Origin of the sequence: Moraxella sp. RCAD0137 (genome assembly GCF_002894025.1) — a bacterium.
Lineage (GTDB): Bacteria > Pseudomonadota > Gammaproteobacteria > Pseudomonadales > Moraxellaceae > Moraxella > Moraxella porci.
Genome location: NZ_LTCC01000005.1, coordinates 1 through 103,748, shown reverse-complemented (window position 1 = coordinate 103,748; position 103,748 = coordinate 1). Strand labels below are relative to the sequence as shown.

The following is a 103,748-nucleotide window of genomic DNA, read 5'->3' as shown; positions in this document are numbered from 1 at the left end:
CCATTTTTCTTTATACTGTCACTGAGGCAGGTTGGACATTTGATTTCTAGAGTTATTCGCATTTCTCTATTTTATCAAAATTCAACCTGCTTTGTTTCAGCATACTTTTTGAAACACCACCGAAATACTAAGTTCAATACTCAAATCAAAGGGTGTTATGAGTTTTGAGTCAGTTTTGGATGCAATAAGTGATTACACCACAAAATCTTTGCCCAGATACACTTTTCTCACCAATTCATTATTTAAGATCTCATCTTTATTACCTTCAGCAATGATGGTACCTTCAGACACAATATAGGCTTTTTGGCAAATCGAGAGTGTTTCTCGGACATTGTGATCGGTGATCAGAACACCAATCCCACGATCACGCAACGCCTCAATCACTTGCATAATATCACCCACTGAAATCGGATCAACCCCAGCAAATGGCTCATCCAGCAGAATAAACTTTGGATCAGATGCCAAACACCGAGCGATCTCACAGCGACGACGCTCACCACCGGACACGCTCATACCAAGCGAATGGCGCACATGCTCAAGGTGAAACTCCGCCATCAATTTCTCTAGCTCAGCAGTTTGTGCGGCTTTATCCAAATCCTTGCGCGTTTGCAAAATCGCCATGATATTTTGTTCGATGGTCAATTTGCGGAAAATCGAGGCTTCTTGAGGCAGATAACCAATGCCTTGCGCCGCTCGTTCGTGCATGGCATTTTTTGAGATGTCTTTGCTGCCAAGCATCACCTGTCCTTTGTCCATCGGCACAAGCCCGATGACCATATAAAAGCTTGTGGTCTTGCCAGCACCATTCGGGCCTAGGATCCCAACCACTTGACCTTGCTCAATCTCAAAAGACACATCTTTGACCACCCAGCGTTGGCCATAGCGCTTACCCAGATGTCGCATTGATAATGTTGTCATGATTTGCCTTAGCGGAGGCCGCTTCTAGAGCCAGAGTCGCTTGGTGGGAAGACCAGCTCAACGCGCTGCCCTGCACCAGCATTGGCCTCGACATCACCTTCTGATAGGCTGTAGCGGATGGTGTTGCCAGAGAAGCTTGAGCCTGCTTGTGTTAATCTGGCATTACCCGTCAAAGTTACGATGCCTGTAACGGCATTATAATCGATGCGATTGGCTTGACCCTTGGCCAGACCTTTTTCTTGGGTCACAACTTGCTGCATGGTTGCAGGTCGGCCTGTCGCCACTGCCGATCTGATGCTGCGATTATTAGTGTCCAGATTCACCGTCAAATTATCTGCGGCGATTTTTAGTGTGCCTTGTTCAATCGTGACCTTGCCTGAATAAGTGGTCACGCCAGTACGCTCGCTATAAGTGGCACGGTCAGCCAGCAAGCGAATCGGTTGATTGGCATCAGATGGCAATGCCGATGCAATCATCGGCGCACTGAGAATGCACGCTAAAAATAAAGACTTTGTAAATACAGATTGAGTTAACATATCGACTCTTAAAATTAAGCTAAAATATTAATTTAATAAACAACTAAATCATCCACCGACTCGCCCAAAGACCTATAACTATCATCGATGGACTGATACCGTATATAAACCACTAATGGCATCAAATCTTGTTAAAATAAAGGCTGATTTTGGCGCTTGGGCGGATCAAAGATCACCTCAATCTTATCAAATTCATATTCACCAGTTTGAAGATTGGCACGAAAACCAGCCGCCTTAAAGCTATCGCTACCTTGTGTGACCACCAAAGGCTCATTACTCATGACTGTGCGTGCTTTGGTATTGCCCATCAAAGCATTGCCTGTGATAACGAGTTCAGCCTTATCAGCCACAGCGGCACGCACCAAGCGAAATCCTTGGGATAGGTTCAGCTCGCCACTGCCCTGATTCAGCGTTGCCCTGCTGGCTGTCAAAGTGTACTGCTCGCCTTCAGGCGGCTGCCAGACGATGGTCGCCCCAAGCATCTCATCCTCGCCTGCTGCATTTTGCACCAATGAGTCTGCCGTCAGCGTGTATTCGGTCTCGCCAGTCTCAGGGTCGGTCTGCACTGCCTTTATCTCGGTCACTTCATAACTGGTCACAGGCGCATCGGGAACGGCAGGTTTGATCTCGACATCCTCTTGATAAAAAAACCAAGCAGCCACTGCCAACGCCATCACCCCAAGCACGCCTAGAATGCGAAAATTCATATCAATCCTTAGTGAAACTGCGCAATAAAGGCATCGTAATGACCTTGTGCTTGCAAAATCAAGTCACACACTTCACGCACTGCCCCATTACCGCCTGTCTTGTCAGTGACAATGTCGGCCACCGCTTGCGTCTCAGCACAGCCATTTGGCACACTGATGCCCAGCCCTGCTTCACGCACAGCTTTTAGGTCGGGCAAATCATCGCCCATATAAGCACACTCGTCTAGCGACAAACCCAACTGCTCCGCCAAGCCAGACAAAGCAGTAAATTTATCATCACGACCTTGAATCAGATGGTGAATACCAAGTTCTCGAGCGCGACGCTCAACCATCGGTGATGTGCGACCTGTGATGATGGCAATCTCAATGCCAAAAGATTGTAGCGCCTTGATGCCTACGCCATCTTGGACATAAAATGCCTTGGTCTCGACATCATAGGAATTATAAATAATCTTACCGTCGGACAAAATACCATCGACATCCATCGCAAATAGCTTAATCCGCTGGGCTTTTTGTTTGATAGAATCGGCCAGTTGCATCTTAGCTTACCCCTGCTTTTAGCAAATCATGAATACTGATCACACCAATCAAGCGTTCATCGTCTAGCACCAGTAACTGACTGATGGCATTTTCGTTCATCACAGTCAGTGCATCGGAGGCGCGCATCTGTCCACTGGTGCTTTTTGGTGTTTTGGTCATCAGCTCACCGATTTGAACAGACAAATCAGTATTTTGTGCAAGCTTACGGCGTAAATCCCCATCGGTGAAAATCCCCACCACTTTATCAGCATCATCAACCACGACTGCAAGACCTAGGCGACCTCCTGTCATCACAAGCAAAGTGTCATTTAGACTTGCCGACTCTTTGATGATCGGCAAATTATCCGTGTGCATCACATCTTGGACACGAGTCAATAACTTACGCCCCAATGCGCCCGCAGGATGTGACAAGGCAAAATCATTACTGGTAAAGCCACGAGCGTGCAGCAGCGCTACCGCCAAAGCATCGCCAAGTGCCAAAGTCGCTGTAGTCGATGATGTCGGAGCAAGCCCAAGTGGGCACGCTTCTTCGGAGCGACCCAGCGTCAAAGCGATATCCGCAGACTTTGGTAATACGCCACGCTTATCACGGCTGATGCTAATGAGCGGAATGCCAAGCTGCTTCACGACAGGTAATAGCATCCGAATCTCATCCGACTCGCCAGAGTTGGAGATCGCGATCAGCACATCGCCTTTGACCAGCATTCCCAAATCGCCATGCCCTGCCTCACCCGGATGCATAAAAAACGCTGGCGTTCCTGTAGATGCAAAGGTCGCTGCAATTTTACGCCCAATATGACCAGATTTACCCATACCCGTCACCACCACACGACCCGAGCACGCCAAAATCGCTTGACACGCTTGGGTAAATCGCTCATCTAGCTCATCAATCAATAAATCCAAAGCTTTTTGTTCGGTGCGGATGGCATTGATACCATCTTGGATAAAATCCGTCATCACAGGGGCTGTATCTGTCATAATTGCTTGATATTCATTCAATTAAAAAAGGGTATGATAGCATATTTTGCGGGCGGATTGATGGCTATTTTGGCAAATTTTCATGCCGATAACCAAATTTTACATTTGCTCAAAAATCAAAAAAACTTGCAAACAGACCTTTTGCCTATTTGCAAGCTCTTATCATTAAATCAATCAGCGAAAATCAGCTGTCAAATTCATCTTCATCATTACCAAATTTGGCATCCGCTTTGGCATCAAAGCCTTGGCGATTAAAGCTACGAGTATCATTATTTTCAAACGATTTGCCATCAAAGCCACGCTCTTCGAACCCTTGACGGTCAAAGCCTTGGCGTTCAAAACCCATGCCAGTAGATGTGCTACGGTCAAAGCCTGATTGCATACCACCCATACCGCCTTGATAACCCATATTGCTACGGTCAAAGCCTTGACGTTCAAAACCTGCTTGTGGCGTACGAGTAAAGCCACCTTGTGGACGGCTGCCACCTTGATAGCCACCACCCATACCGCTACGCTCAAAGCCTTGGCGTTCAAAGCCGCCGCCTTGATAAGTGCCACTACTCATTACGCCAATATTAGCCCCTTGATAGCCACCTGATACAGGTGCAGAACCCCCTTCGGTGCGTGGGTTACGAGTTGGTACGACGGTAGAAATGGCGTGCTTATACACCATTTGGCTAACGGTGTTTTTTAGCAATACGACATATTGGTCAAATGATTCGATTTGACCTTGTAGCTTGATGCCATTGACCAAAAAAATCGAAACAGGAATACGGTCTTTACGCAGCGCGTTCAAAAATGGGTCTTGCAAGGTTTGTCCTTTTGACATACGACTCTCCACATAAAATAGCTCATGCAATGCAAAAAAGGCTGTGCCTAACGTTGGTGCGATTGCAAGAATTGCTTTTGTACTTGTTCTATGCTATCAAATGAAGCTATTGTAACATTGGTTATAGTTGGATTATCCATCAAGGCAAGTTGTTTTAGCCAAGTATATTGGCGTTTTGCTAATTGCCTTGTTGCATATAATGCCTTATTTTTCATATCTTGACAAGATAAATCCCATAAGTTAATCGGGGTTTTTGTCGATTTTTTTGGAAAATTGGCTGAAATCTCATTGATGATTTGCTCATCTGTTAGTTTTGAGAAATTTGATTGATAATATTGATGCATCGTTGGGTGATTGACCACACTCTCATGGCGAATGCGGCACAGATGTTCAAGCACTTGCCGATAGCCGACACAGCGCATCGACGGCATATCCACATCCAGTGCTGGATGTTCGTTAATCAGCCCAATCACTTCATCCACAAAGCCATCTGCCCACATGATATCCAGCCTGCGACCGATACGCTCATGCAGCCAAGCACGATCAGGCGTGACAACAATGCCATACCACTGCCATTTTGGGTCATGGCTTAGGGCGACTTTTGGGGTGTCTTGCCAAAGGCTCATTGGCTTGCCTGTTTGTAAATGTACTTCAACAGCACGGGTGATACGCTGGGTATCTGACGGCTTAAGCTTTTGGCAGATGATCGGATCATGAGCGAGTAGATAGTCATACAGTGCTTGATTGCCTTCATTGTCAAGCCACTGACTCACCCTTTCACGAACCGACTGGTCGGTTTCTGGTACGCTAGAAATACCATCCAACAACGCCATATAGTACATCATCGTACCACCGACCAATAGCGGAATCTTGCCCCGCTGATGAATCTCATGTACCAGTCGCTCGACATCCGCCACAAAATTCGCCACACTATAAGTCTTGGTCGGAGAAATAATATCCACCAGATGATGGGGAAATTGGGCAAGCTCATCGGCAGTTGGCTTGGCAGTGCCGATATTCATACCTTGATAAATCAATGCACTATCCACCGACACAAGTTCAAATCGCCCTGTTTGATACAGTCTAAACGCCAAATCCGTCTTACCACTGGCGGTCGGCGACATCAGACAGATGACACTATTGTCGGGCATATCTTGATAATGCGGTAGTGATGACATTTAAGAAGCCTTGATAAATTCAAGCACACGGCAATCATCTGCTTGACGAGTCAAATTAATCAGATAATCAGGCTTTGGCAGATTGGATTCGGCACGGCTCGCCCATTCGATGATGACAAGGCTATCATGCTCATCAAAATATTCAAAAAATCCAATATAATCAAGCTCTTCTGGGTCATTGAGTCGGTATAAATCAGCATGATAAACCGGCTTGATGCCTGTTTTTGTATGGATTTGATAAGGTTCAACAAGTGTATAAGTTGGGCTTTTGACCGCACCAGTATGCCCCATGGCTTGTAGCCAATAGCGAGTCAGCGTCGTCTTACCCGCACCCAAATCCCCTGACAGCCACACACTGCCCGTCAGATTCATATCAGCCAGCTGCTGGGCAAAAGCCTTGGTATCAGTTTCATTATTTAGGATAATTTTCATATGCTCAAACTTGGACTTGCAAATCCACAGAGGGATTGATGAATGGCTTGCCTGCTTTTAGCTTATCATACATCATTGGATCGCCCCATTCTGCCTTGACTTGCTCACTAAATTCAAAGTCAGCCAAATCAAGCTTGCCCATTTGTTCATTGGCAACATCATCGCCAAAGCACTGTGCATAGCCTGTCGCTGTCTCATGGACGATAACCGAGTACACATGGACATCTTGCTCGCCATTTTGCATTTGCGTTTGTTTTAAGATGGCGTCTGCCCAAAAGAAAATCACACGGCTAAATTGCTCAGCTGACGGTGAGACAGGTAAGCTCACCCAACGCGCACTAAAGTCTTTGCAAGCTTGAATATAGCTTGGATCATCCTTGTTCCAAAAAGTGATGGCATGATCAAAGCTGTCAATGATGTCCTTGATATTACCCTTAAGTAGCCCAAAATCATAGACCATCTGCCCATGATCCAAGCGATGCGCTTCCAAAATCAACTCAACTTGATAACTATGCCCATGAATGGAGCGTTTGCAGCGATCCGATGAGCAGTTGCGGACGATGTGAGCATTTTCGAATTTAAACAGTTTGCGAATACGCATGAGATGCCTTTATTATTTTGATCATATGATTTTATTATAGCATAAATTTTCATAGCAACATAAAAAACGCACCCAAGTTGGCTTGAGTGCGTCATCTGTACTGCGTTTATCAGGCAAATTCCAACAAGCGATCGCCGTCTTTATCGGTAATACGAGTTGGTAAGCCCATTTGATTGAGTAGATTGATGAATGGGCGCGCATCAAGCTCTTCGACATTGACCATCGTGCCGACATTCCACTCACCTGTCGCGATCAAAATTGCCGCTGCAACCGGTGGTACGCCTGCCGTATAAGAGATGCCCTGACTGCCAACTTCACGATAAGCTTCTTCGTGATCAGCGATATTATAAATAAAAATCTCGCTATCGACGCCGTCTTTTTTGCCTTTGAGCTTGTTGCCGATGCAGGTTTTGCCTTTATAATTGGGCGCAAGACTTGCTGGATCTGGCAGGACTGCTTTGACCACTTTTAATGGCACAACTTCCAAACCTTCGGCAGTTTTGACAGGTTGTTCTGACAACAGACCTAAGTTTTTTAGTACCCCAAAGACATTCATATAATGTTCGCCAAACCCCATCCAAAAGCGGATATTTGGCACATTTAGATTCTTGTGCAATGAATGCAGCTCATCATGTCCTGATAGGTAGCTGTTTTGGACGCCGACCACAGGTAGATCATCCGTGCGTTTGACTTCAAACATCTGATTGGTTTGCCATTGACTATTTTGCCAAGAATAAACAACACCAGTAAATTCACGGAAATTGATTTCAGGGTCAAAATTGGTGGCAAAATATTTGCCATGACTGCCAGCATTGATATCAATAATATCAATATCTGTGACAGTATCTGTATCAAAATACTCTACACCCAAGCGTGCATAGGCATTTACCACCCCAGGGTCAAATCCGATACCCAAAATCGCTGTCACACCTGCCTTCTTAAAGGCGTCACGCTTTTTCCACTCGTAATTCTCATACCATGGTGGCGCTTCACAAATCTTGGTCGGATCTTCATAAATCGCCGTATCCAAATAATGCGCACCTGTCTCAATACACGCATCCATCACGCTCATATTAACAAATGGTGAGCCGACATTGATGACGATATGTGCATCAATCGAACGAATCAACTGTACAAGCTGCTCAGTATTCAAAGCATCGACAGCGTGCGTATGCAAGATGGCATCTTTCTTAAAACTGCCCTTTTCGGCGACGCTACTGGCGATGGTATCGCATTTTTCTTTGGTGCGTGATGCAATATGAATCTCGCCAAAAACATCATTTGCCATCGCGCATTTGTGTGCCACGACTTGTGCGACGCCACCAGCGCCAATAATCAAAACATTCGGTTGAGTCATGATAAATCCTCCTTTGTGCTTAAAAACTAAGCAACATCAATATTATGCATGAATTAAAAAGGAAGACTTCAAGGAAAATCCATGCACCCAACATCCATCAATACTTACAAAATCACAAGCATGATAAAGCTTAGAATAATAACGAGTATTTGGTGATTTTTCAACCGTTTGATGATGAATTTATGCCAAATTTGGATAATTTATGACAAGCTATTTTTATAATCATCATAATCAAACTGACGCTGTACGACCACTTCGCCATCTTGACGGATAATGACAATGGACGGCATATCAACACCATTAAACCAGTTTTTCTTCACCATGGTATAAGCAGCGGCATTGCCAAAGGCGACTTTATCACCGATTTGTAGCGGTTCATTCAGTGTATAATCCCCAAAAATATCCCCCGCCAAGCACGACTTGCCATAGATACGCACCGCCGTCTCATCTGCTGTCACACCATCAAAATCACCGCCTTTAATATCATAAGCAGTATCATTGACATAGGCAAGCGGTGATGACTGACGATAAATCAGCAAATCTAACATATGTGCTTCGATGGACGCATCCACCACCGCCAAAGGCTTGCCATTATGCAAGGTGTCAAGCACGCTCGTTACCAAGACTGCCCCTTGGTGAACAGATGCCTCACCAGGCTCTAGATAAATCTGTACGCCGTATTTGGTGGCGAAATCTTTGAGTCGATTGGCAAATTTATCTAAAGGATAGTCAGGATCAATAAAGTGAATACCGCCACCAAAACTCACCCAATCAAGGCGATGAAACAGCTCGCCAAATCGCCCTTCGATATCTGCCAGACTTTGGCTAAACGCCTCAAAATCGGCATTTTCGCAGTTATTATGAATCATCACACCGCTGATACTATCTGCCACTGCCATGATCGCCTCGACATCATGCTCACCAAGTCGACTAAAGGGTCTGGCAGGATCAGCGATGATGAATGATGAATTACTGGTTTGTGGATTTAATCTTAGGCCAACAGGGATGTTTTTGGCAGCAGCTTTTTTGCCAAAGCGAGCCAATTGATTAAATGAATTAAAAATAATCTTATCGGCATACTCGAGAACTTCATCAATCTCATGCTCACTATAAGCAACGCTATAAGCGTGCGTCTCACCACCAAAGCATTCTTTGCCAAGGCGAACCTCTTTTAAAGATGATGATGTCGTGCCATGCAGATATGGCTTCATCGACTCAAACACCCCCCAAGTGGCAAAGCATTTGAGCGCAAGCAATGCCTTAGCACCGCTGGCTTGGCACAGCTTTTCGGTGATGACAAGGTTATCAATAATGGCTCGCTCATCGAGTAGATAATACGGTGTAGGCAGTTTGGCAAGGGCTTGTTTTTGGTCATCCGTTAAGCGATGAAAAAATTGACTCATGGGCTTTTTCCTTGATAAAATCAGGTGATAATTTCAGGCTTATTGTAACAAATTTTGGTGCTTTTGAGGTTAAAAAGTTAAAATCGATTTTGGCGGTTTTAGGGGCTTACTATGGCAAAACTACTCATCCTGCTTGGCGCAGTGTTATTGATTCTTGGGGTCGTGCTGAGCCTATTTCCCAATGCTTTGTCGTGGTTTGGCAAGCTGCCTGGTGACATCAGCCATCGCTCAGCTGATGGCAGCGTACGTATATATTTTCCCATCGTGACGATGATTGTCATCAGCTTGGTACTTGGTATTTTATTGAATGTTTTTCGTCGTTAGAGGCATTGGGCGAGTTTTGATTGATAAAATAAACAAATATCGCCATCTTTGACTACAAAAAGCTACGCACCAAGATGTATTTTGTGAATAAAGTTTGTTAAAATAGCCCTTCAACTCACAGATTTTTATTATAAATTGATTCATTATGGATAATATCTCAGCATCTCAGCCTGTTCATCACACACATAAGCCCACCGATCAGCCAGCGATGGATCAGTATGTCCAAGCCGACAAGACTTCAGCTTTTCAGGCGGACGCACAGGCAGAAAGCCTGATCAGCGACAGTTTGCTGTTGGGTTGGCAGCAGGCATTTGGTAACATCAAACATGGCTATGTCAAAGCCGCTGACAGTCTGGTCGATGAGATCTGGGTGACATTAACCCAACAACAGGTCAACGATGCGCTGTATAAATTTGTCACCAAGAATGTCAAAATGCTACACAATCTTAAGCTTGATATCCATGAAGGCTGGCTGCGACTGTCTTGTACGGTGGATATAATGGGCATTTTTGCAACAGTGGCGAGCAATTTTGAATTGGTGCATCTGCAGCTTGACCGCCATACTCAGCGCTTGGTGCTGCGACAAATCAGCGACACTGACATCATCGAACTGCACACCAAACAATGGTACAAGGCACCAGCAGCGCGCATGGCCGTGGGGGCGTATCGTTTGTTTTTACGCAAAGATCCGCTGCCTTTTATTTTAAGCAGCATTAAAATCAAAGGCATTCCTTTCACCGAACATAAAGGTGATGTCATCTATCTTGAGATCGGTCGTTGGCTAAAAAACAGCGAAATGATCATGACAAACCTAAAAAAAGCACAGGTCAATGACGGAGAGCTTGGAGCGCAGCAGCTGCTACTGAAAATTCAGCCGAATTTTGGTGAGATTTTAAGCCTTGGCGATCCAAACGCCGACATCATCAGCGAAAAAGACAATCCAGACAAACAAGAGCAAAAATCCAGCTGATCCCTATGTCGATCGCATCTGACCTAAATTGATGGACCTGATCATCTACTGCCCAATGCTTGAAGCTTTGGGCAGTTTGTTATTCTGCTATTATCAAGCGCTCAATAAAGGCCATCAATTCTGCTTCCTCGACGCCTTTGGTATTAATCTGATACAGTCGATCTTTGATGATGATCTCAGCGCTATAATATACCACTGACTTTTTGCCCACGAAGCGCTCTAACTGCATCGGCACACCCAAGACTTGCTGATTTTGCAATTCTTTGATGCGCAGCAGTGGCTCGGCAACATCGATACCTGTTTCAAAAACCTCAATCCTTTGCTTGGCATCTGGCCGCTCAAACAAGCGATAAATCGTCCGATATACGCCATCAGCCATCGGATCATCGTACTCACGCCCCGTCAGCACAAACCCTACTGGCACAAGCTCATTCAACGGCGCAGGCTCAAAGGCAGTGGGCTTTTTACGGCCAAAGCGGTAGCTCATCTTAGCGTGCGTGGCTTGTTTAAACTGGGCACTCATCGCACCTGTCAGGCTGCCTGTGCGCTGAAGCGTCCTGAGCTGTTGCCGATGGCGCTGTGGATGCTCACTGTCATTTAAGCTGATATAATTGACATAAACTGGCTTGGGATCAGCCTCTGCAGCGATCGCTTCATTGATGATGCTAACCGGCACAGGCGATGTCACCGCCTGTTTTGGTGATGTACGCAAATACAAAAAGCCTGTCAGCGCCATTCCACCAACCACGGCAGCAGCTAAAGATATTTTTTGTTTTTTGGATAATCGCATTCGGCCACCCACCTTATTTGGATCGTTTGGTCTCAAAGTCATCAGCCGCGTCAGGAAATAGGCTCGGTTGATTGTCATTATTGGGATAATAGCTGACTTTTGCTGTGCCATCAAGCACACAACAACACGCCAAAACCTCATTGTCATTCAATGCCGCAATCGGCGCGCGCACATAGCGCACAGTACCCGTATTGGTGACAAGGTTCATGCGACAAGCACCACAATAGCCCTGCCGACATTCATAACGCACCGTCTGATGCTCTGTGCGTATCATGCCATCGAGTAACGATTCATTGTCATGCAAATAAAATCGCGCCTCATCGGTAAAAACCCAACCCATATTACTAATCTTAATTGTATTTGTTATTATTTATCAATATAAACAGTAAAAGGGATCAAATTATCCCAGTTCAAAGCTTCATTGTAGCCGATAAAATTGGGCTTGTCATCAACAAGCCCATCATTTATTTGCAACTGATCGTGATTACAACTCAAAATCATCCAGATCCACATCATCCAAATCAGCATCAATCTGTCCAACTAGATAAGTTGTAATTTCAGTTTCTTGCGGGGCGACCTGCACATTATCCGATGATAGCCATGTGTTGATCCATGGAATTGGATTGCTTTTGGTGTCAAAAATCGTCGGCAAGCCAATCGCCATCATGCGCGTATTGGTGATAAATTCAACATATTGGCACAGAATATCACGATTAAGTCCAATCATTGAACCATCTTTAAACAAATAATCCGCCCACGCTTTTTCTTGCTCGGCAGCACTGCGGAAAATCTCAATCGCCTCTTCTTGGCAGGCTTCAGCGATTGCCATCATCTCAGGATCATCCTTGCCTTGACGCATCAGATTGATGATATGCTGCGTACCATTTAGGTGCAATGCCTCATCGCGAGCGATCATCTTGATGATTTTAGCATTGCCCTCCATCAGCTTACGCTCAGCGAAGGCAAATGAACAGGCAAATGACACATAAAAACGAATCGCCTCAAGCACATTGACAGCAACAATGCACAGATACAGCTGTTTTTTGAGATTTTGAAGTGTCACTTCATAAGTTTCGCCATCGACTTGATAAACCCCTTCACCATGCAAATCGTACAGTTTGGCACAAGTGTGCAAATCATCATAATATTTGGCGATGTCGGTAGCACGCTCTAGGATATGTTGATTGTCAATGATATCATCAAAAATCTTACTCGGATCATTGACGACATTACGGATGATGTGCGTATAGCTACGTGAGTGAATGGTCTCGCTAAACGACCATGTCTCAATCCAAGTCTCAAGCTCAGGAATCGACACCAAAGGCAACAATACCACATTCGGGCTACGGCCTTGGATGCTATCCAACAGCGTTTGATATTTTAGATTACTTAAAAAGATATGCTGTTCATGAGCGGATAATTCAGCAAAATCAATACGATCTTTTGAGACATCAATCTCTTCAGGACGCCAAAAGAATGATAACTGCTTTTCGATCAGCTGCTCAAAAATTGGGTGCTTTTGTTGGTCATAACGAGAGACATTGACTGGCTGTCCAAAGAACATTGGCTCTTTTAATACATCGTTTTTATTTTGACAAAAGATGGAATAATGCATGACAAATCCTAAATAAACGCTGCTTTTTCTTGGGCGGATTTATCATAAACACCGCCAATACAATAACCGATAATCATATCATAAAAGCAAAAATTTACCAATCACCGCTCAAAAAATTTCTTTTGAACGGTGATCATGGTTGTCACATCAATTCGCCAATTGATCAAGCCCACGCGACAAATCATTGATGATATCACGCGCGTCTTCAAGACCGACAGACAGGCGAATCAAGCCATCAGTCACGCCTGCCTCAATACGCTGCTCTGGCGTCATGCGAAAATGCGTCGTGGTCGCAGGATGAGTAATTGTCGATTTGGCATCACCCAAATTATTAGTAATACTAATCACTCTTGTGCTGTCAATCACCTGCCATGCCGCCGCTTGATCCGCCACCTCAAAGCCGATGATCGCCCCAAATGCACCGCCAGCCACATCCAGTGCGGTGTGCTGTCTTTTGGCAACTTCATGGCTTGGATGACTTGGCAAACCTGAAAAATGTACTTGCTTTACCTTAGGATGATTGGCAAGAAATTCGGCGACTTGATTGGCATTCTCACAGTGTGCTTTCATGCGTAATGACAAGGTCTCAAGCCCCTTTAGCAGCACCCACGCATTAAATGGTGACAAGCTGATACCCCCTGTACGCACCACACCAAATGCCTTTTCCATCAACTCATCTGAACCAACAAGCGCCCCGCCAAGCACTCGCCCTTGACCATCAATGTACTTGCTTGCTGAATGAATGACCACATCCGCACCCAAATCAAGTGGTTTTTGGATGGCTGGCGTTGCAAAGCAGTTATCCACGATCAGTAAGGCATCATGATCATGTGCAAGTTTACTTAAAAATGTCAAATCAGCAATCTGCGCCAAAGGATTGCTTGGACTTTCGCAGTACAGCACACGGGTATTGGGCTGCACGGCCTGCGTCCACGCCTCATTATCAAAGCAATCAACATAGCTGACTTCCACGCCAAATGCCTTAAAATAAGTATCAAACAAGGCCACTGACGAACCAAATAACTGCTTGGCACATAGTAGATGATCACCCGCTTTTAGATAAGCTAGGCACATGGTCAAAATCGCCCCCATACCACTGGCGGTCGCCACACAGCGTTCGCCATTTTCAAGCAGTGCTAAACGACGCTCAAAGGCTCGTACCGTCGGATTGGTATGACGGCTATAGACATTGCCTTTTTTGTTGCCATTAAAATGGTCAGCAGCATCGGCAGCTGAGCGATAGACATAGCTACTGGTGGTAAAAATCGCCTCAGAATGCTCGCCTTCATCAGTGCGATGATAGCCACCACGCACCGCCAAGGTTTGTTCAAAAAAGCCTAAGCTTGGGTCAATCGCATCAGACTGCCAGTTCGGGTCAAGTTGAGTCATGAGTTATCCTTATTGTCGAAATTTGATGGTAAATATACACACTTAGCATAGCATATTTTTGACAAAATAGCAGTATTTCACCTTGATTGGCTGATTGCTCATCTTGCTTGCAGACATCTATAAATTCCTTTTTGGAAAATGCAAAGTCAATTTTGGTGTTAGAATTTCATAAAGATTTTTTGTAAAGTATGCTGGTTTTATAAGCTTTGGCTTATGATGAATATTCACGATACCATAGGTAAAGACAATGACAACTTTTAAAACCACCAAACTACTTGCAGTCACCTTAGGTGCAAGCCTTGCGCTAACCGCTTGCTCAAAATCTGAACAAAAAACTGAAACCACCGAACCTGCCAAGACCGAAACCACAACGGCGGCAGGCGGGATTGAGCTACTGAATGTCTCATACGATGTATCACGAGATTTTTATAAAGATTATAATGAAATCTTCAAAAAACACTATCTAGCACAGCATCCAGATGCCAAGATTGAAATCAAACAATCACACGGCGGCTCGAGCAAACAAGCCCTATCGGTGAAAAATGGCTTACAAGCAGATGTCGCTACCATGAACCAAGGCTCAGATATTGAACTGCTCGCCGATGCCAAATTGGTCGATGCCAACTGGCGTCAAGAATTCCCGAATAACGCCATTCCATTTACCAGTACCATCGTATTTTTGGTGCGTGAAGGCAACCCAAAAGGCGTCAAAGACTGGAGTGATTTAGCAACTAAAGGCACCGAAATCGTCATCGCCAATCCAAAAACCACAGGCAACGGCCGCTATGCATTCCTTGGCGCTTATGGCTATGGCCTACATAGCTTTAATAAAGACGAAACCAAAACCAAAGAGTTCGCCAAACAGCTACTTAGCAATGTCAAAGTCTTTGAAAACGGTGGCCGTGCTGCAACAACGACCTTCGCTCAGCGTGGCATTGGCGATGTACTCATCACCTTTGAAAACGAAGCCAATGTCATCAAAGGCAAATTTGGCAATGTCGAAATTGTTTATCCAAGCTACACAGTCAATGCTGAAAACCCTGTTGCCGTTGTCAAGTCTGTTACCGATAGCAAAGGCACAACCGACGCTGCCAAAGCATATCTGAACTACCTATACAGCGATGAAGCGCAGGAGCTTGCAACCAATTTCTACCTACGCCCAAGCAATGCTGATATCCTAGCCAAACATCAGGATAAATTCCCTGCGATGACGACATTCTTCCCGAATGAAGTCTTTGGCGACTGGGCAAGCATCATGAGTACCTACTTCAGCGAAGGCGGTATCTATGACCAACTGGCTGTAGAAGCACAGAACAAATAACCCCATCAATCCATCAAAATCAGTCAAGATATTGTCTTGGCTGATTTTTTTGTACTCAATATTTATTAGCTTGCAGTAGCAACTGATGCTATTGGTTGGACTTGGGATTACTTGAAATAAATTGCACTTATGCGATTTTGGAATAATAAAGAAAGTTTTTTGAGTTTTAACTATTTGACAAGTTTCGATAAAGTAAGCACATCAACTGATTGTTATCTATTTTTAAGGAAAAGCAAATGAAATACGCCAAAAATCTCAGCCTAAGCGCGCTTGCCATCGCAAGCATCATCAGCCTATCCGCCTGCTCAAAATCTGAGCCAGCTGCAAGCGCTCAAGCAGATGCTGGTGCAGCCAAGGTCGAACTACTCAATGTATCTTATGATGTCTCACGAGATTTTTATAAAGAATACAATGAGTTATTTATCAAGCACTACAAAACTACCAATCCAGATGTCACCGTCAGCATCAAGCAATCACACGGTGGCTCAAGCAAACAAGCACTGTCTGTCGCCAATGGGCTACAAGCCGATGTCGTGACCATGAACCAAAATTCAGATATTGATTTATTGGTTAGTAAAAATCTAATCAGTAGCAATTGGCAAGAAAAACTACCAAATAAAGCCGTACCCTACACCAGTGCAACCGTATTCCTAGTGCGTGCAGGCAACCCAAAAGGCATCAAAGATTGGTCAGATTTGACCCGTAGCGACATCCAAATCGTGCTACCAAACCCAAAAACATCGGGCAATGGTCGCTATGCATTCTTAGGTGCTTATGGCTATGGTCTGCATACTTTTAATAAAGATGAAGCTAAGACTGATGAGTTTATCAAAACTCTACTTGGCAATGTCGCTGTATTCGACAGTGGCGCACGAGCTGCAACGACGACCTTTACCCAGCGTGGTATCGGTGATGTGCTCGTCACTGCCGAAAACGAAGCCAATCACATCGCTCACAGCCTAAATAAGGGTGAATTTGATGTCGTTTATCCAAGCTACACGGTCGCAACCGAAAACCCTGTCGCCGTCGTAGAAGCAGTTGCCACCAAAAAAGTGAGCGATAAAGTCGCCCATAACTATTTAGAATACCTATATAGCGATGAAGGTCAAGAGCTGGCAGCTAAGCTATATCTACGCCCTAGCAATCCTGATATCCTAGCCAAGCACAGTGACAGATTCCCTGCGATGACGACATTTTTGGTCAATGATGTCTTTGGTGCATGGGATAGTGTGATGAAGACTTATTTTGCTGACGGCGGTAAATTTGATAGCTTGGCGATTAAGCAATAATCCTCATTGATACCAAATTTTCATTTGATAACACCTTGCTATTTGGCAAGGTGTTTTTGTATGAGCTAGATTTGATGGCCTTTGACATCGATTTTAATGCTAACGGTAGATTATACTCATCTTAATATGCTAAATATCTTACCAAGCGGTTAGATCGCCATCAACGCTATCATTTTTAAGATTCACAGAGATATGGGATATGCGCCTAAACCAAATAAAGCCTTGGCGCATCATCAGATCATGGTACTGGCTTGATTTGCACGGATTGCGTGAAGATCTGCGGCAGTTGCCCGTACAATACCTGTGCAAGCGGCGCTGTCTTTGTTAGCTCTGCCATCACATCGCTGTCTTTGAGTAATAGCTGCCATGCGCTGCTGCCATAATGCTCTTCATAATCGCCATTAAGCCAAGCTGAAAAATACTTTGGATCCCATGACATCTCATCTGGTTGATGTGCCATCATAAGCCCAAGCATGGCAGGCAGCACCAAGGGCTGTTTTTGTAGCATTAGTGCAAATGCGATGAAATTTACCAACTGCACCTCGGCTGCTGCTGCTGTGATTGGACGCAGTCTGATTAGGCACTCTTTGGTGTACAGCCCAAAATATGCCAGATCGTTGGTGGGTTTATCAAACTGCCAAAAACTGCTGCCATGCCCTTTGATCACCTCGTCTTCTGTGGTCTGCCGATGAATTTGCCAAGCCAGATGAGACAGGTAGTAGCGCATCAGATGATTGATGCGAGCGGCACTGGGCAGCACCCTTAGCCATCGATCCGCCTGAGCGCTCGGCACTTTGGCAATGATCGCGGTCTGTATGGCTGGCGTATTGATCAAAATGGTTTGATCAGCGGTGTCGGTAATCATCGCCGAATACTGCTTGTCATCCAAATCCGCCCACGCGTGATCCACATCCTGCATTGATGCATGGTATTGCAGCATCAATTGTTCGATATTTAAAATTTGCTCATCAAAACTTGATAATCTGTTCACGCCAGCAGGCAATACGCTGTCATAATATACCGATAATAGCGGAGCAACCTGACTCATCTTTAATTGGCGAAGTATGGTAGTTGGCTGAATCACCTGATTAAGCGACTGACCATCGAATGCGCCCGTTGCCAAAGCATCGATCAGCAGATCTTTGAGCTGATAACGACCCAAGCCATCAAGCATCAGCGGCTCTTCAGGATCAATCTCCTCATTTGACTGCTGCAGGGCTATCTTACGCTGTAGATACCCTTTGGCAGGGTTGATCAATAAGCGATGTAGCTGATCAAGCGCAATCATGGTCGGCATCTGGATGTGGTGATGCGCCAGCAGATCCTGTAGTGGCTTGGCATCTGCTGTCATATTTGCCTGTAGCGCTGCGGCGATGGCCTCATAGTCTATGGCCTGTGGCAAATTGATCATCGCAGGCTGGTCGCATCTTGTATCTAAAATCTGTCGCACCTGATGCATGATGGGCGGTGGTGGCAGATGATGGGCATGCAGATGCTTGGCCTGATCGATTTTATGGTTAAGACTGGCGCTTATATCTTGATCAGATAAATCACGATTCTGCCGATAAAACAGTGATGCATCAAACGGCGTGGGTGCATGCCGAGTGATCAATAAGGTCTCAACGAGCTGTGGGGCGATCTGGACGATTTTAGACTGCCATTGTACCACTTCATCATCGGCATTCTCGCCTGCACTGATGGACCACTGGACATTGGATTTAAAAAACTCAATCAACTCACTGACCGGCGAGGCAGGCAGTAGCAGCGTGCCATCTTCTGCCGTGTCGGTATAAAATATCGCACAAGCATCACGCGTACATAATATCGCATCCAAAAAAGCGCCGTTATCATCATCTTCGGCATAGCGATCACCACGCCGCTTTAGTCCTGCTTTCATCAGATCCATGCGCGCCTGCCGCTCTTGTCGCGGAAATGCCGACAAATTCATATCCAGCATTAAGGTGAGGCCAAATGGAATGCTGCGCAGCGCCCCAAATCTGGCAAAGGTGATCATCCCTGTCGCCTCAGCACTGATGGCCTGTGAGGATAGCATGCCGCTAATGCTCTCAAGGACGAATTTTAAGGATAGGCTGATCTCACTGCCAGCAGGATCTGACTGCCCTGCTTGTCGCTGATAAAACTTATTGGCACGAATGCTGGCTTGGATGCTGTTTTTTGCTTCAAAAATCGCGCGCATCTGACTGGTTTCGCGGTATTTATCAAAATATCGGTCAATGATGCGATGTTCGATGTGCCACAGCCAATATTCCACGGGTGCTACTTGCTGATAATGATCGCGCGACTCAGATAAGGCTTGATGAATCACGCACAAAGCTTCAATAATGCGTCCATCTGCCAAAGTCACGCCAGCCAAAGGCAGCACTGCCTCGGCAAAGGCATCTGTTTGCCATGAAAAAGGATGCAACAGCGTACTGGGCAATGAAGCATCTGGCGTCAAAAATCCTGCGACGATGCGATCGAGCGCATAACTGAACGAATAGCGATAATCCAAATCCGCTTCGTTCAGCGTCTTGGCCAAGTGAGCGGTGTCAAATCCTCGGCGAAACCCTGCCGCATCCAACAGCTCACACGCGCGTGACATCGAGGCAAAATCCAAGCCCAAGCTGTCATACAAAACAGGCGTCATCAGCCATTCATACACTTCTTCGCGATAAAATCTGGCACCCTCAGCACCCAACAGCCGATAAAATCCGCTGATCGCCTGCATCAGCATCTCAATGTCTCGGCTGGTTGTGCCTGTGATTTTGGCTGGCAGCTGCAGACCATCGATCCCGACGCCATCATCAAAGACCAATCGGATCAAACTTTCAGCCTCACTAACATCAGGCAAATAGACCACGACATCAGACAGCTTACGTGCGCTACCATCAGCATTAGGCTCATTCAGATAGCGTGCGATGATCAAGCGCGCCACTTGCAGCTGTCGCCGAAGACTGCTGCACGCATGGATACTTAAGCTTGGTAAAGCATGCTCTGTCGCCAAAGGTAGGTTCATCTGACTTTTGGGCTGGATTTTATTTTGCCAATACTCATCAGCCTTGAGCGCATCAATCAAGGTCTGCTGCCACCATTGTTCGGTCGATGAACCCTCATCGAGCATCAAAATATCAGCTTTTAATTGATCAAGCAGTCGCTGATCAGCATCATCGCGATCCGACACCACAAAGGCATCTTGCCAAAGCACCTGCCAATCCTTGGGAGTGTCATGATTAAGCTGATGGCGATCGACCTGCCCATCTGGCACTTTTTCATAATAAAACTCGCCACCTGACATGTCTGCAAGCATGGCGAAAGTCTCTCTGGATTCCTTGGCAAGCCTTGATAATAGCGCATGTCCATGGTCTTTTAGATAGACAGATTTGGGATTGATGATCCGCTGAGTAGCGAGCCAATTTTTATCAACGATGTCCGCCCAAAACATCTTTGAGGGATTAAAATGCAGCAGATGCACATCGATATGCACCGACAGCCGCTTAAGAAATTGTAGCTCAATCAGCGGTATCTGCTGGACGGTAAATAGATATAAAGTGTTCGGCAGCAAAGCCAGTGCCTGCTTGGCCAACTCATCTGTACGCGCGCCATCAAGCACTGCCCAAAACCGAGCCTCAAGCGCCTCACGGTGTGCATACACCGGCCCAAACAGCTCATGCCATAGATACCTGAGCAACCCTTCAAGGCGCTGATAGCGCAGCACCAGCCATTCAGGTGTTGGTTCACCATCGGCATAGTCATTGGCGAATCTGTCTTTTTTGGCAATCATGTGTTCGACCGACTCGGGCAATGGCCGATCTTCCGTCCAAGCATGCAGCCACTCAGGGCGATGTGTCAAATAACGCACATACACCGCTGCCAACTCATCGCAGCTCTGCCACAGCCGATGCTCGGGGATTTTTTGGTGGTTTTCATCATAGATGGCGCCGACCAGTTCATTCAGTGGATGCTGGTCATCAGCTATAATAGCTTGCAGTGTCTGAGCAGATAAGCCACTTATAAACCCAAAAATGCGCCAGCGCATCACCGATCCAGACAGTACTGCGACCTCAGGAACCATCAACATGTCTTGTGGATGTGCTTTGGCATCAGCTTGTAGCACTTTTTGGATCATTTGCCATTGGTACTGACCCCAAAATTGCGCCACGAACAGCGTGCTAATGCCAAGCTCATCGGCGACACTGCGTGTTAGCCAATCGCCCAGCACCATCGATGGCACGATCACGGTAAAAGGTGCAAAAGCCATCGCGCCCAAGCCAAACTTAGGACTACCGCCATCATCTGCCGCCTGTTTGGTTGCCTGCTGATAATGACTCACCAAATGCTGCAACAAGACCTTGGTGTCGTTAGATTGAGTGACTTTAAACATAACAATCGCTTAATCGCTGGCAGATGTGATCTGTATGAGCTGTAGATTTTGTGCTGCTTGCACTGCTGCTCGTTCAGCGATGGCGCGCGCCCAGCGCAGCACATGTGTGTACTCATGCACCGCCAAAAATCTTGCAGCATCATAAGTATCACTAACATATAGCTCGCCTAAACACAGTCTGCCATACCAAGGATAAATCGCCATATCCGCGATGGTATATTCATCACCTACCATATACTCATGCATCGCCAAATGCTGATTTAACACATCCAGCTGTCGCTTGGTTTCCATCGCATAACGATTGATCGGATATTCCATCGGCTCAGGCGCGTAGGCATAAAAATGACCAAATCCACCACCCACGAATGGCGCTGATCCCATCTGCCACATCAGCCACGACAGCATTTGAGCGTGTTTATGCGGGTCGCTTGGGATAAATGCTTGATGCTTTTGTGCCAGATACAAAAGAATGGCGCCGCTTTCAAAAACGGGCGTCGCTGGTGCCGTACTCATATCCAGCAAGGCAGGAATCTTAGAATTTGGATTGATTTTCACAAAATCTGAACCAAATTGATCGCCTGACATGATGTTGATTTTATAGGCGTCATAGCCATCGATTTTACCCAATTTGCGTAGTTCTTCTAATAAGATATTGACCTTAATACCATTGGGTGTGTTCAGCGAATACAGCTGATATTGCTCATTGCCCACGGGCAGCTTTTGTTGGTGGGTTGCGCCAGCGGTTGGGCGATTGGTGCCGCCAAATTTGCCGCCAGCTTTTGCTTTGACAGATTCATAATCCCAGACCAAATCAGGTGTGTAGCTCATTGTTTTTCCTTTTATCATGGTGTGATGGTGGTATCTTGGCGCCATCATTCGAACGATGGCGATTCACACCTCATCATATCATATTTTTTATTGCTCGGCCAAAAAATGCATGTTCACCACACAGCACAAGCAATCAGAACCATCTTTGGCGTGAAATTTGCCAAAAAATGTACCAAAATGGTGTAAAATAGCCAACTTTTATCCTTAGCTAAGTTTATCGGTATTCTCATGAAATTTATCATCAAGCTTTTTCCTGAAATTATCATGAAAAGCGACTCGGTACGTAAGCGCTTTGTTAAAATCCTAAATGGCAATATCAAAAACACCCTACTGCCGATTGATCCAAATATCGTCGTTGTGCATCATTGGGATTTTATTGAGGTGAGAAGCAAGGATGTGATGAAGCACACTGTCGTTTTGGAGACTTTGCAGCGCATCAGCGGCATCCATCACATCTTGGAGGTCGATGAGTATGCTTTTGAGAATTTGCATGATATTTTTCTAAAAACATTATCAAAATATGAAAATAAATTAATTAATAAATCGTTTTGTGTGCGCGTCAAACGGCGTGGCCGCCATGAGTTTGATTCGATGGAGGTGATGCGCTATGTCGGCGGTGGACTCAATCAGCACATCGCATCTGCCAAAGTGCAGCTAAAAAATCCCGATGTCACAGTACGCATCGAAATTGAGGATGATAAGATGATGCTGATCAAGGCGCGCCATGCAGGCTTGGGCGGCTTTCCGATGGGCACCCAAGAAGATGTGCTGTCGCTGATCTCAGGCGGCTTTGATTCGAGCGTGTCCAGTTTTATGTTCATGCGCCGTGGCAGTCGCGTACATTATTTGTTTTTTAATATGGGCGGATCGGTACATGAAATCGGTGTGAAGCAAATGGCGTATCACCTGTGGTCACGCTATTCTTATTCGCATAAAGTCAAATTTGTGACGGTGGATTTTGAGCCTGTGGTCGCTGAGATTTTGCGCTGTATTGATGATGGGCAAATGGGTGTGGTGCTAAAGCGCATGATGGTGCGCGCAGCGAGCATGGTCGCCGAACGCTTTGGCATTGAGGCCATCGTCACTGGTGAGGCGATGGGTCAAGTGGCAAGCCAGACATTGACCAATTTATCAATGATCGATAAGGCTGCCAGCAAACTGATTCTGCGCCCGCTCATCACCAGTGACAAAGAAGACATCGTACACATCACCGAACAAATCGGTACTTATGAGGTGGCAAAGGCCATGCCTGAGTTTTGTGGTGTGATCTCAAAATCCCCGACAGTCAAAGCTGTCGAGGACAAACTTTTGGCACAAGAAGCCAAATTTGACTTTCAGATTCTAAAAGACGCCACCTTTAACGCTCAAGTACAAGATATTCGCCAGCTTAATCAGACAGATGACATCATTATGCCTGATGTGACACATCACATCCAAGATGGTCAAGTGGTGCTGGATATTCGCACACCTGAAGAAGCAGATGAGCTACCTTTACAGGTCGATGCTACCGTGATCGCCCTGCCGTTTTATAAATTATCCGCACAGTTTGCCGCGCTCGATCAGCATAAAACCTATCTTTTATACTGCCAGCAAGGCGTGATGAGCCGCCTACAAGCCGCTCGACTACTGAGTGAAGGCCATCACAATGTCAAAGTGCTAAAATTATAAAAATTTTGATAAAAATGCTTGACACTGGCAAATTATGCTATATAATATGCCACACAACGCGGGAATAGCTCAGTTGGTAGAGCACAACCTTGCCAAGGTTGGGGTCGCGAGTTCGAATCTCGTTTCCCGCTCCAAATTTTAAAAAGTCCAAATCGAACGGTTTGGGCTTTTTTGTTGTTTAAAATCAAGGGTTTGGGTAGTTGTTTATTTGTATTATTGCGTGACCACTTTTCTTTACTTGGTCACTGCCGATTTTGATGGTGACCAAAAGGTGTCCACTTTGGTGACCAAAGGTGTTTTTTGACACACAGTGTAAATTGCCAATTTGACCCCAACTCGTTTTTATGCCATCTTTTTCAATCTTAAGTATAAATAAGTAATTTGCCAACAAGAAGTATTTTGTAAATTGAAATTAATATCATTTGATAGAAAAGCAACATTTAATCCGTGTCATCCAAAGGCTAAAAAGTTCATTGTTACAGCCACCTGCAGCAAAACCCATCTATCACCAATTTCAAAAATCTGATAAGCTTAGGATTGAGCCAATAACGGAGTATTTAGAACTTACTAAAACCACAAAAAACAAGGAGCGTGTATGTTCAAAGAATACAGTCAATACGATGCCATTGGACTGGCCAAGCTGATTGATGATGGGCAAATCAGCCCAAAAGAAGCTCTGCTGGCAGCCATAGATCGCGCCGATCGCCTAAACCCCAAATTAAACGCCATCATTCACCGCTTTGACGATCGGGCATTGGCAGCGTGCGAAACATTGCCCAGGGGGCGTTTTTTGGTGTACCGTTTTTATTAAAAGACTTATTGTACGAATACGCAGGCGAGCCTTTGTGTATGGGCAGTCGCAGTGTGCGCATCACGCCAAAGCGCGATAACGAAATCGTCAAACGCATCAAACAAGCAGGACTGAACAGCTTTGGCAAAACCAATACCCCAGAATTTGGATTGATCATCACCACCGAACCCAAAGCCTTTGGACCCACACATAACCCTTTTAAGCATGGCTACAGCACGGGCGGCTCGTCAGGTGGCAGTGCTGCTGCTGTCGCCAGTGGCATTGTACCGATGGCGGCCAGCGGCGATGGCGGTGGTTCCATCCGTTTTCCTGCGGCGTGGTGCGGCGTCTTTGGACTAAAGCCCACGCGTGGCAGAAACCCCATTTCATCCGTCTTGGGCGAAGATTGGCTTGGCGCAGTGGCAAACCATGTCATCACACGCTCAGTGCGTGACAGTGCGATGATGCTGGATGTGCTAAACGGTGCAGAGCTTGGTGCGCCTTTTATATTGCCGTCTGACAGTTTTTATCAAGCAAGCCAAACACCGCCCAAACGCCTAAAAATCGCCCTGCACCAACACCCCTTGGTCGCCAATACACCGATTGATAAGGATGTGATGGATTGCCTTCACACCACCGCCAAGCGGCTTGCCGATATGGGGCATATCATTGAAGAAGCGGAGCCTGATGTGGACATCGAGCGTTTGTGGCAGGACTTTTTGGTGGTGGTCGGTTGTCACACGGCGCATTTGATAGATGACATTGCGCGCACGCACGGCAAAGCGATGATTGCAGGCCTTGAGCCACAAACACAAAATCTTGCCATGTTTGGCAGATCCATGACGGCACCGGATTTATTACATGCCAAACAAGGCTGGCACAGCGTGCGTTATCAAGTGGATAAACTGCTACAGGACTACGATGTCATACTCTGCCCCACCGTACCGACACCTGCTGTGCCACATGGACAACTGCCACCAAAGCCTGTGGATGAGTTTATGATGAATCTTAGCAATCCTTTTAAATTTGGTAAATTATTGCTCAAATCAGGCATCGTAGAAAAATTAAGCCACCCTGTACAATCCAAGATGGCGTTCACCATGCTTGCCAATATCACCGGCATGCCTGCGATGAGTATGCCTTTGGGTCTAAGTCGTGATGGCTTACCGATCGGTGTGCAGATGATTGCACGGCTTAACGATGAAAAGACCCTATTTGCCATCGCAGGCGAGATGGAGCGGGCTGGATATTTTATTCAAACACCAATGGATGATTGATAAGCGCAACTGTGATGCGTCTATTAAAGCACGGCAGATGTATTGATTGAGCATTTGCAAGTGTTGGCGTGACTTGGATGGATGAATGAGTGATGGATTAGATAGACTAGGTATATCCAATCCATCAAAATGCAGATTTTGTTAATTCAACTTCACCAAATCCAAACGCTCACCTTCAAACAATTCCATATCAGGCGCAAGCGTCACCATAAAGCGATCAAAGTACAATAGTTGCTTGACAAGCAGTGCAAAATCTCTAGGGAAATGGATGCCGTGTCGTTTGCCGATTTCCACCATCTCAAGCATCATGGCATTTAAGCTGTCGTTATTGGCATCTGCTTTTGCAGCTGTCTGGGTGTTTGGCGTGATTTTACCAAGCATCTTGTGCAAATCATCCGCCAGACGATCAATATCCATCTTGTCAGCTGTATGCGTCATGCCGATATTCACCATCGCTTGTGCCATACCACGATAATCGCTGATTTGCAGACTCTGCACCAGACCAAAGCACGCCTGCAAACTACTCGGCTGAATCTGACCCATCAAGCCAAAGTCCAAAAAGGCAATACGCCCATCATCCAGTAGCATCAGATTCCCTGCGTGCAAATCAGCATGAAACTCCCCTGTCATCATCAAGGATAAAAACCAAGTATCCAGCACATCACTCATGATCTGCTTGCTGTTTCGCCCTGCTGTGCCATCCCATATCAGACTGTCGTCAATAAGTGATTTACCCATCAACAGATCCATCACCAGCACACGCTTGGTGGAGAGTGCATGATGCACAGTCGGTGCGGTGACTTTGGTGTTGCCGACTTGTTTTAGATGTGCCAAAAACTGCTCAATATGGCGACTTTCGGCGATAAAATCCGTCTCAGCCAGCATCCGAGCACGCATCTCATCGACGATGGGAGCAAGATTGGCTGCCTTAAGATTTGGCACAAGCTTTTCAAGCGTCCAAAACACACTATGCAGCACGCTCAAGTCCGTGTGCATCACAGTATCGACATTAGGTTTTTGCACTTTGAGCGCCACTTGTCTGCCGTCTGCCAGCACTGCCTTATGCACCTGTGCGATACTTGCTGATGCCAGTGGCACAGGATCGATGTACGAAAAAATATCACCCAAACCACGGCTATCGGTCTCAAGCTCTTCAATCAGTACTGAGCGAATCTTGGCAAATGGCACTGGCGTCGTCTGATCCAGACAGCCCTGAAATGCCAGCACATATTCACGCGGAAAAATCGATGGCGTACTGGCGATAAACTGCCCAAGCTTGATATAAGTCACGCCCATCTGCTCAAAGGCTTCACGCAAGAGCTGCGCATCCATCTGATCGCCTTTGGCAACTCTTAGGGCAGATAAGCCTGCGACACTGGCGGTTTTTTGTAGGCGAGATAGGACATTGACACCTAGATTTAGCTGTTTTTTGGCGAATTGTAATGGATTTTTGGTAAATTTATTTTGCATAAGTCATTATTTTTTAATGGTAATAAACAGTAATAGCACTGATGCGATAATTCAAATAGCGATTGTACTGTGGCATTATGATGGTATTCACACCCAAAATCAAGCACCGCTACAAACCGCACAGTCAGGATCGATGGTATAGCTTAGATGCTTGAGCGTCATTGATTGCCCCTGCCAAATCAATAGTTGATTGGCAATCGCATTAATGCCCCTACCCAAAAAACTCAGTGCGATTTGCGATGCCATCGCACCGATGATTGCCACAGTGCTGGCCAGCACGCCAGATGTCGCACAGGTCATCTCATCACCTGTATCATCACCAAATACGCACTGATAACAGCCTGTATCTTGTGTATATAGAGCAATCTGCCCTGTCTCAGCAATGGCGGATGTGGATAATAATGGCAAGTGATTTGCTCGGCAGGTTCGGTTTAATAAATCACGAATTGCAAAATTATCCGTGCAATCAATCACCAAATCCGCACCGACAATCAGCTGCTGCACATTATCCTGTGTCAATCGCTCAGTGATTGCCACAATATCCGTCAGTGCATTGTGCTGATGTAGTGATGACTTTGCGACGATGGCTTTTGGTTTGCCGATATCAGCATCGTGATATAAGGACTGTCTTTGTAAGTTGCTGACATCAATATCATCATGATCAATAAGACTTAGTCGCCCTATCCCTGCACGGGTCAGTATCGTCGCGATTGGACAGCCAAGTCCGCCCATGCCAACGATGATGGCATGGCTGTTTTTGAGCCGTAACTGTGCATCGATATCCCAGTCATCGAGTAGGATTTGGCGAGCATATCGCATCAACTCAGCATCGCTTAGATGGTTGGCTTGGGTGCTGATTAAACTGTCTGTTGTGCTTGTTGTCGTCATGTTATCCATTAATCACTGATAGGTCTAAACCCAAGCGTAATGCGGTCATTATCGCCATAATCCTTAAGTGTCCGCACATCGCTAAGTCCTACACTGCTCAGAATCTCACGCACCGCCAGCCCCTGATCATAGCCATGCTCGATGACGATCAGTCCACCTGCTTTTAGGTGCTGATGCACGCCATGAGCGATGCTAATGATATCCGCCAAGCCATCTTGATCGGCGACCAACGCAGTGACTGGCTCATGTGTCAATGATGCCATATGTGCATCATCTTTGGCGATATAGGGTGGATTACTGACGATGATGTCAAATTCGCCATCAATCTTATCATACCAATCAGAGTGTATCAGCGTGCAGTTGTCCGTGCCAAGCCTGCTTGCGTTATCTGTGGCGACCGCTAGAGCCTGCGGCGAATAATCCACCGCCACTACCGATGATGACGGTAATTCTAACGCCAAAGTAATGCCAATACACCCAGTGCCCGTACCCAGATCTAGGATGCGTGGTGATGTATCGATACTGCCTTGCTTGACAATATCCAGCACCGTCTCAATCAAAATCTCCGTATCCGCCCTAGGAATCAGCGTATGGGCATTGACCTTAAATTCACGCCCCCAAAACCCCTGCATCCCTGTCAAATATGCCAGCGGCTCACCAGTCATCATCCGAGCGATGCCACCGCTGAGCTGTATCACTTCATCATCACTTGGCACATAATCCGAATCCGTGATCAAAAATACCGATGGTCGATTGAGCACCGCAAGTAGCCAGCCATCCAACCAATGACGCGGCAAATTCTGCGACTGCCAACTGGCAAACACCTGCCGAATGCGTGCAATCGACAGGTGTTTTAGCTGATTATAAATACTTAATTCATCCATCATCAATCGCCAATCTGTGGCTCGCTGATGTCAATGTGCTTGTTGACCAAATAAATCAACAGCAGTACAGGCACACCAACCAAGAAAGTAAAGCCAAAGAAAAATGCATAGCTTGTCGCATCAACGATTGCACCCGAGTAGCCGCCCATCAGCTTCGGCGCTAATGTCATCAATGATGAGAACAATGCATACTGCACCGCTGTAAAGCGAATCGATGTCAATGCCGACAAGAAAGCGATAAATACCGCACTGGCCAGACCTGCCGCCAAGTTATCGGTAATCACCGCAAAGTACATCATCGGCACAGTCGGTGTCATAAATAGCAGAATAAATAGCAAGTTGGTTACACACGCCAAAATCGCACCGACACTCATTGCCTTCATGATATTCATCTTTTGGGCAAGCCAGCCCCCGATAAAGCCGCCACCGATACTGGCGACCACGCCCATGACCTTGACCGCATCAGCGATTTGGGTCTTACTAAAGCCCAAATCTTGATAAAAGATATTTGAAATATTCCCTGCAATCACATCACTGATACGATACAGACCAATCAAAGCAAGCAGTAGCAGTGCTTTTTTGCCATAGCGAGCAAAAAAATCCGCCACAGGCTCTACCCAAGTTTTCATCGCTACCGATTGGGCGACCACGCCTACTTTGACCAGTGCATAGCCAATCACAGTAAACGCCACAAAGCTTGAGATAAACTGCACGCAGCCATACAAAAAGCCTGCTAATACGCTTTCGGTCTCAGGCAATACACCGCCTATCGTACGATAAGTGATGATAAAGCCCACCACAGACAGCACGAATACCAGCACCAAACACAGATAATCACGGGTCTCATTGGTGATTGGCTTGATGGCGACTTTTGGCTCACGGATGATGAGTGTCGTCGCCACACCGATGAGCATCACTGCCGCCATGATCAGATAAGTTTTTTGCCAAGCCAGATAATTATAAGCTTCCATCGTCGAACCAAAAAAGTCCGCCAAATACAAAGCCCCTGCACCTGAGACAATCATCCCCACACGGTAACCCGCCACATAGGTCGCTGACAAAGCAGGCTGCATATCCGCTGGTGCTGACTCGATACGATAGGCATCGATGACAATATCTTGGGAAGCCGATGAAAAACCCAGTAGCACCGCCCCTGCCGCCATGACACCAAGCATCTGCTCACTGCCTTGGGGATTGGTCATTGCCATCAATACCAGTGCGGTGATGATCATCACTTGGGTCAGTAGTAGCCAACCACGACGACGACCAAGCAGACGGGTCAGAATCGGTAACGGCAACGCATCCACAAGTGGCGCCCAAATAAACTTAAACGAATAACCTAATGCCGCCCAGCTAAACATCGTCACGGTCGCACGATCAATCCCTGCTTCACGCAGCCAAAGCCCTAGGCTTGAAAACACGAGCAAAATCGGAATGCCTGCTGCAAAGCCCAAAAACGCCAAAGCCAATGCCTGTGGATTAAAATACGCCTTTGTAAACGCTTGCCAAGCACTGACTTGCGTCGATTGGTCAATATTTGTACCGCTCATAGTTTACCAGCCCATCATCATGATTTGGTGCCATTATCGATGATTGTGACGCCAAATCTGGTTTGTCAATTCATAAAGGCCACATTTTACCGTATTTTTGATGGATTTGTTATTAATTTTGCATTTTATCCTACCTTTTTTTATAAAAATTCGGTATGATTAACTATTTTTATTTATTGATTCACAAGGGCAATTATGGCAATTGACATCGTCATCAATCAGCGACATTTGCAAATTCAGCTTAAGCAACTAGAAACCGTTTGGCATACTGTGGTCAATGGCTATAATCTCAGCCAAGCCGCTGAGCTGCTACACACCAGCCAATCAAGCTTATCCAAGCAAATCGCCGCCCTAGAAAATCAGCTCAAGGCCGATGTGTTTACTCGCCAAGGCAAGCGTCTGACTGGACTTACGCCGATTGGCAAGGCATTATTGCCGCACATTGAGGCGATTTTTGCTGAGATTCGCACCATCGAAAATTTAAGCCTTGATTTTAATAACGCTCAAGCAGGCACTTTGACAGTTGCCACGACGCACACGCAAGCGCGCTATGTGCTACCGCAGATTGTCAAAGAGTTTCGCCAAAAATTTGATAAAGTCAATCTTGTGCTACAGCAAGCTGACCCTGAGACCATCGCCCAGATGGTGATCCGTGGACAAGCCGATATCGGCATCGCCACTGAATCCCTGTTGAATAATGATGTCCTACGCTGTCATCGCTATTATGATTGGTCGCACGTGGTCATCGTCCCAAAAGATCATGAGCTGGCGGTATTTGCCGATCAAGTCGATGGCATTGACTTGCCAACTTTGGCAAGCTATCCGATTGTCACTTATCATGGTGGCTTTACTGGTCGTGGTGCGATTGACAAGAGCTTTGAGACAGCAGGCTTTGCCCCTGATATTGTACTGGCGGCACTTGACTCGGATGTGATCAGTACCTATGTCTCGGCAGGCCTTGGCATCGGCATCATCGCTGAGATGGCGTATCAGCCCAAGCATTATCCTGATTTGGTAGCCATTCCTGTGACTTATTTTGGTCGCTTTACCAGTTGGATTGCGGTGCGTGATGACAGCGAGATTCGCAAATTTGGTCATGAATTTATCAAGCTGTGCCAAGCGCAGTTTGGTGATGTGTGACCCAAAATCACGGTTCGATGCATTTATAGATGATCACTGCGCTCAGCTAAAATTAAAATTCTTATCCATCTGCCAAGGCTCAGGCAGCGGTCGATCCATCAACATCAAAGTCTCTCGCTCGATCAAACGCACCATGGTATCGAGCGCCAGATCATGATGATCGCGCCCAAATGGCTCTTCTAGCTGCTGCGCCAATTCATCCAAACCCAGCAATAAATAGCAAATAAAACCAACCAACAGCGGCGTCCATAAGCCCATTACCGACTGTAAGCCAAACGGCAACATCCAACAAAAACAGTACACCGCGCGATGCAGCAGCGCCGAATACGGAAATGGTAATGGTGTGCCATGAATGCGATCACAGCCAGCTTGGATATTGCCCATCTCAATCACATGCTTTTGGATACTCATATAAATAATATCACTGATGTGGCCTTGTTTGACGGCATCAATCAGCTGCTGCTGCATCGACTCTAGCACGCGCTGCGGGGCATTGATCTGGTTATCAAGCCAATCCAAATGCGCCTCATCAATCTGAGTGTAAGCAAATTGTGCGCGGTGAATGGGCTGGCCACGCAAGCGATCTCGCAGCGTCGCCACAAACATCAGCATCTGATACAGCAGCACTTGCCTGTCTTTGGCTGGCAAAAAATGACTGTCACGGCTCAGATGGCGCGTATTGGCAATCAGCGCGCCCCACAACTTACGCCCCTCCCACCAGCGATCATAGCAGGCAGTGTTGCGAAACCCCAAAAAGATCGAGATCACCACACCAAAGATGGTAAAACCTACTGCAGGCACCGCAGTGATATCAAACCAATGGTATCGGGTCAACAGTCCAGACAGCAAGGACAGTAGCATGATACCCAAGATCGTCGGCAGCACTCTGGGCAGCACGGTACCGCGCCATACGAACAAAAGCTTAAGGCTGTTTGATTTATCCCGAACAATCATTCTTCACCCAAAAGTAAAAGTAGCAGCCGCGCTGATGCACGGCTTATGATTTAAATTAAACTTAGATGCCCAAAGCCACCTGTACCGTATCATCAGATGATGGCTTAGGGCTTGATTAGGCGTGGATTTGAGTTGCCCCAGATGGTGTACAAATCGGCCAGCAATGCCTCGTTGATGTCCTCAATCTCAGCTTGGCTGATGCGTGCATCTGCTTGCGCACCATAGATGACCACCTCATCATTGATATTGACAGGCTGCTTGACGATGATATCGGTCACATCCACCATGGTGGTGTTCATCGAGGTCTTACCAAGTACTGGTGCACGCATGCCACCAATCAGCACCACGCCTTTATTGGTGAACGCACGGCGATAGCCATCAGAGTAGCCAAATGGCAAATTAGCCAGATATGAATCACGCATCAAAGTATGGGTGCCATCATAGCCAACGCTTGTCCCTGCAGGATAAAACTGCACAGAGGCAACTTTGGTCTTAAAGCTCATAATAGGCTTATAAGCAGGCTTGGCATCGATGGTGTCGCCATAGATCAGACCACCAGGGCGCACCATATCCAGATGACTCTCAGGCACTGCGATCGTGGCAAAAGAATTGGCGGTATGCAAGGTCAGCTTGTTACGATCAAGATTCGCCGCTTGGATCAGCCACTGGCTTTGTTCATTGAATTTTGCCAAGCGCTCACGCACGAAATCGACATCTTCATTGGCATAATGCGTCATGATGCCCGTGATGCGCAGATTTGGCAGTTTGGTGATCGCGATGGCATCACGCTGACCTGATGCACCATCCATATCGATGCCATTGCGATCCATCCCACCAGCATTCAGCGACAGATGATACTCGATGGTTTTGCCATGTTTTTGGGCGATGGCACTTAGTGCCTGTGCATGCTGCAAGCTGCCGGTCAGCTCAGTGATGCCGTATTCTAGCGCCGCCTCAGCCTCATCGCCACTGGCCAGACGCACGCGCATGATGGTGCCTTGATAGCCGTGCGCACGAGCGACACGCGCCTCTTCATTGCTGGCAATGCCGATGCACGGCACATTGAGCTTGTTGATACTTGGCATAAGCAGGTCAATGCCATTGCCATAGGCATCTGCCTTCATGATGGCGCAGATTTTGGTGTCATCTTTGAGTGTATTTTGTAGGCGTGTGATGTTATCTTCAAAGGCTTTGACATCGATCTCAAGATAAGCATTGGCTTTGTGGTGGTTGGCATAGCTGTAGTCACCATGCGTCTGTAACAGCGGAGCTGCGTGCGTGATGCTGACAGTCGTGATGGCAAGACTTGTCAAGATGGCAAGCGTAAGAGGACTTCGTTTCATAATCATTCCCTGTTGTTGCGATAAATTTGCTTTTGTATTTTATACGAAAATTTATCAGGGATAAAGATGGCAGCAGAAGTTTTTATGATAAAATTTTAACAAAAAAAATCCCAAGCGATTAAGCTTGGGATCTTCGAAGATGGCGCAGCGGACGGGGCTCGAACCCGCGACCCCCGGCGTGACAGGCCGGTATTCTAACCAACTGAACTACCGCTGCATAGTGGTGGGTGGTAACGGGATCGAACCGCTGACCCTCTGCTTGTAAGGCAGATGCTCTACCAACTGAGCTAACCACCCTAAAATGTCTTTTCCAATTTGGAAAACTGATACTGTGTCAAGGTATCACATTTTAAGTCTAGAACCAAACACGCTACAATGTGTTGCTGTGTTCGTTCGTTGTGGTGCGTATTATATAGAAATTTACGCCAGTGTCAAATACTTTTTGAGATAAAATATGAAAAAATAGCAACAAATTTTATAAGTTATTGATTTATTTCATATTTATTAATTATCTCAATCATCCCAATCTCGACTGCCTAAGATAAGCTGCGCCGGTTGTTGATGTACTGGGTGACCTGCGCCAGACGCTCAAGGGTACCAACATCAAACCAAGCCTTTTGCATATGCTCGCCTGTGACTTGCCCCTTGGCCATCGCAGCTTTTAGGCGCGGAGCCAATGCTGCGACCTCTTGACTACCGACATCGGCAACGATCTTAGGCGACATCACACTGATGCCAGCAAAAGTCAAGGCATCGCCCTTACCGCTTTTGGCCTGTACGCGTCCATTGATCAACTCAAAGTCGCCCGATGGATGATGTTCTGGATTATCCACCAACAATAAGTGCGCCAGATCATCACCCAGCTGATGCGCCATCAGCGGTGCAAAATCACACTCGCTCCACACATCGCCATTGACCAAAATAAACGGCTCATTTTTTAATAAACCCTGCTCCAAAGCATATTTGATGCCGCCAGCAGTCTCCAAAGGCTCACCTGCTTCCACTGAGATCTGAAGGCTGATACCCAGCTGATCAGGCAGGTTCAATGCCTCAAGCCCCTGAATCAGCACATCAGACAGATAGCCAGCATTTAGGACAATGTGTGTGATGCCAGCTGCTGCCAGACGCTCGATATGCCATACGATCAAGGGCTTATCAGCGACAGCGATCAGCGGCTTTGGGGTGGTGAGCGTCAGTGGGCGCATGCGCGTACCTTTGCCCGCCGCCAAGATCATCGCTTGGTGAATCATCTTACGCCCCCTGCTCTTTGCTGTTGGCAAAACGATTCTGATAAGCTGCCAGAACTTCAGCATTCAGCCACTGCAAAAACTCGCCATACACAGGCGCAGCGCCATGTGCCTGTAGCCAGTCAAGCTCGGTCAATAGATCACGCATCACCTTGGGGATATCGTTTAGATATCGGCGCTTGCCATCACGCTCAGACAGACGGATAAAGATGCCCAGCACCTTTAGATGACGCTGCACGCCCATGACATTAGTCTCGGCAATAAAGCTGCCAAAATCCACTTTGGGATTGATCAATTCATAAAACTCAAGAATGCGCTTTTCGACCCATTTTTCGTCATAATCGATATAAGCATCGCGCACCAAACTCACCAAGTCATAAGTATAAGCACCAATCACCGCATCTTGAAAATCGATCACGCCCAGCGCATCACTGCCTTTATCGGCCATCAGATTGCGGCTGTGATAATCACGATGCACAATCACAGATGGCTGCTTGGCGATATCGGTGATCAGCTGTGCTTTTAGCGCCTGCCAAACTGCTTTGGCATAATCATCCATCGACACATTGACATACGGCAAAAACCACGCCTCAAACAGATCCATCTCTTGATGAAGTTTGTCATCGGTATATAAAGGCAAATCCACATGCGTATCCAGACTGTGCAATGAAGCAAGTGTGGATAATGCTTGACTATAATACACATCTTTATGCTTGGCATCATCACGGATCAGATGCGCAAATTCTACTGTGCCAAAGTCTTGTAATAACAAAAACCCACGCTCAATGTCACGCGCGATGATGTCAGGCACATTCACCACCTCGCTCATGATGTCCGCCACATGCACAAATTCGGTGACGCTTTCTTTTTCGGGAGGTGCATCCATCAAAAGATAGGTCATCTCGGCCTTACCCATCTCAGCTATCACTGGCAAATGAATGCGGTGATAACGGCGAAAACTGGCATCCCCTGGCAGACTTTCAACACGAAAGCCTGCTGCCAAATTGGCATTTAAAAAGCTCATCATTTCAGTATGGCGCAGATCATTCATAGTTCATCTCTTAATTAATATACGTTAAGCAGTCCATCGGGCGGTAAGTCATACACGGTTGGCAAGGGATTTTTATCGCATGGATCATGGCGCTACCCACCATTTGATCACCAACGCCAAAAAAAAATCCCAATTCACACCAAACCATCAACTCATATGATCAAAAAATCAGTCTCATATGACCGCCAAATTTGGCAGTAGTTTAGCGGATTTTGCCGATTTTCACCAGTAAAATTACAAAAAAATCCCTGCTACCCAACACCCAAAAACCCCTAAGCCTGCGCCATCACATCAGCATGATTGGCATGGCATTTTTAGTTTTGGACTTCAATAGTCTTAATGCACAGCCATTAAATCACACGCATCATGATCACCACCAAGTCATTCACCACTTTGATAAAAAAATAATCGCACGCATCAGCGATAATGGTGTAAAATAGCCAAAATTTGATTGTGTCGTTAATATTGAAAAGGTCATATCGTGATTTGCTCTCGTACTCGTCTGAATCAGCCCGTCAGCCAACACACCCCAAAAACTTATTTGGCTGTGGCAATTCGCTGCGCGCTGTTTGGTGCAGTCAGCCTGCCTTTTATAATGCCGGCTCAGGCTCAAACAACCACTGACATTGCACCCAAGCCCACTTTGTCAGACACTCAGGCAGCTGATATTCAGCCGATGACCGACACTACGCCAGCTGATGCCAATGCTTTTGATGGCTTTGATTTTAGTGCCATCGACGCCCAAGCTCAAGCAAACGAAGTGCCTGCAGTACAGGCGCAAGCACAGCCATCAAGCACCGCGATGGATGATTTTGTAGCGCAAAGTCAAGATGCTGCACCAACCGATGACAAACCTGCACTGGGTCAGCAGATCGCTGAAAAGTTAGGGATGGATAATGGCGTCGCCAAAAGCCGAAGTCTTGCCAAGCTTGCCGAGAATTATCAAGCCAAACCCAGCCAAGATGCGCGCTGTCAAGGCGTTTGGGTGCAGCCGATCAGCCAAGCTCCCAGAACTCAAGGCAGCAGCATCGCACGCATCGATGACAATGGCAATCCGCTGCCAGCTGATACCATCTTTGCCCAAGCAGACTATGGCTACTATGATGCTGTATCCTATGCTGAGCTATCAGGCAATGTCATCGTCGAACAAAATGGTCAGCAAGTCATCGCCGATAAAGTGACTTTGGATACGATCACAGGCCAAGCCATCGCCCAAGGCCAAGTGCAGTTTAGCGATGGTCACGATCCAGCTGCCAAATCAAGCACTGGCATCATCGGTGTCGCCGAAAATCTAGCGTACAGCACTGATGGCAAGACCGCGCGCGCCCAAGATGTGGCCTTTGCCAGTACTGCCATCAATGCACACGGCTATGCTGGGCAGATGCAAAAAGTCAGTGACAGCCAATATCAACTTGAAGATGTGATGTTCACCACCTGCCCACCGACAGAGCGCAAATGGTATCTGGATGCCAGCAGCATTGATATTAACAGCGAAACTGGCCGCGCGGTGGCAAAAAACGCCACTTTACGCATCAAAGAAGTACCTGTGTTTTATTTGCCGTACTTTAATTTTCCAATTGACAATCGCCGTGCATCAGGCTTTTTGTTGCCGAGTATGGGCTTTGGCTCATCAGACAGCTTTGAGATCAGCACACCGTATTATCTGAATTTGGCACCCAATTATGATGCTACGATCACCCCGACCATTTTCACCAACCGCAATCCGATGCTGACGGGTGAGTTTCGCTATTTGACCGAAAATTATGGTTCAGGGGAGCTGACTGCTTCTTATCTGCCAAGCGATCGCCAGTATCAAGATGAAGATCGCAGCCGCGTGCGCTTTGATCATCGCTGGCAGCCCAAGCAGTTTGATAAGATCAATGCTTATGCACAATATCAATATGTCTCCGATGCCAATTATCTGTCCGATTTTGATACGCTAGGGCTTGAGACCACTAAGCTGAATCTACCACGACGCATCGGCGCAAGTTTCTTGGATGAAAATGTATCAGCTGATTTGCGCTTTGAAGATTTTCAGCGATTGGAGGGTTATGACATCAACGGTAATCCGATTGCTGACAAAGACCGCCCTTATGCCAGACTGCCGCAGCTATCGGTGAATTATCACCTGCCAAAGTCGTGGATGGGCGTGCCTGAAGGCTTACAAATCAGCGGCGTGCATAACTCCGCCTACTTTAAAAAAACCATCACAGATAACTCAGAACCCGAAAAAAGCGGCGCCAGAATGTTTAACCAAATCAGCGCCAGCTACCCACTGTTGCGTTCATGGGGCTATGTCACCCCCAAGCTTGCTTTGTCGCATCTGTACACCAGTTACGATGAAGACAGTCTGGCTGATCAAAACTTAAGCAAGCAAGATGGCAGCTATTCGGTCTTTGCGCCGACTGTGAGCATTGATAGCGGTCTGTTCTTTGAAAAATCAGGCGCTCCGTTTTTATTTAAAGATGCAGGCGGTCATCAAGTATTGACACCACGACTGCATTACACCTACACGCCATTTAAAGATCAACAAAACATCCCTAATTTTGAGACTACCTTGGGGCAGCTCAGTTACGAGCAGCTACTGGCCAACAGCTGGTTCTTAGGCTATGATCGCATCCAAGATCTGCACGCGCTTACCCCTGCCATCAGCTATCGCTATGTCGATGGTCAAGGCCGTACTCGCATCGAGGCTGGCGTGGCTGAACAGATATTGCTTGATGATGTCCGTGTCGGCATTGATAACAGCGAAAATTTCAGTGGCACAAGCTCAGGCTTGGCTTGGCAAGCAAGCCTGCAACCTAAGCAAAATCTGTGGCTCGATGCCTCAGGATCATTTGCTACCAATTACGACCCGAACAGTTTTGTGGCACAAGTGCGCTATCAGCCTGATGACCAAAAGTTATTTAACCTTGGCATCATCGAGCGTAAAGAAAATCGCGCGATCAATCAAGCACCTTTGTCCGCCTATACTGCTGCTGCGATTTTCCCCATCAATAATCGTTGGCGTGTGATGGGTCAGGTTCAATATGATTATCATCAAAACTATGTGATGGATTCGCTGGTGGGGGTTAATTATGAAGATTGCTGTTATGGTCTGTCGATCTACGCGCGACGCTATCGCGATGCCTTCAACCCACATCAAGATCCGAACACCGCTGTGATGGCCGAGGTACGCCTAAATGGCATCACCAATGGCGGACGCCTAAACCGTCTGCTAAACGAGCGCGTACTGGGATATGATCAAGTTCAGCAAGCATGGCAGCGCGCTTACTGACTACCAAGCCTTGCTGCCGATTTGGACTAAGATTTGGCTGATGATCAGCTGCCCAAGATTTGACCCGTTATGCCATTGGGATAATGAAGAAACTTTGCTTGATATTATTAATTTTGTAAACTGATTATCATTATTTTGGGCGTCAGGTCAGCAGCATTTGACGATTGGTGTGGCAAGTGCTACACTTAGGCAATTTGATGAACAGCGCTTCTCAAGCGGCTTAACCAAAAGCACACTTGTGGCAGCGCTGCTTTTTGGCCATCGAAGTGTGTGATGGTTTCATGTTATTTATAGATATTTTAAGGATCATTCATGCAAGGCAAATTTCTCAACCACGCTTTGGCTGTCGCCCTGATTGGCTGCTTAAGCCTAACTGCACAGGCCTCCATCAGCGGAAATAGCACCGATGGCATCGCAGCTAAGGTCAATGACGAGATCATCCTAAAAAGCGAACTCAAAGCAGCCACCGAGATCGTGATGACTGAGCTTAACAAAACTGGCTCAAGCGTCACAGCTGCCGAAGCGCAAGCGATGGCACTTGATGGCCTGATCAATGAAAAGCTACAATTGGGTCTGATCAATCGCGCTGGCATGGTCGCTAATGACACCGTCATCAATCAACAGCTGCTCCAAGTCGCGCGCGCGCAAGGTCTTAACAGCCTATCTGAGCTACAAACCAAGCTGGATACCGAACGCGCTGGCAGTTATGCCGCCTTGCGCCAACAAATGATCCAAGATGCCGCCCTGCAAGCTTTATGGCAAAATCAAGTTCAAAGCCGTGTACGCATCAGCGATGATCAAGTCGATGCCTTCTTAAAAAGTCCAGAAGCTGCACGCCTAAACCAAAATCAATATCAGCTGCTGCACATTCGCGTCCCCTATCTAAATAACGATGCCACAGATCAAAATCGTGAGCAAGCCTTAGCGGCCGCTCAGCGCGTCAAATCTGACTTGGATGCTGGTGCATCTTTGGATCAAGTGCTAAGCCGCTCACGCCAAAATTACGCGCTCGCTCTGCAAGGCGCGGATACAGGTTTATTGCCAGCCACCAGCATTCCACCGACGATCCTAGCCCAAGCTGCCAATTTGACTGTTGGCCAAAGCTCAGCACCGATGGCGACCGCTAATGGCATCGATGTGGTGAAGCTTATCAATAAAGTTGAAGACAAAACAATCGTCTCAGAATGGCAAACCAGCCACATCCTAGCACGCGTCGATGGCAGCCAAAGCAATGCGATGGCCGAACAAAAGATCAATGCACTGTACCGCGAGCTACAACAAGGCGCTGATTTTGCCACATTAGCCGCGACTTACTCTGATGATGCAGGCTCAGCAGCACAGCGTGGCAGCTTAGGCTGGGTGAATGAAGGAGATATGGTGCCTGAGTTTGAGGCGATGATGAAGCAGACCGAACGCGGTGACTTTTCTGCACCATTTCGCTCACAATTTGGTTGGCACATCCTAAAAATCGATAACACCCGCCAAAGAGATGTCACCGAACAGTATCGCCGCTCTGCCGCGCGTGAGTTCTTATTCTCTCGCCAAGCACCTCAAGCCCAAGAAGATTGGCTGCAAGAGCTGCGCTCTGGTGCTTATATCCGAGTATTTGAATAATCCTTTTGTTCAAATAGGACAAAGCCCTCAACATCATGCTTAGATTTTGAGGGCTTTTTATTGTTTATCACAAATACCAAAAACCCCAAGATCACAGATCTTGGGGCAGTGATGTGATCGATGCCATCGTCACGCGGATTATTTTAATACTGTCAATGGATCGACATACACGCCATTTCTGGCAATGCGAAACTCAAATAAAGCTGAGCCGCCAGCTTGGTTTTTCATACTGGCGATGCGCTGGCCAGTACGAACGGTATCACCCGTTTTGACTTGTGCGTCTTTGATGTGGATATAGCTGGATACAAAGCCATTGGTATGCTGAATGACGATGCTTGCGCCATCCATATTGCGATCAGCCTGTACGACTGTGCCTGAATTGCTGGCATTAATCGCATCCCCTTCTCTGCCTGAGAACCACATGCCGTTGCTGGTTACGGTCGATCCAGCGACGGTGGCCGTACCGAAGCGGCGTACCACAGGATTGCTGTTGCCCACAGGATAGCGGAACTGCATCACGCCTGAGCTGCCTGTGGCAAATGGTGCTTCGGCGCTGACGCTTGGCGCTGCCACTGGTTGAGGTGTTGGCGTGGGTGTTGGCGTTTGAGCTGCAGGACGACTTGGAGTGCTGGCAGGTCTTGGTGCTTGAACTGTGGTTTGGGTTGCGCCCGATCGGATGGCGCGTTCGCGTGCGCTGATGCTGCCCGTCCATAGTGTTAGCCATTGGCCAGTGTAGATGGTGTAGCTGCTGTTTAAGTTATTAAGCTGGCCGATCTCACGCCAGTTCAAGTTATAACGCTGCGCGATGCGACTAACGGTGTCGCCTTGCTTGACTTGGTAGCGATTTGGCACGCCTTTGCTGTCAGTGATCACCTGCGTGCTTGATGCACTGGCGCCTGTGCCAGCGGTGCTGTTATAAGTGGGTTTGCTGGCACATCCTGCCAATACACACATGGTTGCTGCACTGATTACCAAGCCAAATTGTTTCATAGATTTTTGGCTAGATACGCCGATCACACTATACACAATACACTTCCCGTTTAAAAACATTAACCAAAATCACCTGTTAGCACAAGCAATTCACCAAAATGTCGTCGATGAGCTGAGGTGTTACGACAAATGCGCCTATTGTAACATGCTCATAAAAAACACAAAACCCGCCAGCAGGCAGGTTTTGTATCTTTTTGTCAATGTTTTTTGCTCAAATTCATCCAGTTCCAAAACATTGATGAATCCTCACTGATGCTTAGGCGGCGACTTTGAGTTCAGGCAGCTGTTTTGGTTTAACCAGTGCATAGGCCACGCCCGTCAATAGACTGCCAGCACCGATGGCTACCAGATACATCAAGGCATGATTGACCGCACCTGGGATTAGTAGGACAAACACCCCACCGTGTGGTGCCACCAAAGTGATGTTAAATAGCGCCACCAATGCACCAGTCAGCACACCCCCTGCGATACAGCAAGGAATGACGCGTACAGGGTCTTTGGCAGCAAAAGGAATCGCACCCTCTGAGATAAAGCACGCACCCAAGACCACCGCGGCTTTACCGGCACTGCGTTCATTTTCGGTGAATTTTTTGGCCGCCAAAATGGTCGCAAGCCCGATGCCAATGGCTGGCACCATGCCACCTGCCATCGCTGCTGCCATCGGAAAATAACTTTCTGATGTCAACAGACCCACCGAGAACGCATACGCCGCCTTATTGATCGGCCCACCCAAATCCACACACATCATACCAGCCAAAATCATACCAAGAATCACAGCATTGGCCGTACCCATATTGGCGAGGAAGGTCTCCATCTGCGTCAAGACATAAGCCACTGGCGTGCCGATGACATAATACATAGATAGGCCAACAATCAGCGTACTAAATAGCGGAATGATCAAAATCGGTTTTAGTGCTTCAAGCGTCACAGGCAGTTGCAGTTTTTTGGCAAGAAATAGCGAGACATAACCTGCCAAAAAGCCTGCGGCGATACCGCCAAGAAAACCTGCGCCCAATGTGCCAGCCAGCGCACCACCTACCAAGCCTGCTGCAAGACCAGGACGATCAGCGATCGAATAAGCGATGTAGCCTGCCAATAGCGGCACCATCAAGCCAAATGCCGCCTTACCTGTACCCATCAAGGCTGCCGCCAATGAGCCTTCAACTTCAAACGCCTTAATCCCAAAAACAAAAGACAAAGCAATCAAAAGACCACCTGCCACCACCATTGGTAGCATATAAGAGACGCCTGTTAGCAGATGCTTATACACGCCTGCTTTTTGGGTATTGTCCGCTTTTTCGCTACTTGCCGTTTTTGATGAGCTAAGTAGTGATGCGGTAGCGATGGCGTCATCAAAGGCTTTATCGGTTTGCTTTAGTGCCACACCTGTGCCACAGCGATAAACCTTTTTACCGACAAAGCGGTCGGTATTCACCTCAATATCTGTCGCCAAAATCACAAAATCGGCGCGATCAATACTCTCTTGGCTAAGAATGCTCTTAGCACCCACAGAGCCTTGCGTTTCGACATCAATGGTGTAGCCACGACGCTCAGCACCCAGCTTCAATGCATCTGCTGCCATAAAGGTATGTGCCACCCCTGTCGGGCAAGCAGTAATCGCCACAAAATGCAGTGGCCGATCTGTCGTCTCAAAAACATCCATATTAGGCGCTGCAAATAAGGTCTGTAAATAGTCGCTGTCGGCAAATTCATCGCCATTAAGCTTGTGCGCTGCAAGATGGATCGAGCCTGCGCCATGTGCTGCTTCATCAGCGATGGTCACCATCGTCGCCCCTGCCAAAGGCTCATCGATGGCGGTGGTGATGCCGCGCGCTTGTAAGGCTTTGGCTAATTTTTTGGCGATAAGCAGCGCATGTGCTGATTCGCTTGCCACAGTGATGGCGACCGAAGAAGGGAAATTTTGCATAATAATTACCGCGTTAATAAATTAAATTCGATTGATTTGGACTTGAGCCATCAATGTCGCCAAGCGTTCAGGATCAGCCACCCCAAAGCCAACAATGCTGACTGCATGCGCAGATAGCGCTACAGCTTGGGTTAGCACTTGTGCATCTTCGTCTGCACCTAGCAGCCCTTGGATCATAGCTGCCACCAAAGTATCGCCAGCACCAACCGTGCTTTTTACCGTCACTTTAGGTGGTGTGGCATGATAAGCAGCATGTGGCGCGTACCAATGCACGCCTTTTTCACCCATTGAGATAACCACATGCTCAATGCTTGCACCCACTGCTGTCAAAAGCGCGCGCTGCTCATCAGCTGTCTGACACGCCATGCCAAATGCTTCAGTCAGCTCATCGCTATTAGGCTTAATTAGCCACAGCGGATAACTCATGGCTGCTTTAAGGGCTTCACCACTGACATCAACCGCAAGCTTGGGGTTGACCGCCATCACCACATTGATCAGTTGGTGAAAATCATCCATGCCAAAACCCTGTGGCAGACTGCCTGCAATCAGTACAGCATCACAGGCAGTAGCCAGTTGGCCAGCTTTTTGGAGCAGTTTTGTTTTATCTGCATCTGTAACCCAAAAGCCCTTGCCATTGACATCGGTCGTCGTACCATGATCGACAAGCTTTATATTGGTGCGCGTATTGCCATCGACACGCACGAACTGATCTTCGATGGCAGCAGGCGTACAACGATCGGCAAATAATTGAACAAAGCTTGCTTGGTTTTGTTGTCCCAAAAACCCACTAGCGATACAATCAATACCCAAATCAGCCAAGATCTGCGCAGAATTTAGAGCCTTGCCAGCAGCGTCCAACTGCGTGCTGGTCGCGCGATTGACCTCGCCGATTTTTAGGCCATCGACAGCGATGGTCATATCCAGCGCTGGATTTAAGGTGATACACAGTACTTTTTTCATAGCTGCTTGACCAGTTGGCGTACTTGTTCGGCAGTTTGACATTCCAAAGCCTGCATGGCAAGCGCTTGCATTTGGCTATACTGCATCTCACGGATCATCGCTTTGGTCATGGCGATGCTTTTGGCAGACATTGACAGCTCATCAACACCCAGACCGACCAATAGCGGCACAGCATCAGGATCAGCTGCTAATTCACCACAAACGCCCACCCATTTGCCCTCACGATGCGCTGCTGTGACAGCTTGATGGATCAGCTGTAGAATACTTGGATGCAGGCCATCGGCATCTTTTGAGATCACAGGATGTCCGCGATCGATGGCCAGCACATATTGGGTCAAATCATTGGTACCGATGCTAAAAAAGTCCACTTCTTTGGCAAATTGATGCGCCATCACTGCAGCACTTGGCACCTCAAGCATGATGCCTACTTGCAATTGGTCATGCGGATACTGCACCAACACCTCATCTAAAATCGCTTTGGCTGCAAAAAATTCCTCAATGCGTCCAATCATCGGAAACATAATGCGCAAATCACGACCCTCTGATGCCACGATCAAGGCGGTGAGCTGTGCGCGCAGCAGCTCCGGTTTTGCAAGTAACAAGCGAATGCCGCGTAAGCCCAAAAATGGGTTTTCTTCAGCGGCCATCGGCAGATACGGCAAGGCCTTATCCCCACCAATGTCAAGCACACGCACCACCAATGGCTTACCATCCAAAGCCTCAAAAACCTGTGCATAATCTGCCACTTGTGTCTTGATATCAGGGATTTGGGTGTGCGACATAAACACAAGCTCAGTACGCAACAGACCCACACCCTCAGCACCATTGGCGACAGCATTGGCGGTGTCAGCGACATTACCTAGGTTTGCTGCCACCTCAACACGATGGCCATCGGTGGTGATTGCAGGCTCTTTGGCCACCAAAGCCGCCTTGCGCATCATCTCACGGCGCGCTGCCTGAATCTCGCGACATTCAGCGATCATCTCATCACTTGGCTCAACGACGAACCAGCCAGCACCGCCATCAAGCAGCACCGAAGTCCCACCTTGAATCTCCAGTACAGACTGACCAGCACCGACCAGTGCAGGTATGCCCAAGGCACGCGCAATGATGGCGCTGTGTGAGCTTGCTCCACCGACGGCAGTGATGATGCCTGCCACACTGGTCGGATCGAGATTGGCCACATCAGATGGCAAGAGATCTTCTTTGATGAGCACATAAGGCGCATCAGGTGGCGCTGCCTGTGTTTCACCCACAAGCTTTAATAGCACCTTTTGGCCGATGTCTTTCAAGTCTTGAGCGCGCTCGGCCAGCAGCTGATTTGCGAGCGCCGCCTGAGCCGATGCCAGCTCTTCGATCATCGCATGCCATGCTGCCGGTGCTGATAAGCCCTCTTGCAGCCCCTCTTTGACACCCATCAACATCTCATCATCGTCTAGTAATGCCAGATGTGCAGCGAAAATCTCAGCGATCTGAGGATTTTTGGCGGTTTTAATGACCACTTGCAGATCTGCCTTGACAGCAGCGATTGCCTCTTGTAGTTTGGTCATTTCTGCTTCTGGAAATTGGGCAGTCATCGGATAATGGTAGCGCACTGGCTTGATGATATGCGCCCCACCGACCGCCAAACCTTGAGAAGCATTGATCGCTTTGTGTCGCACACCAGGCTGGATGCCGATACTGTTATTTATAGTTGATGCATCGGATGTCTGATCCGTGTCATGGCTAACAACAGGGCTGACAACAGGACTGACGCTTTCGCCCAATCCTGAACGCACCGCATCAATGATCTCATCAAGCTTGGATGCTGCTTGTGTGTCGGGTTCTGCAATAAAAGTCAGCGTCTGCCCTTTGATGGCGCCCAATGACAAAAGCCGCGTCAAGCTCTTGGCAGAAACATACTCCCCAGCATCTACTGAGACCTTGATCTCACCATCGATGTGCTTGGTCAGCGCCGCCAGTGCCGTCGCAGGACGCGCATGCAGCCCGTGATCATTGGCCAGCACAACGGAGGCTGATGGCCAGTTGGCTTGATTTTGGATGCCAAGCAGCTGAAGGATCGATTGGGTATCTTTTTGGCGAATCGCATCAGCAAGCGACTGACTCATCAGTGTATCTAATAGCTGTGACAGTGCTGCGCGATCGACAGATTTTTCGGCAGTGATCACCGCCAAAGCTTGCTTGGCACTGGCCACCATAGCCAATGCCGACTGATGGATGCCCTGCTGCTCTTCTAAAATCACTGCACTCACCGCATCGCTAAGCTGCGTGGGTGTATGCTTGGGCAAAAATAGCGAGCTGATCACGCCTTGTTTTTTGAGTAGCTGCGCCGCTTGCAGATACAGCTCATCGACATCACTTGCCAGACTGTCGGTGATGATCAATGCATCCGACAGTCGCAGTGGTTTTTTGGTCGCGCCCAAAGCTTCGATGAGCGCCTCTGCTGTGGTAGCTTGCTGGATTTGGGTGGCCACATCATCATTTAAAGCGCGTGTTAAGCTTTGTAAAATCTGCAAATGCTCATCGGACTGTGCTGCGATCACCACCGCCAAATACACCACATCGCCTGCATCATTCCACTGAACACCATCGGCAAAATGCACCAATCTGACGCCAGTTTTCTTGATGCTGCTGCGCGAATCTGGTGTGCCATGCGGAATGGCGATGCCTTGACCCAGGTAGGTCGATGACTGATTTTCACGATCTTTTAGGCCTTGTAAATACTCTGGCGTGGTCAGACCATCTGCCACCAAAATCTCACAAAGCACCGACAGTGCCTCTTGTTTGCTGCGTGCAGTTGCTTGCATACGCACGCTGTCAGCGGTTAAGCTTAGCATATTTACCCTTTAAACCCATGTTGGATTATGATTAACGGTGTATAAATTGTAATATTATTTCAAATGATAAAACAATTTGTCAAAAAAATTGTATAATTGTAGCACAATCCAGTCGTCATCTTAAGCAAAGAATTGTAAACATTTCATCCCTTTGAGCCAATAAAAAAGACAAATTCAGCCTCGAATTTGTCTTCATCAATGGCCATCGACGGCCACGGATCTTGCTTATAGCATCGGCTTAGTAACCGCCAAAAAGACAATGCCTGCATAAGCCACACCTGCGATCAGCATCCCAGCCTTGGCCTGTGATAATGACAGATCTTGATTGCGCAGCGCCTTGATGTTGGCAGATACCGCCACGATTAAGAGTACCAACTTGGCAATCGCCCAATGCTGCATGCCTGCCACTTGGTACAGCTGCCAAAATAGCCATAGACCTGTTAGCATCAGCACGGTATAGACCAGATGCGTCATGCCACTAAATGCAGGCGAGCGCTTGGCTTTTTTGCCAGTAAAAATCGGCACGGCCTGATAAAGGTACAACAAGATCGTCACGACCGCGACCAGCATGTGTAAATGTTTCATATAACGCCTTTTGATTGATCGGTTTTATTGGTAAATCACTTCAAGGATTTCAAATTCAGCCACACCGCTTGGTGTCTGGATTTTGGCTTCATCACCTTCTGATTTGCCAATCAAGCCACGAGCGATTGGCGAGTTGACCGAGATTTTACCTGATTTAAAATCCGCTTCATCATCGCCCACAATCTTGTAGCGACGCTTGGCGCCATCATCAAGATTTTCAAGCTCAACGGTAACGCCAAACACCACACGACCATCTTGTGGCAGTTTGGTTGGATCGATGACTTGCGCGCCGCCCAGCTTGGCTTCGATATCACGGATACGCGCTTCGCACAGGCCTTGCTGTTCACGGGCGGCATGATATTCTGCATTTTCTTTTAGGTCGCCATGCTCACGAGCCTCAGCGATCGCAGTGGTGATGCGTGGGCGTTCGACGGTTTTGAGCTGTTTTAGCTCTTCTTCAAGTGCTTGATGTCCTTGTGGGGTCATTGGATAGCGTTGCATAAAGATTCCTTTTTTAAAAAACAAATGCAAAAAAGCTTGCCAAACTTTCATCTGGCAAGGCTTTTTGACTAAAATTTGATACCATTGTACTTGCTTTTTATAAAATTGCAAGGCTTTTATGTATGTCAATTGTACCAAGCAATCGGACGAATGATATTTAAACAAAACACCGACTGCCAACATAACAATCGGTGTTTGGTGTCAGACCGCCTAAGATTATGCTGAATGCAAATCTTGTAGCTTATACACATCAAATGGCAGTTTGACTTGGTACGCCATGCACACCGCTTGAGCAGCACTCATCGTGGTCACATAAAACACCTTGTTTTGTAGGGCGCTGCGACGGATCAAGAACGAATCTTCCTGAGCCTGCTTGCCTTCGGTGGTGTTGATGACCAAGTGGATTTCACCATTTTTTAGCATATCAACAATGTGTGGACGACCTTCGTTGACCTTATTGATACGCTCACAAGCGATGCCTGCATCCGCCAATACCTGCTGAGTGCCGCCTGTCGCGACCAGAATAAAGCCATAGTCAATCAGCTGTTTGGCGACGGCTGGCAGGTGTTTTTTATCACTATCACGCACTGACAAGAAGGCTTTTTTGACTTCGCCTGCTACCGGTAAGCCTGGTAGGCGTTCGTTTGAGCCGATAACAGCTTTGTAGAAAGCTTCGCCAAAGGTCTTGCCCACACCCATCACTTCACCTGTTGATTTCATCTCTGGGCTTAGGATTGGATCCACACCTGGGAACTTGGCAAATGGGAATACCGCTTCTTTGACCGAATAATGCGTCGGAATGATTTCACTGGTAAAGCCCTGCTCTTCTAAGCTCTTGCCTGCCATACAACGGGCAGCGACTTTGGCAAGTGATGTACCGATACATTTTGAGACAAATGGCACTGTACGGCTCGCGCGCGGGTTCACTTCTAGGATATACACAGTGTTATCTTTGACCGCATATTGCACGTTCATCAGACCAACAACGCCCAGCTCTTTTGCCATCGCAATGGTCTGCTCACGGATCTGATCTTGGATGTCATTGCTCAATGAATACGGTGGCAAGCTACACGCTGAGTCGCCTGAGTGCACGCCTGCTTGTTCGATGTGCTGCATGATACCACCGATGACGACGGTTTTGCCATCAGACACACAATCCACATCCACTTCGATGGCATCATCCAAGAAGCGATCTAGTAGCACTGGTGCTTCGTTCGATGCTTGTACCGCTTCACGCAGATAGCGTTTGAGCTCATCTTCGTTATACACGATTTCCATCGCACGGCCACCTAGGACATAGGATGGGCGGACAACCAGTGGATAACCGACAGATTGCGCTTTGACGATACCATCTTCACTACTGGTCGCCAGTGCGTTTGGTGGCTGATTTAAGTTCAGCTGATGCAGCATACGCTGGAAGCGTTCACGGTCTTCGGCACGGTCGATGGCATCAGGGCTTGTACCGATGATTGGCGCACCTGCTTTTTCTAATGCACGAGCCAGCTTCAGCGGTGTCTGACCGCCATACTGCACGATGACGCCTTTTGGTTTTTCGGTGCGGATAATCTCAAGCACATCTTCTAGTGTCACAGGCTCAAAGTATAGGCGATCTGATGTGTCATAGTCTGTTGAGACAGTTTCTGGGTTACAGTTCACCATGATGGTCTCATAGCCATCTTCACGCATGGCAAGTGCTGCGTGCACACAGCAGTAGTCAAACTCGATACCTTGACCGATACGGTTTGGGCCACCGCCGATAACCATGATTTTATCTTTGTCGCTTGGGCGTGCTTCGCATTCATCATCATAGCTTGAATACATATAAGCGGTCGAAGTCTCAAACTCTGCCGCGCAGGTATCGACACGCTTATACACAGGATACACACCAAGATCCCAACGCTGTTTGCGCAGTTGTTTTTGGCTGATGCCCATTAAGTTTGCGATGCGAAGATCGCTCATGCCCTTGCGTTTAAAGGTACGTAGATTGTCGGCATTTAGGCCGCCAAAGCCCAGTGATTTGATTTCGCTTTCGGTTTTGACGATGTCTTCGATTTGTACCAAGAACCAAGGATCGATTTTGGTGTATTGATAGACTGCATCCAAATCAAAACCATGGCGGAACGCTTCAGCGATATAGAAGATACGATCAGGCGTTGGAATCGACAGCTTGTTTTTGATTTCGCTATTGATGGCATCGGCTGATTTGCCTTCAAGCTCGATGATTTCATCAAAGCCAGTTGCACCCGTTTCTAGGCCACGCAAGGCTTTTTGCATTGATTCTTGAAAATTACGACCAATCGCCATCACCTCACCCACTGATTTCATCTGAGTGGTCAAGGTATTTTCCGCTTGTGGGAATTTTTCGAAGTTAAAGCGTGGAATCTTGGTCACGACATAGTCAATCGATGGCTCAAAGCTTGCTGGCGTTTTGCCACCAGTGATGTCATTTTTTAGCTCATCTAGGGTATAGCCCACAGCCAATTTGGCAGCGATTTTGGCGATTGGGAAACCCGTTGCCTTGGATGCCAATGCCGATGAGCGGCTTACACGCGGGTTCATCTCAATCACCACCATACGACCGTTGGCAGGGTTGATGCCAAACTGCACGTTTGAGCCACCAGTCTCAACACCGATTTCACGCAGTACTGCGATCGATGCATTACGCATCAGCTGATATTCTTTATCAGTCAAGGTCTGTGCTGGCGCAACGGTGATTGAGTCGCCAGTATGCACGCCCATTGGATCGAAGTTTTCGATTGAGCAGACGATGATGCAGTTGTCGTTCTTGTCACGCACCACTTCCATCTCGTACTCTTTCCAGCCGATCAAGCTTTCGTCAATCAACAGCTGATGCGTTGGTGATAGATCAAAACCACGCTCACAAATTTCAATAAACTCATCGCGGTTATAAGCAATACCGCCACCTGAGCCACCCATGGTAAATGAAGGACGGATAATCACAGGGAAGCCAAAGCGTGCCTGAATCTCAAGTGCTTCTTCCATCGACTCAGCGATGTCAGCGCGTGGGCATTCTAGGCCGATTTTTTTCATGGCTTTGTCAAACAGCTCACGGTCTTCGGCTTTTTCGATGGCATCTTTGGTTGCACCAATCAGCTCACAGCCATATTTGGCAAGCACACCATGCTTATCCAAATCCAGTGCACAGTTCAGTGCAGTTTGACCGCCCATGGTTGGCAAAATAGCATCTGGACGCTCTTTGGCGATGATACCCTCAACAGTCTGCCAAGTGATCGGCTCAATGTAAGTTGCATCCGCCATCACAGGGTCGGTCATGATGGTTGCTGGGTTTGAGTTGACTAGGATAACTCGATAACCCTCTTCTTTTAGGGCTTTACAGGCTTGAGCGCCTGAGTAGTCAAACTCACACGCTTGACCGATGACAATCGGGCCTGCGCCGATGATTAGGATACTTTTAATATCATTGCGTTTTGGCATAATCTTACCCTTTTGGTTAAATCTTTAAATCTAGTTATTCGAAAAAATCTTCGTCAATTTCACAAATTTCAAGCAGCTGCTTGGTCTGAATACCAACTTTGTAGCGAATCATCAGTGTTACCAAATTCTGACCATCAATCAGCACCACCTTACCCAATAGCTTTTCGGCATACTCTTTAGCAGATTTGGTAAATGATGAGGTGGTAATAAATACACCTCGCTCAACGCCACGACCTTGCAATGCACCAACAAACGACTGAATTTCTTTACTGCCAATCGTGTTGCCATCATGATAGCGTTTGGCTTGGATATAGATATTTTGGATGCCAAGCGGATCTTGCTTAATCACGCCATCAATACCGCCATCATGCGATTTACCGACATGTTCAAACAGGTTTTCTTTACCACCATAACCCATCGCAAGCAAAGTGCGAATCACCGCCTTTTCAAAAAATTCAGGTGTCTGTGTCCGCAGTCGCTCAAGCAAATCCACCGCCAACAAGTTTTCAAGCTCTTGCACCGCTGTGATGGCTTGTTGTTCATAATCAATCTCGGCATCAAGGTCAGTATCGTTCAGATTGACTGCCGCATGATCAGTTTGATTCTGCTGCGTTTTACGGGCTTTGATTTCTGCTTGGTAATTATCCCAATCAGCCAAACCCACAAATTGCTTTTCGCTAATACCTTGTAAATCACGCCACTCTTTGGCTTTTGTAGTGCCAAGCGGTGTAATTTGATAAGTAGCTCTTGCCAATCTTTTAAAAATGCCTGCTTTGGTTAAGCTAGAAATCGCCCAGCCCAAAGAATTTTCGACACGGCTTTGACCCGATGCCAAAGGTGTCGCCATCTCTTCTTGACTGATATTGGCAAGTTTAGCAGTATCTGCATAAATCTGATGGCGGGTGCGTACTTGCCCATCTGCCATCAGTGCTAATACCCAACGGCGAGATGCATCGTGGCTGGTAATCACTTGCATGACCAACTAGCCCTTAAACTCGCTCATCTGCTCAATAAATTGATCAAACAGCACCGCACAATCATGTGGGCCTGGGCTGGCTTCTGGATGTCCTTGGAAGCTAAATGCAGGACGATTGGTCAGCTCGATGCCTTGGTTTGAGCCATCAAACAATGAACGATGTGTCACACGCACATTGGCAGGCAGGCTTGATTCATCGACCGCAAAACCGTGGTTTTGGCTTGTGATCATCACAGTACCATCTAGGATATTTTGGACTGGATGGTTCGCTCCGTGATGACCAAACTTCATCTTCAAGGTCTTCGCCCCACTTGCCAATGCCAATAGCTGATGACCTAAGCAGATGCCAAACACTGGAATGGCGGTCTCATTAATAATATGACGAATCGCATCGATAGCATAAGTACATGGCTCAGGATCACCAGGGCCGTTTGACAAGAAAATACCATCTGGGTTGTGCTTTAGCACTTCAGCCACAGGCGTGGTCGCAGGTACGACAGTGACATGACAGCCACGATCGACAAGCATACGCAAGATGTTGGTTTTGACACCAAAGTCATAAGCCACAATATTAAAGCGATGCTCGATATCTTCGCCAAGCTTACGGAAGCGGCCGCCAGTCTCGGTTGTCTTGGCATTGCGGCCATCATTGGCAAGCTCCCATGAGCCTTCAGTCCAGATGTAGCCGTCTTGGTCGCAGCAGACCTTGGCAAGGTCTTGACCTTTCATCGATGGTGCTGATTTGGCAAGCTCAATCGCGCGAGCTTCATCGATATTGCCATCGCTATCGGCTGTCATGATGCAGCCATTTTGAGCACCTGTGGTGCGTAGTAATGTGGTCAGCTTACGAGTGTCAATGTCAGCGATCGCCACGACATTATTGGCAATCAGATAATCTGACAGCGAGCCTGTGGCACGAAAGTTTGAGTGCAGTAGCGGCAAATCACGAATAATCAACCCTGTCGCCCACACCTTATGGATGCAACCTGATTCACGATCTTCATCGTTACAGCCCGTGTTGCCGATGTGCGGATAGGTCAAGGTGACCATTTGTCCTGCATAGCTTGGGTCGGTTAAGATCTCTTGGTAGCCTGTCATCGCTGTGTTAAATACCACTTCACCGACAGTTTCGCCTGTGGCACCGATGCTCACACCACGAAAAATTGTGCCGTCTGCCAGTGCCAATACGGCTTTTAAGGTTGCTTGTGCTGTCATGAATCTGCCCCGGATTTATTATAGATTTTAAATATTTTAGCCTAAAAATATTAAGAATAGCCAAATTTTGGATAAAATTTTTTGGCGATCGCTCGCCACTAGACCATTCATGGTAGGAAAATCACGCACAAAAAAGCGAATGATTGATACAAATAACTTACCCTTGAAATGCCAAGATAAAGTTAGATGTATTCATAATCACTCGCTCGTCGTAGATTTTGGCTATTATATATAAAATTTTGCAAAAAATCCAACAATTTTTGACAAATTTTTACATCACACGAACCTCAAAAATCCCACTCATCAAGCATTAGGCTCCAAAACCACTGCTGCTGAGTTGATGCAATATCTCAGACCAGTATCTGTGACATAATTATCATCAAAGACATGACCCAGATGCCCACCGCAGTGATGGCAGGTGACTTCGATGCGACGCATCCCATGCGACAGATCCAGCGTCTCATCGACAGCTTGTTTATCAATCACCTGATCAAAGCTTGGCCAACCACAGCCAGAATGAAATTTAGCCGTGCTACTAAATAGTGGCGCATGACAGCCCTTACAGTGATAAGTGCCTGCCGTTTCGGTATCGGTATAAATACCTGTAAAGGCCCGCTCCGTGCCTTTTTGGCGTAGCACATAGTAAGACAGCTCATCAAGTCGCTCTCGCCAATCGCTATCTGTCATGGTGCGTAAGGTGTCTTGGTCGATGGTTTTCATGATTATCCTTAAATCCTCATTGGGTATATTGTATTTATTAAGTTAAACACCATCGGCCACACTGGTTGGCATGATGGCTGCTTTGATTGTATCATAAAATCGATGGATCATCTGATAAAAGCGATAAATTTGCCAAAATTCAGTTATTTTGCAAGTAAAACTTGCATTTTTATTATTCATATTGCTAAATTGATCAAAGTAACAAAAACTTGCCAAGCATAACTTGCAAAATGGTCAATATGGGCGTAAAATACTGCCATTCATTCATCAGCGATGGTTGCCATGAGCCAAATTTTACAAGACAATGACAGTCACGACACCTTAACCAGCACCCAAGCCCAAGGACTTCGCCTAAAACAGCGTCGCAAGGCGCTCGGTATGTCTGCTGAAAGCTTAGCAATCAAGATGGGGGAGTATGGCTCGCCTGTCAGTCGTGGTGCGATTGCCAATTGGGAATGTGGCAAAAATGGCATTGCCAGTGCTAAATTGCCGATTCTTGCCCAAGTGCTTGGCGTGAGCGAAAGTTATTTGCTGCGGGGCGATGATGTCGTCACGCCAATGGGTACGCCGATGATGACTCCAATTTTACAAACGACACAACCTGTGGAAACTGCTATGCTTACCGACACCCCAAAACCTTTAAAAAAATCCAGTAAACTTGCTAATGTCTGCTACGATATTCGTGGTGAACTGCTTCAGACCGCTGTACGCATGGAAGCTGAAGGTCAGCGTATCATCAAGCTAAATATCGGCAATCCAGCACCATTTGGGCTATTGCCACCAGATGAGATCGTCCGTGATGTGGCGATGAATTTGAATGATGCGTCGGGTTATTCGGATTCACAAGGGATTTTTGCAGCTCGTAAGGCGATTTTGCAGTATTATCAAGCCAAAGGATTGTTGACGGCGACCGATGTGGCGGATGTCTATATCGGCAATGGCGTGAGTGAGCTGATTGTGATGACCATGCAGGCGTTGCTTGATGACGGTGATGAGGTGCTGATCCCGATGCCTGATTATCCACTATGGACGGCAGCAGCAAATCTGGCAGGCGGCACGGCGGTGCATTATCGCTGTAATGAAGATGATAATTGGCAGCCTGATTTGGCAGATATCGAAAGTAAAATCACCCCACGCACCAAAGGTATCGTCATCATCAATCCAAATAACCCAACCGGTGCACTGTACTCCGATGAGATGCTACACAGCATCGCCAATCTTGCCAAAAAATATGGCTTAGTCATCATGGCGGATGAGATTTATGATCGCATCTTGTACGATGGTGCGGTGCATACACCGATGTGTACCATCACTGATGAATGCTTGGTGCTGACTTTCAACGGCTTATCCAAGTCGCATCGTATCGCAGGCTATCGTTCAGGCTGGCTGATGCTATCGGGCAAAAAAGACCATGCCACTGATTTTATTGAGGGCTTGACCATGCTCGCTAGTATGCGTCTGTGTGCCAATGTGCCAGCTCAATATGCCATCCAGACGGCGATGGGTGGCTATCAGTCTATGCAGGCTTTGACCGCACCGACGGGCAGACTATGCAAACAGCGTGATTTGGCGGTACAGCGACTCAATGCCATCAAAGGCATCAGCTGCACCACGCCACAAGGGGCGTTTTATTGCTTTGCAAAGATTGATCGTGATGTCTATCCGATTGATAATGATATGAAATTTATGATGGAATTATTGACCGAAGAAAAGGTGCTGATTGTCCAAGGCACAGGCTTTAACTGGGATCAGCCAGATCATTTCCGTGTGGTATTTTTGCCAAATCTGATTGATCTTGAAGATGCGATGGATCGACTGGATCGGTTCTTTGCCAAAAAACGCCGTGAGTTTGGGACGGAGTGACACCAGACCAAACTTGCTCAATTCTCTGACAAACCAAACCGCTCATTATGGGCGGTTGTTGTCTTTTATAAACTGTCAAATCAGATTATCCCCAAACCATCTACCGATATTCCATTTTTGAATTTTAATTTTTTATGCTCAACGCTTAACATGATGCGGTATAATTCTTAATCCAAAAACATCCTGTTATTTCAATTCATTTAGCCATACGCCAAAGGAAAATTATCATGTATCAATACAGCTATGCCGACCAAAAACTGGTGGACGAGCGTGTCGCTCAGTTCCGTGACCAAACCCAGCGTTTTTTGGCAGGTGAGTTGCCAGAAGAGCAATTTTTGCCACTTCGTCTCCAAAACGGTCTGTATGTACAGCGTCATGCGCCGATGCTACGCATTGCCATTCCTTATGGTCTGATGTCGAGCAATCAGCTGCGTACACTTGCTGAGATTGCCCGTGATTATGACCGTGGCTATGGGCATTTTACCACTCGTACCAATCTACAGCTAAACTGGGTGAAGTTAGAAGAAGTGCCTGATATTCTTGCCAAGCTTGCCGCCAATCAGATGCACGCCATTCAGACATCAGGCAACTGTATCCGTAACACGACGACTGATCCGTACTCAGGCATTCATGCCGATGAGATTGCTGACCCACGCCCATACTGCGAGATTATCCGTCAGTGGAGTACTTTTCATCCTGAATTTGCCTTTTTGCCACGCAAATTTAAGATTGCTGTGATTGGCACTAAGGCTGACCGTGCAGCCACTCAGGTGCATGATATCGGCTTGCACTTGGTTGAGCGTGATGGTGAGATTGGCTTTGAAGTGCTGGTTGGTGGCGGTCTTGGCCGTACGCCAATCATTGGTAAGGTGATTAATGAATTTTTGCCACGCCGTCATCTGTTGTCGTATCTGGATGCGATTTTGCGTGTGTATAATTTAGAAGGTCGCCGTGATAATAAATACAAAGCGCGTATCAAAATCCTTGTCGAAAGCCTTGGTAAAGATGTCTTTGCCCAAAAAGTCGATGAAGAATGGCAAACGCTTAAAGATGGTGATTTGACCCTGAGTGATGCACATTTTGAGAAGGCACAAAGCTATTTTACCGCGCCAAATTATGAACAAATCGATCCGCTAGAGGCACAATCTAAGCTGGATGAATTTTTTGGCGATATCAACTTTAAAAACTGGTATGAGCATAACACTGTCGCCCATAAAGTGAACGGCTACCGTGCTGCGGTAATTTCACTAAAAGCAGGCGTGGTGGGCGATGCTTATGTACCAGCCGGTGATATCACTGATCAGCAAATGTTTGCTTTGGCAGATTTGTCAGATGAGTATAGCCTAGGTGAAATCCGCGCAACGCATCACCAAAACCTTGTGCTTGGTGATGTCAAAATCACCGACCTATATGCACTATGGCAAAAACTGGTTGATTTGAAGTTGGCTCGAGCCAATATCGGCACGCTGACAGACATGATTGTCTGCCCAGGTTTTGATTATTGTGCTTTGGCAAATGCCACGACGCATAATATCGCCGAATCGATCGAAAAGCTGTTTAATGACTTGGATTATCTGTATGATTTGGGTGATATTCGCCTAAATATGTCAGGCTGTATGAATGCTTGTGCGCACCACCATGTGGGTGATATTGGTATTCTTGGCGTCGATAAAAAAGGCGAGCATTGGTATCAAATCAGCCTAGGTGGCAACTCAGGCGAAAATGCCAAGCTTGGTCAAATCCTAGGCCGTGCGGTCGCTGCTGATGAAGTGGCGCAGACGATTGCTACCATCGTTGATGTCTATAAAAACGAGCGTATCGAAAGCGATGAGCATATTGAGACCTTTGCTCAAGCGGTTGAGCGATTGGGTATCGCACCGTTCAAAGCCGCCGTTTATAGCTAATCAATAATAAAGCATAAGGAATTATCATGAGTCTAACTAAAGTATATAAAGATGCTCGTACCGAAAGCATCACCCTTGATGAAGCAGTGGTATCGGCAGCATTGAATGCTGATACCACACCTGACGAGATTGAGGCGATTGTGGCAGCATCGCCAAAATCACTACTGTTTTATTTGGCGGACTTTAAAGACGGCCGTGTGTTTAGTCTAATTCGCCATGCTCGTCATAAGGGCTACACTGGTGAAATCATTGTGGCAGGCAAGTTTGCCTTAGACCAAGCCAATTACTTCGTCAAATCAGGTGCTGATGCCTTTGTCGTGGCTGATGATCAAGTCGCAACCTTAAGCAAAACCTTGACCGACCTTGCAACAGGCTATAATGGCGAGTCGGTTAATCGTTTGCCATTATTTAGCTAATCCATAAAAAGCGAGCTGCCATGAATACTTTGCCTTTATTTTTTAATCTACATAACAAAACCGTGCTGATCGTCGGCGGCGGTGATGTCGCCCACCGTAAAGCGGTATTGATGGCAAAGGCACAGGCTCGCATGGTGGTGATTGCCAAGCAGTTTGATGAAGATTTTATTCAGTTTCTAAAACAAAATGCGGTCACTTATCATCAAAAAATCTATGAACCAAGCGATCTAGACACTTATCAGCCTGCCATCGTCATTGGTGCCACCGATGATCATGCGGTGAATGTCGCACTGCATGGTGATTGTCAGGCTCGTGGCATTGCTGTCAATGTCGTTGATACGCCTAAGCTTTGTGATTTTATTTTTCCTGCCATTGTCGATCGTGATCCTGTGGTGATTGGTGTGTCTAGTAATGGCAAAGCACCTGTATTGGCACGACTGATTCGAGCCAAGATTGAAAGCAGCTTGCCAAGCAGTATCGGTAAGCTTGCTGCCAAAGCGGGCGAATTTCGTGCCAAGGTCAAAGATGCCTTGCCGACCATCACCGAGCGACGCTATTTTTGGGAATCGGTGTTCGAGCGAGCCTTGGCGGATCGTCAGATTGCCCCATTGGACGATGAGCTCCAAAGCTTTATTGACCAAGGCAAACAAGGTGGCGAAGTCTATATTGTCGGTGCTGGTGCAGGCGATCCTGATTTATTGACTTTTAAGGCGCTAAGGCTGATGCAGCAGGCTGATGTCGTGTTGTACGATGCGTTGGTATCACCTGAAATCATCGATCTGTGTCGCCGTGATAGCCAAAAAATCTTTGTCGGCAAAAAACGCACCGATCACGCCAAAACTCAAGATGAAATCAATGCGTTATTGGTGCAATACGCCAAGGCAGGCCATCGAGTGCTACGCCTAAAAGGTGGTGATCCGTTTGTCTTTGGGCGGGGTGGTGAAGAGATGCTGGCGTGCCAAGCCTCAGGCGTACCTTATCAAGTCGTCAGCGGTATCACGGCAGCACTGGCAGCGGGTAGCTGTGCAGGCATTCCTTTGACACATCGTGGTGTGGCGACTTCGGTGCGATTCTTGACAGGGTGCTATAAGACGCATGAAGCGTTTGATGGCCTAAAAAGCGCCTATCAGCCTGATGAGACTTTGGTGTTTTATATGGGGCTGCACGCACTGCCCAAGATTGTCGATAGTCTGATCGGATCAGGCTTGCCAAGTGATTTGCCGATCGCCATCGTGTCGAATGCCAGTCTGCCAAACCAAGCGGTCTTGACAGGTACGCTCAGCGATATCGTCGCCAAACAAGCTGAATCAGGTGTCAGCGCCCCTGCCATCATCATCGTCGGCAAAGTGGTGGATCTGTATTCTGGCAACTAAAGCACAAACACTTTAAGCATCCATCCATTTACCAATAAAAATGCCAGTATATAACTGGCATTTTTTATTGGATAAGCACTCAAATCAAACAGCGTTTCTTTTGTTGTATTGCACCGAATTATACAATGACAACGCAATGAAAGCCACACCGATCAAGCCTGTGATGATCTCAGGCACATGGAATTTGGTCGATAGCAGCATGATCACCGCCAAGGCACCGATGGCATAATGCGCACCATGCTCCAAATACACGAACTCACTTAATGTACCTTTATCCACCAAATAAATGGTCATCGAACGCACAAACATCGCACCGATCGCAAGACCAATCATGATGATGATCACATCATTGGTGATGGCAAAAGCACCGATCACACCATCAAAACTGAATGACGCATCCAGCACCTCTAGGTACAAGAAACCTGCCACCCCGCCTTTTAGGATCGTCGGTGATACGCCTGCGGTATTGACGATCACATTGCCTTTGGCGTCATAAACCACCTCGTCAGGATCGCTCTCACCTTCAAGCAATGCCGACAGCACGCTCACACCCAAATAAACCAAAATACCCCACAGGCCTGCGGTCAGTACGACGCCCTGCTTAGCTTCATCCACCCAAGTCATTGAAATCATCAAGACGACCAATGCCACAAACACACTCATCGCATCGACTTTGCTAAAGCGCACCAACCGCGACTCCAGCCAACGGAACCAATGCACATCTTTATCGCCAAACATGAATTTTAAAAATACCAACAACAAGAACATGCCACCAAATGCCGAAATCTCCGCATGATGCGCGTTTAAATGCTCGGCATATCTGGTCGGATCATTGAGCGCCAAGTCGATGACTTGCATCATGCCCAGATTGGCGGTCACTGCCACGATGACGATCGGAAATACCAGACGCATACCAAAGACCGCGATCAAAATACCGACGGTTAAGAAAATCTTTTTCCAAAAATCATTCCAACCCTTTAAAATAGAGGCATTCACCACCGCATTATCAAAGGATAATGACACCTCCATGATCGCCAAAATCGCGGTGATGCCAAGCGCCATCAACATGCCTGAAACGCCACCATGACTGTAGCCCCACCATGCTGCTATCACAAAGCAGATCACAGTGAAAATAATGTCAAATAAAAAATGTCTCATAATCACCTTATGAATAATAAAAAACGCGCCATCGAACTACTTTTCCGATGGACGCCGTTATCAATTGATGATGTCATTATATCCGTAAAAGCCGCGACATTCAACGCTATGATAATGATATGGATAAATTTTTAATGGCAATTAACAAATTTACAACAGCGTTCATGATCCGACGAAATCTGCTTAGGCCTTAGATTAAGATTTTTATTAAACACCAATCCAACATTTTTAAGCTAATTTGCTTAAACACACCAGCGAATAAAAATAAATCAAAATTTTTCAAAAAAAAGTCTTGTCAAATCATAAAAATTTGCTATAATAGCGCCCACAAAGCAGTGATGCTTATCCCTTTTGGGGTCGTGGCGGAATTGGTAGACGCACTGGATTTAGGTTCCAGCGCCGCGAGGTGTGAGAGTTCGAGTCTCTCCGACCCCACCATATTAAAACCTTGCACTTATTGCAAGGTTTTTTTATGTCCGCTTGTTAAGCTCTATCGCCATCGCCTGAACGCTGTGGCTGACGCATCGGATTAGGGTTTATGGGTGTTTAACAGTGCTGCATCATTCATCAGCTGCTGTTAATGCAGCCAAAAATGCCTGATGGCGCTTTTGCTGCTCATCATACGCCTGCTTTTCACGGCTGTATATCTCATACACACAATAATCCCCGCACTCGCTACCACAGCACTCCCAGTCTTCAGGATAGTCAGGCTTGGGCAATAGCACTTCATTAAACACTTGAGTTTCGCTCATCATCACTCCTTTTGATTTATTATAACAAATTCTCATAAAAAACGCCCAAACCTACATGGATTTGAGCGCTTATAAGCCAAATGACTTTGCAGATTATTCATCCACAAAGCTAAGCCAGTGCTTGTACTGCTCATTGCGACCTTGTACCACATCGAAATATAGTGTTTGAAGTTTTTCGGTGATTGGGCCACGACCGCCATTGCCGATGGTGCGATCATCATATTCGCGGATTGGCGTCACTTCTGCCGCTGTACCAGTCATAAAGATCTCATCTGCCAAATAGAACTCATCACGAGTGATTCGACGCTCAACCACCTTGATGCCAAGATCTTGGGCAAACTGGATAATCGTGCGACGCGTGATGCCATCCAGCGCACCACCTGCCAAATCAGGCGTGTGCAGCTCGCCATCTTTGACCAAAAATAGATTTTCGCCAGAGCCTTGGCAGACATAGCCTTGTGGATCCATCAAGATTGCTTCATCGTAGCCGTTGCGAGTCACTTCTTGGTTGGCTAGGATAGACACAGGATAGTTGCTGGCCGCTTTGGCTTTACACATGGTGACATTTGGATGGTGATGCGTGTAGCTTGAAGTTTTGACGCGGATGCCGTTTTTGATACCATCTTCGCCCAGATACGCACCCCAGTGCCATGCCGCGACAGCTGCATGGATGGTGTTATCCTTGGCGGCGATGCCCAGTTTTTCTGAGCCAACCCAGATCAATGGGCGGATGTAGGCAGCAGCCAAGTTATTCAGACGCACGACATCTTTTTGGGCTTGGCACAGCTCATCAAAGCTGTAAGTACAGTTTAGCTGAAAGATTTTGGCTGAATTTAGTAAGCGCTCAGTATGCTCTTGTAGGCGAAAAATCGCTGTACGGCCATCTGGCGTTTGGTAAGCGCGGACGCCTTCAAATACCGCCAAACCATAATGCAAGCTGTGGGTCAGTACATGCACCTTGGCATCTGGCTGTTCGACCAATGCGCCATCGAGCCACATTTTGCCTTCTTGGGTTGCCATGCTCATAAGTTACTCCATGATTGAGTTTGTTAAATTTCAAGCGATTATAGCAGATGCGATAAAATAATAAAATGCTTTTAGGATGGCCTGATCACTTTTTTATGATAAACCAATTAGCCAAGCAGCACATCTTGCCAAACTTGGCGTACAAAGTCACGCAGCTCATGCCATTCATCATCATCGACGATGGTCGTTTGTTCAGATAAGGCCAGCTCATGGGTCTTTTTGCGCAGTCGTAGATAGGCTTCTGTCAGCTTCTGGCAGCGATAACTCTCCCAGATACCTGCTTTTTCAACTTCCTCAAAAATACGCACATTGTCTGGCCAAATCGCCAATGTCGGATACTCATGCGACAGGCTGAGCACCATAAACTGCGCCAAAAATTCAATATCTACCAAGCCGCCAAAATCTTGCTTAAGATGAAACTGCTCATGATCGCCATCACGGCTGCTGGTCTTAGTGCCAAGATGGGTTTGCATTTTTTGGCGCATCTCGATGACATCGCTGCGCACTTGATCTGGATTTCGCTGCTGGGTCAGGATTTTTTTGCGAATCTGATCAAATTCTGCCAACACCTGATCATCACCAACGATGCCACGCGCGCGCACCAAAGCTTGATGCTCCCACGCCCAAGCCTTTTCGTTTTGATACATCTCAAAGGCATGGGTAGAAATCACTGGCACGCCAGCATTGCCCGACGGACGCAAGCGAGTATCAATCTCATAAGCACGGCCATCACGAGTCTGGGTGGCCAGATAGGTCATCAGTTTTTGCACCAGTCGTGCGGCAAATTTCATGCCACTGATTGGCTTATCGCCATCGGTTTCGCCCTTTTCATCAATGCGATGCAAAAACACCAAATCCAAATCGGACGCATAACTCATCTCAAGCCCGCCAAGCTTGCCATAGCCGACGATGGCAAAGCCACAGTCATCGACATCAGCACGCTCGCCATTTTGAAGTAATGGGAAACCATGTTTTGCCGTCAGCTCATCAAAGGCTCGATACAACGCCGACTCAAGCACCACTTCAGCGATAAATGTCAGGCTATCTGACACCTTCATGATATGGCGAAGCCCTAACACATCAGCGGTTGCCACTGCCAGTACTTGAGTCTTTTTAAATAGGCGAATGGCTGACAAATACCCTTCGTCATCAAAAGGCTCAACACGAAGCAGGCTTTGGCGTAAAATATCGGTCAGCTCACTCTTATCCGGCAGATGCAGATAGCGTTTTTGTAAGAAAGTATCAAGTAGTACAGGATAGTGCGCCAACTCTTTGGCGATCCAAGGACTGGCTGATAGCATCGGGATCAGTCGCACGGTGGCATCAGGGTTTTCGGTCAGCATCACTAGATAAATCGAGCGGCGGCAAATCGCTTCAAGCAATGCAATCAGTCGTGGCAGTGCCATCATCGCAGACTGCACACCATCCATCTGCGCATGGGTCAATAGTGCGTGTAAAATAATTGGATAGGCTTGAGCAAGTCGCTCTTTTGAGACATCATCAAGCGAGCCAACCAGTCTTGAGTTCATAAACTCATCAAGCTGTGCCATCGCATCATCACCCAAGGTCTCATGCAGTGATTCACCGATTTGCTCAGCATTTAGGCTTTCTTGCTTGGGTGATTGGCGGTCAGTCACCATACGCCCAAACGGTCGGCTGACATTTTGGCGATGTGCATCAAGTACAGAGCGGAACGACGACACCGACTCAAAACCAAGCGTCTGAGCAATCGCTAAAAGCTCATCAGCATCACTTGGGAGTCTTTGGGTCTGGTGATCATGGCGTGCTTGGATGGCGTGCTCAAGCCGACGCAAAAAACGATACGCCGATGATAACTGCTTACTTTCTTCGGCATCGATATAACCAAGCTCAGTCAGCACCTGCATACACTCAAGACACGCAGGATGCTCAGCAATCCGTACATGATGCCCGCCATAAATCAGTGCAAACGCTTGTACAATAAACTCAATATCACGAATACCGCCCACGCCAAGTTTGACATTGTCAAGATCCTGACGCTGGGTTTGCTGATTGATAATCATCGCTTTCATTTCACGAAGTGCACTAAAGGCACTGTAGTCAATATAATAACGATGAACAAAGTTTTTAGTAATTTGGCGTAATTGGGTGGCGAACTCATCACTGATGTCATTGACCACACGAGCTTTTAGCCAAGCAAACCGCTCCCAAGTTCGCCCATGCTGATTAAAATATTTTTCTAATGCTTGTGAATGCAGCACCAAAGGCGAGCCATCACCCCATGGACGCAGACGCATATCGACACGGAACACAAAGCCATGTTCGGTATTCTCATCAAGCAGCTTGATCACCCCACGACCCAAATCACGCATGAATTTATGGCTGTCGATACACTTTTTACCATCGGTATCGCCATTATCAATATGCACAAAAATCAAATCAATGTCGCTGGATAAATTCAACTCTCGTGCGCCAAGTTTACCCATGGCAATGATGGCAAGCTCATCTTTGAGCTGCTTAGTCTTACGACGGATGATCGGATCGCCATAGCGATTGGTCAATTTATGATAAACAAAATCTTTTGAAAAACTGATACAACTATCGGCAAAATCAGACAGCTCACGGGTTAAATCTTCAAGCGTAATCACCGCCAATGCATCTTGCCAAATCCATTTGAGCATCAAAAAGCGACGCAGTTCACGCAGCCCCTGCATCACCATCTCTTCATTGATACTATCTAGATAATTGGTCGTGCCAAGCCCGACAAATCGACGCACCAACCCATCAAAATCAGCTCGAGTCATCGATGTACCAAAGCCAAACTCACCCAAAAAAGCTTCAGCACGCTGTGTGTGCTTTTGATAAATCTGCAATGCAAACGGACTGGCAAGCGCCAAAATATCCAGCTGTTCTTTATTAGGGATAAAATCAAATGAACTCATGACGACCATCTCAAAGCTACACCCATGTAGCACAAAATCCAAATTCAACTTATTTTACACCAAAATTTGCGTTATAATAAGTCAAAGCTTTGATTATTTCTGATAAAACCTGATCACAATTCCATTATATCAAATTATCTTATGTCCATATCAAAAATTCTAATATTAGTCAGTGCGTCGCCACATACTCACCAAGCCAAGCTTGCCTTGGCAGATGCCAAAGCGCGATTGTCACAAGGTGAGACGGTGTCAGTATTTTTTTATGGTGATGGCGCTTATACCGCCAATCGCCTTATGTGGCAGACTGCCGATGTGCCAAGTATTAGCGATGGCTGGGTGACTTTATCAGAGCAATATCAGCTGGATTTACCGGTGTGTGTCAGCACGGCGCTCGCTCGTGGCATCACCGATGGTGAAAATGCCAAACGCCATGGATTAGATGGCGACAATCTACGCACGCCGTTTCGCCTTGTGGGACTGTCTGAGTTGGCATTGCTGATTGATGGCGTACAAGTGGTGCAGTATTAGGGGTTTTATGAAATTTTTAATAAAAATTAACACAGATAGCGAGCTGATCAGCTATGAAGCCATTGCTCTGGCGTTCACTTTGGCGACTTTTGACCATGCTGTACAGTTATCATTTGGCAAGGGTAGCTTAACAGTGTTGATGGATGAATCTACTCGCATCTATGGCATGGTGCAATCGCTTGAGCTGTATGATTTGCCAAAAGCTTATCACGAGTTTTCTGATGAATTGACCAAACTAAGTCCTGCCATTCAAGCGGTATTGACGATCGGTCAGCCCACGCTTGATGACTATGATACCGTGCTGACTTTTTGAATTAAGCAATCACTGAAAATAGATAATACAATGACAGAACAAGCCTTATTACTGGATGATGATGGACATTTGGTCAATCATTTGGACTGGACACCAGCCGTCGCTCAGACATTGGCAGATACGCTTGATGTATCGCTTAGCGATGAGCACTATCAAATCTTAGCCCAAGTGCGTGCATTTTTTGAGACTTATCATCACAGTCCTGCCACTCGCCCTTTGATTAAGCATCTGATGAACACCTTGCCTGAGCTTGATATTAATAATCAAAAACTACAAGCATTGTTTAACACAGGTCTGGTTGCTCGTCATGTCAATCGCATTGCCGGACTGCCAAAACCACCAAATTGCCTATAAGACTCCATCACTGATTCGCATCCTCCATCGCTGACCGATCAGTACAAAAAGCCCACTGTACAGCATCGTGGACAGTTTTTATACTAAAAGCCAAATTATCATGCCGATCAGCAGCATTCGCTTACTGTGCTGAGTATTGAGTGACATGGCAAGAGCAGCCATTGATGTTGATTGTCATATCAATAACACATTTATTCATCAAATCCAAGCCCTAAAAGATGAGCGAACACCACAAGGAAGTTGTATGACACAAAATCTCACCCCTAACATCGCACCGACCGATTTGACGATGACGCTATTGATGACGCCTGATATGGCCAATTTTTCTGGCAATGTGCATGGCGGCACCATCCTAAAGCTACTCGATCAAGTCGCTTATGCCTGCGCCAGTCGCTATGCTGGCGGCTATGTAGTGACTTTGTCGGTGGATCAAGTGATTTTCAAAGAGCCGATTTATGTTGGTGAGCTGGTGACTTTCTTTGCGCGCATCAACCATGTCGGCACCACCTCGATGGAAGTCGGCATTCGTGTCGAGGCCGAAAACATTCAGACTCGCACCACACGCCACACCAACAGCTGCTATTTTAGCATGGTGGCGGTCGATGATCAGCGTAATCCTGTGGCGGTCGCACCTTTGGCGCTGCATGACGAGATCTCCAAAAAGCGCTTTGAGATGGCCAAAGAACGCAAAAAACTGCGCATCGAGCTACAATCACATGACTGGTAGTGGCGATGTTCTGTGCATTTCAAATCTAGCAAATCAATTCACTTGTGGTATAATGATGGCAATTTCTTAATCAAACTGTCAATTAACCATGAACGAATCGATCAGTCTTATCTCCCTCATCTTAGAAGCCAGCTTGGTGGTCAAGCTCGTGATGGCACTGCTGTTGGCGCTCTCCATCCTAAGCTGGATTCTTATTTTTCATCTGACCACCAAGATCGGTGGCGCATCCCGCTTTGATGACAGATTTCAGGCTTGGTTTTGGAGTGATGACATCGATAAGCAGCTGTCTGTGGTGCGACAAGAAACCGAGCGCACTGGCCTTGAGGCGATTTTTTATGAAGGTTTGGCGCACACAGACGCGGCTTTGGCTGATGATAAAAAGCTTGGCATCATCGAGCGTCGTCTGCGTACCGCGATGGGTGCTGAGCAGGTAAAATTAGAAAAAGGCTTATCAACACTGGCAACCATCGGTTCGGTATCACCTTATATTGGCTTATTTGGCACAGTTTGGGGAATTATGAATGCGTTCATCGGATTGGGTCAGGCTGATTCGGTGAGTCTTGCCACAGTCGCACCGAGTATCGCCGAGGCGCTGATTGCGACGGCATTGGGTCTGTTTGCTGCGATCCCTGCGACGATGGCGTTTAATCATTTTACTGCCAAAGCCAATGGTGTGTATGAGAATAGAAGCTTGTTTGGCGAAAGCTTGATGAGTGCTTTGGTCGAAAAATTTGCCAAGCCATCACACCCAGTACAGTCAGCACAACTTAGCGCCGAACAAGAGCATCCTTATGGCATCTAATCGTTTCGCCCGACGCACCAAGCCGCTTACTGCAGAGATGAATGTCGTGCCATACATCGATGTGATGCTGGTATTGTTGGTGATTTTTATGGTCACTGCGCCGATGCTCAGCACAGGCGTCGAGGTATCGCTACCCAAAGAAGACACAAAACCCATCACCCAAAGCGAAGATCTGCCTGTCATCGTCAGTCTAAATGCTGATGGTCAGCTGTTTGTCAGCCACAAAAACGCCATCGATGCTCCGATCGATGATCAAGGCTTGGATGCCCTACTGCGCCAAATGCACAGCGAGAATGATCGCCTGCAAGTGATGGTCAATGCCGATGCCAACAATCCGTACAGCCAGATCATGCGCATCATGGCATTGATCCAAAATGCTGGCATCAATCAAGTCAGCTTATTGAGCGAATCCGCCAACTAAGATCAGGCCAATTAAGTAGGTGAGTATGCCAAATCCCCCTTCTCATGCCAAAACGCCCGATCAGACAGCCGATCGTTCGGTCTGGACGCTGCCGATTTTGGCCAGCGTACTTGGTCATGCGATCATCTTGGTAGCCATCGGCGCACCGATCATCTCACCACCACAGACCGATACTGGCATTCAGACGACATTAGCCAGCCAAGAGCAATTTGCCGCAGCCAGTCAAGCGCTAAAAGCCCATCACGATGCCAAGCAAAGCACGACAGCCATCACACCTGCTGATCAAGCACTGATCCAAGCCCAAAGCCAGCGCACTTATGATCAGCCGCGCGTGCGACACTCATCAACACAGATCGCAAATAGCCAGCCATCGTTGTTTGAGCCAAGCTTTGATCCGATGCAGTCCAATGACACCATCAGCGAACCATCAAACAGCATTGATGGCGTATTTGCCGAGGCCGAGAGCGCTGCTGCTGGCGGCGCTCTTCCAAGCAGACAGCCATCGCGTGCTGAGATTAACAGTGCGCTATCCTCAGTCAGAAGTCGCATCGAGAGCATCTGGAAACGCTATCCCAATCAGCCAAATCAGACCATCAGTTTTCAGGTCAATCTTGATGATCAAGGCAATGTCACTGGCATCAGCTTTGGCGGTGGTCATCCCGATTTGCGCGAATCAGTGACCGCGTCGGTGCATGCAGCTGCCCCCTTTACAGAATTGGCAGGCATAAGAAACAGCATCAAAATGCAGTTTACCACCGAACAGCTGATCAGCGCACCCAGCAGCAGTGACTCTGCTGATGAGTTTTAAGAATACAGCCGAGCAAGCCATGCATCAAAATTCACCCTATTTTAATAAGAGCATGTTATGAAAACCATCAAGCCCTCAACATTTAGCCAAGCATTCACCCAATCATTGATCATCGCACTCAGCACAGCTGCCATCACAGCCCACGCCAATCAGACAGCGAGCGATGATGAAGTATTGGTGATCACCAAACAAGTCGCTGCCAGCCAAAAACCTGTCGCGATTATGCCGTTTGCTGGTGATGCTGCACTATCAGGCACCATCAGCTCGCTGCTTGATGGCGCAGGCCTGGGTGCCAACAGCCAAAATCTGCCGATGCTTACCCAAAGCAGCGCACAGATCACAAGCAGCCTCACCCAATGGCGCAATGCTGGCTATCAGCATGTGGTGTTAGGACAAGTGCATTCAATCACAGGTAATAAAGTCGCCATTAATTATCAAATCATCAATACCCAAACTGGCACTGTCAGCAGCCAACAAACTCAGATCAGTGACAACACGCCCACTGCCAAACGTGCCGCCGCCCACAAAGTCAGCGATCAGATCTTCCAAGCCATCACTGGCAACACCTCGGATCTGACTGGTGTGATCGCTTATGTCGAAGAAAGCAGCTCACCCACCAACAAGACTTCCAGCCTAAAAATCATGGATGTCAGCGGCCAAACCATTCGCACGCTAGACACCGTATCAGGCTCGATCATGACGCCTGTGTTTTCAAAAGATGGTACACAGATTGCTTATAGCACCCAAGCCAATCAAGGACTGCCAGTCATACGCGTGATTTCGGTGTCTGGCGGTCAGCCACAGCTTGTGACCCCGTTTTGGGGGCATAATTTGGCGCCAAACTTTTCCCCTGATGGCACAAGTCTGCTATTTTCAGGCAGTCATGAAAATAACAACCCAAATATCTATCGGCTACATCTAAACGCCAATCGTCTGGAGCGCATCACCAATCTAAGTGGCGCTGAGAACTCTCCAAATTATCTGCCTGATGGCTCAGGCTTTATCTATACTGCCGATCATGGCACGCGCAGCCAAAGCCTACAACGCTATGATTTTAATAGCGGCCGCAGCCAGCAGATCGCCGCTCGCGCCTCAAACCCTCGCCTAAGCTTAGATGGCTCAAAATTGGTCTATGTCGCCTCAGGTCGCATTGTGATCGCAAGCCCTCAAGGTCGTGTACAGCAAAGCTTTGCTGTGCCTGGAACAGAGGTCTCAGCCAGCTTCTCCCCTTCGGGCAACAGCATCGTCTATGCCGCAAGCCAAGGCAATCAAAGTCGCTTGGTGATACGCAGCCTGACCAGCAATGCATCGCGCACGATCTTAAGCTCAGGTACCGTCCGCGATCCGATCTGGTCAAATTGATCGATGCGCACTGCCTTTATGCACTGGCTATGGGTGTTTTTGGTGTTGTGCTTGACTGGTTGTCAACATATTCAGCTGGCCAAAAGCCCCCTACCTGTCAGGCTCATCGATGGCGCACAGCCCCCAAGCAGCCTGTCTGCCAAACAGTCGGCCGCTACCAATAAACCAACGCTACCCCAAAAAAATCGACCCGTCCCACCAAATACAGCAGAGGTCAGAACGGGCATTTTTTTATTGGAAGATTGGTTTTAATCGCTCAAGATTGGCAGCCGTCTGTTAGTCCGTACCGCCGTTATCATCTGTAATCGCCGCCTCAAAATACAGCAGCAGTTCATTGACCTTATCAATGCGCTCTTGGGTCTGCATCGCGGTTTTGGCATTAAAGCGGATACCTGTAGCGCCTTGCATTCGATAATCGCCGCCTGATTGAATCAGCTTAATGATCGCCAGAGCATCGACCGGCGTATCAGGGCGAAACTCAATAGTGATGGCATGCTCAGCTGCATCAATTTTGGTAATGCCAAGTTTTTTGGCGCGTATGCGAATGCGATGCACAGCAAAAAGGTTTTGGGTTTGATCTGGCAGTGCGCCAAACCGATCAATCATCTCAGTGCGAATGTCGATGAGTTCATCTACCTCATCTAAGCCACTGATTCTTTTATAAAAAACCAATCGCTCATGCACATCACCCATATACTCATCTGGAATCAGCGCCGATGCGTGTATGTTAATGTCACTCACCAAATCCAGCGGCGTGGCAAGACTTGGGGTTTTGCCCTGTTTGATCGCACGCGTGGCACGCTCAAGCATGTCCATGTATAGCCCAAAGCCGATGGTCTGCATATTGCCTGATTGCTCTTTACCCAAAATCTCGCCTGCACCACGAATCTCCAAATCCTCAGATGCCAACATAAAGCCTGCGCCCAGTGTATTGGCGCGTGTGATGGCATTGAGGCGTTTTTTGGCGTCGGAAGACAGACCTTTTAAGGATGGTACCATCAAATAACAATAAGCCTGATGATGGCTTCGTCCCACGCGTCCACGCAGCTGATGCAACTGCGCGATACCAAATTTATCAGCGCGGTGGATAATGATGGTATTGGCATTTGGCACATCGATGCCCGTTTCGATGATGGTGCTGGCGACCAAGACATTGAATTTTTTATGATAAAAATCATTCATCACAGCCGCAAGCTCGCGCTCGTGCATTTGCCCGTGCGCCACAGCCACCCGAGCCTCAGAGATCAGCTCGCGCAAGCTGTCAGCTGCCGCTTCGATGCTCGCGACATCATTGTGCAAATAATACACCTGACCGCCGCGCAAAATCTCCCGTAAAATCGCCTCTTTGATGACTTCATCGGATTTTGGCAATAAAAAAGTCTTGATCGCCAATCGGCGCGCAGGCGGCGTGGCGATGATCGAAATATCCTGCATCCCCGACAGCGCCATATTCAGCGTTCGCGGTATGGGCGTGGCTGTCATCGACAAGCTGTCAATGTCTGTTTGCATGGCTTTGATGCGCTCTTTATGGCGCACGCCAAATCGATGCTCTTCATCGATGATCATCAGACCCAAGCGTTTGAATTTCACCTCATCTTGCAACAGCTTATGGGTGCCGATGACGATATCCACCGTGCCATCAACCAGCGATTCGATGACTTTATCATGATGCTTTTTGCTGCCAAAGCGTGACAAGCCCTCAACACGGATCGGCCAATCAGCAAAGCGCGTCAAAAAACTGTCCTCATGCTGACCTGCCAGTAGTGTCGTCGGCACCAGCACCGCGACCTGATAGCCTGCTTGCACTGCGATGAATGCCGCGCGCATCGCCACTTCGGTTTTGCCAAATCCAACATCGCCACAGATCAGGCGATCCATCGGCTTAGACTGCTTCATATCATGCATCACCGCTTCGATGGCGGCTGCCTGATCGATGGTCTCTTCAAAAGCAAACTGACTGGCGAACAGCTCATATTGCGCCATATCAATCTCAAAGCTGATGCCGGATTTGGCATTGCGCCGCGCTTGTACATTGAGCAGTTCTGCTGCAACATCATGAATCTGCTCGAGCGCCTTTTGTTTGGATTTCTCCCATTTGCCTGAGCCGATCTTTGACAGCGCTACCGCTTCAGAATCAGTACCACTGTAACGGCCGATCAGTGCCAGATTGGTGATCGGCACATAGATGCTGGCATCATCGGCGTATTTTAGGTGAATAAATTCTTGCTCACCCTCACCCAGATCCAGCGCAATCAAGCCTTGATAACGGCCGATCCCATGTTCTAAATGCACCACAAGCGACCCTTCAGCAAGCTCGGTGACTGATTTGACCAAAAACGCCTGTGAGATGCTTGATTGGCGGCGTCGGCGCGTCTGGAGTACTTGACGACCAAAGATCTGCGTCTCGCTGATCACCACAAAGCCATCAGGCGTATCAAGCCATAATCCGCGCTCAATCCCAGCGACGCTGATGGCGATTTTTGAGCCATCAAATTGGTGTTTTTTGGCCAAAAACTCCCCGAAATCCGACACCAGTTCGGTGCTAATTTTGCCTTTTAATAGCTCAAGAATGATCTCACGGCGACCAGCGCTTTCGGCCACCAGCAGCACTGGCACTGTCGATGATTTGATAAATTCAAGGAGTGCTGCCAAGGGTTCGGGGGCTTGATGATTGATTGGTAACGATGGCGGCGCAAGCATCGGCATCGACTGCAAACTCGGATCATCGGTACGCTCGATGATAATGCGAGGATAATTCTTTAATGCTTGATGAAATTCATTATTTTGAAAAAATAAATAATCAGGTGGCAGAATCGGCAGCTGTACATCATGCGCGCGTGAATGATAGCGCGTCTGAATCTGCATCCAATGCTCTTGGTGATGCATCGCCATGTCGTGATGGCTGATGATCAGCGCATCTTTTGGCAAATAAGAAAACAGGCTGCCCATCGTCATCCACTGCTCAAGCTCAAAAAACAGCGGTGCGTAATACTCAATGCCCTGTGGCGCAATGCCCGCCATCACATCATTATACAGGTCGATCTTGCGCGCACTGGCAGCAGGAAACAAACTGGCGAAATTCTGGCGAAATAGGTCGCGGCCTTCTTCTAGGGCAAATTCTTTGGCTGGTAATAATGAAAATTGATCGATTTTGGCGCGTGTAGGCAGCTTATGTGGCTGATGTAGATTCAAAGAAGATTCTGCATCTTTTTTTAATTTTTCTAAACTTAAATCAGTATGGGTACGCTGCGTTTCAGGGTCGAAAAATTTGATGGTCTCAATTTCATCATCAAATAAGTCCAAACGAAACGGCAGGCTCTGCCCGATGGCAAATATATCGATGATGCTGCCACGAACCGCAAATTCACCGGGCTCAAACACCGTGTCAGTGTGAGTGTAGCCCGCTTGAGTCAATCGCTCGCGTTCTTGTCCGATATCAAATTTATCCCCAACTTTTAAATCAAAGTGCTGGCCGATGAACCAAGATGGCGGTGCGATGCGCTGCATCAATGTCTGTACGCTAACCAGTAACACGCCTGACTTTGGCATGTTTGTCAGCAATGCGATGCGCTCGGAGATGATGTCTTGATGGACGGATAGCTGATCATACGCTAAGATCTCCCAATCGGGAAAAACCTTAGCATTCACCCCAAAAAAAGCCAGTTCAGTGTCCAGTTGATTGAGCTCATTTTGGGTATTGGCCACCATGACGATCAAGCGATTTTCATGATGGGCAATATGCGACAGCCAAAAGCTCAAATCCGCACCACCTAAGCAGCTCACCGTTTTTTTATAATTCGCCTGCGTCGGTAACTCTCCCAAGTCTGGCGCAAAATCTTGTGTCATGATATTTACCACATACTACCAATTATTTAGTTTTTGTTGCCAAGCACGGCATTTATCAGCGATCGTATCGACCGAATGTCCCATGATATCGGCTGTCACGGCGATGTACTCGACGCGTGCGCCTTGCAGCTCATCGCGCAGCTGTAGCACATTATCCAAAGCGATGCCGCCGATGATGCACAGCGGAAAATCAAACTCACTGGCTTTGGTGAGCGTCTCGCGAGAGATGATACTAGCGCGAGGCTTGGTGATCGATGCAAAAGCTGTACCCATCGCCCCATAAGTCGCCCCCTCTTTGCGCGCTTGTTTAAATAAAGCGATGTCAGTGTGGCAAGTGCGCCCGATCACCACATCCTCCCCCAGAATCTCGCGCGCAACTCGTACACTGCCATCGCGCTGACCCAAGTGCAGCCCTGTGCCAAAATGCGAGGCCAGCTCCAGATCATCGTTCATCACCACATCGATGTCATAGTCGTTAGCAAGGCTTACGATCAGCTCAGCTTCACGATACACCGTCGCCAGATCATACAGCTTTAGCGTTGATTTGCGGCGCACTTGCAATAAAGACACCGCGCCCGTATCAAACACTCGCTCGAGCTTTTCAAGCAAGGTATTAATCTCATCATCATTGGTCAGTAGATATAATTTTGGCGCGGCCATCTCTCCCCCGATCACTCCGTCATCTTGCATTGCAAGTTAAGCTGTCATTATACCCCAGATGATGGCTGAACACCATGCCAATCCGATGCACACTTCGAGGATGATTTGAAAGTCAGCTCTCAAGATCGCATTCATCAATGACCAAATCTGTATATAAAACAACAAAACCCTGCCACACAGACAGGGTTTATATGTTATTTTAAAAAAAATAAAATAACTACTTATAAATTATACATCCATCTTCCAATCAAAAGGCATCTCATGATGACCGCGCAATGCCATCATCAAGGTTTGCTGCATGTGAGTTAAGACCTCGCCAGTATAAGGGATGGCAGGACGCCCCCATACAGGATTTGGCCAAGCCACATCGTTTTGATAACGGACGATGTGATGAAAGTGCAGCTGCGGCACTTGATTACCAAGGGCAGCGACATTCATTTTGTCAGCGCCAAAAATTTTTGCCATTTGGCTAGATACCCAGCTTGATTCGCGCAAAAACTGCACTTGATCAGCTTGGCTAAGCTCATAGATCTCTTTAATGCCAGAGACGCGCGGCACCAAGATCAGCCACGGGAACTGACAGTCATTCATCAGGCGCACCGTGGATAATGGAAAATCCCCCACCAAAAAAGTATCCTTAGCAAGGGTTGGATGTAATTGAAACATGTTGCTCTCTTTTTATGATTTTAAATGAGCCTATTGTAGCACAGTTTTATTGCTTAGGGGAAGTTTTAGCAGCGCTGCGCTGGCGTCCGTCGATGTGATGACACCCATCAAAAATTACTTATAATTTAAAATAATGTTCTGATAAATCAACGACTTCTACACCATATTGTACGCCAAGGTTATCTTCATCAAGCACGAATTTTAGTGCGCCAAGCACACTTGCCCCAAGCTGCGCTTTGATGGCATCACTACGCCCTGGTAAGATGGCGACTTTGGCATACACAAAGCCCTGCCCGCAGTCGCCATCGCCAATCAATACATGCTCTGGCCGATACAGCCGTGATTTAATGTCTTGCAAGCGAAACACACCGCTGGCATCCAATGCCTGATTGACCGCATGCAGTAATAATGACTCATCCACTTGGATGCTATCGGACAGCTCTATGATGACTTGTGGCATAATCATTCCCTTTTAATCAGTTGCTTATATTATCTGGAAGTCGGTTTGTGATAGCCGACACTTTGTCCAACATCACCCACAAAACCAAGCTGTCGCCACACTTCATACAGACAAATCGAGACACTGTTAGCTAGATTTAGGCTGCGAGATTGTGGCAGCATCGGCAGCCTTAGCCAATTATCCGCACCGATATCAGCGCGCACATCATCAGGCAAGCCATCGGTCTCAGATCCAAATACCACCGCCACACCACGCGCATCACTATGGCCATCAAGCCCAAAATCATAGTCATAAAATGGTCGGCTGAACTTGGTCGTCATCGCCACAAATCGGCTAACGCCGTCAGCCATCAGCACCGCCTTGGCACTCGCCCAATCCTCATGTACCTGCAGATTGGCGTATTCATGGTAATCAAGGCCTGCTCGTTTAAGCTTGGTATCATCCAGCTCAAAGCCCAATGGCTTAATCAGATGCAGCTGCGCCCCTGTATTGGCGCACAGGCGGATGATATTGCCAGTATTATTGGGGATTTTTGGTGAAAAAAGCACGATGTGAATGAGTGCGTCTGTCATAAGTGTGGATCAATATTCGTGATAATATGCTTTATTGTACTGCCAAATGCGCCAAATCGCCAGTAAAAGCTGTCAGATATTGCCAAAATTTATCAAAATGTAAAAATAATTGTCAAAATGCATCCAGTACTGGCATTCCATCAAAAATTTCGCTAAGATAACCATGTGGTCATCAAACATTGCGCCACAATCCATTCATGTTTTACATCAAGGACAGTATTATGAAAAAAGTAATCATCGCATCATTGGCAGCTGTGTTCGTTTTGACTGGTTGTAACACCGTCAAAGGATTTGGTAAAGATGTTTCAAAAACTGGCGATGCAGTCAGCAACACCGCTCAAAAAGTTGAAAACAAGCTGTAAGCAGTTTACCAACAAAAAACTCGCCCCGATGATGGCGAGTTTTTTACGATTCAAAATCATCAATCATACATATGCATCATCACAAAAACTGACTTACCAGATGATTGACATAACGAAAACCCAACTCTGTCGGCGCAATCAGCAAAGGATCAAATACCATTAATCCTTGATGCTGTAGCGGCATCATTTCATTATCAATGGTGCTAACAAATAAGCCAGTTCGCTCTTCAAAAACTTGTGTCGTCGTCCCACGGCGTAAGCGTAAGGCATTCATCATAAATTCAAACGGTAGATTTTCTTGAGCAATGATCTCAAAGTTCACCATTTTTGGCGCACCTTGATAATTTAGATAATCTTTTGGCAGGCGTGATTTTTGAAAACGATAAATCCCCTCTGCCAAATCCACTTGGTCGGCGACGGTAACTTTGCCATGTGCGCCTGCGCCAATCGCCAGATAATCGCCAAACTGCCAATAGTTCATATTATGCCGACACGGGCTATCGGCTCTGCCTGCCCATGCACTGACTTCATAATTATCAAATCCATGCTGTGTCAATACATCACGCCCTGCCGTCTCGATGGCCTCCATCGTCTCTTCATCAGGCAGATCAGGCGGCGTGCGATGAAAAGCGGTATTAGGCTCAATGGTCAGCTGATACCATGAAATGTGCGTTGCACCAACATCAATGGCAGTGGTGATGTCATGTACAGCAAGACTTGGTGTTTGACTTGGTAAGCCGTACATCAAATCAGCATTGATGCGCTCAAAGCCTGCTTGCCTTGCATTAATGATGGCAGTGATGGCCTGATCAGGATTGTGGATACGCCCAAGCACTGATAAAGCTGTGCCATCAAAGCTCTGTACGCCAATCGACAAGCGATTGATACCGATATCCAAATAAGACTCAAACGGTGCGTACTCAAGCGTACCAGGATTGGCTTCTAGCGTGATTTCACAGTCTTTGGCAAAAGGTAGGATTTGCTTAAGCCCTACAAATAGCCGTGCCATCTCATCGATGGGCAATAATGAAGGCGTACCACCACCGATAAATACTGTCGAAATTTCACGATTTGCCAAAAATCGCGCCTGTGATGACGCATCCGCCAATAATGCATCGACATAATCAGCAAACGGTGTATCACTGGGCAATGCGTGCGAATTAAAGTCGCAATAAGGGCATTTTTTGATACACCACGGTATATGAATGTACAAGGACAGCGGAATCCGAGTCGGCGTGAGTGTCAAATCAGGGATCATGCGTCGCCCAAATCTGCCGTATGACCATCTGATGCTTCGGTTGCTTCCTCAAAATCAAACTGGCTGAGTTTGAATTTTTGGTCAATATGCGACTCTAATGCAGGTAGATTAAAAGCATCATTTTCACTAACAAAGCTGATCGACACCCCAGTATGACCCGCTCGGCCCGTACGCCCAATGCGATGCACATAGTCATCAGGCATATCAGGCAAGGTAAAATTAATCACATGAGTCACATCATCGACATGAATGCCACGCCCTGCCACATCGGTCGCCACCAAAATATTCACCTGACCATCTTTGAAACGCTGCAAATATCGCTCTCGTTTTTGCTGAGCGACATCACCTGACAGCATTGTCACCTCATGATGGCGGCGTAGGTTATCGTACAGTCGCTTGACCTGATCCTTACGATTGGCAAAGACAATGGCTTTTTTGACCGCTTTGTCTGACAAAATTTGACGCAAAGCGGTCATCTTTTCACGCTCGGTCAATAGATAAAATTTCTGCTCAATGGCAGTATTGGTCTTGGATTCGGGTGCAATCTCAACAAAGGCAGGATGATACAGCCATCGATACGCCAAATTCATCACATCTTGGTTAAATGTCGCCGAAAATAGCAAACTTTGGCGGTCGGTATTGGCAGGCATATGACGCACGATACGCTTAATATCAGGGATAAAACCCATGTCAAGCATACGATCGGCTTCATCAAGTACAAAGACTTCCACACGATCCAAGAACAGCACGCCTTTATTTACCCAATCAATGATACGCCCTGGTGTACCGATGAGAATATCAAGTGGTCGCTTATTGATTTGTTCGGCTTGTTTATCAAAATCGGCGCCACCTGTGATGCACAGATTGTACAGCTCGCTAAATCGAGTCAACTCACGACAATCCGCCAAAATCTGTTGAGCAAGCTCACGCGTCGGTGCCAGCACCAAAGCGCGCGGCTCACCCAAATAGCGTTTTTCATCTTTGGCAAAAGGCTTCTTTAATAACGCTTCGATAATAGTAATCAAAAAAGTCGCCGTCTTGCCCGTGCCTGTCTGCGCCTGCCCGATGGCATCTTGATTTGCCAAGGTGTGTGGCAAAATCTGCGCCTGAATTGGCGTTAATTTGGCGAAATTGAGTGCCTTGACCGCCTTTAGCGTCGATGGCGACAAAGGCAAATCTTCAAAATGAGTAAAAGTACTGTCGGTCATATCGCGTTATCTGCATTGGTTTGTATCTATGGTGATCATCATAAATACAATAAATAATTAAATACTTAATAAATTAACACTTAAGCTTTGGGCGCTGCAAGTGTTTGCTCAAGACAATGATTAAAAGAAGATTCACCAACTGCCATCACAAAAGCCTGCTTGTCAGGCTCGCTGTCATAAATGGGTTCTTGATATAGACGCTCGGTGGCATCTTTCCAATATTGATCCAGTGTGTCGGCAGTCGCAGCAGCCATCTGCGATCTCATCGCGCCCATGCTTTGATTCAGCTCACCGACCAGCTTGGCTTTATCAATCCCAACTTGACGAGCCGCTGCAATACGCATCACGCCCTCGGTAGCAAAAGAACAAAAATCAACCGCCGCCTCTTCGTGCGCTGTGAGTGATGCGGCGCTATTGGCATAAGCCATAAACGGTAACGATAAGGCAATTATCAAAGCCGATTTTTGTAGTAATTTTATCATTAGGATACCTATAAAGGATGGCTAGCGAACAGCTGTACAATTCTCATTATCGCATGTTTGTTGATAATTTTAAAGCTATTAACGCTGTGTTGATGAATTTTGTGCCTTGATGCCATCACAGCGTTGGTATAAATTCCATTTTAGAAAATAAAAATTCAATTTTTGCGCTGGCGGTTTTGATGGCCATCCCGTAAAGTACAGCCATCTTTATCTTGATGATTAACTGTAGGAATGCTCATGTCACAACCCCAAACACCCCTCAAAAATCGCGCTCGCCGAGTCATGCCATTTTTTGGGCTGAGCATGGGTGTGAGTGTTTTTGCATTATCATTGCTGGTGATTTTGCCATTTGCGATGATGATTATCACCACATTGCAGATGGATTTTGCAGACATCATACGCACCATCAAAGAGCCTCAGGTCTTTGCGGCCATTAAGCTGTCCTTATCGATGGCGGCTTTGGCGACTTTGACCAATTTGGTATTTGGTACGCTGATCGCTTGGGTGTTGGTGCGCTATGAATTTTGGGGAAAGTCATTCATTAATGCATTGGTGGATTTGCCTTTTGCACTGCCGACCGCGGTGACGGGCATTGCACTGGCCACTTTGTACGCGCCCAATGGTTTTTTTGGTCAATGGTTTAGTAAAATTGGCATCGCCTTGACAGGTGAGCCGATTAAGATTGCCTTCACGCCGATTGGCATCTGGCTTGCGCTTGTTGTGGTCAGCTTTCCTTTTATCGTGCGTGCCGTACAGCCTGTATTGGCTGAGCTGTCAGTCGAATTTGAAGAAGCAGCGGCAGTGATGGGCGCGTCTCGCTTGACCACCTTTCGCCGAGTGATTTTGCCTGAGATCGCACCTGCAATGCTGATCGGTGCTGGGATGATGTTCGCTCGTGCCACTGGTGAATATGGCTCGGTGATTTTTATTGCGGGTAATATTCCGATGCAATCTGAGATTCTGCCGCTGATCATCGTCTCAAAACTTGAACAATTTGATGTCGCCGGTGCAGCTTGCGTGGCATTATTTATGCTGCTGTTGTCATTGATTGTGCTATTTGCCATCAACTACGCACAGTGGCGTCTGTCGGCTCGCTTGGGTGCGAAGACCAATTAAAGTAGTACTTTGAGATTTTTAATTATTGTTTAAATTCAGTGGATTAAGGTTTGGTTTATTATGGCAGTTTCAACGCATTACGCCTACCAAAAAAACCCAGCAACAAAAGACAACCCATGGGTCAAATGGCTGCTGATTTTCATTGCCATCGCCTTTATGATGGTGATGTTGGTGGTGCCTTTGGTGTCGGTGTTTTATGAGGCGCTCAAAGATGGTTGGCAGGCTTATCAAGCTGCATTGCTTGAACCTGATGCGCTATCCGCGATTAAGCTTACCTTAATTACCACCGCCATCGTTTTGCCAGTCAATACGCTCATCGGCGTGGCACTGGCTTATCTGATCACCCGCCACAAATTCCGTGGTAAATTTGTCATCACCACCCTTTTAGATCTGCCATTTGCAGTTTCGCCAGTGGTGGCAGGTTTGATGTTCGTGCTGGTATTTGGCGCCAATACTTTATTAGGTGGTTGGCTTGAGAGCATGGGGATTCAGGTGATTTTTGCGACCACGGGTATCGTGCTTGCCACTTTATTTGTCACCTTTCCATTCATCGCGCGTGAACTGATTCCACTGATGCAAGCACAAGGTGATAGCGAAGAAGAAGCAGCGCTAACGCTTGGCGCAAATGGCTGGCAGATGTTTTGGAAAGTGACTTTGCCAAATATCAAATGGGCACTACTGTATGGCATCATCTTGACCAATGCCCGTGCGATGGGTGAGTTTGGGGCGGTGAGTGTCGTCTCAGGACATATTCGTGGTGAGACCAATACCATGCCGCTGATGATCGAGATCGCTTATAACGAATACGCCTTTACTTTGGCATTTGCGCTATCAAGCTTACTGGCACTCTTGGCACTGGTGACGCTGTTGGTTCAGGGCATCATGAGTCGCAATACTCGCCACTAATTTAGTTTATATTTTTAATTATATCTTAATAAAGGCAGACCGATGAGTATCAAAATTCAAAACATTCATAAGCGCTTTGGCAACTTTGTGGCACTCGATGACATTAATATCGAGGTGCCGACAGGTGAGCTGACCACTTTGCTTGGCCCCTCTGGCTGCGGCAAGACAACGCTGCTGCGCATCATCGCTGGCCTAGAAAATGCTGACAGTGGACGGATATTTTTCGATGGCACAGATGTCACTGACATCCCTGTTCAGCGCCGCGGAATCGGCTTTGTGTTTCAGCAATACGCCCTGTTTCGCCATCAAACCGTCGGCCAGAACATCGCCTTTGGCTTGACACTACTCCCAAAAAACGAACGCCCAAGTACCGAGCAAATCGAGCGCCGTGTTGATGAACTGCTTGAACTGGTGCAGCTGCCACACACCAAAAAACGCTATCCACACGAACTGTCAGGTGGTCAGCGTCAGCGTATCGCACTGGCGCGCGCCTTGGCCACCAATCCCAAGCTCTTGCTGCTCGATGAGCCATTTGGCGCACTCGATGCCAAAGTCCGCAAAGAGCTGCGCACTTCACTCAAAGACATTCAGCGCGAGATCGGTATCACCAGCATCATGGTCACCCATGATCAAGAAGAAGCCCAAGCCATCTCTGATAAGATCGTGGTCATGAACCATGGTAAAGTCGAGCAAATCGGCAGTCCTGCTGAATTGTTTGCGACCCCTGGCAGCGATTTTGTGGTGGATTTTTTGGGATTGTGATAAGCGTCGGCACATCACAGAGCTATTATCTTAGCTTTAGACTTTGGTTATGACAAGATAAGTATTGCATATCAATAGGGATAATGCCGTGTGTTGATGTGTGATCATGATAAGCCATATAAGATAAAGCACGGTTATCATCCGTGCTTTATTTGGTTTAACACTATGATGGCGCACCCACTTTGGCTGATATCTTCTAAAAAGGCGGGTTTTTAAATGATCGGTGCTGCGCGGATAGATTTACAACAATATCCATCACTGTATCTCAAACGCCTGATAAATCGCATCATCCAACCGATCCACTGCAATGATGGTGATGCCAGCAAACTGACGATTGCCCGCCTGCGGCGCATTGGCGCGTGGCACAATGGCATGAGTAAAGCCGTGCTTCATCGCTTCTTTTAGTCGCTCTTGACCGTTTGGCACAGGGCGAATTTCCCCTGATAGGCCCACTTCGCCAAATACACACAAACGATTGGGCAACGCTTTTTCACGGATGCTTGATGCACAAGCGAGCAATACCGCCAAATCCGAGCCTGTCTCCATCACCTTAACCCCACCGACGACATTGACATAGACATCCATGCCACTGGTGTGAATGCCGCCATGACGGTGCATGACTGCCAAGAGCATAGACAATCTTTGATAATCAAGACCTAGCGCCATGCGTCGTGGCTGTGCTTGCGAGCTATCTACCAATGCCTGCACTTCAACCAGTAGCGGACGAGTGCCTTCACGGCTGACCATCACTACAGACCCTGCAATTGGCTTATCATAGCGACTCAAAAAAATAGCCGACGGATTGGCAACTTCTTTTAGCCCGGTATCTGTCATGCCAAAAATACCCAGTTCATTAACCGCCCCAAAACGGTTCTTCACCGCACGAATCATACGAAAGCGACTGTCCGACTCCCCTTCAAAATACAGCACCGTATCCACCATATGCTCAAGCACTCGTGGACCAGCCAGCGCCCCTTCTTTGGTTACATGACCCACCAAAAACAGTGCCGTACCTGTCTGCTTGGCATAGCGAGTCAAAATCGCCGCCGACTCACGAATCTGTGCCACACCCCCAGGTGCTGACTGTATCATCTCAGTAAATAGTGTCTGAATCGAGTCAATCACCGCAATCGCTGGCTGCTCTGCGGTCAACGCCATGCAGATGGTATCGACATTGGTCTCAGCCAGCACTCGCAAGCGGTCAGTCGGCAAACCAAGTCGCTTGGCGCGCATCGCCACCTGCGACAGACTCTCTTCACCAGTGATATAAAGCGCAGAGCCTGATAGGCTGTCACTTGCTGCCATATTAATGGCAGTTTGCAACAGAATCGTCGATTTGCCAATCCCCGGATCGCCACCAATCAGCACCACCGACCCCGCTACAAGTCCACCACCCAGCACACGGTCAAACTCACCGATCCCTGTCGGCATCCGAGTCTCCAGCGTCACGCCGACATTGTCCAGCGTCATCACGCCACTGGTTGCACCTGCATAGTTGGCAGTCTTACGGGGAGCAGCTACTGTGCTGCTTGATTTTTTGGTGTGATGTGGTAAGGCAGTGTTAGGCGCTTCGATCAGTGTATTCCACTCACCGCAGTCGGTACATTGCCCTGCCCATTTGCCATACATCGCACCGCAGTTTTGGCAGACATAGCTTGATTTGGCCTTTGCCATGAGATTTCCTAAAGCTGATACATTTACGCAGATTGTAGCATTTTTGTGGGATTTTCGCTGAATTTTTAGTGTTAAATGCCAATTCCGCGACTGGTCAAGCCTTATTATAATAAATCAGTCACCGACTGTTGGTAGGCTATTCACCCACTGTCTTATTTTAAAATCAAATAATAAGAGCACCCAAAAAAGCATTTTGGCTAACACAGATCGGCAAAACAGGTATCAATTTTTACAATAAAAACAATCGCAAGACTAGCGATCGCAGATTTGATTTATCATTTAATAAAAAAATACCAGTATTTATTTACATTAGGATACTTATCATCGAACAGATTTTATGGCATAATATTGACTTTCAAAAGATTTGCATCAATTTGTTACACTTTTTTGAATTTTAATGATATCAATTTTTGATGTCAATAATGTGACAGCCTGCAAATCTGCATTTTCTTATCAAATGAGACTTCATCATGACTGCAACGATTACTGCACCAGAATTTGTCCGCCACCAAGCCCTAATTGATTGGGTAGCCAAGATTGCCGCATTAACCAAGCCAGCTGCCATCGAATGGTGCGACGGCTCAGAAGAAGAAAATCAGCGCTTGATCGACTTGATGATCGACAATGGCACGATGATCAAATTGAACGAAGAAAAGCATCCAAATTCCTATTTGGCTTTTTCTGATCCATCGGATGTTGCTCGTGTTGAAGATCGTACTTTTATCTGCTCAGAAAATGAAGCCGACGCTGGTGCTACCAATAACTGGATTGCTCCAGATGAAATGCGCACTAAGCTTGATAGCCTGTTCGATGGCTGTATGGCTGGTCGTACCATGTATGTGGTGCCTTTTAGCATGGGTCCATTGGGCAGCCACATCGCGCATATCGGCATTGAGATTACTGACTCACCGTATGTAGTGGTCAGCATGCGCAAGATGGCGCGCATGGGCAAGGCTGTGTACGATGTGCTGGGTACTGATGGCGAATTTGTGCCATGCGTACACACCGTTGGTAAGCCTTTGGCTGACGGCGAAAAAGATGTCGCTTGGCCTTGCAATGATGACAAATACATCGTGCATTTCCCTGAGACGCGTGAGATCTGGTCGTATGGCTCAGGCTACGGCGGCAATGCTCTACTTGGCAAAAAATGCCTAGCACTGCGCATCGCATCAGCCATGGGTCGCGAGCAAGGCTGGCTGGCTGAGCACATGCTAATTTTAGGCGTGACCAATCCACAAGGCAAAAAACACTACATCGCTGCTGCTTTCCCATCAGCGTGTGGCAAGACCAATTTTGCCATGCTGATCCCACCAGCAGGCTACGAAGGCTGGAAAGTCGAGACTGTCGGTGATGACATCGCTTGGATCAAGCCATCAAAAGACGGCAAACTATACGCGATCAACCCTGAAGCAGGCTTTTTTGGTGTCGCACCAGGTACCAACACCAAAACCAACTCAAACTGCATGAGTACGCTTAGCACCGATGTCATCTACACCAATGTCGCGGTTACGGATGACGGTGAAGTCTGGTGGGAAGGCAAAACCAAAGAAGCCCCTGCAAACCTAACCAACTGGAAGCGCGAGCCTCACACTGGCGAAGAGCGCGCAGCGCATGCCAATGCTCGCTTCACCGTATCGGCAGCCCAATGCCCATCGATCGATCCTCAATGGGAAAATCCAGAGGGTGTGCCGATTTCTGCATTCATCTTCGGTGGCCGCCGTGCCAATACCGTGCCACTGGTCTCAGAAGCATTTGACTGGGTCGATGGCGTGTACAAGGCCGCCACCATGGGTTCTGAAACCACCGCCGCAGCCACTGGCGCGCAAGGTATCGTCCGTCGTGATCCATTTGCGATGCTACCATTTGCTGGCTATAACATGGCTGACTATTTCAACCACTGGCTACAAATGGGTGAAAGCGTCGGTGCCAAAGCTGAAGCTGCTGGCAACAGCCTGCCAAAAATGTTTAAAGTCAACTGGTTCCGCCGTGATGAGAATGGCGACTTCGTCTGGCCAGGCTTTGGTCAAAACATGCGTGTCCTGCAGTGGATTATCGAGCGCTGTGAAGGTACTGCCAATGCCGTTAAGACACCGATTGGCTTAGTCCCAACTTATGATGACATCAACTGGGATGAGTCTGACTTTAGTAAAGCGCAGTTTGATCTGGTCACCAGCCAAGACAAAGATCTGTGGATCAAAGAGCTAGAGAGCCACGCTGAACTATTTGAAAAGCTGGGTGAGCGCATGCCAGAGGCACTAAAAGCTCACAATGCTAAGCTGATGGCAGATGTGACAGCCGCCTAAGCGACCGCTTAAGCCATTTAAAAGGACAGAGGGTGATCTTCTGTCCTTTTTGTCATCAATTATCAGCAGACCAAGATTGGTATTTGCCATCCACATCTTAGAATGCCAATCAATACAAGCATCATGCATAAGCGATGGCCACTGCAGCTCATAAATATGCTATAGTATGCACAAGATAGGGATAAGGTGATCCTCTTATGTGGTTAAAATTCAAACTGTGGCTAAGCAATCCAGCTCAAAATCTATGGGTGCAGCCGACGCTTGGCGCCTTATTTGCCATCGGATTTTCGGTATTGGCCAGTGTCACCCATTATTTCATCCCTGAGCACTGGTTGATTGAGATCAGTGCATCAACGCTATCGGATCTGCTGGATATCATCTCAGGCAGTATGTTGGCAGTAAGCACATTTTCGCTGTCAATCATGGTCTCAGCATTGGTGGCGACCTCATCAAGCATCAGCCCTCGTGCGCGTGTCTTGGTGATGTCTGATGCCAGCACAAGGCTTGCCATCACCAGTTTTATCACCGCCTTTATCTATGCGGTGATCGCCAAAATTTCACTAGAATTACAGCTTTATGGCGCTGGCGGCCGCTTAGTGATGTTTATTGGCACTTTGATTGTACTGATGTATCTGATCTTCACCTTGATCCGTTGGGTACAGACACTGTCAAATCTCGGCTCTTTGGTGGATACTGTCGAGAAGATTGAAAGCGCCGTCATGGCACAGCTCGCCACTTATCGCCAATACCCACAGCACGGCATCACAGGCACCAAGCCATCGATCGCACCAAAAACCCTCATCTACTGCCGACGCACGGGCTATCTGACACACATTGAGTTTGGCTTACTCGATGAATGGTGCCAAGAAAACCACTGCCACATTCACATCGCCTTAAATCTAAATGAACTGACTGCCAGAGATACTGTACTATTTGAAGTATATGCACAGGATAACTGCACACTCGATGCCAAGGCTTGGGCAAATCTTGATGATGCGCTTCATGAATTTGCTGTCATCAGCTCAGCGCCCTCGCACCAGTCTGCGCCCTTATATGGCATTCAGCTCTTGGCCGAGATCGCTGAGCGCGCACTGTCTGCCGCTGTCAATGACCCGACCACTGCATTTCAGACCGTCAGCGTGATCACACATCTGCTATCTGATGTACGCCCGTCACAGGGTGATGAAGCGCTGGATTATGCTTATTTGAGCATTGAGCCGTTTTGCGCATCGCGGTTTATTGAGCCGTATTATCCAATCGCTCGAGATGGCGTTGCACACACCGAATTCATCATTCATATGCTGCGGTGCTTGCACATCGTACATCGTACCGCACCCGAGACCGCCCTACAAGATGCCGCTGTCTTGATGGCTGAGCGCATTTATTTATTGGCGCATCATCACACCGATTATGATGCTGCGCTGCATCAATTAGATCAGGCATGGCGGTCGTATTTTGGTCATTTGCCCATACCGAAGCATCCATAAGCCATAAAATTCAACCACTGAAATAAGGATACATGATGAGCGTCATTTATGATTTCACCGCCCAAGATTTGCTGGGCAACACGATTGATTTTGCTGATTTTACTGGCAAAGTGCTACTCATCGTCAATACTGCGAGCGAATGCGGGTTTACCCCACAGTTTGCAGGACTGCAAGCTCTACATGAACAGTATCGCGATCAAGGGCTTGTGGTGATTGGCTTTCCATGCAATCAATTTGGCAAACAAGAACCCAATGACGGTGTTGCCATCGGTGACTATTGCCAAAAAAATTATGGCGTCGAATTTTTGATGATGCAAAAAATCGATGTCAATGGCGAGCACGCTCACCCGATTTATACATGGCTAAAGTCTCAGCAAGGTGGACTCTTGACCGATGGCATCAAGTGGAATTTCACCAAATTCCTCATCGGTCGTGATGGCAAAGTCATCGACCGCTATGCTCCAATGACCAAACCTGAAAATTTGGCGACAGATATCGAGACAGCCTTAGCAAAATCGCTCTGAATTTTATAAGAATAACTTGTTAATTTTCAATAAGTTATAAACTTTATCACAAATTTATCAAATTTTTGATAAAAAATGTTTGACACCTGCGTAAATTTCTATATAATACGCACCACAACGAACGAACACAGCAACACACTGTAGCGTGTTTGGTTCAAGACTTAAAATGTGATACCTTGACACAGTATCAATTTTCCAAATTGGAAAAGACATTTTAGGGTGGTTAGCTCAGTTGGTAGAGCATCTGCCTTACAAGCAGAGGGTCAGCGGTTCGATCCCGTTACCACCCACCACTATGCAGCGGTAGTTCAGTTGGTTAGAATACCGGCCTGTCACGCCGGGGGTCGCGGGTTCGAGCCCCGTCCGCTGCGCCACTTTTAGTGTAGCTTTTATAAGCTTTTCACTTTCTCCCCAAGTCTCCCCTGGCTTGGGGATTTTTTCTTAGAATATCACTAAACACAGTATCAAAGCTTTCATCCAGTACAGACTTCATATCAGCCGTTAGTGACTCATAGTGAGTATCATAAATGGTTGAAACCATTGAATCCAAGTGATTAGTCCACTCAGTAGTCACACCCTCATTTCTTAATCTACGATAGATTTCAGACGCTGATTGCTTATGGATTTCATCAAACACTTGAGAGAAGCGAGTGGTATCGTTGCTCTCTGTTTTGTTTTGTGATACATTAGTTTTGTCAGATGCTCCCACATCACCACGATGACGTGTAGGGGTGTTGTGCGTAGATAGGGACAAATCGTTACTCTTTGCCTTATCACCATCTGACTTTTCATCAAATATTTCAAAAGCGTTCATAAGCCAGCTATTACTACCCTCTCTCTTGATAAGTGTCACACGGTATCCGCTGTACTCAATAAAGATACTTCTTGCAGTCCCTCGCTCATACACTTGACTTGTACTGCCTGAAGCAATTGCCTGTACCACCTTATTTTCAAGCATCTCAACTACTTCATCATAGCTCATACCATCTTTACGCATACGAGCCTCAATGATATGGCTGATACCCATAGCACCTTTGGTTTTACCATTGGCTTTGATAGTACCTGTACTACCCCAAACAAAATCAACCCAGCCAATATCATTACGATACATCGCACGCTTAACATCAGCTTTGCTTACGATCGCTTTATTCATAGCGTCTTTACCACGCTTGATATTTTCCTGTACTGATTTCATCGCTGATTTACTATAGACAGGCTGTACAGGTGTCATTGATTTCAGTGACCAACTGGTTAGTTGCTTGGCTTAATCCTGATGCAGTCCCATCTTTCGTCACTGTATGCGTCAGTTCATGATTTAGCAACCCGCCAAAGCCTGCTTGCTTCCTGCCCAGTACTCGCAATAATAAATCAACTTGTGATTTTGGATACCTTATGATACATTATACCAGTCAAATGCTCCCATACTATCACGCGCAAGTGTAGGGGTGGTATGTGTAGGCTTGGAAGTATCAAATCCTACTCCTTGCCCATCATCTGACTCATATTTAGAGCTCCCACATCAGTACGCACGGAATAGGACTGATGTGCGTAGGACTGGTTTTGCCATCATCCTTGCTAGTACCATCTTTGAATATGATTTTATCGATTAGTCCCATATCTGCACAAGAGAATATGGAATTAATTCAAAACAACTTAATCCAAATGATCTAGATAGCGCTGCACATCTTGGGATAATCTCTCACGCTCTTTTATTGAGAGTAATTTTTCATATGCCCTAAGCAATGCCACTTCTGCATAATTTTCAGCGGCGAAACTTAGAGTTTTAATCGTATTACTTAGTGTTACCAATGATTCCATCATTTGTTTGCTTGGGTTCTGTTGTTTTCTCATGAGTCAACCCGTATTGTCTTAGTGTCTTTTTATATTCCTTAATCAATTCTTTTAACTCTATTTGTTGTTCCTGAGTGAGCGCCTGTTTATTTTGTAAAAGCTCATACATTCTTGCCTCTGCATTGATTCTTTGAGCCATGCAATATATCTTCAATGCACGACTACCATGATATGTAGCCTCCAGTAAGTTTACTGCCACTTTTGCAATATCTTTGGCAGGATCTAAGATGGATTTCATCAATCATTCTCCTATATCATCACAATTTTACCTATCAACAATCTTTTTTTTACACAATAACTCGATAAGCTCATCCTTGCTTTTGCACCTTTTCTCATACTTACTGCCAAAACAAACACCCTCTTCAATTTCACATGACTCTGTAACAGCAATGCGTAAATTATCCCATAGAATCACTCCCCAGTGTTTGCCTTGATAATCATATCCGAAGTGTAATGCACCATACTCATCACAATAAACATGATAACCACCCTGCCTTTCCCACTGTCCTGATTTAAGATATTGGTACTGTATATCATTTGATAGATAAGCTACATTCCAAACGCTTACTTCATCAGCTTTTTTACCATCCACTAGATAGCGTATTGCATCATGAATATCATCAAAAGTAATAGCCTCTTTTTTCTTATCCTGCTCCCGATTCCATTCATCCAAAGTTACCGAAATAGCATTTAAGGTATTAATCCCACCTCTACCCACCTCTTCTGCTGTGTTTTTTACCGCTTTACCTAAACCCACATCCTCCTCAGACATTTTGTACAGTAAATACAAAGCCAATGCAGTAAATGCCCATAACGGTGCAAAGAAAAATCCTGCAATGCCGCTAGCGATAATCAACAGCCATAGAAAAAAGATAGAAATCTTTTTCATCAAAATTCTCCCGTATCTCTATCCGCCCTTTCTTCCACTATCTCAGTTCGAGTGCCACGCTCACTAAGTGTCTCAGGCTCAGGATTTACATTAGCTTGATGCTGAGTGGCTACTCGTTCAGTCTGCTGCATTTGCTCCTGATTTCGTACAGGTGCTTGCTCAGGCTCCGGGCTATATACAGGCACCTGCACTGATGGCTGTGCCTTTTGTGCAGGCTGTGCATCAATGACAGTTTGTGGCGCTTGGACTTCAACCAATACTGGCTGTATTGTCACTGGACTATCCGCCATTGGTTCAGTCTCATGGCTTGATTGCGGTGGCTGATTTTCGGCGTGTGTCATATCATTGGCATTGCTTTGGTTTGGCGTAGCTACAGCGATAGGCTCAGCAGGTGTATATGTGCTTGTTGGCTCACTACCCATTGGCTGAGCTGTCTGACTGGATTGACCAAGCCCATACACCAAACCGACAACCAACACTGCCAACACTCCACCGACAATCCAATACATAGAGCGGTCTTGCTGCGGCGGTGATGGTGGCAACGGTGGTGGATTTGTATGCTTAGATTCTTCAGACTTTATCTGTTTAGCTTTTGCTTGCTGAGCCAAGATTTCTTGTGCAGATGGTATCTTCGCCATAGTAGGTGATTCTTCGACGGCTTGAGTAACCGATTGGGCAGATTCTGCAAGCTGATTGGCTTTAATTTCCAAAAGTTGTTGTTGCAACATTGCAATACTATCTTGGATTTGCTGCGAGCTATCTGCTTTAGCTTGTAGTTCCGCTATCCTATTTTCATAAGAATTAATCATAGACACATGGGTGGTGTGCTGGTGCAACTGTTGATTCAGAGCGTTTATCACCCTATCAATTACCCATTGAGTTCGGTACTTCATTTGTTGATTGGTAAAGCGTAAAAGCATCCCTACTTTACCCATCAAATCATTTTGCCTCAGCCAAAGATCGCCGTATTTCCGAAAATCCAAGTTACCAACGCCATCTTGTAATTTGGTCAAACCATCCAATTCAATAGCCAAATTATACCCTTTGGCTTCATTGATAATTACAAAATCAACATAGCGGTTGCCACCCATTTCATCCAAAAAATGCCATTGCGGAATGACATCGCTAGGGATGATACAGTTAATTTGACTAAGCACCATATCCACAAATTGCTCTTCATACCCCACAGGATGCCAAAGCTCTTTATGGTAATGATACTTCCACTGTTGCCAATTTTCAAAAGGATCGTAGTGCTGCATTATCGGCAAACCTCATCATACAATGCAGAACCCCATGAGCGTGGGAAAATTTCATAATATTTCAAATGGCTCATCTTGTCGCTGTCGATTAGCTTATTTTGTTTGTTGTAATTATGCCAACTGATGGTTGCAACTGTCTTGTTTGAGCACTCGATATATCGTTTGTACAGCGTATAGCTACCTTGAGCCAAGCCATCTTTTTTCTTATCTTGGGCGACATATCGCTCCATCTGCACTTCATATTTGGTGGCAGTGACTTTTTTGGTTTTACTTGGTAAAAGATAATATTCATACCCTTGATAAGATCCCAGATACACATCAGCATGAGCACTAAACACCATACCCAAGCCAAGACCAAGCACTGATAATTGCTTTAACATCATCAACTCCTTATATTCAGACCCAAAAAATATTTAAAATCCATTGTTATTATATACTGATTTTTGATGCATGAGTCGTAAGGAATTTCACAAGAATTAATCAATCAAATCATATAAGTTCCCACCAATTTATGCTAAAATACCCCCAATTTTTTATTCAAAATCAGTCAGCCAAGAGCCAACTATGACCAGCACCCCAACCGTATTTGATCCAAAAAACCCAGCCCAAGCACCAAATCCCAACACACCTGCCTATCACCATAAAGCCAATCACAACCAAAATCGCAGCATTGATGAATCCGCTGCCGCCATCGCACAAGCCTCAGGTAGTGCACCCAAAGTTGGCTTTGTGTCCTTGGGCTGTCCAAAAGCGCTCGTCGATAGCGAACGCATCATCACCGAGCTGACTCGTGAAGGCTACCAAGTCGCCAAAGATTATGACGGTGCGGATTTGGTCGTGGTCAATACCTGTGGCTTTATTGAGTCGGCCGTCCAAGAGTCGCTCGATGCCATCGGTGAAGCCATCAACAAAAACGGTAAAGTCATCGTCACCGGCTGTCTAGGCAAAGATGCCGACAAAATCCGCACCATGCACCCATCGGTGCTGGCAGTTACTGGTGCACACGCCTATGATGAAGTGGTATCAGCCGTCACTCATCATGTACCAAAACCTGCCAAATCAAAGACTTATGATCCAAAAATCGACCTCATCAACGATGCAGGCATCAAGCTGACACCCAAGCATTATGCTTATCTAAAAATCTCGGAAGGCTGCAATCATCGCTGTACATTTTGTATCATCCCATCATTGCGTGGTGATTTGGTCAGTCGTACCATTGATGGCGTAATGAAAGAAGCCGTCGCACTCAAAAATAGCGGTGTCAAAGAGCTACTCATCATCTCCCAAGACACCTCTGCCTACGGTGTCGATACCAAGTACAAGACAGTATTTTGGGATGGTCAGCCGATTAAGACGAAGTTTTTTGATCTGTGCGAGCAGATGGCAAAGCTAGGCATCTGGGTGCGTCTGCACTATGTTTATCCTTATCCCCATGTCGATCAAGTCGTACAACTCATGGCGGATAGCATGGCAAAATCAGGCGGTACAGGCGGACTGTTGCCCTACCTTGACATTCCATTCCAACACGCCAGCCCAAGTGTGCTAAAAGCCATGAAACGCCCTGCAATGAGTGAAGACACCCTTGAGCGTATCCGTGCATGGCGTGCGATTTGCCCTGATATCGTCATTCGCTCGACTTTTGTGGTGGGCTTCCCTGGAGAGACCCAAGAAGATTTTGAATACCTACTTGACTGGCTAAAACAAGCACGCCTTGATCGTGTCGGCTGCTTTACTTATTCAGAAGTCGAAGGCGCGGTGGCAAATGACTTACCAAATCCTGTACCTGAGCACATCAAACAAGAACGCTATGAACAACTGATGGCGCTTCAACAACAAATCAGCAGTGAAAAGCTTGCCGAAAAAGTGGGCAAACGCCTAGTCGTGCTCGTCGATGAGATTGATACCGAAGAAAATATCGCCATCTGTCGTAGTTATGCTGATGCACCTGAGATTGACGGTCATGTGTATGTGGATAATATCGATGCGACAGTCAAAGCTGGCGATATGCTGACGGTGACGATTGATGAAGCCAGCGACTATGATTTGTTTGCAAGTTTTGGTTCTTGATTTGCTTTTAAATGACTTTATGACTACCCCAAATCTACCACAAGCCATTCGCTGAATGGCTTTTTTTATCTCATATCATAATAACTAAATAATAATCACCGACCATGACCAACACCAATCAAAGCTTTTTACCTGTCATTATTCTTGCGTTATCAGCATTTATTTTTAATACCACTGAATTTATCCCCATCGCCCTACTGACAGACATCGGTACAAGCTTTGGGATGACCGCCAGCCAAACAGGTATCATGATGACTGTGTATGCATGGATTGTCGCTGTGCTATCTTTGCCAATGATGCTTGCGACTGCTACCATCGAACGCAAAAAGCTACTGTTGATTCTTTTTGGCTTATTTGCCATCGGTCATATCGTCTCATACCTTGCCACCAGCTTTACCATGCTGCTTGTGAGCCGTGCGATCGTGGCGATTACTCATGCGGTGTTTTGGTCAATCACCGCAAGCCTTGTCGTGCGTCTGGCACCTATTGGTAAAGAAACTCAAGCTTTGGGGCTGCTATCCACAGGCAGTGCATTGGCAACCGTACTGGGCTTGCCACTGGGTCGCGTGTTGGGTCAAGTATTTGATTGGCGAACCAGTTTTGGGATGATTGGTGTGATTGGCCTTGTGATCATGCTACTGCTCGCCTATCTATTGCCGCGCCTGCCTGCTCAAAATACAGGCAATTTATCCAGTCTGCCTGACATCATCAAAAATAAGCCTTTGATTGGCGTGTATCTGATGGTGGTACTGACGGTGACAGCGCACTTTACTGCTTATAGCTATATTGAGCCATTTGTGCTTGGCATCACAGATTTTGGTGCAGATTTTGCGACGATGGTGCTGCTGATTTTTGGGGCGGCAGGCATTGTGGCGAGCGTGCTGTTTGGTCGATATTATGAAAAACTGGGTGATCGCTTTATTGCCATAGCATTTAGCGGTATGCTCGTTGCCTTGGCCGCTTTGGCACCGATGAGCCAAATACAAACCGTCTGGACGGTTTTGATCTTTATGTGGGGTGTATCGCTGACCGCTTTGGCACTGTCATTGCAGATTCGTGTGTTAAAACTTGCACCAAAAGCCACCGATGTCGCCATGTCGATTTTTTCAGGAATCTTTAATGTCGGTATTGGCGGCGGTGCGATGGTTGGCGGTCTTGTGATTGCAGGATTTGGCTTGCCGATGATCGGCTATGTGGGTGCATTGATTGTGATGGGCGCGGTGGCAGCATTCATTTATACCAAATCAGCTGCCCCAACAGACTATTAGGATAGGGACGCGATGGCTCTATACAGAGTACAGATATATTGATGGCTTTGCTTTACATCAGCGCATCTTGATAACTTTGCAATGATGCATTTACCAAGATGCGCAAGTACCTTAGGGTTGATTGGTGGTGGTATTGATATCCATCGGCACATCCATCAGCAGGATTTGACTGTCGCCAATGGCAGTAACGTCAAAGCCATCGGTATCCCACACGCCTAGGCCGTCTCGCTCACCCAGTACGGTATCGCCAATCTTGGCACCGCCTTTGATGACAAAGACATACACGCCATTACCATCACGCTTGATGTCATAACGCTTAGCCGTGCCATCGGCAAAATCCGCTAGGCTAAACCACGCATCTTGATGAATCCACACGCCTGCATCGTCAGCAGTGGGCGATAGAATTTGCTGAAAATCGTTTGGCGTGGCATTGTCACTAATACGAATTTGTTGATAACGGGGCTGTACGCCATTTTTGCGAGTTAAGACCCAAATTTGTAAGAACTTCACCGCACGGTCGGCATTGGCGTTCATCTCACTGTGGCGAATGCCTGTACCTGCACTCATCACCTGAATATCGCCTTGACGAATCACCCCACCATTACCCATGCTATCACGATGTGCCAAATCGCCTTCTAGTGGAATGGAGATGATTTCCATGTCATTGTGCGGATGTGTGCCAAAGCCCTGCCCGCCTGCGACCGTGTCATCATTAATCACACGCAGTACGCCAAAATTGGTACGCTCAGGGTTATAATAACCACCAAAGCTAAAGGTGTGATGACTATTTAGCCAGCCATGATTGGCGACGCCACGACTGTCTGCGGCATGATAGATGGTTTTCATAAGTTACTCACTGTTATCTTTATTAAGTTGATGAGCGTATTATCCATCAATGTCAGCAAAGCAACAAGTCACAGCTGTATCAAATCATATTTCAAATATAGAAAGATAATTTTATCATCACCCAAAAAAACCACCGCAACATGGCGGTGGCGATTGATCCATTTTATTCATCAATGATGGTATTGCCAGCATCATCATAGTCATAAAAACCTTTGCCAGACTCTTTACCTGTTCTGCCCTGATCAAGATAGTCGGCTTTGAGCTTTTGGATAAATTGTTTCTCAAGCTCATTGCCTGTGCGCTCAGCATTGGCAGAGTGGATGGCATAAACGGTGCGCAGACCGACGATGTCCATGATCTCAAATGGTCCTTTGGGCGCATGAGTCGCTTTTTTCCAGACTTTATCGATTTGTTTGGGATCTGCCACTTCATTGGCATACAATTGGCTGGCAGCGTCCAGTAGCGGCACCAAAAGACTGTTCATGATATAGCGTGGCTGCTCTTTTTGTAGCACCACAGGATCCATGCCCATGTCTTTGGCGAATTGCTCTGTCATCGTGACATATTTGGTATCAGTTTGGGCAGTACCCATGACTTCAACGATGTTTTGTACCCAGATATTATTGGCAAAATGCAGCGCCAAAAACCGCTCAGGCGCACCGGTGCTATCTGCAAAGCTGCTTGGCAATAGCGTCGATGTATTGGTCAAAAAGATGGTATGATCAGGTGCCGCTGCCCCCACCTGCGCCCAGATTTGTTTTTTTAGATCTAAGTTTTCAGGTACTGCTTCGATGATCAAATCGGCAGCACTGACTGCACTATCTAGATCACTGCTTTGGCTTAGGCGAGCCATCGTCTGTGACAGCTGATCGGCAGTTGCGCCGACTTCTTTTTGGTACACGCCTTGCAAGCTTTCAAATCGCTTCGCAGCAGCGGCAAGTGCGTCATCATTGATGTCATAACTGACCACTTTAAAACCTGCATACGCCGCCTGAAAAGCGATCTGCGCACCGAGTACGCCAGCACCGAGTACTGTTACTTGTTTGATTGTCATGTTAGTCTCCTTTTAAGTTGTTGTGTGTTACTGTGTGAATTTTGATGAGTAATCATTAAACCCATTATGCGATAGTTTTGGTTATCATGCAAGCCATCGGGTCACACATTGGTCGATTTACTGTAGAATGATGAGTCAAAAAATCGCCAGCAGTTACTGGCAATTAAGTTTATGAGTTGAACAGTTTGGTATCTAGCGAATATTTACCAGCACCCACCACCCAATAAATCAAAAATACCATACAGTAAAGAGCTGCCGCCTCGCCTTTATTGACAATCGGATTAAAAATCAAATCAAAGCCCGAATGAAAATAAAAATACGCCACCGCCATCATGCCCGCCATGATAAAGGCGTTGATGCGGGTAAATAAGCCCAAAATCAGCAATACGCCACCGACAATCTCAAGCATACCACCAAGCCCCATCAAAGACAGCCATTCAACGGCAGGCTTGCCATTGGTCATCGACTGTGGAAAAGCGAACAATTTCACCGTGCCATGTACCAAAAACATATATCCAACAATCACCCGAGTGAATAACAACACCAAATCTTTCATTGGGTGTTCGCTGTGTTGTACTGACTTGTTCATGATGACCTCTGAATAATTGAACGACTTGATGATAGATAAAGATTGCTAAGTACTTTACTTAATGTGACTTGTTGTGGCTTAGCGATCAGTTTTGGCTTTATTTTAATTGATTTTGGTGATTGAACAAGGTACACTTTGACAAGTCATCTTTGCAAATATAGAAAGATAGTCGCCACCAAAAGTAAGTGCTATAATGTTGTAATCCCATTCAATTAGTTTTGCCATTATTCTTATGTCTATCCACAACGAAAACAGCCGTGTCAAAATCCCAGCCGTTTTGCATCTCATGCGTTTGGGCTACCAATATCTTTCTTTAAAACAGCAAACATGGGATACCCAAACCAACATTTTCCCAGAGATTTTCATAGACAGTCTATGCCGTATCAATCCCGATTTATCCGTAGCGGACGCCCGCCGTGTCTTAACCGACATCACGCTAGAATTGGATAACGAAGATTTGGGCAAAGCTTTTTTTGAGCGTTTAACCATCTCATCTGGCATTAAACTCATTGATTTTAAAAATTTTAATCAAAACAGCTTTCATGTGGTCACCGAATTGCCATATATCAATGGCGATGAAGAATTTCGCCCCGACATTACCTTGATGATTAACGGTATGCCGCTTGCATTTGTAGAAGTCAAAAAGCCGAATAACAAAGGCGGTATTGGAGAAGAGCGTGAACGCATGGCGAAACGTTCCTTAAATCCCAAATTTCGCCGTTTTATTAACATCACACAGCTTATGGTGTTTTCCAATAACATGAAATACGACCAAGGCGACATTCAGCCCATACAAGGCGCTTTTTATGCGTCATCGGCGTATGGTCAGCCTGTGTTTAACTATTTTCGCGAAGAGCATAAACAAAACCTTGCTGAGCTTTTAGGTAACATCACCCAAGAACAAGAAAACTTTATCCTACAAGATAATAATCTGGCGGTCATCAAGTACAACCCAGAATTCATCACCAACAAATCACCCGACACCCCAACCAACTGCATTTGCACGTCTATTTTTAGTCGTGAACGCTTGGTATTTTTTCTGCAATACGGCTTGGCGTATGTCAAAACCAGCACAGGCATTCAAAAACACATCATGCGTTATCCGCAGTTGTTTGCCACGATGGCGATACGCGATGCTTTGGAAAAAGGCGAGAAAAAAGGCATTATTTGGCACACACAAGGCAGTGGTAAAACCGCTTTGACTTATTACAATGTCCGCTATCTGACACATTATTATGCAACACAAGGCGTGGTACCGAAATTTTACTTTATTGTGGACAGATTGGATTTGCTAGAACAAGCCAAGCGTGAATTTACCGCACGCGGTTTGATTGTGCACAGCATCAGTTCCAAAGATGAGTTTGCCAAAGACATCAAATCCACGCAAAGCCTACACAATCATTCGGGTAAGCCTGAAATTACGGTGGTCAATATCCATAAATTTGCCGATGACCCCAATGTTATCGCGCCAAATGACTACAATTTAAATATACAGCGTGTGTATTTCCTAGACGAAGTACACCGTAGCTACAACCCCAAAGGTTCATTTTTGGCTAATTTAAATCAATCCGACACTGGGGCGGTGAAAATCGGTTTGACAGGTACGCCGCTAATTGGTGCGACCGAAAACAAAATCAATTCGCGTGAATTGTTTGGCAACTATATTCATAAATATTATTACAATTCATCGATTGCCGATGGTTACACCTTGCGCCTTATTCGTGAAGCCATTAGTGGCGAATATCAGGCTCAATTAAAACAAGCATTAGCACAACTGCAAGTGCAAAAAGGCAGCATCAAACGCGAAGATGTTTACGCCCATAAACATTTTGTTCATCCCATGACCGATTACATCATCAAAGATTTTGAAAAATTTAGAAAAATCAATGATGATGACAGCCTAGGTGCCATGGTCATTTGCGACAGTAGCGAGCAAGCCCGTGCCATGTATGACTATTTTGTGGCAGCCTGCGCTGAAAAACAAACCGTGCAAAAGTCGGCATTGATTTTGCACGATATCGGAACCAAAGAAGAACGTAAACAATGGGTTGAAGATTTCAAAGACGGCAAAATTGATATTTTGTTTGTTTACAACATGCTTTTGACGGGTTTTGATGCGCCACGACTCAAAAAATTGTATTTGGGACGCTTGATTAAGGCACACAACCTATTGCAAGCCCTAACCCGCGTAAACCGCACTTACAAACACTACCGCTACGGCTATGTGGTCGATTTTGCCGACATTGAAAGCGAATTTGACAAAACCAACCGCGCCTATTGGGATGAATTACAAACCGAATTGGGCGATGAAATGGCAACTTACGCCCAAATGTTTAAAAATGAAGACGAAATCAAGCAAGACATTCGGGACATTAAAAATGCACTGTTTGATTTTGACACGAATAATGCTGAGATTTTTTGTGGGCAAATCAGCCAAATTGATGACAAAAAACAAGTTTTAGCGATTAAAAAAGCCCTACAAATTGCCAAAGATTTATACAATATTTTGCGATTGCAAGGCGATTATGAATTTTTGGAACATTTGGATTTTGAAAAACTGGGTATTTTATACCGCGAAACGCAGGCACATTTAGACAAATTGAACCTTGCCGAGAGCTTGGCTCAAGGCGACACCACACATTTACTCAATGAAAGTTTGGAAGACGTGTATTTTCAATTCATTAAAATCGGCGAACACGAACTCAAACTTGCCGATGACTTAAAAGACATCATGCGTAAAGTACGGACAAGCTTGGCGGATAATTTTGACCAAAGCGACCCCGAGTTTATCAGTCTACGTGAAGAATTGGAACGGATTTTTAAAAAACGCCAACTTTCTGAAGTCTCTCAGGCAAAGATGAAAGAAAACATCGGCATTTTGGAGGAAGTGTACCGTCAAATCAAAGAATTGAACCGTCAGAATGAGTTATTACGCCACAAATACGCTGGCGATGCCAAATTTGCCCGTGTTCACAAACGCTTGATGTCGGATGATGCGTTTGGTGGCGAGAAGCTCAAAATCTTTGATGCGCTGATGGGCGTAAAAGCCGATGCTGATGAAAAAGTGTTGAATTTAAGTCAAATTGAACCGTCCCGAGTTTATCGGAGACAAGATTGCTTGAGTCAAGCAGCATAGCCTGACGGTTTTAATGAACAATAGTAAATATTCTCCGCATCAATAGGCGACAAATATCCATTTCTAGAA

General features: G+C 46.7%; 89 protein-coding genes and 6 tRNA genes. 36 read left to right on the top strand and 59 right to left on the bottom strand.

The annotated features are described in order from the left end of the window. Nucleotides 1-192 precede the first annotated feature (192 nt). The 11 genes from lptB to AZ602_RS05655 form a co-directional block, all read right to left on the bottom strand. Nucleotides 193-921: an LPS export ABC transporter ATP-binding protein gene (lptB, locus tag AZ602_RS05705; RefSeq protein WP_103034100.1), complete on the bottom strand. Its 729-nt coding sequence runs from the start codon at nt 919-921 to the stop codon at nt 193-195. Nucleotides 922-926: 5 nt separating this feature from the next. Beyond that, complete coding sequence (gene lptA, locus AZ602_RS05700; RefSeq protein WP_103034099.1) at nt 927-1,454, bottom strand: lipopolysaccharide transport periplasmic protein LptA; 528 nt, start codon at nt 1,452-1,454, stop codon at nt 927-929. Nucleotides 1,455-1,585: 131 nt separating this feature from the next. Continuing rightward, complete coding sequence (gene lptC / locus AZ602_RS05695) at nt 1,586-2,161, bottom strand: LPS export ABC transporter periplasmic protein LptC (protein ID WP_103034098.1); 576 nt, start codon at nt 2,159-2,161, stop codon at nt 1,586-1,588. 8 nt (nt 2,162-2,169) lie between these two features. Continuing rightward, nucleotides 2,170-2,700, bottom strand: a complete 531-nt coding sequence (locus tag AZ602_RS05690; protein WP_103034097.1) for an HAD family hydrolase — start codon at nt 2,698-2,700, stop codon at nt 2,170-2,172. Between the two features lies 1 nt (nt 2,701). Beyond that, the gene (locus tag AZ602_RS05685) at nt 2,702-3,679 is read right to left on the bottom strand and encodes a KpsF/GutQ family sugar-phosphate isomerase (RefSeq protein ID WP_078317162.1); all 978 of its coding nucleotides are present in this window, start codon (nt 3,677-3,679) and stop codon (nt 2,702-2,704) included. Between the two features lie 184 nt (nt 3,680-3,863). Continuing rightward, nucleotides 3,864-4,508, bottom strand: a complete 645-nt coding sequence (gene hfq, locus AZ602_RS05680) for an RNA chaperone Hfq (protein WP_103034096.1) — start codon at nt 4,506-4,508, stop codon at nt 3,864-3,866. Between the two features lie 47 nt (nt 4,509-4,555). Next, a complete protein-coding gene (gene miaA, locus AZ602_RS05675; RefSeq protein ID WP_103034095.1) occupies nt 4,556-5,686 on the bottom strand; it encodes a tRNA (adenosine(37)-N6)-dimethylallyltransferase MiaA in 1,131 nt (376 codons plus the stop codon). Next, nucleotides 5,687-6,118, bottom strand: a complete 432-nt coding sequence (gene tsaE / locus AZ602_RS05670; RefSeq protein ID WP_103034094.1) for a tRNA (adenosine(37)-N6)-threonylcarbamoyltransferase complex ATPase subunit type 1 TsaE — start codon at nt 6,116-6,118, stop codon at nt 5,687-5,689. 4 nt (nt 6,119-6,122) lie between these two features. Continuing rightward, complete coding sequence (locus AZ602_RS05665) at nt 6,123-6,719, bottom strand: 6-carboxytetrahydropterin synthase (RefSeq protein WP_103034093.1); 597 nt, start codon at nt 6,717-6,719, stop codon at nt 6,123-6,125. A 109-nt stretch (nt 6,720-6,828) separates the two neighbouring features. Further along, nucleotides 6,829-8,076: a saccharopine dehydrogenase family protein gene (locus AZ602_RS05660; protein ID WP_103034092.1), complete on the bottom strand. Its 1,248-nt coding sequence runs from the start codon at nt 8,074-8,076 to the stop codon at nt 6,829-6,831. 200 nt (nt 8,077-8,276) lie between these two features. Beyond that, nucleotides 8,277-9,479 (bottom strand): carboxynorspermidine decarboxylase, encoded by a 1,203-nt coding sequence (locus tag AZ602_RS05655; RefSeq protein ID WP_103034091.1) that lies wholly within the window; start codon nt 9,477-9,479, stop codon nt 8,277-8,279. Between the two features lie 111 nt (nt 9,480-9,590). On the opposite strand from AZ602_RS05655, the gene AZ602_RS05650 reads away from it, so the two are divergent. Continuing rightward, nucleotides 9,591-9,803, top strand: coding sequence for a DUF2905 domain-containing protein (locus AZ602_RS05650; protein WP_103034090.1), 213 nt, complete (start codon nt 9,591-9,593; stop codon nt 9,801-9,803). Nucleotides 9,804-9,948: 145 nt separating this feature from the next. Beyond that, complete coding sequence (locus AZ602_RS05645; protein ID WP_227525187.1) at nt 9,949-10,773, top strand: hypothetical protein; 825 nt, start codon at nt 9,949-9,951, stop codon at nt 10,771-10,773. A 79-nt stretch (nt 10,774-10,852) separates the two neighbouring features. Here AZ602_RS05645 and AZ602_RS05640 read toward each other — a convergent pair whose 3' ends face one another. From AZ602_RS05640 to AZ602_RS05625, 4 genes are all read right to left on the bottom strand, one after another. Further along, nucleotides 10,853-11,563: a hypothetical protein gene (locus AZ602_RS05640; protein WP_103034089.1), complete on the bottom strand. Its 711-nt coding sequence runs from the start codon at nt 11,561-11,563 to the stop codon at nt 10,853-10,855. Between the two features lie 13 nt (nt 11,564-11,576). After that, entirely contained in the window at nt 11,577-11,903 is a 327-nt protein-coding gene (locus tag AZ602_RS05635; protein WP_103034088.1) for a 2Fe-2S iron-sulfur cluster-binding protein, read from the bottom strand. A gap of 144 nt (nt 11,904-12,047) precedes the next feature. Then, the gene (nrdB, locus tag AZ602_RS05630; RefSeq protein ID WP_103034087.1) at nt 12,048-13,178 is read right to left on the bottom strand and encodes a class Ia ribonucleoside-diphosphate reductase subunit beta; all 1,131 of its coding nucleotides are present in this window, start codon (nt 13,176-13,178) and stop codon (nt 12,048-12,050) included. A 147-nt stretch (nt 13,179-13,325) separates the two neighbouring features. After that, entirely contained in the window at nt 13,326-14,567 is a 1,242-nt protein-coding gene (locus AZ602_RS05625; protein WP_103034086.1) for an O-succinylhomoserine sulfhydrylase, read from the bottom strand. Nucleotides 14,568-14,814: 247 nt separating this feature from the next. Here AZ602_RS05625 and AZ602_RS05620 point away from each other — a divergent pair, with 247 nt between their 5' ends. Next, complete coding sequence (locus AZ602_RS05620) at nt 14,815-15,888, top strand: sulfate ABC transporter substrate-binding protein (protein WP_103034085.1); 1,074 nt, start codon at nt 14,815-14,817, stop codon at nt 15,886-15,888. A 236-nt stretch (nt 15,889-16,124) separates the two neighbouring features. Then, nucleotides 16,125-17,177: a sulfate ABC transporter substrate-binding protein gene (locus AZ602_RS05615; RefSeq protein WP_103034084.1), complete on the top strand. Its 1,053-nt coding sequence runs from the start codon at nt 16,125-16,127 to the stop codon at nt 17,175-17,177. A 238-nt stretch (nt 17,178-17,415) separates the two neighbouring features. On the opposite strand, the gene AZ602_RS05610 is transcribed toward AZ602_RS05615, so the two are convergent. Further along, nucleotides 17,416-21,558, bottom strand: a complete 4,143-nt coding sequence (locus AZ602_RS05610) for an exodeoxyribonuclease V subunit gamma (protein ID WP_103034083.1) — start codon at nt 21,556-21,558, stop codon at nt 17,416-17,418. A 9-nt stretch (nt 21,559-21,567) separates the two neighbouring features. Beyond that, the gene (gene yghU, locus AZ602_RS05605) at nt 21,568-22,386 is read right to left on the bottom strand and encodes a glutathione-dependent disulfide-bond oxidoreductase (RefSeq protein WP_103034082.1); all 819 of its coding nucleotides are present in this window, start codon (nt 22,384-22,386) and stop codon (nt 21,568-21,570) included. Between the two features lie 228 nt (nt 22,387-22,614). On the opposite strand from yghU, the gene thiI reads away from it, so the two are divergent. From thiI to AZ602_RS05590, 4 genes are all read left to right on the top strand, one after another. After that, on the top strand, nt 22,615-24,054 hold the full coding sequence (gene thiI / locus AZ602_RS05600) for a tRNA uracil 4-sulfurtransferase ThiI (RefSeq protein WP_103034081.1): 1,440 nt from the start codon (nt 22,615-22,617) through the stop codon (nt 24,052-24,054). Between the two features lie 58 nt (nt 24,055-24,112). Continuing rightward, a tRNA-Gly gene (locus tag AZ602_RS05595) sits at nt 24,113-24,188 on the top strand. 461 nt (nt 24,189-24,649) lie between these two features. Beyond that, a complete protein-coding gene (locus tag AZ602_RS10200; protein WP_227525186.1) occupies nt 24,650-24,865 on the top strand; it encodes a hypothetical protein in 216 nt (71 codons plus the stop codon). After that, nucleotides 24,817-26,121, top strand: coding sequence for an amidase (locus AZ602_RS05590; protein ID WP_227525185.1), 1,305 nt, complete (start codon nt 24,817-24,819; stop codon nt 26,119-26,121). Before AZ602_RS10200 ends, AZ602_RS05590 begins: the two co-directional genes overlap by 49 nt. Before the next feature lie 141 nt (nt 26,122-26,262). Here the strand turns inward: AZ602_RS05590 and AZ602_RS05585 are convergent, their stop codons facing one another. The 4 genes from AZ602_RS05585 to AZ602_RS05570 form a co-directional block, all read right to left on the bottom strand. Beyond that, the gene (locus AZ602_RS05585) at nt 26,263-27,591 is read right to left on the bottom strand and encodes an AarF/ABC1/UbiB kinase family protein (RefSeq protein ID WP_103034080.1); all 1,329 of its coding nucleotides are present in this window, start codon (nt 27,589-27,591) and stop codon (nt 26,263-26,265) included. A gap of 99 nt (nt 27,592-27,690) precedes the next feature. Beyond that, nucleotides 27,691-28,479, bottom strand: a complete 789-nt coding sequence (locus tag AZ602_RS05580) for a HesA/MoeB/ThiF family protein (RefSeq protein ID WP_103034104.1) — start codon at nt 28,477-28,479, stop codon at nt 27,691-27,693. Between the two features lie 8 nt (nt 28,480-28,487). Continuing rightward, nucleotides 28,488-29,363 (bottom strand): peptide chain release factor N(5)-glutamine methyltransferase, encoded by an 876-nt coding sequence (gene prmC / locus AZ602_RS05575; protein WP_103034079.1) that lies wholly within the window; start codon nt 29,361-29,363, stop codon nt 28,488-28,490. 2 nt (nt 29,364-29,365) lie between these two features. Beyond that, entirely contained in the window at nt 29,366-30,913 is a 1,548-nt protein-coding gene (locus AZ602_RS05570) for an MFS transporter (RefSeq protein ID WP_103034078.1), read from the bottom strand. A 195-nt stretch (nt 30,914-31,108) separates the two neighbouring features. Between AZ602_RS05570 and AZ602_RS05565 the strand changes: the two genes are divergently transcribed. Beyond that, nucleotides 31,109-32,053 (top strand): LysR substrate-binding domain-containing protein, encoded by a 945-nt coding sequence (locus tag AZ602_RS05565; RefSeq protein ID WP_103034077.1) that lies wholly within the window; start codon nt 31,109-31,111, stop codon nt 32,051-32,053. Nucleotides 32,054-32,095: 42 nt separating this feature from the next. Here the strand turns inward: AZ602_RS05565 and AZ602_RS05560 are convergent, their stop codons facing one another. The 6 genes from AZ602_RS05560 to AZ602_RS05535 all read right to left on the bottom strand — a co-directional run bounded on the left by AZ602_RS05560 (nt 32,096) and on the right by AZ602_RS05535 (nt 36,648). After that, nucleotides 32,096-33,007 carry a bestrophin family protein gene (locus AZ602_RS05560; protein ID WP_103034076.1) on the bottom strand — a complete coding sequence of 304 codons (912 nt, stop codon included), beginning with the start codon at nt 33,005-33,007 and terminating at the stop codon, nt 32,096-32,098. 104 nt (nt 33,008-33,111) lie between these two features. Further along, nucleotides 33,112-34,350 carry an alanine racemase gene (gene alr / locus AZ602_RS05555; protein WP_103034075.1) on the bottom strand — a complete coding sequence of 413 codons (1,239 nt, stop codon included), beginning with the start codon at nt 34,348-34,350 and terminating at the stop codon, nt 33,112-33,114. A 140-nt stretch (nt 34,351-34,490) separates the two neighbouring features. Continuing rightward, nucleotides 34,491-34,567: transfer RNA gene (locus AZ602_RS05550), tRNA-Asp, on the bottom strand. Between the two features lie 4 nt (nt 34,568-34,571). Then, nucleotides 34,572-34,647: transfer RNA gene (locus AZ602_RS05545), tRNA-Val, on the bottom strand. 239 nt (nt 34,648-34,886) lie between these two features. Next, nucleotides 34,887-35,600 (bottom strand): N-acetylmuramate alpha-1-phosphate uridylyltransferase MurU, encoded by a 714-nt coding sequence (murU, locus tag AZ602_RS05540; protein ID WP_103034074.1) that lies wholly within the window; start codon nt 35,598-35,600, stop codon nt 34,887-34,889. 1 nt (nt 35,601) lies between these two features. Continuing rightward, nucleotides 35,602-36,648, bottom strand: coding sequence for an aminoglycoside phosphotransferase family protein (locus tag AZ602_RS05535; RefSeq protein WP_103034073.1), 1,047 nt, complete (start codon nt 36,646-36,648; stop codon nt 35,602-35,604). Nucleotides 36,649-37,129: 481 nt separating this feature from the next. On the opposite strand from AZ602_RS05535, the gene AZ602_RS05525 reads away from it, so the two are divergent. Beyond that, nucleotides 37,130-39,925 (top strand): LPS-assembly protein LptD, encoded by a 2,796-nt coding sequence (locus AZ602_RS05525; protein ID WP_227525184.1) that lies wholly within the window; start codon nt 37,130-37,132, stop codon nt 39,923-39,925. 312 nt (nt 39,926-40,237) lie between these two features. Further along, on the top strand, nt 40,238-41,539 hold the full coding sequence (locus tag AZ602_RS05520; protein ID WP_103034071.1) for a peptidylprolyl isomerase: 1,302 nt from the start codon (nt 40,238-40,240) through the stop codon (nt 41,537-41,539). A gap of 138 nt (nt 41,540-41,677) precedes the next feature. Here the strand turns inward: AZ602_RS05520 and AZ602_RS05515 are convergent, their stop codons facing one another. From AZ602_RS05515 to msrB, 10 genes are all read right to left on the bottom strand, one after another. Continuing rightward, entirely contained in the window at nt 41,678-42,529 is an 852-nt protein-coding gene (locus AZ602_RS05515; protein WP_227525183.1) for a peptidoglycan DD-metalloendopeptidase family protein, read from the bottom strand. A 256-nt stretch (nt 42,530-42,785) separates the two neighbouring features. After that, nucleotides 42,786-44,456: a fructose-specific PTS transporter subunit EIIC gene (locus AZ602_RS05510; protein WP_103034069.1), complete on the bottom strand. Its 1,671-nt coding sequence runs from the start codon at nt 44,454-44,456 to the stop codon at nt 42,786-42,788. Nucleotides 44,457-44,477: 21 nt separating this feature from the next. Next, nucleotides 44,478-45,416, bottom strand: coding sequence for a 1-phosphofructokinase (gene pfkB / locus AZ602_RS05505; protein ID WP_103034068.1), 939 nt, complete (start codon nt 45,414-45,416; stop codon nt 44,478-44,480). Continuing rightward, complete coding sequence (gene ptsP, locus AZ602_RS05500) at nt 45,413-48,253, bottom strand: phosphoenolpyruvate--protein phosphotransferase (protein ID WP_103034067.1); 2,841 nt, start codon at nt 48,251-48,253, stop codon at nt 45,413-45,415. Before ptsP ends, pfkB begins: the two co-directional genes overlap by 4 nt. A 225-nt stretch (nt 48,254-48,478) precedes the next feature. Continuing rightward, the gene (locus tag AZ602_RS05495; RefSeq protein WP_103034066.1) at nt 48,479-48,838 is read right to left on the bottom strand and encodes a SirB2 family protein; all 360 of its coding nucleotides are present in this window, start codon (nt 48,836-48,838) and stop codon (nt 48,479-48,481) included. A gap of 24 nt (nt 48,839-48,862) precedes the next feature. Next, nucleotides 48,863-49,339, bottom strand: a complete 477-nt coding sequence (gene greA / locus AZ602_RS05490; RefSeq protein WP_078317744.1) for a transcription elongation factor GreA — start codon at nt 49,337-49,339, stop codon at nt 48,863-48,865. Between the two features lie 216 nt (nt 49,340-49,555). Continuing rightward, a complete protein-coding gene (carB, locus tag AZ602_RS05485) occupies nt 49,556-52,795 on the bottom strand; it encodes a carbamoyl-phosphate synthase large subunit (RefSeq protein WP_103034065.1) in 3,240 nt (1,079 codons plus the stop codon). 34 nt (nt 52,796-52,829) lie between these two features. Further along, entirely contained in the window at nt 52,830-53,771 is a 942-nt protein-coding gene (locus AZ602_RS05480; protein ID WP_103034064.1) for a restriction endonuclease, read from the bottom strand. A gap of 6 nt (nt 53,772-53,777) precedes the next feature. Further along, nucleotides 53,778-54,986, bottom strand: a complete 1,209-nt coding sequence (gene carA, locus AZ602_RS05475; protein WP_103034063.1) for a glutamine-hydrolyzing carbamoyl-phosphate synthase small subunit — start codon at nt 54,984-54,986, stop codon at nt 53,778-53,780. Between the two features lie 303 nt (nt 54,987-55,289). Then, on the bottom strand, nt 55,290-55,706 hold the full coding sequence (gene msrB, locus AZ602_RS05470; protein WP_103034062.1) for a peptide-methionine (R)-S-oxide reductase MsrB: 417 nt from the start codon (nt 55,704-55,706) through the stop codon (nt 55,290-55,292). A 282-nt stretch (nt 55,707-55,988) separates the two neighbouring features. On the opposite strand from msrB, the gene AZ602_RS05465 reads away from it, so the two are divergent. The 4 genes from AZ602_RS05465 to cysG all read left to right on the top strand — a co-directional run bounded on the left by AZ602_RS05465 (nt 55,989) and on the right by cysG (nt 61,262). Next, complete coding sequence (locus tag AZ602_RS05465; RefSeq protein WP_103034102.1) at nt 55,989-57,569, top strand: aminotransferase class I/II-fold pyridoxal phosphate-dependent enzyme; 1,581 nt, start codon at nt 55,989-55,991, stop codon at nt 57,567-57,569. Nucleotides 57,570-57,796: 227 nt separating this feature from the next. Beyond that, nucleotides 57,797-59,473: a nitrite/sulfite reductase gene (locus tag AZ602_RS05460; protein WP_103034061.1), complete on the top strand. Its 1,677-nt coding sequence runs from the start codon at nt 57,797-57,799 to the stop codon at nt 59,471-59,473. 26 nt (nt 59,474-59,499) lie between these two features. After that, nucleotides 59,500-59,889, top strand: a complete 390-nt coding sequence (locus AZ602_RS05455; RefSeq protein WP_103034060.1) for a DUF934 domain-containing protein — start codon at nt 59,500-59,502, stop codon at nt 59,887-59,889. A 20-nt stretch (nt 59,890-59,909) separates the two neighbouring features. Continuing rightward, the gene (cysG, locus tag AZ602_RS05450; RefSeq protein ID WP_103034059.1) at nt 59,910-61,262 is read left to right on the top strand and encodes a siroheme synthase CysG; all 1,353 of its coding nucleotides are present in this window, start codon (nt 59,910-59,912) and stop codon (nt 61,260-61,262) included. 84 nt (nt 61,263-61,346) lie between these two features. Here cysG and AZ602_RS05445 read toward each other — a convergent pair whose 3' ends face one another. Continuing rightward, on the bottom strand, nt 61,347-62,420 hold the full coding sequence (locus AZ602_RS05445) for a DUF475 domain-containing protein (protein ID WP_103034058.1): 1,074 nt from the start codon (nt 62,418-62,420) through the stop codon (nt 61,347-61,349). Between the two features lie 353 nt (nt 62,421-62,773). Here AZ602_RS05445 and AZ602_RS05440 point away from each other — a divergent pair. Next, nucleotides 62,774-62,858 (top strand) — tRNA-Leu (locus AZ602_RS05440). Between the two features lie 122 nt (nt 62,859-62,980). Here the strand turns inward: AZ602_RS05440 and AZ602_RS05435 are convergent. From AZ602_RS05435 to glnE, 3 genes are all read right to left on the bottom strand, one after another. After that, entirely contained in the window at nt 62,981-63,175 is a 195-nt protein-coding gene (locus AZ602_RS05435) for an oxidoreductase-like domain-containing protein (RefSeq protein WP_078317689.1), read from the bottom strand. 90 nt (nt 63,176-63,265) lie between these two features. Continuing rightward, the gene (locus tag AZ602_RS05430; RefSeq protein WP_103034057.1) at nt 63,266-64,198 is read right to left on the bottom strand and encodes a branched-chain amino acid transaminase; all 933 of its coding nucleotides are present in this window, start codon (nt 64,196-64,198) and stop codon (nt 63,266-63,268) included. A 107-nt stretch (nt 64,199-64,305) separates the two neighbouring features. Then, complete coding sequence (gene glnE / locus AZ602_RS05425; RefSeq protein ID WP_103034101.1) at nt 64,306-67,119, bottom strand: bifunctional [glutamate--ammonia ligase]-adenylyl-L-tyrosine phosphorylase/[glutamate--ammonia-ligase] adenylyltransferase; 2,814 nt, start codon at nt 67,117-67,119, stop codon at nt 64,306-64,308. A 141-nt stretch (nt 67,120-67,260) separates the two neighbouring features. Here glnE and tusD point away from each other — a divergent pair, with 141 nt between their 5' ends. From tusD to AZ602_RS05385, 8 genes are all read left to right on the top strand, one after another. Further along, complete coding sequence (gene tusD, locus AZ602_RS05420; protein WP_103034056.1) at nt 67,261-67,647, top strand: sulfurtransferase complex subunit TusD; 387 nt, start codon at nt 67,261-67,263, stop codon at nt 67,645-67,647. A 7-nt stretch (nt 67,648-67,654) separates the two neighbouring features. Beyond that, the gene (locus AZ602_RS05415; protein WP_227525182.1) at nt 67,655-67,960 is read left to right on the top strand and encodes a hypothetical protein; all 306 of its coding nucleotides are present in this window, start codon (nt 67,655-67,657) and stop codon (nt 67,958-67,960) included. A gap of 30 nt (nt 67,961-67,990) precedes the next feature. Beyond that, on the top strand, nt 67,991-68,314 hold the full coding sequence (locus tag AZ602_RS05410; protein WP_078317685.1) for a TusE/DsrC/DsvC family sulfur relay protein: 324 nt from the start codon (nt 67,991-67,993) through the stop codon (nt 68,312-68,314). Between the two features lie 244 nt (nt 68,315-68,558). After that, a complete protein-coding gene (locus AZ602_RS05405; RefSeq protein WP_103034055.1) occupies nt 68,559-69,041 on the top strand; it encodes an acyl-CoA thioesterase in 483 nt (160 codons plus the stop codon). Nucleotides 69,042-69,129: 88 nt separating this feature from the next. Then, the gene (locus AZ602_RS05400; protein WP_103034054.1) at nt 69,130-69,843 is read left to right on the top strand and encodes a MotA/TolQ/ExbB proton channel family protein; all 714 of its coding nucleotides are present in this window, start codon (nt 69,130-69,132) and stop codon (nt 69,841-69,843) included. Further along, the gene (gene tolR, locus AZ602_RS05395) at nt 69,833-70,264 is read left to right on the top strand and encodes a protein TolR (RefSeq protein ID WP_199174093.1); all 432 of its coding nucleotides are present in this window, start codon (nt 69,833-69,835) and stop codon (nt 70,262-70,264) included. The genes AZ602_RS05400 and tolR overlap by 11 nt, the downstream gene beginning before the upstream one ends. Before the next feature lie 25 nt (nt 70,265-70,289). Next, nucleotides 70,290-71,072 carry a cell envelope integrity protein TolA gene (locus tag AZ602_RS05390; protein WP_103034053.1) on the top strand — a complete coding sequence of 261 codons (783 nt, stop codon included), beginning with the start codon at nt 70,290-70,292 and terminating at the stop codon, nt 71,070-71,072. A 57-nt stretch (nt 71,073-71,129) separates the two neighbouring features. Then, nucleotides 71,130-72,434 (top strand): PD40 domain-containing protein, encoded by a 1,305-nt coding sequence (locus tag AZ602_RS05385; protein ID WP_103034052.1) that lies wholly within the window; start codon nt 71,130-71,132, stop codon nt 72,432-72,434. 71 nt (nt 72,435-72,505) lie between these two features. On the opposite strand, the gene AZ602_RS10045 is transcribed toward AZ602_RS05385, so the two are convergent. From AZ602_RS10045 to AZ602_RS05355, 6 genes are all read right to left on the bottom strand, one after another. Next, nucleotides 72,506-72,661 carry a hypothetical protein gene (locus AZ602_RS10045; protein WP_158245117.1) on the bottom strand — a complete coding sequence of 52 codons (156 nt, stop codon included), beginning with the start codon at nt 72,659-72,661 and terminating at the stop codon, nt 72,506-72,508. A 49-nt stretch (nt 72,662-72,710) separates the two neighbouring features. Then, entirely contained in the window at nt 72,711-76,280 is a 3,570-nt protein-coding gene (mfd, locus tag AZ602_RS05375) for a transcription-repair coupling factor (RefSeq protein WP_103034050.1), read from the bottom strand. Nucleotides 76,281-76,295: 15 nt separating this feature from the next. Continuing rightward, nucleotides 76,296-76,970 carry a thiamine phosphate synthase gene (locus AZ602_RS05370; protein ID WP_227525181.1) on the bottom strand — a complete coding sequence of 225 codons (675 nt, stop codon included), beginning with the start codon at nt 76,968-76,970 and terminating at the stop codon, nt 76,296-76,298. Between the two features lie 198 nt (nt 76,971-77,168). Continuing rightward, nucleotides 77,169-77,606 carry an HIT domain-containing protein gene (locus AZ602_RS05365; protein WP_078317677.1) on the bottom strand — a complete coding sequence of 146 codons (438 nt, stop codon included), beginning with the start codon at nt 77,604-77,606 and terminating at the stop codon, nt 77,169-77,171. 118 nt (nt 77,607-77,724) lie between these two features. Beyond that, nucleotides 77,725-78,066 carry a 5-carboxymethyl-2-hydroxymuconate Delta-isomerase gene (locus AZ602_RS05360; RefSeq protein ID WP_103034048.1) on the bottom strand — a complete coding sequence of 114 codons (342 nt, stop codon included), beginning with the start codon at nt 78,064-78,066 and terminating at the stop codon, nt 77,725-77,727. Nucleotides 78,067-78,095: 29 nt separating this feature from the next. Further along, entirely contained in the window at nt 78,096-78,638 is a 543-nt protein-coding gene (locus tag AZ602_RS05355; RefSeq protein ID WP_103034047.1) for a tRNA (cytidine(34)-2'-O)-methyltransferase, read from the bottom strand. Nucleotides 78,639-78,859: 221 nt separating this feature from the next. On the opposite strand from AZ602_RS05355, the gene AZ602_RS05350 reads away from it, so the two are divergent. Beyond that, complete coding sequence (locus tag AZ602_RS05350; RefSeq protein WP_078317674.1) at nt 78,860-79,000, top strand: entericidin A/B family lipoprotein; 141 nt, start codon at nt 78,860-78,862, stop codon at nt 78,998-79,000. Between the two features lie 79 nt (nt 79,001-79,079). On the opposite strand, the gene hemW is transcribed toward AZ602_RS05350, so the two are convergent. The 3 genes from hemW to AZ602_RS05335 all read right to left on the bottom strand — a co-directional run bounded on the left by hemW (nt 79,080) and on the right by AZ602_RS05335 (nt 81,948). Further along, nucleotides 79,080-80,258, bottom strand: coding sequence for a radical SAM family heme chaperone HemW (gene hemW, locus AZ602_RS05345; RefSeq protein WP_103034046.1), 1,179 nt, complete (start codon nt 80,256-80,258; stop codon nt 79,080-79,082). Continuing rightward, nucleotides 80,255-81,466 carry a DEAD/DEAH box helicase gene (locus AZ602_RS05340; protein ID WP_103034045.1) on the bottom strand — a complete coding sequence of 404 codons (1,212 nt, stop codon included), beginning with the start codon at nt 81,464-81,466 and terminating at the stop codon, nt 80,255-80,257. The genes hemW and AZ602_RS05340 overlap by 4 nt, the downstream gene beginning before the upstream one ends. An 80-nt stretch (nt 81,467-81,546) precedes the next feature. Next, a complete protein-coding gene (locus AZ602_RS05335) occupies nt 81,547-81,948 on the bottom strand; it encodes a hypothetical protein (protein ID WP_103034044.1) in 402 nt (133 codons plus the stop codon). 237 nt (nt 81,949-82,185) lie between these two features. Here AZ602_RS05335 and cysT point away from each other — a divergent pair, with 237 nt between their 5' ends. Genes cysT through AZ602_RS05320 form a run of 3 tightly spaced genes read left to right on the top strand, consistent with a single transcriptional unit; the run spans nt 82,186 to nt 84,732 of the window. Then, the gene (gene cysT, locus AZ602_RS05330; protein ID WP_369803870.1) at nt 82,186-83,064 is read left to right on the top strand and encodes a sulfate ABC transporter permease subunit CysT; all 879 of its coding nucleotides are present in this window, start codon (nt 82,186-82,188) and stop codon (nt 83,062-83,064) included. A gap of 60 nt (nt 83,065-83,124) precedes the next feature. Then, nucleotides 83,125-83,970 (top strand): sulfate ABC transporter permease subunit CysW, encoded by an 846-nt coding sequence (gene cysW, locus AZ602_RS05325; RefSeq protein ID WP_103034042.1) that lies wholly within the window; start codon nt 83,125-83,127, stop codon nt 83,968-83,970. Nucleotides 83,971-84,012: 42 nt separating this feature from the next. Further along, nucleotides 84,013-84,732 (top strand): sulfate/molybdate ABC transporter ATP-binding protein, encoded by a 720-nt coding sequence (locus AZ602_RS05320; RefSeq protein WP_078317668.1) that lies wholly within the window; start codon nt 84,013-84,015, stop codon nt 84,730-84,732. 255 nt (nt 84,733-84,987) lie between these two features. Here the strand turns inward: AZ602_RS05320 and radA are convergent, their stop codons facing one another. After that, nucleotides 84,988-86,406 (bottom strand): DNA repair protein RadA, encoded by a 1,419-nt coding sequence (gene radA, locus AZ602_RS05315; RefSeq protein WP_103034041.1) that lies wholly within the window; start codon nt 86,404-86,406, stop codon nt 84,988-84,990. A 470-nt stretch (nt 86,407-86,876) separates the two neighbouring features. Between radA and AZ602_RS05310 the strand changes: the two genes are divergently transcribed. From AZ602_RS05310 to AZ602_RS05290, 5 genes are all read left to right on the top strand, one after another. Beyond that, nucleotides 86,877-88,709, top strand: coding sequence for a phosphoenolpyruvate carboxykinase (GTP) (locus AZ602_RS05310; protein WP_103034040.1), 1,833 nt, complete (start codon nt 86,877-86,879; stop codon nt 88,707-88,709). Between the two features lie 197 nt (nt 88,710-88,906). After that, entirely contained in the window at nt 88,907-90,196 is a 1,290-nt protein-coding gene (locus tag AZ602_RS05305) for a DUF2254 domain-containing protein (protein WP_103034039.1), read from the top strand. A gap of 35 nt (nt 90,197-90,231) precedes the next feature. Continuing rightward, a complete protein-coding gene (locus AZ602_RS05300) occupies nt 90,232-90,720 on the top strand; it encodes a glutathione peroxidase (RefSeq protein WP_103034038.1) in 489 nt (162 codons plus the stop codon). Nucleotides 90,721-90,937: 217 nt separating this feature from the next. Then, nucleotides 90,938-91,013, top strand: a tRNA-Val gene (locus AZ602_RS05295). A 4-nt stretch (nt 91,014-91,017) separates the two neighbouring features. Beyond that, nucleotides 91,018-91,094, top strand: a tRNA-Asp gene (locus tag AZ602_RS05290). Nucleotides 91,095-91,120: 26 nt separating this feature from the next. Here AZ602_RS05290 and AZ602_RS05285 read toward each other — a convergent pair. The 5 genes from AZ602_RS05285 to AZ602_RS05265 all read right to left on the bottom strand — a co-directional run bounded on the left by AZ602_RS05285 (nt 91,121) and on the right by AZ602_RS05265 (nt 95,099). Continuing rightward, complete coding sequence (locus AZ602_RS05285; RefSeq protein ID WP_146025226.1) at nt 91,121-91,915, bottom strand: hypothetical protein; 795 nt, start codon at nt 91,913-91,915, stop codon at nt 91,121-91,123. 597 nt (nt 91,916-92,512) lie between these two features. Further along, nucleotides 92,513-92,809: a hypothetical protein gene (locus AZ602_RS05280; protein WP_103034036.1), complete on the bottom strand. Its 297-nt coding sequence runs from the start codon at nt 92,807-92,809 to the stop codon at nt 92,513-92,515. A 27-nt stretch (nt 92,810-92,836) separates the two neighbouring features. After that, complete coding sequence (locus AZ602_RS05275) at nt 92,837-93,460, bottom strand: hypothetical protein (protein WP_103034035.1); 624 nt, start codon at nt 93,458-93,460, stop codon at nt 92,837-92,839. After that, nucleotides 93,460-94,719, bottom strand: a complete 1,260-nt coding sequence (locus AZ602_RS05270) for a hypothetical protein (RefSeq protein WP_103034034.1) — start codon at nt 94,717-94,719, stop codon at nt 93,460-93,462. The genes AZ602_RS05275 and AZ602_RS05270 overlap by 1 nt, the downstream gene beginning before the upstream one ends. Then, on the bottom strand, nt 94,719-95,099 hold the full coding sequence (locus AZ602_RS05265) for a hypothetical protein (protein WP_103034033.1): 381 nt from the start codon (nt 95,097-95,099) through the stop codon (nt 94,719-94,721). The genes AZ602_RS05270 and AZ602_RS05265 overlap by 1 nt, the downstream gene beginning before the upstream one ends. Before the next feature lie 184 nt (nt 95,100-95,283). Between AZ602_RS05265 and rimO the strand changes: the two genes are divergently transcribed. Then, nucleotides 95,284-96,786: a 30S ribosomal protein S12 methylthiotransferase RimO gene (gene rimO, locus AZ602_RS05260; protein WP_103034032.1), complete on the top strand. Its 1,503-nt coding sequence runs from the start codon at nt 95,284-95,286 to the stop codon at nt 96,784-96,786. A 104-nt stretch (nt 96,787-96,890) separates the two neighbouring features. Further along, nucleotides 96,891-98,054 (top strand): sugar transporter, encoded by a 1,164-nt coding sequence (locus AZ602_RS05255; RefSeq protein WP_103034031.1) that lies wholly within the window; start codon nt 96,891-96,893, stop codon nt 98,052-98,054. 111 nt (nt 98,055-98,165) lie between these two features. On the opposite strand, the gene AZ602_RS05250 is transcribed toward AZ602_RS05255, so the two are convergent. The 3 genes from AZ602_RS05250 to AZ602_RS05240 all read right to left on the bottom strand — a co-directional run bounded on the left by AZ602_RS05250 (nt 98,166) and on the right by AZ602_RS05240 (nt 100,543). Beyond that, nucleotides 98,166-98,900, bottom strand: coding sequence for a pirin family protein (locus AZ602_RS05250; protein ID WP_103034030.1), 735 nt, complete (start codon nt 98,898-98,900; stop codon nt 98,166-98,168). A gap of 163 nt (nt 98,901-99,063) precedes the next feature. Further along, on the bottom strand, nt 99,064-99,954 hold the full coding sequence (locus AZ602_RS05245; protein ID WP_103034029.1) for a 3-hydroxyacyl-CoA dehydrogenase: 891 nt from the start codon (nt 99,952-99,954) through the stop codon (nt 99,064-99,066). Between the two features lie 169 nt (nt 99,955-100,123). Beyond that, entirely contained in the window at nt 100,124-100,543 is a 420-nt protein-coding gene (locus tag AZ602_RS05240; RefSeq protein ID WP_103034028.1) for a DoxX family protein, read from the bottom strand. 232 nt (nt 100,544-100,775) lie between these two features. Here AZ602_RS05240 and AZ602_RS05235 point away from each other — a divergent pair, with 232 nt between their 5' ends. Continuing rightward, nucleotides 100,776-103,679: a type I restriction endonuclease subunit R gene (locus AZ602_RS05235; RefSeq protein ID WP_103034027.1), complete on the top strand. Its 2,904-nt coding sequence runs from the start codon at nt 100,776-100,778 to the stop codon at nt 103,677-103,679. Nucleotides 103,680-103,748: the final 69 nt, after the last annotated feature.

Excerpts from the sequence above, each read along its gene's own strand:
- AZ602_RS05355 (WP_103034047.1), bottom strand. The coding sequence starts at position 78,638 with ATGACAGACGCACTCATTCACATCGTGCTTTTTTCACCAAAAATCCCC.
- cysT (WP_369803870.1), top strand. The coding sequence starts at position 82,186 with ATGTCACAACCCCAAACACCCCTCAAAAATCGCGCTCGCCGAGTCATG.
- AZ602_RS05615 (WP_103034084.1), top strand. The coding sequence starts at position 16,125 with ATGAAATACGCCAAAAATCTCAGCCTAAGCGCGCTTGCCATCGCAAGC.
- AZ602_RS05320 (WP_078317668.1), top strand. The coding sequence starts at position 84,013 with ATGAGTATCAAAATTCAAAACATTCATAAGCGCTTTGGCAACTTTGTG.
- AZ602_RS05690 (WP_103034097.1), bottom strand. The coding sequence starts at position 2,700 with ATGCAACTGGCCGATTCTATCAAACAAAAAGCCCAGCGGATTAAGCTA.
- rimO (WP_103034032.1), top strand. The coding sequence starts at position 95,284 with ATGACCAGCACCCCAACCGTATTTGATCCAAAAAACCCAGCCCAAGCA.
- AZ602_RS05455 (WP_103034060.1), top strand. The coding sequence starts at position 59,500 with ATGAGTCTAACTAAAGTATATAAAGATGCTCGTACCGAAAGCATCACC.
- AZ602_RS05250 (WP_103034030.1), bottom strand. The coding sequence starts at position 98,900 with ATGAAAACCATCTATCATGCCGCAGACAGTCGTGGCGTCGCCAATCAT.
- AZ602_RS05385 (WP_103034052.1), top strand. The coding sequence starts at position 71,130 with ATGAAAACCATCAAGCCCTCAACATTTAGCCAAGCATTCACCCAATCA.
- tusD (WP_103034056.1), top strand. The coding sequence starts at position 67,261 with ATGTCCATATCAAAAATTCTAATATTAGTCAGTGCGTCGCCACATACT.
- AZ602_RS05495 (WP_103034066.1), bottom strand. The coding sequence starts at position 48,838 with ATGAAACATTTACACATGCTGGTCGCGGTCGTGACGATCTTGTTGTAC.
- AZ602_RS05585 (WP_103034080.1), bottom strand. The coding sequence starts at position 27,591 with ATGCAAAATAAATTTACCAAAAATCCATTACAATTCGCCAAAAAACAG.
- murU (WP_103034074.1), bottom strand. The coding sequence starts at position 35,600 with ATGATTCACCAAGCGATGATCTTGGCGGCGGGCAAAGGTACGCGCATG.
- AZ602_RS05510 (WP_103034069.1), bottom strand. The coding sequence starts at position 44,456 with ATGCAAAATTTCCCTTCTTCGGTCGCCATCACTGTGGCAAGCGAATCA.
- AZ602_RS05655 (WP_103034091.1), bottom strand. The coding sequence starts at position 9,479 with ATGAGTCAATTTTTTCATCGCTTAACGGATGACCAAAAACAAGCCCTT.
- glnE (WP_103034101.1), bottom strand. The coding sequence starts at position 67,119 with ATGAGTTCATTTGATTTTATCCCTAATAAAGAACAGCTGGATATTTTG.
- AZ602_RS05245 (WP_103034029.1), bottom strand. The coding sequence starts at position 99,954 with ATGACAATCAAACAAGTAACAGTACTCGGTGCTGGCGTACTCGGTGCG.
- radA (WP_103034041.1), bottom strand. The coding sequence starts at position 86,406 with ATGGCAAAGGCCAAATCAAGCTATGTCTGCCAAAACTGCGGTGCGATG.
- cysG (WP_103034059.1), top strand. The coding sequence starts at position 59,910 with ATGAATACTTTGCCTTTATTTTTTAATCTACATAACAAAACCGTGCTG.
- AZ602_RS05620 (WP_103034085.1), top strand. The coding sequence starts at position 14,815 with ATGACAACTTTTAAAACCACCAAACTACTTGCAGTCACCTTAGGTGCA.
- AZ602_RS05340 (WP_103034045.1), bottom strand. The coding sequence starts at position 81,466 with ATGACCGACAGTACTTTTACTCATTTTGAAGATTTGCCTTTGTCGCCA.
- thiI (WP_103034081.1), top strand. The coding sequence starts at position 22,615 with ATGAAATTTATCATCAAGCTTTTTCCTGAAATTATCATGAAAAGCGAC.
- AZ602_RS05445 (WP_103034058.1), bottom strand. The coding sequence starts at position 62,420 with ATGAGACATTTTTTATTTGACATTATTTTCACTGTGATCTGCTTTGTG.
- AZ602_RS05285 (WP_146025226.1), bottom strand. The coding sequence starts at position 91,915 with ATGAAATCAGTACAGGAAAATATCAAGCGTGGTAAAGACGCTATGAAT.
- AZ602_RS05660 (WP_103034092.1), bottom strand. The coding sequence starts at position 8,076 with ATGACTCAACCGAATGTTTTGATTATTGGCGCTGGTGGCGTCGCACAA.
- AZ602_RS05240 (WP_103034028.1), bottom strand. The coding sequence starts at position 100,543 with ATGAACAAGTCAGTACAACACAGCGAACACCCAATGAAAGATTTGGTG.
- AZ602_RS05300 (WP_103034038.1), top strand. The coding sequence starts at position 90,232 with ATGAGCGTCATTTATGATTTCACCGCCCAAGATTTGCTGGGCAACACG.
- AZ602_RS05350 (WP_078317674.1), top strand. The coding sequence starts at position 78,860 with ATGAAAAAAGTAATCATCGCATCATTGGCAGCTGTGTTCGTTTTGACT.
- AZ602_RS05400 (WP_103034054.1), top strand. The coding sequence starts at position 69,130 with ATGAACGAATCGATCAGTCTTATCTCCCTCATCTTAGAAGCCAGCTTG.
- cysW (WP_103034042.1), top strand. The coding sequence starts at position 83,125 with ATGGCAGTTTCAACGCATTACGCCTACCAAAAAAACCCAGCAACAAAA.
- AZ602_RS05645 (WP_227525187.1), top strand. The coding sequence starts at position 9,949 with ATGGATAATATCTCAGCATCTCAGCCTGTTCATCACACACATAAGCCC.
- prmC (WP_103034079.1), bottom strand. The coding sequence starts at position 29,363 with ATGGATGAATTAAGTATTTATAATCAGCTAAAACACCTGTCGATTGCA.
- nrdB (WP_103034087.1), bottom strand. The coding sequence starts at position 13,178 with ATGCATTATTCCATCTTTTGTCAAAATAAAAACGATGTATTAAAAGAG.
- AZ602_RS05280 (WP_103034036.1), bottom strand. The coding sequence starts at position 92,809 with ATGAAATCCATCTTAGATCCTGCCAAAGATATTGCAAAAGTGGCAGTA.
- AZ602_RS05390 (WP_103034053.1), top strand. The coding sequence starts at position 70,290 with ATGCCAAATCCCCCTTCTCATGCCAAAACGCCCGATCAGACAGCCGAT.
- msrB (WP_103034062.1), bottom strand. The coding sequence starts at position 55,706 with ATGAAAACCATCGACCAAGACACCTTACGCACCATGACAGATAGCGAT.
- AZ602_RS05610 (WP_103034083.1), bottom strand. The coding sequence starts at position 21,558 with ATGTTTAAAGTCACTCAATCTAACGACACCAAGGTCTTGTTGCAGCAT.
- AZ602_RS05305 (WP_103034039.1), top strand. The coding sequence starts at position 88,907 with ATGTGGTTAAAATTCAAACTGTGGCTAAGCAATCCAGCTCAAAATCTA.
- AZ602_RS05685 (WP_078317162.1), bottom strand. The coding sequence starts at position 3,679 with ATGACAGATACAGCCCCTGTGATGACGGATTTTATCCAAGATGGTATC.
- lptC (WP_103034098.1), bottom strand. The coding sequence starts at position 2,161 with ATGAATTTTCGCATTCTAGGCGTGCTTGGGGTGATGGCGTTGGCAGTG.
- AZ602_RS05435 (WP_078317689.1), bottom strand. The coding sequence starts at position 63,175 with ATGATGAGCGAAACTCAAGTGTTTAATGAAGTGCTATTGCCCAAGCCT.
- hfq (WP_103034096.1), bottom strand. The coding sequence starts at position 4,508 with ATGTCAAAAGGACAAACCTTGCAAGACCCATTTTTGAACGCGCTGCGT.
- AZ602_RS10045 (WP_158245117.1), bottom strand. The coding sequence starts at position 72,661 with ATGCCCGTTCTGACCTCTGCTGTATTTGGTGGGACGGGTCGATTTTTT.
- carB (WP_103034065.1), bottom strand. The coding sequence starts at position 52,795 with ATGCCAAAACGCAATGATATTAAAAGTATCCTAATCATCGGCGCAGGC.
- AZ602_RS05415 (WP_227525182.1), top strand. The coding sequence starts at position 67,655 with ATGAAATTTTTAATAAAAATTAACACAGATAGCGAGCTGATCAGCTAT.
- AZ602_RS05365 (WP_078317677.1), bottom strand. The coding sequence starts at position 77,606 with ATGTTTCAATTACATCCAACCCTTGCTAAGGATACTTTTTTGGTGGGG.
- tsaE (WP_103034094.1), bottom strand. The coding sequence starts at position 6,118 with ATGAAAATTATCCTAAATAATGAAACTGATACCAAGGCTTTTGCCCAG.
- AZ602_RS05335 (WP_103034044.1), bottom strand. The coding sequence starts at position 81,948 with ATGATAAAATTACTACAAAAATCGGCTTTGATAATTGCCTTATCGTTA.
- AZ602_RS05275 (WP_103034035.1), bottom strand. The coding sequence starts at position 93,460 with ATGAAAAAGATTTCTATCTTTTTTCTATGGCTGTTGATTATCGCTAGC.
- mfd (WP_103034050.1), bottom strand. The coding sequence starts at position 76,280 with ATGACACAAGATTTTGCGCCAGACTTGGGAGAGTTACCGACGCAGGCG.
- pfkB (WP_103034068.1), bottom strand. The coding sequence starts at position 45,416 with ATGAAAAAAGTACTGTGTATCACCTTAAATCCAGCGCTGGATATGACC.
- AZ602_RS05580 (WP_103034104.1), bottom strand. The coding sequence starts at position 28,479 with ATGACGACAACAAGCACAACAGACAGTTTAATCAGCACCCAAGCCAAC.
- AZ602_RS05565 (WP_103034077.1), top strand. The coding sequence starts at position 31,109 with ATGGCAATTGACATCGTCATCAATCAGCGACATTTGCAAATTCAGCTT.
- AZ602_RS10200 (WP_227525186.1), top strand. The coding sequence starts at position 24,650 with ATGTTCAAAGAATACAGTCAATACGATGCCATTGGACTGGCCAAGCTG.
- AZ602_RS05560 (WP_103034076.1), bottom strand. The coding sequence starts at position 33,007 with ATGATTGTTCGGGATAAATCAAACAGCCTTAAGCTTTTGTTCGTATGG.
- AZ602_RS05625 (WP_103034086.1), bottom strand. The coding sequence starts at position 14,567 with ATGACTCAACTTGACCCGAACTGGCAGTCTGATGCGATTGACCCAAGC.
- AZ602_RS05665 (WP_103034093.1), bottom strand. The coding sequence starts at position 6,719 with ATGCGTATTCGCAAACTGTTTAAATTCGAAAATGCTCACATCGTCCGC.
- alr (WP_103034075.1), bottom strand. The coding sequence starts at position 34,350 with ATGAAACGAAGTCCTCTTACGCTTGCCATCTTGACAAGTCTTGCCATC.
- tolR (WP_199174093.1), top strand. The coding sequence starts at position 69,833 with ATGGCATCTAATCGTTTCGCCCGACGCACCAAGCCGCTTACTGCAGAG.
- AZ602_RS05480 (WP_103034064.1), bottom strand. The coding sequence starts at position 53,771 with ATGCAAGTGATTACCAGCCACGATGCATCTCGCCGTTGGGTATTAGCA.
- AZ602_RS05635 (WP_103034088.1), bottom strand. The coding sequence starts at position 11,903 with ATGGGTTGGGTTTTTACCGATGAGGCGCGATTTTATTTGCATGACAAT.
- AZ602_RS05640 (WP_103034089.1), bottom strand. The coding sequence starts at position 11,563 with ATGCGATTATCCAAAAAACAAAAAATATCTTTAGCTGCTGCCGTGGTT.
- AZ602_RS05515 (WP_227525183.1), bottom strand. The coding sequence starts at position 42,529 with ATGAAACAATTTGGCTTGGTAATCAGTGCAGCAACCATGTGTGTATTG.
- AZ602_RS05650 (WP_103034090.1), top strand. The coding sequence starts at position 9,591 with ATGGCAAAACTACTCATCCTGCTTGGCGCAGTGTTATTGATTCTTGGG.
- hemW (WP_103034046.1), bottom strand. The coding sequence starts at position 80,258 with ATGATCCCTGATTTGACACTCACGCCGACTCGGATTCCGCTGTCCTTG.
- AZ602_RS05370 (WP_227525181.1), bottom strand. The coding sequence starts at position 76,970 with ATGCAAGATGACGGAGTGATCGGGGGAGAGATGGCCGCGCCAAAATTA.
- AZ602_RS05465 (WP_103034102.1), top strand. The coding sequence starts at position 55,989 with ATGAGCCAAATTTTACAAGACAATGACAGTCACGACACCTTAACCAGC.
- AZ602_RS05520 (WP_103034071.1), top strand. The coding sequence starts at position 40,238 with ATGCAAGGCAAATTTCTCAACCACGCTTTGGCTGTCGCCCTGATTGGC.
- yghU (WP_103034082.1), bottom strand. The coding sequence starts at position 22,386 with ATGAGCTACACACCTGATTTGGTCTGGGATTATGAATCTGTCAAAGCA.
- lptA (WP_103034099.1), bottom strand. The coding sequence starts at position 1,454 with ATGTTAACTCAATCTGTATTTACAAAGTCTTTATTTTTAGCGTGCATT.
- AZ602_RS05360 (WP_103034048.1), bottom strand. The coding sequence starts at position 78,066 with ATGCCACAAGTCATCATAGAGCTGTCCGATAGCATCCAAGTGGATGAG.
- AZ602_RS05570 (WP_103034078.1), bottom strand. The coding sequence starts at position 30,913 with ATGAGCGGTACAAATATTGACCAATCGACGCAAGTCAGTGCTTGGCAA.
- ptsP (WP_103034067.1), bottom strand. The coding sequence starts at position 48,253 with ATGCTAAGCTTAACCGCTGACAGCGTGCGTATGCAAGCAACTGCACGC.
- AZ602_RS05310 (WP_103034040.1), top strand. The coding sequence starts at position 86,877 with ATGACTGCAACGATTACTGCACCAGAATTTGTCCGCCACCAAGCCCTA.
- AZ602_RS05270 (WP_103034034.1), bottom strand. The coding sequence starts at position 94,719 with ATGCAGCACTACGATCCTTTTGAAAATTGGCAACAGTGGAAGTATCAT.
- AZ602_RS05410 (WP_078317685.1), top strand. The coding sequence starts at position 67,991 with ATGACAGAACAAGCCTTATTACTGGATGATGATGGACATTTGGTCAAT.
- AZ602_RS05235 (WP_103034027.1), top strand. The coding sequence starts at position 100,776 with ATGTCTATCCACAACGAAAACAGCCGTGTCAAAATCCCAGCCGTTTTG.
- AZ602_RS05460 (WP_103034061.1), top strand. The coding sequence starts at position 57,797 with ATGTATCAATACAGCTATGCCGACCAAAAACTGGTGGACGAGCGTGTC.
- AZ602_RS05535 (WP_103034073.1), bottom strand. The coding sequence starts at position 36,648 with ATGAATGATCTGCGCCATACTGAAATGATGAGCTTTTTAAATGCCAAT.
- miaA (WP_103034095.1), bottom strand. The coding sequence starts at position 5,686 with ATGTCATCACTACCGCATTATCAAGATATGCCCGACAATAGTGTCATC.
- greA (WP_078317744.1), bottom strand. The coding sequence starts at position 49,339 with ATGCAACGCTATCCAATGACCCCACAAGGACATCAAGCACTTGAAGAA.
- AZ602_RS05265 (WP_103034033.1), bottom strand. The coding sequence starts at position 95,099 with ATGTTAAAGCAATTATCAGTGCTTGGTCTTGGCTTGGGTATGGTGTTT.
- AZ602_RS05405 (WP_103034055.1), top strand. The coding sequence starts at position 68,559 with ATGACACAAAATCTCACCCCTAACATCGCACCGACCGATTTGACGATG.
- AZ602_RS05255 (WP_103034031.1), top strand. The coding sequence starts at position 96,891 with ATGACCAACACCAATCAAAGCTTTTTACCTGTCATTATTCTTGCGTTA.
- carA (WP_103034063.1), bottom strand. The coding sequence starts at position 54,986 with ATGACAGCACAAGCAACCTTAAAAGCCGTATTGGCACTGGCAGACGGC.
- AZ602_RS05430 (WP_103034057.1), bottom strand. The coding sequence starts at position 64,198 with ATGAGCATGGCAACCCAAGAAGGCAAAATGTGGCTCGATGGCGCATTG.